This window comes from Methyloversatilis sp. XJ19-13 (genome assembly GCF_024580155.1).
Lineage (GTDB): Bacteria > Pseudomonadota > Gammaproteobacteria > Burkholderiales > Rhodocyclaceae > Methyloversatilis.
The window spans coordinates 342,157-431,754 of the sequence record NZ_JANINH010000002.1 but is presented as its reverse complement, the minus strand read 5'-3'; the positions used below and the strand labels follow the sequence as shown (position 1 = coordinate 431,754).

At 65.1% G+C, this 89,598-nt stretch carries 80 protein-coding genes and 1 riboswitch (1 of these 81 only partly in view); of the genes, 41 read left to right on the top strand and 39 right to left on the bottom strand.

The features are described 5' to 3' along the window. Positions 1-204 precede the first annotated feature (204 nt). The 5 genes from NMQ14_RS04560 to NMQ14_RS04540 all read right to left on the bottom strand — a co-directional run bounded on the left by NMQ14_RS04560 (position 205) and on the right by NMQ14_RS04540 (position 5,303). Positions 205-822, bottom strand: coding sequence for a hypothetical protein (locus tag NMQ14_RS04560; protein ID WP_257093877.1), 618 nt, complete (start codon positions 820-822; stop codon positions 205-207). Continuing rightward, positions 797-1,345: an exosortase/archaeosortase family protein gene (locus tag NMQ14_RS04555; protein WP_257093875.1), complete on the bottom strand. Its 549-nt coding sequence runs from the start codon at positions 1,343-1,345 to the stop codon at positions 797-799. Before NMQ14_RS04555 ends, NMQ14_RS04560 begins: the two co-directional genes overlap by 26 nt. A 194-nt stretch (positions 1,346-1,539) precedes the next feature. Continuing rightward, a complete protein-coding gene (locus NMQ14_RS04550) occupies positions 1,540-3,018 on the bottom strand; it encodes a hypothetical protein (protein WP_257093873.1) in 1,479 nt (492 codons plus the stop codon). Between the two features lie 17 nt (positions 3,019-3,035). Continuing rightward, positions 3,036-3,395: a hypothetical protein gene (locus NMQ14_RS04545; protein ID WP_257093871.1), complete on the bottom strand. Its 360-nt coding sequence runs from the start codon at positions 3,393-3,395 to the stop codon at positions 3,036-3,038. 123 nt (positions 3,396-3,518) lie between these two features. Further along, complete coding sequence (locus tag NMQ14_RS04540) at positions 3,519-5,303, bottom strand: hypothetical protein (RefSeq protein ID WP_257093869.1); 1,785 nt, start codon at positions 5,301-5,303, stop codon at positions 3,519-3,521. An 863-nt stretch (positions 5,304-6,166) separates the two neighbouring features. Between NMQ14_RS04540 and NMQ14_RS04535 the strand changes: the two genes are divergently transcribed. The 5 genes from NMQ14_RS04535 to NMQ14_RS04515 all read left to right on the top strand — a co-directional run bounded on the left by NMQ14_RS04535 (position 6,167) and on the right by NMQ14_RS04515 (position 12,212). After that, positions 6,167-7,348, top strand: a complete 1,182-nt coding sequence (locus NMQ14_RS04535) for a LuxR C-terminal-related transcriptional regulator (protein WP_257093867.1) — start codon at positions 6,167-6,169, stop codon at positions 7,346-7,348. Positions 7,349-7,855: 507 nt separating this feature from the next. After that, a complete protein-coding gene (locus tag NMQ14_RS04530; RefSeq protein ID WP_257093865.1) occupies positions 7,856-7,993 on the top strand; it encodes a hypothetical protein in 138 nt (45 codons plus the stop codon). Between the two features lie 95 nt (positions 7,994-8,088). After that, a riboswitch (cobalamin riboswitch) is annotated at positions 8,089-8,307 on the top strand. 141 nt (positions 8,308-8,448) lie between these two features. Beyond that, on the top strand, positions 8,449-9,246 hold the full coding sequence (locus NMQ14_RS04525; RefSeq protein WP_257093863.1) for a PEP-CTERM sorting domain-containing protein: 798 nt from the start codon (positions 8,449-8,451) through the stop codon (positions 9,244-9,246). Positions 9,247-9,279: 33 nt separating this feature from the next. Further along, positions 9,280-10,080, top strand: coding sequence for a DUF4465 domain-containing protein (locus NMQ14_RS04520; RefSeq protein WP_257093861.1), 801 nt, complete (start codon positions 9,280-9,282; stop codon positions 10,078-10,080). Positions 10,081-10,208: 128 nt separating this feature from the next. Further along, positions 10,209-12,212 (top strand): TonB-dependent receptor, encoded by a 2,004-nt coding sequence (locus NMQ14_RS04515; protein WP_257093859.1) that lies wholly within the window; start codon positions 10,209-10,211, stop codon positions 12,210-12,212. Position 12,213: 1 nt separating this feature from the next. On the opposite strand, the gene NMQ14_RS04510 is transcribed toward NMQ14_RS04515, so the two are convergent. The 4 genes from NMQ14_RS04510 to NMQ14_RS04495 form a co-directional block, all read right to left on the bottom strand. Then, positions 12,214-13,194 carry a succinylglutamate desuccinylase/aspartoacylase family protein gene (locus NMQ14_RS04510; protein WP_257093857.1) on the bottom strand — a complete coding sequence of 327 codons (981 nt, stop codon included), beginning with the start codon at positions 13,192-13,194 and terminating at the stop codon, positions 12,214-12,216. Positions 13,195-13,210: 16 nt separating this feature from the next. Continuing rightward, a complete protein-coding gene (locus tag NMQ14_RS04505) occupies positions 13,211-14,797 on the bottom strand; it encodes a YdiU family protein (RefSeq protein WP_257093855.1) in 1,587 nt (528 codons plus the stop codon). A gap of 69 nt (positions 14,798-14,866) precedes the next feature. Further along, positions 14,867-15,832 carry a GTP-binding protein gene (locus NMQ14_RS04500; protein WP_257093853.1) on the bottom strand — a complete coding sequence of 322 codons (966 nt, stop codon included), beginning with the start codon at positions 15,830-15,832 and terminating at the stop codon, positions 14,867-14,869. Further along, positions 15,829-16,773 carry a LysR family transcriptional regulator gene (locus tag NMQ14_RS04495; protein ID WP_257093851.1) on the bottom strand — a complete coding sequence of 315 codons (945 nt, stop codon included), beginning with the start codon at positions 16,771-16,773 and terminating at the stop codon, positions 15,829-15,831. Before NMQ14_RS04495 ends, NMQ14_RS04500 begins: the two co-directional genes overlap by 4 nt. A gap of 157 nt (positions 16,774-16,930) precedes the next feature. Here NMQ14_RS04495 and NMQ14_RS04490 point away from each other — a divergent pair, with 157 nt between their 5' ends. Continuing rightward, entirely contained in the window at positions 16,931-17,644 is a 714-nt protein-coding gene (locus NMQ14_RS04490) for a pirin family protein (RefSeq protein ID WP_257093849.1), read from the top strand. Between the two features lie 14 nt (positions 17,645-17,658). After that, a complete protein-coding gene (locus tag NMQ14_RS04485) occupies positions 17,659-18,228 on the top strand; it encodes a flavodoxin family protein (protein ID WP_257093846.1) in 570 nt (189 codons plus the stop codon). A 41-nt stretch (positions 18,229-18,269) separates the two neighbouring features. On the opposite strand, the gene NMQ14_RS04480 is transcribed toward NMQ14_RS04485, so the two are convergent. The 5 genes from NMQ14_RS04480 to NMQ14_RS04460 form a co-directional block, all read right to left on the bottom strand. Beyond that, complete coding sequence (locus tag NMQ14_RS04480; RefSeq protein ID WP_257093844.1) at positions 18,270-18,644, bottom strand: hypothetical protein; 375 nt, start codon at positions 18,642-18,644, stop codon at positions 18,270-18,272. Positions 18,645-18,734: 90 nt separating this feature from the next. Beyond that, the gene (locus NMQ14_RS04475; RefSeq protein ID WP_257093843.1) at positions 18,735-19,553 is read right to left on the bottom strand and encodes a peptidylprolyl isomerase; all 819 of its coding nucleotides are present in this window, start codon (positions 19,551-19,553) and stop codon (positions 18,735-18,737) included. A gap of 52 nt (positions 19,554-19,605) precedes the next feature. After that, a complete protein-coding gene (locus tag NMQ14_RS04470) occupies positions 19,606-19,878 on the bottom strand; it encodes a BolA family transcriptional regulator (RefSeq protein WP_257093842.1) in 273 nt (90 codons plus the stop codon). Between the two features lie 8 nt (positions 19,879-19,886). Continuing rightward, positions 19,887-20,189, bottom strand: a complete 303-nt coding sequence (locus NMQ14_RS04465; RefSeq protein ID WP_257093841.1) for a YciI family protein — start codon at positions 20,187-20,189, stop codon at positions 19,887-19,889. A 74-nt stretch (positions 20,190-20,263) separates the two neighbouring features. Further along, positions 20,264-20,872 (bottom strand): septation protein A, encoded by a 609-nt coding sequence (locus tag NMQ14_RS04460; RefSeq protein ID WP_257093840.1) that lies wholly within the window; start codon positions 20,870-20,872, stop codon positions 20,264-20,266. Between the two features lie 219 nt (positions 20,873-21,091). Here NMQ14_RS04460 and NMQ14_RS04455 point away from each other — a divergent pair, with 219 nt between their 5' ends. From NMQ14_RS04455 to NMQ14_RS04440, 4 genes are all read left to right on the top strand, one after another. Beyond that, positions 21,092-21,370: an HU family DNA-binding protein gene (locus tag NMQ14_RS04455; protein ID WP_069040239.1), complete on the top strand. Its 279-nt coding sequence runs from the start codon at positions 21,092-21,094 to the stop codon at positions 21,368-21,370. Positions 21,371-21,677: 307 nt separating this feature from the next. Continuing rightward, entirely contained in the window at positions 21,678-22,451 is a 774-nt protein-coding gene (gene yaaA, locus NMQ14_RS04450; protein ID WP_257093839.1) for a peroxide stress protein YaaA, read from the top strand. Between the two features lie 43 nt (positions 22,452-22,494). Next, positions 22,495-23,085 (top strand): hypothetical protein, encoded by a 591-nt coding sequence (locus NMQ14_RS04445; protein ID WP_069040241.1) that lies wholly within the window; start codon positions 22,495-22,497, stop codon positions 23,083-23,085. Positions 23,086-23,097: 12 nt separating this feature from the next. Then, positions 23,098-23,979 carry a dienelactone hydrolase family protein gene (locus NMQ14_RS04440; protein WP_257093837.1) on the top strand — a complete coding sequence of 294 codons (882 nt, stop codon included), beginning with the start codon at positions 23,098-23,100 and terminating at the stop codon, positions 23,977-23,979. Positions 23,980-24,010: 31 nt separating this feature from the next. On the opposite strand, the gene ybiB (NMQ14_RS04435) is transcribed toward NMQ14_RS04440, so the two are convergent. The 6 genes from ybiB (NMQ14_RS04435) to nirB form a co-directional block, all read right to left on the bottom strand. After that, complete coding sequence (ybiB, locus tag NMQ14_RS04435) at positions 24,011-25,015, bottom strand: DNA-binding protein YbiB (protein ID WP_257093835.1); 1,005 nt, start codon at positions 25,013-25,015, stop codon at positions 24,011-24,013. A gap of 44 nt (positions 25,016-25,059) precedes the next feature. After that, positions 25,060-27,789 (bottom strand): nitrate reductase, encoded by a 2,730-nt coding sequence (locus NMQ14_RS04430; RefSeq protein WP_257093833.1) that lies wholly within the window; start codon positions 27,787-27,789, stop codon positions 25,060-25,062. 161 nt (positions 27,790-27,950) lie between these two features. Beyond that, positions 27,951-29,630: a bifunctional protein-serine/threonine kinase/phosphatase gene (locus NMQ14_RS04425; RefSeq protein WP_257093831.1), complete on the bottom strand. Its 1,680-nt coding sequence runs from the start codon at positions 29,628-29,630 to the stop codon at positions 27,951-27,953. A 16-nt stretch (positions 29,631-29,646) separates the two neighbouring features. Beyond that, positions 29,647-30,861 carry a NarK/NasA family nitrate transporter gene (locus tag NMQ14_RS04420; protein WP_257093829.1) on the bottom strand — a complete coding sequence of 405 codons (1,215 nt, stop codon included), beginning with the start codon at positions 30,859-30,861 and terminating at the stop codon, positions 29,647-29,649. A gap of 244 nt (positions 30,862-31,105) precedes the next feature. Further along, positions 31,106-31,423 carry a nitrite reductase small subunit NirD gene (gene nirD / locus NMQ14_RS04415; protein WP_257093828.1) on the bottom strand — a complete coding sequence of 106 codons (318 nt, stop codon included), beginning with the start codon at positions 31,421-31,423 and terminating at the stop codon, positions 31,106-31,108. A gap of 119 nt (positions 31,424-31,542) precedes the next feature. Next, positions 31,543-34,011: a nitrite reductase large subunit NirB gene (gene nirB, locus NMQ14_RS04410; protein WP_257093825.1), complete on the bottom strand. Its 2,469-nt coding sequence runs from the start codon at positions 34,009-34,011 to the stop codon at positions 31,543-31,545. On the opposite strand from nirB, the gene NMQ14_RS04405 reads away from it, so the two are divergent. Both NMQ14_RS04405 and NMQ14_RS04400 read left to right on the top strand, forming a co-directional pair. Further along, a complete protein-coding gene (locus NMQ14_RS04405) occupies positions 34,010-34,156 on the top strand; it encodes a hypothetical protein (RefSeq protein WP_257093823.1) in 147 nt (48 codons plus the stop codon). The genes nirB and NMQ14_RS04405 overlap by 2 nt on opposite strands. Positions 34,157-34,931: 775 nt before the next feature. After that, entirely contained in the window at positions 34,932-36,419 is a 1,488-nt protein-coding gene (locus NMQ14_RS04400; protein WP_257093821.1) for a methyl-accepting chemotaxis protein, read from the top strand. Positions 36,420-36,474: 55 nt separating this feature from the next. On the opposite strand, the gene ybiB (NMQ14_RS04395) is transcribed toward NMQ14_RS04400, so the two are convergent. After that, the gene (gene ybiB, locus NMQ14_RS04395; protein WP_257093818.1) at positions 36,475-37,389 is read right to left on the bottom strand and encodes a DNA-binding protein YbiB; all 915 of its coding nucleotides are present in this window, start codon (positions 37,387-37,389) and stop codon (positions 36,475-36,477) included. Between the two features lie 101 nt (positions 37,390-37,490). Between ybiB (NMQ14_RS04395) and NMQ14_RS04390 the strand changes: the two genes are divergently transcribed. From NMQ14_RS04390 to NMQ14_RS04380, 3 genes are read left to right on the top strand one after another with little or no spacing between them, the layout of a single operon-like run. Next, positions 37,491-38,375 carry an NAD(P)-dependent oxidoreductase gene (locus NMQ14_RS04390; RefSeq protein WP_257093816.1) on the top strand — a complete coding sequence of 295 codons (885 nt, stop codon included), beginning with the start codon at positions 37,491-37,493 and terminating at the stop codon, positions 38,373-38,375. Beyond that, positions 38,372-39,241, top strand: coding sequence for an NAD(P)-dependent oxidoreductase (locus tag NMQ14_RS04385; protein WP_257093814.1), 870 nt, complete (start codon positions 38,372-38,374; stop codon positions 39,239-39,241). Before NMQ14_RS04390 ends, NMQ14_RS04385 begins: the two co-directional genes overlap by 4 nt. A gap of 14 nt (positions 39,242-39,255) precedes the next feature. Next, a complete protein-coding gene (locus NMQ14_RS04380; protein ID WP_257093811.1) occupies positions 39,256-41,301 on the top strand; it encodes a HAMP domain-containing sensor histidine kinase in 2,046 nt (681 codons plus the stop codon). 45 nt (positions 41,302-41,346) lie between these two features. Here the strand turns inward: NMQ14_RS04380 and NMQ14_RS04375 are convergent, their stop codons facing one another. Together NMQ14_RS04375 and NMQ14_RS04370 are read right to left on the bottom strand one after the other, a co-directional pair. Continuing rightward, entirely contained in the window at positions 41,347-42,552 is a 1,206-nt protein-coding gene (locus NMQ14_RS04375) for a phospholipase A (protein ID WP_257093809.1), read from the bottom strand. Positions 42,553-42,658: 106 nt separating this feature from the next. Then, entirely contained in the window at positions 42,659-43,861 is a 1,203-nt protein-coding gene (locus tag NMQ14_RS04370; protein WP_257093807.1) for an ammonium transporter, read from the bottom strand. Between the two features lie 279 nt (positions 43,862-44,140). Between NMQ14_RS04370 and gdhA the strand changes: the two genes are divergently transcribed. Next, the gene (gdhA, locus tag NMQ14_RS04365) at positions 44,141-45,484 is read left to right on the top strand and encodes an NADP-specific glutamate dehydrogenase (RefSeq protein ID WP_257093805.1); all 1,344 of its coding nucleotides are present in this window, start codon (positions 44,141-44,143) and stop codon (positions 45,482-45,484) included. 31 nt (positions 45,485-45,515) lie between these two features. On the opposite strand, the gene NMQ14_RS04360 is transcribed toward gdhA, so the two are convergent. The 4 genes from NMQ14_RS04360 to NMQ14_RS04345 form a co-directional block, all read right to left on the bottom strand. Then, positions 45,516-46,283, bottom strand: coding sequence for a DNA-binding domain-containing protein (locus NMQ14_RS04360; protein WP_257093803.1), 768 nt, complete (start codon positions 46,281-46,283; stop codon positions 45,516-45,518). Further along, positions 46,280-47,137 (bottom strand): DUF692 domain-containing protein, encoded by an 858-nt coding sequence (locus tag NMQ14_RS04355; protein ID WP_257093801.1) that lies wholly within the window; start codon positions 47,135-47,137, stop codon positions 46,280-46,282. Before NMQ14_RS04355 ends, NMQ14_RS04360 begins: the two co-directional genes overlap by 4 nt. A 122-nt stretch (positions 47,138-47,259) precedes the next feature. Then, positions 47,260-47,550, bottom strand: coding sequence for a hypothetical protein (locus NMQ14_RS04350; RefSeq protein ID WP_257093799.1), 291 nt, complete (start codon positions 47,548-47,550; stop codon positions 47,260-47,262). Positions 47,551-47,716: 166 nt separating this feature from the next. Next, positions 47,717-48,958: a site-specific integrase gene (locus NMQ14_RS04345; RefSeq protein ID WP_257093798.1), complete on the bottom strand. Its 1,242-nt coding sequence runs from the start codon at positions 48,956-48,958 to the stop codon at positions 47,717-47,719. A 221-nt stretch (positions 48,959-49,179) separates the two neighbouring features. On the opposite strand from NMQ14_RS04345, the gene NMQ14_RS04340 reads away from it, so the two are divergent. From NMQ14_RS04340 to NMQ14_RS04315, 6 genes are read left to right on the top strand one after another with little or no spacing between them, the layout of a single operon-like run. Continuing rightward, positions 49,180-51,996 carry a monovalent cation/H+ antiporter subunit A gene (locus NMQ14_RS04340; RefSeq protein WP_257093796.1) on the top strand — a complete coding sequence of 939 codons (2,817 nt, stop codon included), beginning with the start codon at positions 49,180-49,182 and terminating at the stop codon, positions 51,994-51,996. Next, positions 51,993-52,334, top strand: coding sequence for a Na+/H+ antiporter subunit C (locus NMQ14_RS04335; protein WP_257093795.1), 342 nt, complete (start codon positions 51,993-51,995; stop codon positions 52,332-52,334). The genes NMQ14_RS04340 and NMQ14_RS04335 overlap by 4 nt, the downstream gene beginning before the upstream one ends. Further along, a complete protein-coding gene (locus NMQ14_RS04330; RefSeq protein ID WP_257093792.1) occupies positions 52,331-53,947 on the top strand; it encodes a monovalent cation/H+ antiporter subunit D in 1,617 nt (538 codons plus the stop codon). The genes NMQ14_RS04335 and NMQ14_RS04330 overlap by 4 nt, the downstream gene beginning before the upstream one ends. Continuing rightward, entirely contained in the window at positions 53,947-54,453 is a 507-nt protein-coding gene (locus NMQ14_RS04325; protein ID WP_257093789.1) for a Na+/H+ antiporter subunit E, read from the top strand. The genes NMQ14_RS04330 and NMQ14_RS04325 overlap by 1 nt, the downstream gene beginning before the upstream one ends. Beyond that, on the top strand, positions 54,450-54,719 hold the full coding sequence (locus NMQ14_RS04320) for a K+/H+ antiporter subunit F (protein WP_257078582.1): 270 nt from the start codon (positions 54,450-54,452) through the stop codon (positions 54,717-54,719). Before NMQ14_RS04325 ends, NMQ14_RS04320 begins: the two co-directional genes overlap by 4 nt. Before the next feature lie 13 nt (positions 54,720-54,732). Next, entirely contained in the window at positions 54,733-55,095 is a 363-nt protein-coding gene (locus NMQ14_RS04315) for a Na+/H+ antiporter subunit G (protein ID WP_257093787.1), read from the top strand. 311 nt (positions 55,096-55,406) lie between these two features. On the opposite strand, the gene NMQ14_RS04310 is transcribed toward NMQ14_RS04315, so the two are convergent. The 3 genes from NMQ14_RS04310 to NMQ14_RS04300 form a co-directional block, all read right to left on the bottom strand. Continuing rightward, the gene (locus tag NMQ14_RS04310) at positions 55,407-56,393 is read right to left on the bottom strand and encodes a hypothetical protein (protein ID WP_257093785.1); all 987 of its coding nucleotides are present in this window, start codon (positions 56,391-56,393) and stop codon (positions 55,407-55,409) included. Between the two features lie 103 nt (positions 56,394-56,496). Next, positions 56,497-58,101 carry a methyl-accepting chemotaxis protein gene (locus tag NMQ14_RS04305; protein WP_257093783.1) on the bottom strand — a complete coding sequence of 535 codons (1,605 nt, stop codon included), beginning with the start codon at positions 58,099-58,101 and terminating at the stop codon, positions 56,497-56,499. A 238-nt stretch (positions 58,102-58,339) separates the two neighbouring features. Then, a complete protein-coding gene (locus NMQ14_RS04300) occupies positions 58,340-59,089 on the bottom strand; it encodes a 2OG-Fe dioxygenase family protein (protein WP_257093781.1) in 750 nt (249 codons plus the stop codon). A gap of 108 nt (positions 59,090-59,197) precedes the next feature. Between NMQ14_RS04300 and hyi the strand changes: the two genes are divergently transcribed. Beyond that, entirely contained in the window at positions 59,198-59,986 is a 789-nt protein-coding gene (gene hyi, locus NMQ14_RS04295; protein WP_257093779.1) for a hydroxypyruvate isomerase, read from the top strand. A gap of 252 nt (positions 59,987-60,238) precedes the next feature. On the opposite strand, the gene NMQ14_RS04290 is transcribed toward hyi, so the two are convergent. Genes NMQ14_RS04290 through NMQ14_RS04280 form a run of 3 tightly spaced genes read right to left on the bottom strand, consistent with a single transcriptional unit; the run spans position 60,239 to position 62,464 of the window. Continuing rightward, positions 60,239-61,069: an extracellular solute-binding protein gene (locus tag NMQ14_RS04290; protein ID WP_257093778.1), complete on the bottom strand. Its 831-nt coding sequence runs from the start codon at positions 61,067-61,069 to the stop codon at positions 60,239-60,241. Further along, positions 61,060-61,767 carry an ATP-binding cassette domain-containing protein gene (locus NMQ14_RS04285; RefSeq protein ID WP_257093776.1) on the bottom strand — a complete coding sequence of 236 codons (708 nt, stop codon included), beginning with the start codon at positions 61,765-61,767 and terminating at the stop codon, positions 61,060-61,062. Before NMQ14_RS04285 ends, NMQ14_RS04290 begins: the two co-directional genes overlap by 10 nt. Next, complete coding sequence (locus NMQ14_RS04280) at positions 61,760-62,464, bottom strand: ABC transporter permease (protein ID WP_257093774.1); 705 nt, start codon at positions 62,462-62,464, stop codon at positions 61,760-61,762. Before NMQ14_RS04280 ends, NMQ14_RS04285 begins: the two co-directional genes overlap by 8 nt. A gap of 120 nt (positions 62,465-62,584) precedes the next feature. On the opposite strand from NMQ14_RS04280, the gene NMQ14_RS04275 reads away from it, so the two are divergent. Beyond that, on the top strand, positions 62,585-63,673 hold the full coding sequence (locus NMQ14_RS04275; protein WP_257093772.1) for a substrate-binding domain-containing protein: 1,089 nt from the start codon (positions 62,585-62,587) through the stop codon (positions 63,671-63,673). A gap of 11 nt (positions 63,674-63,684) precedes the next feature. Here the strand turns inward: NMQ14_RS04275 and NMQ14_RS04270 are convergent, their stop codons facing one another. Beyond that, the gene (locus NMQ14_RS04270; RefSeq protein WP_257093769.1) at positions 63,685-64,875 is read right to left on the bottom strand and encodes a helix-turn-helix domain-containing protein; all 1,191 of its coding nucleotides are present in this window, start codon (positions 64,873-64,875) and stop codon (positions 63,685-63,687) included. Between the two features lie 122 nt (positions 64,876-64,997). On the opposite strand from NMQ14_RS04270, the gene NMQ14_RS04265 reads away from it, so the two are divergent. Next, a complete protein-coding gene (locus tag NMQ14_RS04265; RefSeq protein WP_257093767.1) occupies positions 64,998-66,512 on the top strand; it encodes an aldehyde dehydrogenase family protein in 1,515 nt (504 codons plus the stop codon). 185 nt (positions 66,513-66,697) lie between these two features. Then, a complete protein-coding gene (locus tag NMQ14_RS04260) occupies positions 66,698-67,075 on the top strand; it encodes a DUF779 domain-containing protein (protein ID WP_257093765.1) in 378 nt (125 codons plus the stop codon). A gap of 18 nt (positions 67,076-67,093) precedes the next feature. On the opposite strand, the gene NMQ14_RS04255 is transcribed toward NMQ14_RS04260, so the two are convergent. Both NMQ14_RS04255 and NMQ14_RS04250 read right to left on the bottom strand, forming a co-directional pair. After that, complete coding sequence (locus tag NMQ14_RS04255; protein ID WP_257093763.1) at positions 67,094-68,320, bottom strand: M20 aminoacylase family protein; 1,227 nt, start codon at positions 68,318-68,320, stop codon at positions 67,094-67,096. A gap of 10 nt (positions 68,321-68,330) precedes the next feature. After that, positions 68,331-68,768 (bottom strand): MEKHLA domain-containing protein, encoded by a 438-nt coding sequence (locus tag NMQ14_RS04250; RefSeq protein ID WP_373457177.1) that lies wholly within the window; start codon positions 68,766-68,768, stop codon positions 68,331-68,333. Between the two features lie 33 nt (positions 68,769-68,801). Between NMQ14_RS04250 and NMQ14_RS04245 the strand changes: the two genes are divergently transcribed. The 8 genes from NMQ14_RS04245 (at position 68,802) to NMQ14_RS04210 (ending at position 78,725) form a co-directional block, all read left to right on the top strand. Next, on the top strand, positions 68,802-69,830 hold the full coding sequence (locus NMQ14_RS04245; protein WP_257093759.1) for a ligase-associated DNA damage response exonuclease: 1,029 nt from the start codon (positions 68,802-68,804) through the stop codon (positions 69,828-69,830). A gap of 487 nt (positions 69,831-70,317) precedes the next feature. Beyond that, the gene (locus NMQ14_RS04240) at positions 70,318-71,868 is read left to right on the top strand and encodes a DUF4331 domain-containing protein (protein ID WP_257093757.1); all 1,551 of its coding nucleotides are present in this window, start codon (positions 70,318-70,320) and stop codon (positions 71,866-71,868) included. A 73-nt stretch (positions 71,869-71,941) separates the two neighbouring features. Further along, positions 71,942-73,246: a lipopolysaccharide assembly protein LapB gene (locus tag NMQ14_RS04235; protein ID WP_257093755.1), complete on the top strand. Its 1,305-nt coding sequence runs from the start codon at positions 71,942-71,944 to the stop codon at positions 73,244-73,246. A gap of 21 nt (positions 73,247-73,267) precedes the next feature. After that, on the top strand, positions 73,268-73,960 hold the full coding sequence (locus NMQ14_RS04230; protein WP_257093753.1) for a PEP-CTERM sorting domain-containing protein: 693 nt from the start codon (positions 73,268-73,270) through the stop codon (positions 73,958-73,960). A 154-nt stretch (positions 73,961-74,114) separates the two neighbouring features. Then, on the top strand, positions 74,115-75,023 hold the full coding sequence (locus NMQ14_RS04225; RefSeq protein ID WP_257093751.1) for an SdiA-regulated domain-containing protein: 909 nt from the start codon (positions 74,115-74,117) through the stop codon (positions 75,021-75,023). A 116-nt stretch (positions 75,024-75,139) separates the two neighbouring features. Next, the gene (locus NMQ14_RS04220) at positions 75,140-76,951 is read left to right on the top strand and encodes an ATP-dependent DNA ligase (RefSeq protein ID WP_373457176.1); all 1,812 of its coding nucleotides are present in this window, start codon (positions 75,140-75,142) and stop codon (positions 76,949-76,951) included. 168 nt (positions 76,952-77,119) lie between these two features. Beyond that, positions 77,120-77,842: a PEP-CTERM sorting domain-containing protein gene (locus NMQ14_RS04215; RefSeq protein WP_257093748.1), complete on the top strand. Its 723-nt coding sequence runs from the start codon at positions 77,120-77,122 to the stop codon at positions 77,840-77,842. A 34-nt stretch (positions 77,843-77,876) separates the two neighbouring features. Beyond that, a complete protein-coding gene (locus tag NMQ14_RS04210) occupies positions 77,877-78,725 on the top strand; it encodes a DUF429 domain-containing protein (protein WP_257093746.1) in 849 nt (282 codons plus the stop codon). 367 nt (positions 78,726-79,092) lie between these two features. On the opposite strand, the gene NMQ14_RS04205 is transcribed toward NMQ14_RS04210, so the two are convergent. Further along, positions 79,093-79,968 (bottom strand): LysR family transcriptional regulator, encoded by an 876-nt coding sequence (locus NMQ14_RS04205; protein WP_257093744.1) that lies wholly within the window; start codon positions 79,966-79,968, stop codon positions 79,093-79,095. Between the two features lie 103 nt (positions 79,969-80,071). Here NMQ14_RS04205 and NMQ14_RS04200 point away from each other — a divergent pair, with 103 nt between their 5' ends. From NMQ14_RS04200 to NMQ14_RS04190, 3 genes are all read left to right on the top strand, one after another. After that, positions 80,072-80,416 carry an HPF/RaiA family ribosome-associated protein gene (locus NMQ14_RS04200; RefSeq protein ID WP_257078559.1) on the top strand — a complete coding sequence of 115 codons (345 nt, stop codon included), beginning with the start codon at positions 80,072-80,074 and terminating at the stop codon, positions 80,414-80,416. A gap of 85 nt (positions 80,417-80,501) precedes the next feature. Continuing rightward, positions 80,502-81,131, top strand: a complete 630-nt coding sequence (locus tag NMQ14_RS04195) for a Bax inhibitor-1/YccA family protein (protein ID WP_257093895.1) — start codon at positions 80,502-80,504, stop codon at positions 81,129-81,131. Between the two features lie 189 nt (positions 81,132-81,320). After that, positions 81,321-82,484, top strand: coding sequence for a methyl-accepting chemotaxis protein (locus tag NMQ14_RS04190; RefSeq protein WP_257093742.1), 1,164 nt, complete (start codon positions 81,321-81,323; stop codon positions 82,482-82,484). A gap of 67 nt (positions 82,485-82,551) precedes the next feature. Here NMQ14_RS04190 and htpG read toward each other — a convergent pair whose 3' ends face one another. Beyond that, positions 82,552-84,489, bottom strand: a complete 1,938-nt coding sequence (gene htpG / locus NMQ14_RS04185) for a molecular chaperone HtpG (protein ID WP_257093740.1) — start codon at positions 84,487-84,489, stop codon at positions 82,552-82,554. Positions 84,490-84,592: 103 nt separating this feature from the next. On the opposite strand from htpG, the gene NMQ14_RS04180 reads away from it, so the two are divergent. After that, a complete protein-coding gene (locus NMQ14_RS04180; RefSeq protein ID WP_257093738.1) occupies positions 84,593-86,590 on the top strand; it encodes a pseudouridine synthase in 1,998 nt (665 codons plus the stop codon). Between the two features lie 87 nt (positions 86,591-86,677). Next, positions 86,678-87,292: a hypothetical protein gene (locus tag NMQ14_RS04175; protein WP_257093736.1), complete on the top strand. Its 615-nt coding sequence runs from the start codon at positions 86,678-86,680 to the stop codon at positions 87,290-87,292. A gap of 99 nt (positions 87,293-87,391) precedes the next feature. Here the strand turns inward: NMQ14_RS04175 and NMQ14_RS04170 are convergent, their stop codons facing one another. After that, the gene (locus NMQ14_RS04170; protein WP_257093734.1) at positions 87,392-89,053 is read right to left on the bottom strand and encodes an aminotransferase class III-fold pyridoxal phosphate-dependent enzyme; all 1,662 of its coding nucleotides are present in this window, start codon (positions 89,051-89,053) and stop codon (positions 87,392-87,394) included. Between the two features lie 35 nt (positions 89,054-89,088). On the opposite strand from NMQ14_RS04170, the gene asd reads away from it, so the two are divergent. Beyond that, a protein-coding gene (gene asd, locus NMQ14_RS04165) for an archaetidylserine decarboxylase (protein ID WP_257093732.1) crosses the window boundary here: on the top strand, positions 89,089-89,598 show its 5' portion. The gene runs 360 nt beyond the window's last position; the window shows 510 of its 870 coding nt (coding positions 1-510); it begins with the start codon at positions 89,089-89,091; its stop codon lies beyond the right edge, outside the window.

The window sequence follows — 89,598 nt, the reverse complement described above, 5'->3', positions numbered from 1 at the left end:
ACCGAGGCTGACGGCGGCGGGCAGGTCAACCAAAACCTACCCGGTGGGCAAAATCGTATTTGATCCCTATTGGAAGCGGTAACAGATGAATTCAGGGCGCCCAGGGCGCCCTTTTCTTGTGAGCTTGAAGCGCAGTTCTCTGTATTTATTGCAAAAGTTGCACCGGCCTTGTTGAAAAATGGACGCAGACGCACGGTCTAGCCGCTACGGCCTTTGCCGGAATGTCGGCGCCAGACAGATCAAGGCCGCAAGCCCGCCCAGAATGAAGCGACCCCCTTGCGCAAGAAATGCCTTCCAGGCGAGGATGGGTGAGGTGGCGTCAGGCGCATGAGCGTCCCGATGTAGTTCCCAAAGATAGGCGTCCAGCACCAACGGCGCGTCGATTGCGAAGAGCGCCGCAGCAAGTGGGGCCATCACGAGAAGCCTGAGCGCCCACGCGCGGTAATTTCTTGCTGGCCATCCCAGTACCAGGGTGACCAGGACACTGGGCGCAATCAAAAAAGCGCCAAGCGGTGTGGTCACGACAGCCTCCGCTCGCGGGTTGGCAAAAGTCACCTGCGAGCCGGTGACAATCAGACTGCGAATGCCGGCCTTCATGTAGATCACAGTGTCAGCACCAACGCGGTCAATCCGCAGCACACGAACAACATGATTGTGGTCGATCAGATCGATCACCATGCGAATGGGGCCCAGCAGGTGCGCCATCAGCGCTTCCCCCTGCCATATGGCAAGAATGGCTACCAGGCTTGCTGACGCAACAAGCCGGAGTGCCAGAATCGGTGCGCTCACCGAGACATCACCGATACCATTGTGCAGACGCATCCTCAGGGACCGGCGCCCTGGCCATGACGGTGTGAACGTACATGCCCAGTACAAGCACCAGTGCGAGGGGGCCCACGTAGTTGTGGAGCCAGTCGAACCACGCGGGATCGGTTCGCCAGGCGAAGAACAGTCCGGTGATCCTTGCAACGTTGAGCGACCACGCCAGAAAGAGGCCGGCAACCCAGCCGACGAGCCGCCAGGGCCACGTCAGGGGTGCCACCGCAAAAGCTGCTGTGATCAGCCACAGCAATTCCACGCCGTCGCAGCCTTGAACGAGGTTGATACCGCCCCCGGTGGCCCGGATGCGGGTGCCCTCGGCGATGACATTTGCGTCCGGGACAATCCACCCGACGAACATCGTTGCGACCGATACGTTCAGCGTTTCCATCCAGGTACGCCAGACGGCACTGCCCTCCAGCACTGACCACGTGACCTGGAGCAGCAAGAAAACCGAGCCAAATCCGACGATCCGGAGCCATGGCAAAGAGGGGTTCTGATCCGTCGCCTGAGAGGCGGGGGTCATCTTTCGTGTCGCTCCGTTGAACATTCTTTGGCGTGGCGAAGTGGGGCCGACCGTTCGATCCGGCCAAATGCGTCGAAGCTCTTTGAAGGATCACGAATGACTTCGGATTGCAACGGCACTGACACCCCGTGAACAGTGTCTGAGCGTCGGAATATCCAGTGCTTGGTACCGAACTTCATGCGTGCAAAGCCACTTCAGCCTGCCGGCGACACGACGCTGTGCCGCCGAACCGCGACTCGGGTCAGAGCGGCGCCGAGGGCGGCCAGCGCCCAGCCGGGCAAAGGTACGTCGCCGTCCGGCGAATCAATTCCGCCCGATGACACTGAAAATGCGTAAGTGGCCTGTACTGGGCGATACGCCGCGTTTCCATCAATTGAAAACGAAACCCTGCATTCGCCGGGCTGAACCGCGATGACGTTATTACCTTGAACTGCACAAACCTGAGGCGTAAGGATGGAAAACAAGACCGGCAATCCTGAATCACCAAGAGGGCTTATGCTAATTAAATCACCGGCCCGAAGACTGCCGCCGACGGCAAAAGGAAGTTGCTGAACGAGCCGTTCCGGGAGAACGGTGAAGCTGCGCGTTATCGCTGCTGCAGCGTTGAATTCTTCGTTGCCGGACTGTGTTGCCACGAAAGTGCATTCTCCTGGTTGATCAAATGCAAAACCGGACTCGACCACGCGACAAACAGAAGGAGTGGTCGATTCAACGGAAACCGGCAAACCAGATGAGGCGTTAAGTGAAATGGAAAATCCACCTTCCCCGAAGTAGAAATCGGAGATCGGTGCAAAGTCTATAGTTTGTGCCTGCCTGGGTTGATTCGTGGGGTCATCATGATCCAGTAGCAAGCCCGAAATGATGGGAAGAATAGCAGCAGCAAGTTGCGGTGTTCCTCCGCTGATTGCGGGCGCCGCGTTGTTGAAATTCCGCCATCCGTCGCCATAGTCCGCCGCACACGCATCACCGACGCTTTCAGAAATCGTTTCTGCATATGAATCAAGCCAATTTCCTGCGTCGCCCAAACCACAAGTCTCTGCGTTGTTGGAGTTTGAATTGGCTGCAACAATAACGCCCTCGATATCCGAGTACACGCCGTAGAGAGCTTGCGAGGCGGCGGCGTACTCAAGTACTGTTTGGGCGTTTATCAAGGCATCAATTGCGCTCGCTGCAGTATTTCCGTCGGCTGAGAAATAGCTGTATACCAATTTGCCAACAGCGACGAGGCTTTGAAATGTTTGAATTGATATGCCGCCGCCGCCGCAAGGAACTTGGTAACTCACAGTAGCGCGACCTTCGGACGAAAGATTATCATCAAACCATGCACCCGCTGCGCTTGGATTTCCAGACAATTCCGTTACCCGGTATGCGCAAAATCTATAGTCTGTCTTTGGTGAAATTGAATAAGAATTAGAGTGCCGAACTGTCAGCGTGTCATACCCGCTTGGAACACAGGTTTTTCCAAAAAAGTCAACCTCGGTCCCTAAGCAAACAGTCTCCGTTCTGGTCGGGAAATCTAAATGCAGCTGATCTACAACCTTTTCAGCGCGAGCAATTGATGGTGCGCTTGCCATCAAGGACAGAAAAACGCCAATAATCGATGAGGTGGATCGTGAGGGCAAAGTCTTATGCCTTTTCGTTCCCGGTGCCAAAAATCGAAAATTTCCTCGCATGATCGGAACTCGTTGCGTTAGTTGAGGCCGTCATTTATAACAATACGATACCCGATGCATGCGTCGACAGCCGTGCCCGTCGGTCCAACAGGCTCATAACCAATCGCAACATTTCTGTTTAAGGTAATCGCAAGTAGAACCATTGCTTGCAATTCCTTGAACTCCGATACGCTACCGCCCAATTGGGGCGCGCTCTCGATTATCTTTATTCTATTTTCATCGCAGCGTGAATCTGTGAAACCACCCAGTCGTACCCAGATCTGACCTGGCAAGACTGAATCAACTGAAGTTATCTTTCCAGAGGCGTCCTGTCCAGCTATTGAGATTTGCGTGGCACAAAGACCCAAAAGAAAAACGGCTATTTGCTTATTAAACATATCGAATCTCCAAGAATTAGTTAGTAGGAGGCAAGTCAAAAGATCAGTTGTTCTACATTTCTACTGATTACTATCACTGAACAACAGACAAACGAAATTCGAACTTTCTTGTGTAAGCTGCAATTACGCATTTTTTAATGCGAAGCGAACGAGGGCAGCTCCCAACGTGGCAAGCGCCCATCCGGGAAGCGGCACATCGCCATCGTCATTTCCGGATCCGCCTTGACTTACGCCGATCTGCACATTTTGGGTAACTATATTTGCGGGCAGATACCTCTCATCGCCTGCCTGGGAAGCCTCAACAGTGCAGGTCCCTGTATTGAGCGACACAACTGTGTTCCCGAGTACCGTGCAGATGGATGGCGTAATGCTTTGAAAACTGACAATGAGGCCGGACGTAGCGCTTGCAACAAGCTCACTTTGGGAGCCCGCATTCATCATTGATGGGGCAGTAAAATCAATGTTTTGAATGCTACGCATGGCGAGTACAGAGAAGCTTCTCATGATCGGCGTAGCAGATGCGTAGCTGCTGTTGCCGGATTGACTGGCAGTGAGCTCACAGGTCCCGATAGCGATCAACCTAAGTCCATTGATACCCACCGTGCAAACGTTTGGCGTGCCCGACTCCAGTTCTACAGGAAGGCCGGAACTGGCATGTAGAACAAGCGATGGAGCATTTTCGCCAAGAAAGGAATCAACCAGCGGCGCAAACTCCAGGGTTTGAGGCGTCTTGCCTATGGGGATTTCGTTTTCTGAAAGAAGATTGAGTGCAATATTTACAGCCGCCATTTCCCGTATGCTTGCGCCGTGGCCAAGTGTTGCGTCGCCGACTAGATTTCGAAGCGCGATACAGTCCCACAATGCCGCACTAATGTTTCCTGCGCCGTCTCGGTATGGCCTCGACCAACTTGCAGAATTACCCTGCTCCCACATCCATTCAAAACGGGTGCTTTGCGATGCTTGTTCTGCGGTGGGGCAATATGACGTAATCAGCTCCCTGACGCGTGGGGTGGGGCCCTCGTGTAAGTACTGAAAGAAGGCGTTGTTAGGTTCCTGCGATGCGATGAGTGCGAGTGCATCGCGCGCTCTTGGCGCATCTGCATGATTGATCTTATTTAATATCCAAGCCCTAACAGCGTTCACATGTCGAGGGTAACCCGGTCCATTCAACTGCGCCTCACGATAAACTTTCTCGCCAACTGGAATATTTAGGTAGATGAGTTCGAATGGGAGTACAAAAAAGAGGGGGAATGCGGTAATTTCAACAACAATGTCGTTGTAATTGTTTATGCCGTCAGGTGGTGTCCCTACCAACCAACTGTAAACCGCTGCATCGATATCCCGATCAATGGGGCGCATCGTACACTCGGTTGCAATACAGTAGCGTGGCAATCCTCGATATAGACAGCCGCCAGCAGGGTTTTCTAATAGGCATGGGCGATTGTCAGAAAGCCACCTAAACCAGTTTTGAAGTAAATCCGTGTCGTTTCTCTCTATCGCGTATAGCAAAACGCCTAACTGCATGTCTGGAGAGAAAGCTTTGGCTCCGCCTGAGTCGCCAGTCCCAAGATTGTTTGTTTGAGCTCTGCGAGGTGATCTCCACATTCTGCCATCCGCTGTCCTTGAATTTCGTACCGCATCACATCCAGCAGCTTCACCAGATGCACAGAGAATTCCGTTGAACAGAGTCATGTCGCCATCTTCGCAGTCGCTCAGGTCCTGGTTTTCATCATCCTTTGAAGGAAATGGCGTCCCATCGTACTCTTGAAAAAACTCTCCGCCTTTACTAGAGCAAGTGGTTCCGTTAGCAACAAATGCATTTGCTTTCCAACGATCTTCTGCGTTCGTATTCTCAATCGCGGTAAAAGAAATAAGGGTAGAGACAAGAATCAAACGAATTGGGGCCATCCTCACACCTCGAAAATCTAAGAGAGACACGGCTTTTTGTTATCAAGAGTTCTATTTTCGGCGGAAACGATATTTCATCAAGGATGCAACACCGACTAGGTTCATCGTGCAGTTCTCTTGAAAGGAGTCAGCCGCAAGATTACGAGGATGATGAACTGATAGAGTAAATATATATCGGGCGCCATGTTTCACCTCCGTTCACGCGGCAATAGCTGCGTGATGTCCTTTCGCGTATTTTTTCACTTCACAGGCAAAGGATAAGGTGCGACTTGACGTTCTCCATCACCCATTTGGGAGATGGAGAATGCGTGTCATAGAAGTTTCATCCTAGATAGGGATTAGCCTATGACTCAGTTCTTGGATGTGTTTTTGCTGACGTTAGAAGCAGAGGGAGTGAGAATGAGGTTGCCCCCGTTCGGCGAATGCCCGACTCCCGGCTGATGCGTTTCGCTCCCCAGCCCAGCGATGCCAGTTTGAGCATCGTCTGAACATCCTCAGGCGTCTGCGTCGCCTCCTCCCTTCGGTCCGTTCGGACCCGAGAGACTGTTCGAGAACGTCTTCCGCTTCGACCTCCTTCCACGAAGGGGGTCAATTCCTCGTGTCGTCAGGGGGTCAGTTTGTCGTGTCGCCTGACACGAGCGGGTTCAGCATAGTTGGAGCATCCGGTGAAGCAGGGCGCTTCATCCCTTCAGAGTTTTACTGTTGGCAGCATTGAAAAGAGGCTGTTTTGTCATACAGAGGAAGCACCCTTGCTGAATGTAAGTAACTGTTTCGTTCCCGTTTTATTTATTGCGAGGACAGTTCGGAATACAATAAAACAAATAAATACAGTTGGTTAAGGTTAAATATTTGAGGTCTTTCACATGAGTTCAGACGCGGTATCCGTCCACATGGACGATGGCACTTTCGATGCAGCCGTCACGCGCTTCTATCAGGCGGCCCAAGGGGTACTGACCTGGGGTGAGGCATTCGAGCCGCTGGTCCAGTTCTTTCACGCATGGGGAATTCAGTTTGGGGGGCTCAGCCTGCAGACGGGCGCACTGGCATTCAGCTTCGAGAGCGGGCACGCGCCGCCTGAGGCGGTCTTGCAGTGGATACAGACTTGGCACCACGTCGATCCGCGCTGGCGCTTACTCGGCGAGCTTGAGGTCGGCCAGTGGATGCGTTGCCATGAGCACTTCGACGAAGAGTATGTCGCTAGCAGCAGCTTCTACCAAGACTTCCAGATCCCGTCGGGCGGCCGCTACGTCAGCGCAAGCAAGGTGTTTCAGGACACGGAGCTGGCGGTCATTTTCGGGATTTTTCGCCAGACCGGCTCAACGCCGCTCTCGACCGACGAACTGGCCATCGCGCGAAGGTTGGGCGTGCATTTGGGCAAGGCGGTTGAATTGTGGCGTTCGCAGAAACACCTCGCACGCGAAGCGAGTGCCGGCATGACCGTGATCGACCGCATGCGGCAACCGGTCATTGTGGTCGACGACCAGCGGCGCGTGCTGTTCAGCAACCCCGGCGGACGTCGTCTGCTCGACACTGGCAGCGGACTGGCCGAGCGCGACGGCCTGCTCGCCTGCATAAGGCGCGACGACGATATGCAACTCGTCCTTGCCCTGCGTGCGTTGCGCTTGGCCGGTGAGTCGAGCTATCACGATGCGCTCGAACCGCGTGAAAAAATCATACTGCGCGTAAGCCGAGCCATCGGTCAGCAGCCGCTGATCGCCTATCTGATCGCCGCCCGACCTGAGCGTAGCCTGGGGGCTTTCGGCGCGCGATCGGTCGCGCTGGTGATGCTGCACGACCCTGAAGTACGTGTGCGCCCTGACCCGCTGATTGTCGCCCAGACCTTCGACCTCACACCGGCCGAAGCACGAGTGGCGGTCGCAGTGGCCGAGGGGTACACCCTGAAAGAAATCGCCGACCGCCACCATGTATCGATCGGCACGATACGCACTCAACTCAAACAAGTGTTCGTAAAAGTCGATGTCGAACGTCAGGCTGAACTGGTCGGCCTGCTTGCGGCATTGCCGACGGCGACACTCGATATCTGAACTGAATCCGTCGGAGTGCGGGACAGACCTTGCCCCCAGAAGCCGTATTCCTTGCTGATGAGTGATTCACAATGCAGGTAAGGAGAACAGAAATGACGGCGCCGAGGATCGCGCCCGAGAGACGCGCCATATGTTGGAGTTCGAGCAGGAAGCGGTGGGGCAGATCGAGAGTAAGCAGAGCATCGCTGGGGCGGCCAGGACATTTGGCGTGGTCGATCGACCTTGTCCAACTGGATCAAGGCCAGCCGGCGGGGTAAGTTCGCGGGCGCAGACAGTGCGCAGGTGAGCGTCGGTAGATGGAGATTGCCCGGCTGCGGATGGAATTCGCGCGGGTCAAGATGGAACGCGACATCCCGGGAAAAGCGACGGCGTACTTCGCAAAGGTCGCAAATTGGAGAACGCCCTTGTCCAATAGTACCGGCATGTGTGACCGATCTCCTCAGTGTAATGCCAGGTGCTCCAGGTTAGCGTGGCCGGGTACTACGAGCATCTTGTGAACATTGGAACATGCTGACCAATCCGGCGCTGAACCCGTTCGGCAAGATTCCGGAGTTCAAGTACTGCGCGGTGCGCCTGAAGAAGGGCGGGACGCCGACCCGACTGACGACCTACGGCGGCGGTCAGGCGAAGATGGTAACTGCCTGATCCATCGCGTGTTTGACCAGAACCGGGGCCGAGTGCCCCGGTTTTTTTTGACCCTGCATCGAGTATTGTCATTGACGACAGGTGAGGCTGGCGGCTACCCTGCGCGTGCTTCAGGTGCCCTGACCAGCATTCGCTGCGAGGGGTGAAACGGGAAGTCCGGTGAGTGCCTGCAATCAGGTCGCGATCCCGGCGCTGCCCCCGCAACGGTAAGCGAGTCGTAGCGATCCAATCAGCCACTGTGCGCCATGCATGGGAAGGCGGATCGCACATTTTCCTCGCGAGCCCGGAGACCGGCCTGATGCATTTGACCGATGGCTGCGGTGGGCGGCGGAGGTGCGTATTTCCGTTGCCCGGTCGTTCTTCCGCGCAGGTCGTGCGTCGCTTCCCGCTTGTTTCAGATCATCGGATTTCCGCAATTCGCCGGCGGGTGCTGCCGGCGCTGCAAGGAGGTCTGCATGCGTACCATTCTTCTCACATCCCTCATCGGGCTGGCATTCGCCGGCTCCGCCCAGGCCGGCCCGTTCGCGCCGGCCGCCGGTCAGCCCGGATCAACGGCCATCAGCAAGGACAGTCCGGCTTTCGTCCAGTGGGCGACCGGCTATCGCGACTATCAGCCTGGCCCCAACGTCGATGCGACGTGGAAAACGCCGGAAAAGGGTCTGGGCGTTGCCCAGGGCGGCGCGACCGACATCGTCGTGCTCGGCGACGGCGGCAGCATCACGCTCAGCTTCGGCGGCTACATCACGAACGGTGCAGGGGCCGACTTCGCGGTATTCGAAAACGGCTTCATGGACACCTTCCTCGAACTGGCGTTCGTCGAGGTGTCGTCCAACGGGACCGATTTCTTCCGCTTTCCGAACTTCTCGTTCACGGCCAGCCCGGTCGGCGGCTTCGGCCTGATCGATCCGACCAATATCGACGGTCTGGCCGGCAAGTACCGCGCCGGCTTCGGTACGCCGTTCGATCTCGATGTGCTGAGCGGTGTCGCCGGGCTGGATATCAACAAGGTGCAGTACGTGCGCCTGATTGACGTCGTCGGCAATGGCTCGACCTTCGACAGCTTCCCGGCCGAATACGGCGGGCCGCACCCCATCTATGACCCGTATCCGACCACCGGCAGCAGCGGCTTCGACCTCGACGCCGTCGGCGTCATCCACTACGCGGCACTGCCGGCCGTGCCCGAACCGTCGCAATGGGCCATGTACTGCGCCGCACTCGGCCTGATCGGTCTGGTCGCCCGTCGTCGCGGCTGATGCCGCCCCCGCTCACCACGAAAGATCATTGACATGAACAAGACTCTTCTCGCCTTCGCGCTGGGCGCACTGGCAGCCAGCCACGGCGCGCACGCAGCGACCCCTTCGGTTGCCACGTTCGAAGACGCGCCGCTGGCGTCCGAAAGCCACTTCTTCCCGCAAGTGACGACCACCTTCACCAGTGGAGCCGCCACCTTCAATCACACCTATTCGGACATCGGCGGCGGCTGCTGCCACACGGACTGGGTGTATTCGAACCGCACCGACACGACGACCGGCAACTTCACCAATCAGCACAGCGCAATCACCGGCGGCGGCGTCGATGGATCGGCCCATTACGCGATCGCCAATTTCGGCGCACCGACGATCGGCTTTGCGTCGGCCGTCAGCGTGCAGGGTGCGTACTTCACCAACACGACGTTTGCCGGCCGGACCATGCTCGACGGCGACACCCTGTTCGGTTTTTCGAAGAAGTTCGGCGGCGCCAGCGGCAATGACCCGGACTACCTGAAGCTGACCATCATCGGCAAGGACGGTGGCGGTGCGACCACCGGCAGCGTCGACTTCATGCTGGCCGACTACCGGTTCGCCGACAACACGCAGGACTACGTGGTGACCGACTGGCGCTGGGTCGATCTCGCGGCGCTCGGCACGGTCAGCAGTCTGCAGTTCGCGCTGGTTTCGAGCGACAGCGGGGAATTCGGTATCAACACGCCGGCCTATTTCGCACTCGACAATCTGACCGTCACCGCCGTACCGGAGCCGGAGCAGGTCGCGCTGCTGCTGGCCGGTCTGGCGCTGGTCGGCGCGGTCGCGCGTCGCCGTCGCGGCTGATCGGTCCAGGAATCACCCGCGCGCCCTCCACGGTTCGCGGGTGATGCGCATTGATGCACTGTCTCCGTTTTCTTTTTTTGCTGCCCGTGTTGCCCGGTCTGGCCCTTGCACAGGCTTCGGCGCCGCGCGTGCACGAGCTCGATGAAGTCGTCATCAGTGCGCCGTCGGCAGCCGACACGTTGCGTATGGTGCCGCACAGCGTGTCGGTCATCACCACCGAAGACATCGAGCATTCACCATCGCGCACCGTGGCCGAAGTGCTGGGTCGCGAAGCCAACCTCAACATCCAGAGCTATTTCGGCCGCGACAAGGGTGCCACCGTCGACATGCGCGGCTTCGGCGCCACGGCGGTCAGTAATGTGCTGGTGCTGGTCGATGGCGTCAGGCTGAACGCATCGGATCTGTCAGGCGCCGACCTGTCGTCGGTCGCGTTGTCCCAGGTCGAACGCATCGAAGTGCTGCGTGGCGGTGGCGCGGTGCGCTACGGTGACGGCGCTGTGGGCGGCATCATCCACGTACTGACAAGGCGTCCGCGCAACGGGCCGCTGAAGGGCGAATTCGAGGCGCGCACCGCTTCGTACGACACGCATGAACTGCGCTTCAGCGCGTCCGGCGGCGCGGGGCCCCTGTCTGGCCGCATCGATGTCGGGCGGCTCGACGGCAACGGCTACCGGGACAACGACGAACAGCGCCGGCGCGATACAGCGGCGGAACTGCGCATCATGCCGGACGGAGCGCTGTCCTTCATGGACGTGCTGCTGCGCGTGTCGCGCCACACCGATGAATACAAGCTGCCCGGTCCGGTGCCGCGCGAACGCTTCCTGTCCGGCAGTGCTGCGCTGCGTCGTTCGAGCACGGCGTCGCCGCTGGATGGCGGCAGCACCGACGACCGCAAATTCGGCACGCTGTGGCGCTTCGATCTGGGCGATTTCGGTCTGGTCGAATTCCAGACCGACCACCGTACGCGCGACAATCCTTACCTGATCGGTGTCAATCCGGCGCAGCCGCTGAACGATCAGCAATACACGATCGAATCGACGCGGCGCGACGTGCAGTTGCGCTACGACCTTGACTACAGCGCCTTCGGCCGCATCCATTCTTTCGGCGCCGGCTTTGTCACGCAGTCGTCCGACTACCTGCGGCGCGACGCCGGCCGCACCGTGATCGACCAGTCAAGGATGCGTAGCGGCGACCTGAACGGTCAGGCCTGGTATGCCGAGATGGTGTTTCGCGCGACCGATGCGCTGCGCCTGAACGCCGGCTGGCGCAGCGAAGACACGAAGAGCCGTACCGAAGCAGCCACCTATCGGCGCACCTGCCAGTTCCAGAACGTGTTCATTCCGGGACTGGGCTTCATTCCGGTGGAAATTCCGGGCAGTTGCGTCACCGGCTTCGAATCTGACAGCCGCTACGCGTCGAGCGCGAAAAGCCATGCTGCGGAGCTGGGGGTGAGCTGGCAGCCGGTGAAGGCGCTGGTCGCCTTTGCCAGTGTGTCGCGCAACTTCCGCACCCCGAACATCGACGAACTGGCGCTGGCGTCGTCCGATCTGCGCGCGCAGCGCGGCCGCACGATCGAAGCCGGCGTGCGCCTGCAGCCCGATGACAGGCTGTCGCTCGGGCTGACGCTGTTCCGCCTGCGCAACCAGGATGAAATCTACTTCGACAGCACCGGCGTGCCGAGCGTGAACCGCAATTACGACCTGCCGACCCAACGCACCGGCATGGAGCTCGAAACGCGCTGGCAGCCGTCGGCCGCCTGGCTGTTCGCTGCCAACGCCGGGTATGTGCAGCCACGCTTCAAGGGCACTGACGCCGACATTCCGCTGGTGCCGCGCTGGACCGCGAATGCTCGTGCGGAGTGGCTGCAGACGCCGTCGCTGCGCTGGATCGTCGCGGCGCGCCACGCCGGTCGGCGCTTCGACGGCAACGACCTCGACAACCGCAGCTTCGCCGAACTGCCGTCCTACACGGTGTTCGATCTTGCGCTGCGCCTCGATCTGGGCGGCGGTGCGCAACTGGCGGCCGGCATCAACAATGTGTTCGACAAGGTGTATTCGACCATCGCCTTTTCGGAAACCTATTACCCGATGCCCGAACGCAATGGCTACGCCAGCCTGCGCTGGCGCTTCTAGCTCAGTTCCGGTGCAGCGCCCGCGTGCTGCGCTGCGCGAAATAGAACCACTCGTTGCCCGGTGTCGAGGTCGGGTTCGGAAACACGATGTAGCCGTCCTGCGGCGCAATGACCGGCGTACCGTCATGGCGGGTGCCGATCGCGTCGCCTGCGCTGACCGGGTCGAAGCTGCACCAGGTGCGCGCGAACTGATCGTCCGGGTGCAGCCGGTCGATCACTTCCGTCAGGCGCAGCAGTTCGAAGCTGTCGCGCGCCGCCGGCGCGGGCGCTTCGACCAGCTTCAGGTGCGCCAGCGTGTTCCGGATGGCGCGCCAGGCAAATTCAGGCGCGGCCGGATCGTCGTGCTGGCCGCATTCCAGCGTCACTGCGTAGCCGCCCATGCGGCGCATGTATTCGGTGGTGCCGATGCCGTAGTCCGGATCGGTCGACAACAGGTGGGCGCGTTCGGTGGGCGCGGTGCGGGCCAGTCGCTTGCGCACGCCGGTGGCGTAGGTGTCGAGCCAGCCCTCGACCAGACGGCGCGCACCGAGGCGCAGCGCCAGCGCCTCTTCGGCGGCCGCGTACGAAAAGGCTTCCAGCGTGCCGTCATTGTCCTGCGGCCCCAGCATGGCGAACGGTTCGCCGCCGGTGTGGAAGGAATGCAGGTCGAGCAGTACGTCGTGCGCGGCGAGCAGCGGGCACAGCACGTTGGCGATGCGGTCTTCGTAGTCCTGCGGCTCGGCCACCGGGCGCAGATTGCGGTTCAGGTTGCGGTCACCGGCGCGCCGCTTCAGCGTCCAGGCGAGCGGATTGGTGATCGGTACAAAGGTGACGGTGCCGCGCACGATGACGAGGTCGCCGCGCGCCAGTTCGTCGAGCACGCGCTCGATGCCGCGCGTGCCGCCGATTTCGTTGCCGTGGACGGCGCCGAGCACGATCAGGCGCGGTCCGGGTTCGAGGCCGTGGAAGGTGTGTGAGGTGAGGCTGTGCGTGGATGGATTCATCGGGGTGGAAGGCGGTTCATGAACTGCAGGACAGGGCGGAACAGCCGGGTTTGTTGCGCGCCCATTCGGGGCGGCGGCCGGCCAGATCGTTGAATTCGGGTTGTTCGTCGTACGGCTGCTGCATCATCTTCAGCAGTCGCTCGATCATCGCGGTGTCGCCGGCGCCCGCATCGTCGATGGCGCGCTGCGCCAGCCAGTTGCGCACGATGTATTTCGGATTGCTCGCGTTCATGCGCGCGACGCGCGCCGCGTCCGCTTCGCCGCCGGCCGTGACGCGCTGCGCCCAGCCCTGCAGCCACGCAAGCAGCGCGCGACCATGGTCGGCGGAAGGGCCATCAGCGCTGTAGAAGGCGTCGTGCAGCGGCGCCAGTGCCGCCGCATCGCCGGCGAGGGCTGTCGCCACAGGGACCTCTGCCAGCGCGCGGAAAAAGATCGTGAAGTCGCATTCCTCCGCCTGCAGCAGCTGGAAAAGTTCGCTGCGCATGGCCTGTTCCGCTTCGTCCGCGGCCGCCGGCAAGCCGAGCTTGTCGGCCAGCATGCGTGTCCAACGGTCGGAGAAGGTCTGCTCGTAGCCTTCGAGTGCGGCATCGATCGCCGCCTGATCGTCGATCAGCGGCGACAGCGCGGCAGCCAGTCGCGTCAGGTTCCAGTAGCCGATCTGCGGCTGGCGCCCGTAGCAGTAGCGTCGGCCCTGGGCGTCGGTCGTGTTCGGCGTCCACATCATGTCGACGCCTTCAAGCCAGCCGTAAGGGCCGTAGTCGATCGTCAGGCCGAGGATGGACATGTTGTCGGTGTTCATCACGCCATGCACGAAGCCGACGCGCATCCACTCGACCATCAGCACCGCCGTGCGGCGGCAGATTTCGGCGAACCAGTCGGCCGGCGACGTGATGCCGGGGAAGTGGTGCGTCATCACCCAGTCGGCAAGCCGGCGCTGCAGGTCGAGCTCTTCATGCGACGCGAGGATTTCGAAGTGGCCGAAGCGCACGAAGCTGGGAGCGACGCGGCACACGATGGCGCCCGGCTCGTATTCGGGATGCCCGTCGTAGAACATGTCGCGCACCACCCGGTCGCCGGTCGCGACCAGACTGAGCGCACGCGTGGTCGGAATGCCGAGGTGGAACATGGCTTCGCTGCACAGGAATTCCCGCACCGACGAACGCAGCACGGCACGGCCATCGGCACGCCGCGAGTAGGGTGTCGGGCCGGCGCCCTTGAGCTGCAGTTCCTGCCGCTGACCTGCGGTATCGATCATTTCGCCCAGCGTGATGGCGCGGCCGTCGCCGAGCTGGCCGGCCCAGTTGCCGAACTGGTGGCCGCCGTAGCGCGCCGCGTAGGGCTGCATGCCGGGCAGGATGCGATTGCCGGCCAGCGCCTCGACCGCCACATCGACGCGTGCCGGGCGGCGCAGCCCGAGCTGGGCGCCCAGCACGTCCGACCAGGCCAGCAGCTCGGGTGCCGCGACCGGTGTCGGTGACGTCAGCGTGTAGGACGCATCGATGACCGGGCGCGAACGCATGTCGGCCGAAGGATCGGCCGGCAGGCTGCGCACGAAAACGTTGTCGAACTCGATTTCATCGAGCCGTCGGGCGGCAATGGACATGGGTGATGGACTCAGGCGAGGCAGGGCGTACGCAAGACCCTATTGTGAGCGATGTGTGTGGCTGCAGGTTCAATCGCGCCCGAGCAGCGCCACATATTCGCGCAGTGCTTCGGCGGCGATGTCGCGCGTGATGAACACGACGGTCGAGCCGCGGCCCGCGTCAGGCCAGTCAGCCAGCGGCGTCGGCGGATGCAGTGTGTGCTGCACGCCGTGTACCGCCACCGGCCGGGTGTGCCCCTCGACATCGAACAGCGCCTTCATGCGCAGCAGGCCCGGACCGGCGATGTCCGGCCAGCCGGCGAGCCAGGCGTCCAGTCGACCGGCGGCAATCGGCCGTTCGAAGGCAAAGCTGTCCGCGCGAATGGCGTGCGGTGCGTCCGTCAGCACGGGCTGGAAGCGCGCCGGCCGGGGCGGTGGCGCGTCGAGCAGCGTCATCAGTTCTGCGCCGTCGGACGTCGCCTGAAGGTCGGTCTGCGGCGCGAAAGGATTGATGCGTTCGAGCCTGGTACGCAGCGCACCGAGCGCATCGGCTTCCGTCAGATCGGACTTGCTGATCAGCAGGCGGTCGGCGGCGGCGATCTGGCGCACGGCTTCATCCTGTGTCGCCAGCGTGCCCGCGCCGTGCAGCGCGTCCACGACGGTCAGCGTGCAGCGCAGTCGGTAGCGCGCGGCAATGCGGGCGTCCTGCGTCAGCGTGCGCAGGATGGGCGCCGGGTCGGCGAGACCGGTCGTTTCGATGACGATGCGTTCGAACTGCCTGCGTCCGGCGCGCGCGAAGCGCCAGTGCGCGTCGCGCAGCGTCTGCGCCAGGTCGCCGCGCAGGCTGCAGCAGACGCAGCCGCCCGGCAGCTCGACCACGGGTTGCTCCGCCGAATGGGTCACCAGCAGATGGTCAAGCGAGGCATCGCCATACTCGTTGATGACGACCAGCGTATCGGACATGCCGGGTGAGGCGAGCAGGCGGTTCAGCAGCGTGGTCTTTCCGCTGCCCAGAAACCCGCTCAACAGGATGATCGGAAGGTGGCTGTCGTTCATGCGGGCACACCTTCGAGCAGTGCGGTGCGAGTACGCGGGCTCGCCAGCTGCTGCAGCCACCAGTCGAGCGCGCGACCGTGCGGGCCACTGCGCCAGGCGATCGAAAAGCGGGCGATTTTCGTCTCGCCGGTGTCCTTCGCCACCATTCGCCCGGCTGCGATGTGCGCGCGAACCCGGCTTTCCGGCAGGAAACCGCAGCCCAGACCGCGCAGCTGTGCGTCGATTTTCATGTCGAGCGTCGGCACCGTGAACACGTCCTGACCCGGCTGCAGATTGCGCGATACAGGCGACAGCTTGAGTGCACTGTCGGCGATTGCGACAGCGCGATGCATGCGGATGACGGCCGGTGTCAGCACCGCATCGATGCGCGCCAGCGGATGCTGCGGGGCGACGACGAACACGAAGGGAACGTCGCCCAGCGGTTCGATCTGCACGCCGCTGACCCTGCTGTCGTCGGCATCGACGCCGATCGCCAGGTCGGCCGTGCCGGTCAGCAGGGCCTCCCAGGTGCCGGACAGCACCTCCTGGCGCAAGCGGATACGCGTGGGTGGCGGCAGGCGGGCGGTGTCGCGCTGGCTGTAGAAGGCGTCCACCAGGTCGAGCAAGGTGTGCGGGCACAGTAGCGCGTTGGCGGCGATCGCGAGCTGACCTTCCCAGCCACTGGCGACCCGCTTCACCCGGCTCGCGACGGCATCCATCTCGATCAACAGGCGACGCCCCTCCGACAGCAGTTCGCGACCGGCCGGCGTCAGCACGGCGCTGCGGCTGGCGCGATCGAACAGCAGCACGTCGAGCGCGTCTTCCAGCTGACGCACGCTGTAGCTGAGCGCCGACGGCACCTTGCCGAGCACGCGCGCCGCGGCGGCAAAGCTGCCGGCTTCGTCGATGGTGGCGATCAGGCGGATCGCTTCCGGGGTCAGCGGGTGGTCGTGGTCGCTCATCGGGTGTCCAGATGTTAAGTGGGCAGGTGGCAGGCCGTGCGATCGCGCCTGGCTTGAGATCAAAAATTTTGAACGATGATATCAGTGCTATGCGGACACGCCAGGGCTCCGCATCAGCAGAATTCCATCATCGACATACGAATCAAGGAGATGGGCCATGATCAGTCTGCGCAAATCTTCAGAACGCGGTTTCGACGACCACGGCTGGGGGCACTCGCATTTCAGCTTTTCGTTCGCGGATTACCACGATCCGGATCACATGGGTTTCGGCGTGCTGCGCGCCCTGATGGAAGACACGATCGCGCCTGGCGGCGGCTTCGGCACCCACCCGCATCGCGACATGGAAATCGTCACCGTCGTGCTGGCGGGCGAACTGACCCATCGCGATTCGATGGGCCATACCGGCGTGCTGCGCGCCGGCGATGTGCAGCGGATGAGCGCCGGCCACGGCGTGCTGCACAGCGAATGGAATCACGGCCGCGACGACACCGTACGCATGCTGCAGATCTGGCTGCTGCCGGAAGCGCGTGGCATCGCGCCGGATTATGCACAGGCCCACTTTCCGGCGGCAGCCCAACGCGGGCGGTTGCAGACGCTGGTCCATCCGCCGGCACGCGATGGCGCGCTGGGCATCCATTCCGATGTGGCCCTGCTCGCCATGCGGCTCGACGCCGGCGATGCGCCGGTCAGCCACCCGCTGGTCCGCGGCCGCAAGGCCTATGTGCATCTGGTGGATGGCGCGCTGACCGTCAATGGGCAGCGGCTGCAGGGCGGCGACGCATTGAAGCTGGACGATGAAACGGAAGTGAAGTTTGAAAACGGGCAGGGCGCACATGTGCTGCTGTTCGACCTTGGCAACCCCGCATCTTGACGAAGGAGTCCGACATGACACAGGTAGCGATCGTTTATCACAGTGGCTATGGCCACACCCGCCGCATGGCCAAGGCTGTCGCCGACGGCGCCGCACTGGCGGCCGAAGTCCATGCCATCGAAGTCGACGCAGACGGCAATGTGCCTGACGCGGCATGGGACACGCTGGCCACCGCCGATGCCATCGTGTTCGGCAGCCCGACCTACATGGGCACCGTGTCGTGGCAGTTCAAGAAATTCGCCGACGCGAGTTCCAGGCCCTGGTTCGGCCAGAAATGGAAGGACAAGCTGGCGGCCGGCTTCACCAATTCTGCGTCGATGAATGGCGACAAGCATTCGACGCTGCACTATCTGATGACGCTGGCGATGCAGCACAGCATGCTGTGGGTGGGCACCGGCCTGATGCCGAGCAACAGCAAGGCGGCCACGCGCAACGACATCAACTACGTGGCGTCCTTCGCCGGCGCGATGGCCTCGACGCCGTCGGACGCGTCGGTCGACGAAATGCTTGATGGGGACCTGCAGACCGCGAGGCTGTTCGGTCAGCGGGTGGCAGAGCAGGCGGCGCGGCTGGCTGCTCGCTGAAAGGCGAGGCGGCGGGTGTCACGCGTCACCCGCCGTGCTGCTCAGTACAGTTCCGGGAATCGCTCCAGCCAGCCCCAGGCGATGAACAGCACGATCGATACCACACCGGTCCAGGTACCGGTCACGAAACAGCAGGCGGCCGGAATGACCAGACCGGCTGCGTCGTCGAAGAAGTGGCCGAAGGTGAAGAAGAACGCCGTGAATACCAGCCACTTCAGGATGAAGCCCGGCAGGTAGCGTCGCATCGACCGGTTGTGACGGTAGCTCTGCACGCGCTCCAGCCAGCTGCCACGCGTGCAGTCACGGAAGTACAGGAAAGGCCAGACGAAACGCCACCAGACGCGCCAGAACGGCTCGGCCGGAGCGGTCAGCGGTTCACCCGACTCGACGCCGGGTTCGGGTGCTTCGCGAGACATTTCGCGTCCTCCTTCTTCATCTCATCCGTCCGCTTTAACGGCTCGATGACACGCAGGTTGAGGTGAGCGCACCCGGGACCGGACGCAGGCCTATTTGACCGAGGCCTTCTGGCGAAGTTCGTTCACGTGCGCCGCGATGGTCTGCTGCTCGAGCCGCTGGGCGATCTGTGCCTTGGCTTCTTCGAACGGCGGCACCTTCAGGTCGCGCACATCTTCGAGCTTGATCACGTGGTAGCCGAAGTCGGTGCGGATCGGCTGCGGCGTGAACTTGCCCTTTTCGAGCTTGGTCAGCGCCTCGGAGAACGGCTTCACGTATTGCGCCGGGGCGCTCCAGCCGAGGTCGCCACCGCGGTCCTTCGAACCCGGGTCTTCCGAGTCCTTGGCCAGATCTTCGAACTTTTCACCGACCTGCAGCTTGGCGATGATTTCCTTCGCCTTGTCCTCGGTCTTCACGAGGATGTGGCGCGCCTTGTATTCCTTGTCGCCGAGACCGGCTTTAACCTTGTCATACTCGGCCTTGACCGTCGCTTCGCTGACCGGGTTGGCGCGCACGTATTCCTGCAGGTAAGCCTGGATCAGCACGGCCTGGCGGGCCAGATCCGCCTGGTGCATCAGGGCCGCGTTCTTGTCCAGCCCCTTGGTCGCGGCCGCCTGCGTCAGCACTTCGCGGCGGATCAGCTCTTCGCGCACGGCGTTGCGCAGCTGCTCGCCGTCCTGCTGGCCCTGGGCGATCTGATTGCGCACCATGATGTCGGCGCGGCCCTGCGGGATGGTCTTGCCATTGACCGTGGCGAGCACGCCCTCGGCCGAAGCGGCAGCCGGCTTTTCCTTCGCCTTCTGCTGCGCCATCGCCGGTGCGGCGAAGGCAGTCATGACGGCAAGGGACAGAATCGAGAACGTGTGTTTCATCGGGTTACCTTTCTGGGTGAATGCCAGGTACTGCAAATGAATGGATTGTCGATCAAACCGGATCCGCATCGCCGGGGGCGCGCGCCGTGATCGACAGGGCGTGAATGTCGTGCTGCATCAGGTCGCCCAGTGCAGCGTAGATGAGGCGGTGGCGTTCCATCAGCCGTCGCCCCGTGAAGCGGGCGGATTCGATGGACAGCCGGTAGTGCCGTCCGCCGGATCGCGCACCCGCATGTCCGGCGTGCAGATGCGATTCGTCGACCAGATCGAGCGCCACCGGTTCAAGCGCGGCAAGCCGCTCGCGGATGGCGGATTCGACAGTCATGGCCTGATTCAAGACGGAAAGACCTTGCGGAAGGGTTTGATCGTGACGCGCTCGAACACGCCCTGCACAGTGTAGGGGTCTTCGTCGGCCCAGTCGCGCGCATCGTCGAGCGAATCGAATTCGGCGATGATCAGGCTGCCGCTGAAACCGGCGTCGCCCGGATCGACCGCGTCGATCGCCGGCATCGGACCGGCCAGCAGAAGGCGTCCTTCATCCTGCAGCAACTGCAGGCGATGCAGGTGGTCAGGACGCGCGGCGAGCCGCTTCGGCAGGCTGCCGGGCGTGTCTTCACCCATCAGAACATAAAACATCGTCACCTCTGTGGAATCGGCAATGAGGGGGCAGGATCGGGCAGTCTGGATCGGAGATGTCGAATCGGACCGGATCAGGAGTTCTTCTCGTCAACATGACGCGACAGCATCGCCCCCTGCGCAAGCACGAACAGGAACATGAGACCCATGCCACCGTACAGCTTGAAATCCACCCAGGTTTCTTCGCTGAAACTGAAGGCAACATAAAGATTCAGCACGCCCATGACTGCGAAAAAGCCTATCCATGAAAGATTGAGCCGCGTCCACACGGCTTCGGGCAGTTCGATCTGGGCCTGCATCAGACTGCGGATCAGGTTGCGTTTCAGAAACAGCGCAGCACCGGCAAGCGTGCATGCGAACAACCAGTACAACACGGTCGGTTTCCATTTGATGAAGGTCGCGTCGTGAAACAGCAGCGTTGCACCGCCGAACACGACGATGATGCCCAGGCTGACCCACAGCATGATTTCGACCTTGCGCCCGCGCGCCATCAGCCACAGTACCTGCCCTATCGTCGCAATGATCGCGACGGCGGTGGCGATCAGTATCGGACCCTGGGTGACGGCAATGCCATCGCCGAGCGCCTGCGTCACCAGTGAATGGGACGCTTCGGGCGAAGCGTTGGCGAATTTGTAGGCTGCAAAGAACAGCAGTACCGGCAGCAGATCGAACAGAAATTTCATGGTCGCGGATTATGCCCCTCGGGCACCTGGGTGTCCAACCGGATCGGTGTGTGGATGCCAAATCGGGCATGGAACTGGCTTGGCAGCGAAAAAGTGGCTACAGGGCGCGCAAATTCATGAAGAAAGTCTGCAAAGCCGCTTGTGGAGCGCGCTGCGCCTCACTATCATCGCTGCAGGTTTTCCCGCGCGCATTTGCGCATAACGAAGAAGGAGACTTAGATGAACAAAGCAGAACTGATCGAAGCACTCGCCAAGAAAGCTGACGTTTCCAAAGCCGCAGCAGGTCGTCTGCTCGACGGTTTTCTCGAATCCGTCACGACCGAACTGAAGAAGGGTGGAAAAGTGACCCTGGTCGGTTTCGGTACCTTTGCCACCGGCAAGCGTGCTGCCCGTACCGGCCGCAATCCGCGCACCGGCGCCACGATCAAGATTCCTGCTGCCAAGACTGCGAAATTCACCGCAGGCGCTGCGTTGAAGAAGTCGATCAACAAGAAGTAACCGGTTTCCTTTCCCGGGGCCGCGGCGGATCCGCAGCCCCGGATGAACTGTCCGGCATGACCCGGGAAGTGCATGCTTGCCCGGCCGGAATAACGGAGGTGTCCGCACTGCGGCACCTCCGTTTTCATTGGGCGCTACACGTTTCGAGGACCGTCGCAGACGGGCCGCTGCGTGCGCTCCGCAGTCCGGCAGCACTTGCTGCACATTCTTCTCCATTCGTTTTGTCCAGGTCTGCGACAGGCAAGCAGCGCACGGGTTCGATGGCGCACGCTACCATCGCGGGGTCAATCCTGTCTGCGTCACGCCCATGATCATCGTCCTGTCTCCCGCCAAATCGCTCGACTACGAATCCCCTTTGCCTGCGGCCAGCGCGACACGTCCCGATTTTCTGGATCGCTCGGCCGTGCTGGTGGATATCCTGAAGTGCAAAAGTCCGGCTGATATCGCATCGCTGATGAGCATTTCCGATCCGCTGGCCGCGCTGAATGCCGCGCGCTACGCCGAGTGGACGCCCGACTACGACGCTCCGCTCGCGCGTCCGGCCGCGCTGGCGTTCAACGGCGACGTCTACGACGGACTCGACGCCCGCTCGCTCGACCGTGCCGGACTCGACTGGCTGCAGCAGCATGTACGCATCCTGTCCGGGCTGTACGGGGTGCTGCGTCCGCTTGACCTGATGCTGCCCTACCGGCTGGAAATGAGCACCAGGCTGGCCAATCCATCCGGCAGGGATCTCTACGCGTTCTGGGGCGATCTGCCGGCGCAGGCATTGAACGCCGTACTGGAGAACGATTCGCGGCCGGTACTGGTCAACCTCGCCAGCGACGAATACTTCAAGGCCGTGAAGCGCAAGACGCTGAAGGCAGAAGTCATCCAGCCGGTGTTCCAGGACTGGAAGGGCGGCACCTACAAGGTGATCAGCTTTTTCGCCAAACGCGCGCGTGGCCTGATGGCACGCTACGCCGCCGACCATCGCATCGATGACGTCGAGGCGTTGCGGGACTTTGCCGTCGACGGCTACGTATTCGATGGCAAGGCGTCGTCGGACACGCAGTGGATCTACCGAAGACGCCTCGCCTGAGGCCAGAAAAAAAACGCAGTACCCATCACGAGGAGATCTGACCATGACCCGCCAACAACATCTGCTGACGGCACTTGCCGCGACGTTTTGCCTGCTCGGCGCGAGCGCCGGTTCGGCCGCGCAGGACAACCAGTCCGACCGTTTTTTCCGCGAATGCCGGGCGGCGTGGGCCGACAACAACATCGGTCTGGCCGATGAGCTCTGCTACAAGGCGCTGATGCACCCGGACGTGAACGCGATCACCCCGGATGCCAAGTCGCAGCGCTTGTACAACTATGCTCAACTGAAGCGCATGCTCGGCAACTGGGAAGGTGCGGAGGAGCTGTTGCGCGAATCGCTGACCATCGAGGAAAAGCGCGCCGGCAGCGCCCCGGATCTGCCGCTGGCCCGTCGCCTCGCCGAACTGTCGATTGCCTGCGCCGCGCAGAACAAGTGGTCCGAAGGCATCGACATGATCGAGCGTCTGTACCCGGTTGCCGGCCAGTTCCAGGGCGGCGAGCGCGCGGCGATCAGCGAACTGTTCCGCAACTACGTGCCGCAGGTGGCAACCGCCGGCAAGATGGACCTGGCGCGCCAGCTGAACGAGTTCTCCGACTCGGTGCCGGCGCGCGAACCCGGCTTCATCAATCGCTGAGGAGGACTGAACGTGAGCTCGAGCGCAGCAAAACCTGAAAGCGGCCTGCCGGGCGATCCGGAACGGCGTGACTTCCTGCGTACTGCAACGGTGGCCGGTTTTGCGCTCGCCGCGCAGCCGGTGATGGCGCAGCAGATCATCACGACGCCCGCGACAGGTCTGGACACCGGCATGGCCGAGGTCGGTACGCCCGACGCGCAGACACTGCCGGTCTATTTCGCCCGCCCGGCTGCCACGCCGAAGCCGCCGGTGGTGCTGGTGGTGCAAGAGGTGTTCGGCGTGCACGAACATCTCCGCGATGTCTGCCGGCGCTTTGCCCGGGCCGGTTACTTCGCGATCGCGCCCGAGCTGTACTTCCGCCAGGGCGATCCGTCGAAGATCAGCAGCGTGCCGGAAATTTTCGAGCGCATCGTGTCGCGCGTCGGCGATGCGCAGGTGATGGGCGATCTCGACAGTTGCGTCGCCTGGGCGGCGCAGTCCGGCGGTGATTCTGCCCGCCTGGCGGCGACCGGCTTCTGCTGGGGCGGCCGCATCACCTGGCTGTATGCCGCGCATCAGCCCGCGCTGCGCGCCGGTGTGGCGTGGTACGGCAAGCTTGACGGACTGCCGGGTGAGCTCACGCCGAACCACCCGATCGATCTGGCCGACGCGCTCAAGGCGCCGGTGCTCGGTCTGTACGGCGGCAAGGATCAGGGCATTCCGACCAGCGACGTCGACGCCATGCGCGATGCGCTGACGAAGTCACCCGCCGATGCGGCGCGCCGCTCGAACATCGTGTTGTATCCGGAGGCCCCGCACGGCTTTCACGCCGACTTCCGGCCAAGCTATCGCGAAATTGACGCCAGGGACGGCTGGCAGCGCTGCCTGGCCTGGATGGCCGCCAACGGCGCCTGACGCCGCGCGACCGGGGTCCGGTCGTCGAGCCTCAGTGGGCCGAGTGCGGTGTTGCGTGCGCCAGCCCGAGTGAAACGGTGGCCTTGGCATGCGTCAGGTCGCGCGCCGAACCGCTGCCGAACAGGCAGGCCGCGACCTGGTTGAGCAGCGGTTGCGGGATGGCGCGGTGGCCTTCCAGCATTTCACGTATGCAGGCACTGGTGGCCTCGATGTCTTCTGCCGGTGGCAGCGGATTGACCAGTTGAGGGGTGCCGATTTCCGCTTCGAACAGCGTGCGGGCGGTCTGGTGCTCGAACATCTGTATGCGCGGACGACGCATCGGGTCGGCAAATGAATCGTCATCGGGGGCGCGCATCAGCAGCGCACGCTCCGGTGTGCGCAGGAACATGTCGTGCAGTCGGGACAACAGCTGGGGGTCGGCCACGCAGATGACGCGCAGGCTGCGCAGCGGCGCCGGATCGAGCAGTTTGGCCACGACGTGTGCCGTGTTCCGGTTCCCCATGCGATCCCGCAAGCGGATCAGGCTGTCGAGCGAGGGGCTGAGCATTTCGGTCGGTACCACTGCACAGCGCCCTGAATTCAGCGTGGTCTGCGCGTCGGCCAGACTGCTGCAGGGCGCATGACCAAGTCGTTCGAACACATCGATGCTGCCCGCCCGCACACCGTGCCCCACGAGCCCATGCACCATCACGGGCACTTCGAGACGCGCCAGCATCAGTGCGAGCAGCGGCATCAGATTGGGCGCCCGGCCGGCGCGCGAATAGCTCGGAATGACCACCATGCGAGGCCGATGCTGCGGAAGTTCGATGACCGGCACGCGTTCGTTGAGCGCGCGCGCGAAGCCGGCCAGTTCGTCGGAGGATTCGTTCTTCCAGCGCAGGCTGGCCAGCACGGCACCGAGCTCGAGCGCCGGAATGCGGCCGTCGAGCATGTCGGCGAACAGGTCGTAGGCCTCTTCTTCCGCCAGATCCCGGCCGTCTTCGCCGCCGCGGCCGAGCGCCGACAGCATGTCTGTCAGGGTCTGTTGACTCAACATCGCAGCGATCGCTCCAGGCTCATGTTCGTCTCCTCGAAATATTGTTATGCCGCCTGCCGCCGTGCTTCCAGCATGCGTTTCAACTCGGGTACGCAGGACCCGCAGGAGGTGCCGCAGCGCAGTGACTGCTGCAGCGATAACAGGTCCGCCCCGGCGTCGATGGCCCGGGCGATGTCGGGCTCGGCCACGTCGAGGCAGTTGCACACGATGCGTCCGCGCGTGGCGGTGGCCACCGGCGGCGTGCCCAGCGGCGCAAACAGCCAGCGCCGCAGGTCGGTCGTCGGCTGGCGACCGGTCATCACGTCGCGCAGCCAGCCGGCTGCAGCGGTCTCGCCGGTCAGCCGGATGCCGGTCAGCAGTCCGTCCTCGATCAGCGCGCGTTTCGTGATGTCGCGTCGTGCGTCGCGATAGACCAGGCAGGCCGGGTCATCGAGCGCGCAGATGCGGTCTATGTCGGCAAGCCAGTCGTCCGGAATCGGTGCGTCGTGCGCGATGCGCAGCACCAGCACCGGCCGCTCCCGGCCGGCCAGCGACAGTGCGGCGTAGGCAAAGCGGGCCAGCACCGGGGCCAGCGCTTCCGAGCGCCGCAGCGCAGCGCTGACGGCGGCTTCGTCGCTGGCTTCGGTGCGCAGCAGCAGCGCCTGATGCGGCAGATCGGCGCGCGCGATCTGCACGGCCGCGTGCTTGAGTTCGGGCTGTTTGGAATAAGGGTCGGTCCGGCCTGCGGTCAGTGCATTGGCGCCGCTGTTCGAAAGTGTGTTGCGTCCCCAATGCATCGCGACGAAGGCGCTGCCCGGTCGCTGGGCGGCGCTGGCGTGGGCGCGCAGCACGATGTCGCCGCGCCGGCTGCGGATGCGGACCAGGTCGCCGTCGGCCAGACCGCGGCGCGCCAGATCGTCGGCGTGCACCTCGACGCGCGGCTCGTCGACATGGCTGTACAGCTGCGCCACCTGGCCGGTGCGGCTCATGCAGTGCCATTGGTCGCGTAGCCGGCCGGTATTCAGGTGCAGCGGAAAGCGGGCGTCGATCTTTTCCGCAGTGGTGCTGGTGACCGGTACGACAAAGCGTGCGCGGCCGTCCGCGGTCGCGAACGTGCGCTCAGTGTAGAGGCGTGCCCGGCCGGCATCGGCGCCGGCGGGGAAGGGCCACTGCTGCGGACCGAGGCGGTCGAGCAGGGCGTAGCTCAGGCCGGTGATGTCGAGGTCGCGTCCGCGGGTGGTTTCGGCGTGTTCGTTGAACAGTTGTTCCACGCTGTCATAGGGGAACAGGCTCATCGCGTCGCGGCCGAGCCGGGGTGCGAGCACGTGCGCGAAATCACAGGCGATGCGCCAGTCGGCGCGCGCTTCGCCGGGTGGCGGCAGTGCGGCCTTCACATGCGTGATGCGGCGCTCCGAGTTGGTGACCGTGCCTTCCTTTTCGCCCCAGGTGCTCGCCGGCAGCAGCAGATCGGCGAAGGCGGCGGTTTCGGTGCTGCGGCAGGCGTCCTGCACGACGACGAATTCAGCCGTCTGCAGCGCCTCGGTGATCAGCGCCTGATCGGGCATCGAGTGTGCCGGATTGGTACAGGCGATCCAGATCGCCTTCACCTGGCCGCTGCGCACGCCCTCGAACAGATCGACCGCGGTCAGGCCGGGTTGCGCCGGTACGTCGTCGATGCCCCAGAGGCGCGCGACTTCGGCCCGGTGTGCCGGGTTGGCGAGGTCACGGTGGCCGGACAGCAGGTTGGCCATGCCGCCGACTTCTCGCCCGCCCATCGCATTGGGCTGACCGGTCAGCGAGAACGGACCGGCCCCCGGGCGGCCGATCTGGCCGGTGGCCAGATGCAGCGCTATGAGCGCGGTGCCGTTGTGCGTGCCGTGATGCGACTGGTTCAGGCCCTGACACCACATCGACATCGCCGCCTTCGCCGAACCGAACCACTGCGCGGCGGTGACGATGTCTTCGGCGCGCAGGCCGCATATTTCCGCGGCAACCGCCGGCGTCACGTCGCGCACGTGCCTGCGCAGTGCGTCGAAGCCTTCGGTGTGTGCGCGAATGAAGGCGTCGTCGGCGTGTCCTTCCCACAGCAGCACGTGCAGCATGGCGTTGAACAGCCAGACATCGGTGCCGGGCAGCAGCGGCAGATGCAGGTCGGCGTCGGACGCGGTGTCGGTGCGGCGCGGGTCGATGACGATCAGTTTCAGCGCCGGATTGGCGCGCCGCGCGTCCTCGATGCGGCGATAGACGATGGGGTGGGCGTAGGCCGGGTTGCCGCCGGCGATCAGCAGGCAGTCGGTGTGGTCGATGTCTTCATAGGAGCAGGGCGGCGCGTCGGCGCCGAGCGTCATCTTGTAGGCCGACACGGCCGAACTCATGCACAGGCGAGAATTGGTGTCGACATTGTTGGTGCCGATCAGTCCCTTTGCCAGCTTGTTGAAGGCGTAGTAATCCTCGGTCAGCAGCTGGCCGGAAATGTAGAAGGCGACAGCGTCCGGGCCGTGCTTATCGATGATGGCCGCAAACCGGTCGGCGGCATGGTCGAGCGCAGCATCCCAGCCCACGCGCGTGCGCGGCGCATCGCGGCCAAGGCGCAGTTCCGGATGCAGGGCGCGCGTTTCCGGACGCGCGCTGAGGTGCAGCGTGGCGCCCTTGGTGCACAGCCGGCCGAAATTCGCCGGATGCCCGGGGTCGCCGCGCACACCGCTGATACGGCTGCCGTCGTGTTCGATGATCACGCCGCACCCGACACCGCAGTAGCAGCAGGTCGAGCGGGTTTCGTGTCGCTTATCGGTCATTGTTGTCTCCGCCAGACGTTTAGCAAGGCGTATGCCACGTTATTGAAGGCTTGTTTGCGCGCCTGTGCGGGCGCTTTTGCGGCGATGGCGTGCACGCGCGCTCCTTCGCGGGGCGCAATGAACGGTGCATGCATGCCACTGGTGCGCCCGGTACGCGGCATTCATGCGAGCAGCGCCCACAGCAGCAGCAGATTCAAGAGTGTTGAGCCGGTGAGCAGAAGGCGCAACAGGCGCGTCGAGGCGCGTTCGATCAGTGGCGCGCGCCGTGGCAGCGCAAGCGGACGGTGTGCGCCGCGCTCCAGCGCGAGCAGGAATTCCTCGGCAGTTTCAAAGCGCGCATCGGGTGTGCGCGCAACGGCCTTGAGCAGCGCCGCTTCCAGCCATTCCGGCGTGTCCGGGCGAAACCGCGTGGGCGGCAGCGGATCGCCGAAGCGCGGTCGCTGGAAGGGTTCGACCTCGCCGTACGGATAACGCCGGGTCAGCAACTCGTACAGCGTGACACCGAGCGCGAACAGATCGCTCGACTCGCTGGCTACCGAGCCCGCGAACAGTTCCGGCGCCATGTAGCTCGGCGTACCCGGGTTGTTGATCTCACCGAACGCTTCGCCGTCGGACGCCGCGACACCGAGGTCGAGTACGCGCAATGCGCCCTGGGCGTCCAGATGCAGGTTGTCCGGCTTGATGTCGCGATGCACGATGCCGAGCCGGTGCAATGTGCCGAGCGCGCGCAGCACGGTGCAACCCAGCCGGACAATCTGCTCGACTCCGAAGTGGTGGCCCGCATCAAGCCGGGCACGCAGTGTTGCCCCCTCATGCCAGCTCATAAGGTAGTACAGGCTGCTTCGCCCGGCATGGTTCGACACCTGCGGAAACAGTGGCGACACCACCCGGCGCGCCAGCCACTCCTCGTGCACCAGCGCGGCGATGGCATCCGGATCGGCCGCGTCCGCACGCAGGGTCTTGAGCACCCTGACTTCACCGCTGGCGATGTCACGCACGCGATACAGCAGGGTGACACGCGATTCGTGCAGCACCGTCTCGACCTTCAGTCCGTCGACGACATCGCCCGGGTGCAGCCGCGGCGGCAGGTCCAGTTGCGCAGCCTGGGCAAGGCGGTCGCGCAGTGCCGCCCGGGCCAGCGCGTCGATGCGCACCACCAGCGCGGTGCAGTTGTCGTTGGTGCCACGCGCTTCGGCCTGCAGTACCAGCGCCGAGGCCAGCGACTCCGGTTCGCCATCGCGCGCCAGCACGCTGGCGATACCTTCATCGTGCAGCGTGTTCCACACACCGTCGCTCAGCAGCACGAAGCAGTCGCCCACCTCGAGTTCGCCCTCGGCGTGGTCGACCGCGAGGCGGGCGTCGAGTCCCACCGCGCGATGCAGGACGTTCGACAGTTCGGGGTGCGCCCAGGTGTGGTCTTCGGTCAGGCGCGTCAGCGCCGCGGCGCGGTACAGGTAGATGCGCGAATCGCCGACATGGGCCAGATGCCAGCGCGTGCCGCGCAGCACCAGCGCCGACAGCGTGGTCGCCATGCCGGCGGTTTCGCGTGTGCGCGCGGCGTGCGCGATCAGCCAGCGATTGAGTGCGCCCAGCACTTGGTCGATCGACTGCGCGATGCTCCAGGTGTCGGGGGTGGCGTAGTAATCGTTGAGCAGGCCGCGCACGGTGAGCTCGGCCGCTTCGCGTCCATTGGCATGCCCGCCGACGCCGTCGGCCACGGCGAGCAGCACGCCCCTGGCGTCCAGCGTTTCGCCCGCGGGCGTCACAGCGCCCGCGAAATCCTCGTTGCGCGGCCGCGGCCCGGCGATCGAGCACTGGCCGATGGACACCTTCAATGTCATGACCGGGAGCCCTGCGTCAGATGCGCGCAGAGGTGAGGTGGGCCGCCCCCCACGTAGTGCGCCAGCGCGTCTTCACCCGCGTCAACCCGATCAGCGCCAGCACGGCCAGCAGCCCGAAAATGATGAAGCCGGTCTGGTAGCTGCCGGTGGCTTCGCGGGAATAGCCGAGCGAAGACGCGAGATAGAAGCCGCCGATGCCGCCGGCCATGCCGACCAGGCCGGTCATGACGCCGATCTCGCGCCGGAAGCGCTGCGGCACCAGCTGGAACACCGCGCCATTGCCCATGCCCAGCGCCAGCATGGCGCCGACGAACACGACCACCGCCATCCAGGCCTGCGGCAGTCCGAAGCTCACGCCGAACAGGAAGGCTGCTGCAACGACATACATGACGGTCAGCGTACGGATGCCGCCGATGCGGTCGGCGAGGTTGCCGCCGATCGGCCGCACCAGCGAGCCGGCGAACACGCAGGCGGCGGTGAAGTAACCGGCCATCTGCGCATCCAGCCCGTACTGGGTGTTGAAGTAGATGGTGAGCGACGAGGCCAGCCCGACGAAGCCGCCGAAGGTGACGCTGTAGAAGAACATGAACCACCAGGCGTCGCGGTCCTTCAGCACCTTCAGGTATTCAGCCAGCGTCTTGGGTGGCGGGCATTCCGGCGCGTCCTTCGCCACCAGCAGGTAGAAGATGAATACGGCCACCAGCGGAATCAGCGCCAGACCGAACACATTCACCCAGCCGAAAGCCGCCGCCAGCCCCGGTGCAAACAGCGCAGCCAGTGCGGTGCCGGAGTTGCCGGCGCCGGCAATGCCCAGTGCCGTGCCCTGGTGTTCCGGCGGATACCAGCGCGACGCCAGCGGCAGCGCCACTGCGAAGGCTGCGCCAGCGAAGCCGAGGAAGCAGCCGAGCAGCAGCGCCTGTTCATAACTGTGGATGCCGAACTGCCAGGCGACGAACATCGCTGCGATGACGATGACCTGGCCGATGGCGCCGGCCTTCTTCGGTTGCAGGTGGTCGACCAATACGCCCATCAGCATGCGCAGCAGCGCACCGGCCAGCACCGGCACCGCCACCATGAAGCCCTTCTGCGCGTGCGTCAGATTAAGGTCCTGGGCGATCTGCACGCCGAGCGGGCCGAGCAGCACCCACACCATGAAGGCGAGATCGAAATAGAGAAAGGCGGCAAACAGCGTGGGCGTGTGACCGGCCTTGAGAAATGCTTTCCTGTCCATCGGTGGATGACCTCCCCGTTATCGATCCGGCCTGTGCGCGTCGTTGCGGACAGCCGTTCTTCGGGATTGCTGTGAATGAAATGGGTGAGCCGCTGAGCTTCGCTCCGCCGAGCATCGGTAATCATGTGTAGGTTGGGGTGAGCGCAGCGATGCCCAACATGCCGATGCCACTCAGTGCGATGCGCATCAAGCTCTTGTTGGGCATCGCTGCGCTCACCCCAACCTACGGGGCGTACGCGGTGGATCAGGCTTTCAGCAGCACCTGTCCCTGTTCGACCTTCACTTCGAAGCTGCGCGTGCAGCCGACGTCCGGTGCGACGGCGTCGCCCGAATCGAGCTGGATCTTCCAGCTGTGCAGCGGGCAGGTGACGGTGTTGCCATGCACGATGCCCTGCGACAGCGGTCCGCCTTTGTGCGGACACTTGTCGTGCACCGCGAACACCTCGCTGTCATTGCGGAAGATGGCGATGTCGCCGGTGTCGCTGCGCACGATGCGCGAGCCCAGGTGGGGAATGTCTTCGAGCGCGCAGACCGGCGCCCAGGTGGAGGTTTCGGTGCTCATGAGGGTTCCTGTATGGGTATCCGGAGGGGCTAGTGGTTGGGGGCTGGGGGCTAGGGAACAGGCGCGGCTTTGCCGCGCGAGGTGGGCTTGTCGCTAGCCCCTGACCCCTCATCCCAGGATCAGGCCTTCATCGCCTGCTTGATGGCGATGGTGCGGAACTCACGGCCGAGCTCGGATTTCGCGTCCGCTTCGGCGCGCTCCAGCCACGGGTCCTTGTAGTCCTGCAGCGCGAAAAGCAGTCGCTCGTACAGCGCCTTGCGGTTCTCTGCGTCGTCGACCACCTTGCCCTTCACATAGTCGAGGCCGACGCGGTCGATGTAATGCACCGTGCGTTCGAGGTACCAGCCTTCTTCGCGATAGAGCTGCAGGAAGGCGCCGGAGTACTCCATGACCTCGTCGTCGCTGGTCACCTTGCAGAAGAACTGCGCGACCTCGGTCTTGATGCCGCCATTGCCGGCGACATAGATTTCGTAGCCGGATTCCACACCGATGACGCCCACGTCCTTGATGCCGGCTTCGGCGCAGTTGCGCGGGCAGCCGGACACGGCGAGCTTCACCTTGTGCGGGCTGTACATGCCGAACAGCATCTTCTCCAGTTTGACGCCCAGACCCATCGACAGCTGGGTGCCGAAGCGGCAGTGCTCGGCGCCGACGCAGGTCTTCACGGTGCGCAGACTCTTGCCGTAGGCGTGACCGGACACCATGCCGGCCTGCGCAAGGTCGGCCCACATGGCGGGCAGGTCGTCCTTCTTCACGCCCAGCAGGTCGATCCGCTGGCCGCCGGTCACTTTCACCGTTGGCACCTGATACTTCTCGGCGGCGTCGGCGATGGCGCGCAGTTCGTTCGGCGTCGTCAGGCCGCCCCACATGCGCGGCACCACTGAATAGGTGCCGTCCTTCTGGATGTTGGCGTGCGCGCGCTCGTTGATGTAGCGGCTCTGCGGATCGTCCTTCGCCTCGTGCGGCCAGCTCGACTGCACGTAGTAATTGAGCGCCGGGCGGCAGGACGCACAGCCGTTCGGCGTCTTCCACTGCAACTCGCGCATCACGGTCGGGATGTCGATGTAATGGCGGTCGCGGATCGCCGCACGCACGTCGCCATGGTTCATGTCGGTGCAGCCGCACATCGCCTTCGAGGTGGAGCTGGCCGGCGTGTAGGCACCGCCGATGCACGAGGCGAGGATCTGTTCGACCAGACCGGTGCACGATCCGCACGAGCTGGACGCCTTGGTGTGCTTGCGCACGTCGTCGAGCGAAAACAGGCCCTTTTCCTTGATCGCCTTGACGATGGTGCCCTTGCACACGCCATTGCAGCCGCACACTTCGGCCGTGTCCGGCATCGCAGCGGCCTGGGTCTGACCCTTGTGGCCGACGTCACCCAGGTGGTTCTGGCCGAACATCAGGTGGTCGCGCACCGCGTGGATGTCCTGGCCGTCCTTGATCAGCTGGAAGTACCAGGCGCCATCCGCGGTGTCGCCATACAGGCAGGCGCCGACCAGACGTTCGCCTTCCAGCACGAGCCTTTTGTAGACGCCGCCCGACGGGTCGTGCAGCACGATGTCATCGCAGCCCGGGCCGCCGGTGAAATTGCCGGCGGAAAACACGTCGATGCCGGTCACCTTCAGCTTGGTCGAGGTGACCGAACCCTTGTAGGTGCCGATGCCGTAATGCGCGAGGTGATTGGCGCACACCTTGGCCTGTTCGAACAGCGGCGCGACCAGGCCGTAGGCGATGCCGCGGTGGCTGACGCATTCGCCGACCGCGTAGATCTTCGGGTCGTAGGTCTGCATCGTGTCGTTGGCGACGATGCCGCGGTTGCAGTGGATGCCGGCCGATTCGGCCAGCGTGGTGTTCGGACGGATGCCGGCGGCCATCACGACCAGATCGGCCGGGATCGTCTCGCCACTCTTGAAGCGTACGGCCGACACGCGGCCATCCGGTCCGGCGATCAGCGACTCGGTCTGCTTCTCCAGCAGGAAGGCCAGCCCCTTCTTTTCCAGCGAGGCCTGCAGCATGTCGGCCGACGGCCGGTCGAGCTGGCGTTCCATGATCCATGCGCCCAGATGCACCACGGTGACGTGCATGCCGCGCAGCGCAAGGCCGTTGGCCGCCTCCAGGCCGAGCAGGCCGGCACCGATCACGACCGCGTGGCGGTGGTTCGCAGCCGCCTCGATCATCGCGTCGGTATCGGCGATGTCGCGATAGGCGATCACGCCCGGCAGGTCCTTGCCCGACACCGGCAGGATGAAGGGGTTGGAACCGGTCGCCAGCAGCAGGCGGTCGTATTCGGCTTCGGTGCCGTCTTCGGCCACCACCTTGCGAGCGATGCGGTCGATCTTCACGACCTTCTTGCCCGCGTGCAGCGTGATTTCGTTGTCGCGGTACCAGTCCCAGTCGTTCAGGATGATGTCCTGCACCGTCATTTCGCCGGCCAGTACCGGCGACAGCAGGATGCGGTTGTAGTTGGGATGCGGCTCGGCGCCGAACACGGTGATGTCGTACATCCCCGGTGCGATCTTGATCAGCTCTTCCAGCGTGCGACAGCCCGCCATCCCGTTGCCCACCATCACAAGACGTTTCTTTTCCATGGTCTGCTTCCTGCGAGTGCTGACCGCGAATCGCGCGGCCGACGATCCGGCAGCGGCGTCGTCGCCCGGCGGCCGGGACGACAACCCGGCACGCGAGCAGACGCACACATCGGCATTGGTGCCGATGGCTGTCGGGTTCAAATGATCATGACCGGCACGTGCCGGTCGAATTGTTATCTGCCGGTTCCGGTCCGCCGCTGGACGAGGAAGCCGCTTGCTGCCGGGCCACATCGAGCGCCTGAGCCCGATGCGGCATTGATGCTGTCGAGACGCAATGCTCGACGCGATGCAGGGGCGGTCGAAACCGCTCTGGATTGTTGGCCCGGATCAGCGGTCGCGTATCGGGCGAGGCAGGACGCGTCGTTGCGCCGTGGTTGCCTGGCCTTTTATTCCTCCGGTCGGGTGCGCGATGCGCCACCTTGTCGGCAGGAATGATCGGGACATGAACAGAACCTCAGTCAAGTTCCACCACGCGTGGATGCAACGAGACCGAATAACACTAAGCAAATCCTTTGCCATCGTGACCGCGGCTGGCTGGCATGCCGCGCCGGAACCGCGGCAACGCCCGGCCATCAAGGCTTTCCGGTGACCGTCACCCGGTCGACGCACTGCGGCGCTCACCCTCGGAACGCATTCGTTGCGCACCGTAGTGGCGGTTGTCGCGCACCGATGCACCCTTGTGGTGCGACGCCCTTGCCTTTCAAGAAATCAGTCCTCTCCGCCGTTAAGCAGTTCATGACTTACCCATCGATCTCATGTCCCGCCCGGCCGCACAGCCGTTCCGCAGATCGACTGGCCTGGCTTCTGCTGACCGGTTGGCTGACAGCCAGCGGCTTTGCATTGGCCGGACACATGCTGGACAAACCTGCGAACCTCTGTACGAGCCCGCGCACCCCGACCGTCACCAGCAAGGTTTCATCATGAACGAACACGTTCTCCAATCGTCCCATTCGGCTGCCGATCGCGTGATGCTGATCAGCGCATCACTGCTGTCCATCATCTGCATTGCGGTCGGTACGGCGTACGGCGACCTGCTCGTTGCGCTGATGGTCGGCTTGCCGGCGGCGGTTGTGCCGCTGCTCATCCATCGCCTGGCACCGGGTGCCCTGGTGACCCGCCTTGCCTGCGCCAGCGCCTTCATGGTGCTGGCGGCGCTGTTGATCCAGCTGACCGGCGGCCTGATCGAAGCGCACTTCGCCATTTTCGTCATGCTGGCCTTCCTGCTCTACTACCGCGACTGGCGTCCGATCGTGATGGCCGCCGGCGTGATCGCCGTGCATCACATGGCGTTCAATTTCATGCAGGCAGCTGGTGTCGGCGTGTTCGTGTTCGCCGGTGGCGCGAATCTGTCGATGGTGTTCGTGCATGCAGCGTTCGTCGTGGCCGAGGCCGGGCTGCTGTGCTACATGGCGATCGGCCTGAAGCGCGATGCCCTGCAGGCTGCCTGGATCGGCGACATCGCGGAACGCATCGGTGCCGGTGATCTCGTGTCGGATGTGCCGCAGCACCCGGGTATGCCGCTGCTGGGCCGGATGGAATCGATGCGACTGAAACTGGCGCAGACGGTCAGTCTGATCGTCACCGAGTCGGTCAGCGCGCGCAGCGTGGCGGACACGCTGCGCGTCAACTCGGAGCGCATCACGCGCTCGACCGGGGAGCAGTGCGAAGCGAGCGAACGCATGGCTGCCGCGGTTCATCAGATGACCACGTCGATCCAGCACATTTCCGGCGAAGCGGATGAAGCCAGCGCGCGGGTGCAGCGCAGCGGCCAATCGGCCGACAACGGGGTGGCCGTCATGCAGGGGCTGGCCGGCGACATCCGGCAGACCGGCGAGGCGATCCACGAGGTGGAAAGCAGCATGGAGCTGATCGGCTCGCAGTTCGACAGCGTCAAAGCCATCGTCGCGCTGATCAAGGAAATCGCCGATCAGACCAACCTTCTTGCGTTGAACGCCGCCATCGAAGCTGCCCGGGCAGGCGAGCAGGGACGCGGTTTTGCGGTGGTTGCGGACGAGGTGCGCAAGCTGGCCGAGCGCACCCGCCTGGCGACCGAAGACATCGCCCGCACGGTCGATGCGATGCAGACCAGCAAGGACCGCGCGCTCGAAAGTGTTGCCAACACGGTGGCGACGGCGCAGCGCGGGGTCGATCAGGTGGCATCGGTCAGCGATTCCATCGCCGCCGTGTCCGCCGAGATCGGCGCCATGATGAACATCATCGTCGGCATGTCGGATTCGATGCGCGAGCAGACGCGGGCGGCAACCGGCATTGCGCAGGGGATCGAACAGGTCACCGGGCTGGCGCACGACACTGCGGTGATCGCCGAGGAAGATCGCGCCACCGCCGCACGGCTCGGCGACACGGCCGAATCGCTGGTCGGCGCGAGCCGGCAGTTCAAGCTGAACTAGGGCCCATCAATGCCATATCGGGGTCTGCGTTGAAGACGCGGACCCCGCTTTTGCGTCAACACCCCGCAAGTTCCCGGCAGGCGTCGAACTGCGCCTGCAGCGGCGCCGGCAGCGGCAGCCGCCCGGCCAGCAGCTCGCCGATCAGCGCCGCATTGGCGGCTGCATCGATACCGGCCTCCGGCTGGGTCAGCGCCGAGGCGCCGTCCTCTGCCTCGCACAACAGCCTTTCAGTGCCGTCGAAGAAGCCGATCATCGACGGCCGGCGCGCCGGATTGGCATAGGCCTCGCCCTCGGTACCGCGCAGCAGCATCGAATGGCCGCCATCCAGTCGCAGGAACTGCGTCATCTTGTCCAGATACTCCGGATGGGTTACCGGCACGACGCGTACGCTGCGTCCGGGCAGCGGATCGATCATCTTGGTCATCGAATGCGCCGAATTGCGCACGCCCAACTGCGGCCGCAACGACAGCAGCGCATCCAGCCCCGGACTGAGTTTCGCGACCTGGATGCAGGCAATGCGCCGGTTCGCGAGCAGTTCGCCGGCGTGTGCGGCGCTGTCGGCCAGCGGCAGGTCGAGCGCAGCCAGCAGCGCGAACGGATCGGCCCGGCTGTCGAAGTCAAAGTGGCCGTGGATCAGCACCGGCACCCCTTCGCGCGCCAGCATCATGGCGAGCAGCGGCATCAGGTTGGGGCGGCGGCGCGCGCCGTTGTAGGTCGGCAGCACCACGGTGCGCGGGCCGGGCGGTGCCTCGACGCGGGTCAGGCGCGCGTCGAGCGCCGCCTTGAAACCCAGCAGTTCATCCAGTGATTCGCTTTTGATGCGCATCGCCAGCACGATGGCGCCCAGCTGCAGCGGCGGTACGCGACCGTCGAGCATGTCGCCGAACAGGGCCTGTGCATCGTCGCGCGACAGCGCGCGCGCGCCCTTGGCGCCGCGGCCGATTTCCTTGATCTGTTTCGTGTAGTCCATGGGCCGGATTATGCCCGCGCGGGCGGCGCGGCCTGCTGCGTTATAGTCGGCAGTCCCTGCAGCGCCGGTACAGGCGCGCACAACGCATCGAGGAGAACAGCATGAAGATTGGTTTCATCGGACTGGGACTGATGGGGCGGCCGATGGCCGGCCACCTTGCCGCGGGCGGCCACAGCCTGCACCTGTGGGCACGTCGTCCGGAGTCGCTGGCGCCGTTCCGCGACAGCGCTGCCACGCTGCATACGTCGATCGCCGATGCGGCGCGCGAGGCCGACATCGTGTTTTCGATGGTCGCCGACGCACCTGACGTCGAAGCGGTCGCGCTGGGCCCGCAGGGCGTTGCCGAGGGCGCAGCCGGACGCGCCGATCTGATCTTCGTCGACATGAGCACCATCGCGCCCGATGCCGCGCGTTCGATCGCCGCGCGGCTGGCGGCCAAGGGTGTGGCGATGATCGACGCGCCGGTATCAGGTGGCGAAGTCGGCGCCATCAACGCGGCGCTCACCATCATGGCCGGCGGACCGCAGCCCGCCTTCGACCGCGTGCTGCCGCTGTTCCAGCTGATGGGCAAGAACGTGACCCGGGTTGGCGACAGCGGTGCCGGACAGGTGGCCAAGGCCTGCAACCAGATACTCACCGGTGTCGGCGTGCTGGCGCTGGCCGAAGCCTTTGCCTTCGCCGAAAAGAGCGGTGTCGACGCGGCACGCGTGCGCGAGGCGCTGCTCGGCGGCTTTGCCTACAGCCGCATCCTGGAGAACCACGGCCAGCGCATGCTGGACCGCAATTTCAAGCCGGGCTTCAAGTCCTGGATGCACCAGAAGGATCTGCGCATCGTGATGAACGAGGCGCACCAGATGGGTTTGGCGCTGCCCGCCGCCGCCGCCGCGGCGCAGATGCTCAATGCCATGGTCGGCCAGGGGCTGGGCGAGGAAGATTCGATCGCCGTGCTCAAGGTGCTGGAAGGTCTGGGCGGCATCGAAGGATGAAGGCCGGCTTCATCGGCCTCGGCGCAATGGGGCGCGCAATGGCCGCCAATCAGCTGCGCGCCGGCCATGACGTCGCCGTGTGGGCGCGGCGCGCCGAGTCGATGGCGCCGCTGGTCGCACTCGGTGCCCGTGCGGCCGAGTCGCCGGCGGACTGCGCGCGCGGCGCCGATGCCGTGCTGTGCGTGGTCACCGCCGGGCCGGACGTGCGTCAGGTTGCGCTCGGTGCCGATGGCGTGATCGAAGGCGCGTCGCCGGGCTGCGTCTTCATCGACCACAGCACGATTGCGCCCTCCACCGCGCGCGACATCGCCGATACGCTGGCCCGACGCAGCATCGACATGCTCGATGCGCCGGTGTCCGGCGGCGAACGGGGCGCAATCGACGCCAGCCTGTCCATCATGGCGGGCGGCGATGCAGCGGTGTTCGAGCGCATGCGGCCGCTGCTGTCGTCGGTCGGCCGTACGCTGGTGCATGTCGGGCCGAACGGTGCCGGCCAGGTCGCCAAGGCGTGCAACCAGCTTCTGCTGTGCGCCTTCATCGAAGCGGCGGCCGAGGCGGCGCGGCTGGCCAGCGCCAATGGTGTCGATTTCGCCACGGTGCGCGAGGCGGTGATGCACGGCTCGGCCGCCTCCAGGGCGCTCGACCTGTTTGGTGGAAAGATGGCTGCGCGCGATTTCTCGGCCGGCGTTCAGGCTCGCCTGCACCACAAGGACATGGGCATCGTGCTCGGCGAGGCGGCCACGCTCGGCCTCGCGATGCCCCTGTCAGCCGCGGTATGGCAGCAGCTCAATGCGCTGATGGGGCAGGGCGGCGCGACGCGCGATACCTCGGCGCTGCTGACCGTGCTCGAAGCATCGCCGACCTGACGGCGCCTCGGGCGATGCGATTGCTTTCATCTCTGCGAGGGAGTTCGGTCCGCGCGCGCCTGCTGCTGCTGGTGCTCGCGCCACCCTTGCTGATGCTGCCGCTGCTGATCGGTCTGGTCGTGTATTGGGGCAATTCGGCGTACGACCGGTTGCTGGTATACAAGGTGAATGCCGAGCTGACCATCGCCCGTCAGTACCTCGACCGGGTGCTCGAAGCGCAGAAGCTTGCGGTGGCCGGACTGGCCGGATCGGGCCGCCTGCGCAGCGCCATGGGCGACGATGCGACGCTCGGCGCCATGCTGGCGCAGCAGGCCACGTCGCGTCGCTTCGACTACCTCCATCTGCTCGACGAAGCCGGCCGCGTCATTGCCAGTTCCACCGATGAAGCCGGTCCGCATCTTCGGTACCCCGGTGACACGCCGCGCAGCCACTGGCCGGTGGTCGCTGCGGCGCTGGCCGGTGAGGCGCAGGTGGCCCTGTCCATCTTCGGTGCGCCCGAACTCGAACAGATCGGCCCGCCGCTGCGCGAGCGCGCCCGCCTCGCCATCGTGCCCACCGAGAACGCCCGCCCTGACCCGCGCACCGAAGAAGAGCGCGGCATGATGATTCACGTCGCCAGTCCGGTGGTCGACGCCCAGGGGCGGCAGATCGCGGTGCTCGAAGGCGGCCAGCTGTTGAACCGCAACCTCGACTTCGTCGATACGATCAACGATCTGGTCTACAACGACGGCGCGCTGCCGCTGGGATCGCGCGGCACCGCCACGCTGTTTCTCGACGACGTGCGCATCGCCACCAATGTGCGCATGTTCGGCGGTGACCGCGCGCTCGGTACGCGCGTGTCGGCGGCGGTGCGCCACCGCGTGCTCGACAACGGCGAGCGCTGGCTGGACCGCGCCTTCGTCGTGAACGACTGGTATGTGTCCGGCTACGAGCCGGTGGTCGACGGCGAGGGGCGGCGCGTCGGCATGCTGTACGTCGGATTTCTCGAAGCACCGTTCCGTGACGTGAAGCAGAACATCCTCGCGGCTTTGATCGCGCTGTTCGCGCTCATCATGGCCACCGGGGTCGTGCTGTCGCTGCGCGGCGCGCGCAGCATCTTCCGGCCGATCGAGCGCATGGATGCCACGATCAGCGCCGTCGAGCAGGGCGACGCCGCGGCGCGCACCGGCGCGGTGTCGGGCGGTGAGGAAGTGGCCCGTCTGGCGGCCCACCTCGACACCCTGCTCGACACCGTGGCGGCGCGCGAGGCGGAACTGAAACAGCTCAACGCCGAACTTGACCACAAGGTGGTCGAGCGCACGGCGGAACTGCGCGAAACCCAGCGCCAGCTGGTCCGCTCGGAAAAGCTGGCGGCGATCGGCCAGCTGACGGCCGGCGTGGCGCACGAAATCAACAATCCGATCGCCGTCATGCAGGGCAATCTGGACCTGATGCGCGATCTGCTGGGCGATGCCGCAAGCGGCGTCGCGACCGAAATCCGCCTGCTCGACGAACAGATCAACCGCATCCGGCTGATCGTCACCAAACTGCTGCAGTACGCGCGGCCAGGTGAATTCGCCGGCTACATCGACGAAGTGGACGTGTCGGCGCTGCTGCGCGACACGCTGCCGCTGGTGCTGCATCAGGTGCCGGCACCGGCGGTCGACATCATGTTCGATCTGCAGGCAAGGACGCGCGTGCGCATCAACCGCGACGAGCTGCAGCAGGTGCTGGTCAACCTGATGGTCAATGCGCTGCACGCCATGCCCGATGGCGGCACGCTGACCCTTGCCAGCCGCGACCGGGACGAACCCGCCGGAGCGGGGCCTGGTGCCGACATCCTGGTCCGCGATACCGGCCATGGCATTGCGGCGGAGAACCTGGGTCGCGTGTTCGACCCGTTCTTCACGACCAAGCGTGCCGAAGGTACCGGTCTCGGTCTGTCCGTGTCACTCGGCCTGGTCGAGCGCTACGGCGGCAGCATCACGGTGAGCAGCACGCCGGGCGAAGGCAGCATCTTCACCGTGCATCTGCTGGCCGAGCCAGTGTTCCGCGACAGCGATGGCGTGCCGCACGCCTGACGTGCGCCGGAAGGATTGGCCGCGTCCGTCCGCGGCAGGACACGCTTACCGAACGATCGAAAAACCGACCCGGAACTGGGCCGGGCCGCTGCGGTTGTAGTCGACCAGGCTTTCGCCATAGCCATTGAAATACTGGAAGTGCAGGAAGCCGCCGGCGCCCGCGTCCGCGATCAGCAGGCGCTTGAGCCGGTACGACAGGTCGACCTGCAGCGAACCCTGGCTGCCCGGATAGCTTTCTGCCTTGAGCAGCCAGCCGTCATCGTTGCCCACCTCGACGCCGAGCAGCGCATAGCCGCGATAGCGCGAAATGTCGCGGTTGGTCGGGTCGCGGTCGGTGTAGTCGAATACCTTCAGCGAGGCGCCGACATGGGTGTTGTGGTCAAGATCCCAGCGCCATGACGGCTTGGCGAACAAGGTGTCGATCGAGCGGGATTCGTCGGCGTCGCGACCGTTGGACTGATGTTCGTAACCGGCCTGTGCGGTGAAGGTGTGGCGCGAGCCGATCTGCCTGTACGGGCCGAATTCGTAGAAGAAGCTCGGCTTGTAGACCGTGTCGCGGAATGGCTTGGAATCGCTGCTCCAGTCCCAGATCGACGTTTGCGTATAGCCGAAGTGCAGGCCGGTCAGCAGTTCGCCGACCGGAATTTCGGTTGCCCAGCCGTCCGGGTCGAACAGCCGGAACTTGAATGACAGTTGAAAGCGCGCCGTCGTGTCACCGCGCGAACCGGCCACGAAATAGACCGGCTCGTGGGTGGACAGACCCAGCCGGTTGCGGCCGAGGTTCACGACGCCGACCGGCTCGCCGGTGGCGGCATCTCCGTTCGCGGCCCTTACTGCGTCCGGCGTCGTGACGGCCACGGCGCCGGCTGCCAGTGGCGCCGGCTTCAATTGCACCAGCAGCACGCTGGACGCCGCGCTGGTCAGTTCGATGCGGCCGGTGCCTTCGAGATCGGTCGGAAACACCGCGGCGTACTCGCGCCGGCCGGCCTCGGCCGGGGCACGGGCGCGCAACGCAACGTCGGCCGCCCGCACGCCGACGATGACGCGTGCCTTCAGATCGTCAGGCAGCGTTTCTCCGGCTGTGGAGATCACCGTCAGCGTCAGCGGCAGGCCCGGCTCGATCTGCGTCTGGCGCGTGGCCAGCAGCAGATCGGCCTGGACGGGCAGGGTGGTCAGTGCCGCAAGCAGCCCGGCCAGCAGACCGCTGGTCCGTCGCGCCAGGGAAAAAGGAGGGCGGGAAATGCTGTGCATGGGAAAGCTCCGTGGAAGACCTCACGATTGTGCGCTCTCCCGCCTGCTCATGCCGTCGCCGTCCCTGGCCTCCGGCTGTCACCGCCCGCCTACAGGGACTGTCGTGTCACCACAGCGTTTCCCTTTCCGGCGACGCGCTGATGCGGTGAATGGCGAGGTCGGCGCCTTCGTGCTCCTGTTCCGGATCGAGCCGGATACCGATGAGCGTCTTCAGCAGACCATAGATGATGAAGCCGCCGATCAGCGCGATCAGGACGCCGGTGACACTGCCCACCAGTTGCGACATGAAACTCACATTGCCGAGCCCGCCCAGCGCCTGCGTACCGAAGATGCCCGCTGCGATGCCGCCCCAGGTGCCGCACAGGCCGTGCAGCGGCCACACGCCGAGCACGTCGTCGATCTTCCAGCGATTCTGGGTCAGCGTGAACATCCATACGAACAGGCCGCCGGCGACCGCGCCGGTCACCAGCGCACCGAGCGGATGCATCAGGTCCGATCCGGCACAGACGGCCACCAGTCCGGCCAGCGGTCCGTTGTGCGTGAAGCCGGGGTCATTGCGGCCGGCGATCAGTGCGGCCAGCGTGCCGCCGACCATGGCCATCAGGGAATTGACGGCCACCAGCCCGTTCACGCCTTCGAGCTTCTGGGCGCTCATCACGTTGAAGCCGAACCAGCCCACGGTCAGTATCCAGGCGCCGAGCGCAAGGAAGGGAATGCTCGAGGGCGGATGCGCCGAAATGCCGCCGTCGCGCGAATAGCGCCCCCGCCGGGCGCCGAGCAGCAGCACAGCGGCCAGCGCGATCCAGCCGCCGACCGCGTGCACCACGATGGAACCCGCGAAATCATGGAACGGATGGCCGAATTGCGCCTCCATCCACGACTGGAAACCGAAGTTGCCGTTCCACACCATGCCTTCGAAGAACGGGTAGAGCAGGCCGACGATCATCGCCGTGGCCGCCACCTGGGGCCAGAAGCGCGCGCGCTCGGCGATGCCGCCGGACACGATGGCCGGAATGGCTGCCGCAAAGGTCAGCAGGAAGAAGAACTTCACCAGGTCGTAGCCGCTCGACTGGGTCAGGGCGGTCGCGCTGCCGAAGAAGCTGACGCCGTAGGCGATGCCGTAGCCGACGAAGAAGTAAAGCAAGGTCGATACGCAGAAATCGACCAGAATCTTGACCAGGGCATTGACCTGATTCTTGCGTCTGACCGTCCCGACTTCGAGAAAGGCAAAACCGGCATGCATCGCCAGCACCATGATGGCGCCGAGCAGTACGAACAGCACATCGGTCGATGTCTTGAAACTTTCCATGATTCCTCCACGATTCACCGTGGCGGTGCGAAAAGCAAAGAGCGCACCAGCGGAAGGCATTCATGACGATGAATTGCACCGATCGTGTGCAGGAAAGTTGTTTCACGGAGGGCGCGCCGTTGCGCGCACTGTTGCAGTGCGGAAGATCGGCCGACCGAGGCAACGCTGCTGCGGCCCGCGTTACGTGGAGCCGCACCAAACAGGTGCGAAATGGTGTGATTTACCTCAGAATGCGCGCCCTTGGTGCATCGAATGTCCTGACTCTTCCTGGAGAAACGAGTGAAACACAGCAATTTCGGAACATTCATCGCCCACGTCGATACTCGCAACCCGGGGCAACCCGAATACCTGCAGGCGGTGACCGAGGTGATGGAAAGCCTGTGGCCCCACATCGAACTGCATCCCCGCTATGCCGAGCACGCGCTGCTTGACCGCCTGGTCGAACCCGAGCGCGTCCTGATGTTCCGCGTGTCCTGGGTAGACGATCAGGGCGATGTGCAGGTCAATCGCGGCTACCGCATCCAGCACAGTTCGGCCATCGGTCCGTACAAGGGCGGCATCCGCTTCCATCCGTCTGTGAATCTGTCGATCCTGAAGTTCCTGGCTTTCGAGCAGACCTTCAAGAATGCACTGACCACGCTGCCGATGGGCGGCGGCAAGGGCGGTTCGGACTTCGATCCGAAAGGCCGCAGCCCGGGTGAGGTGATGCGCTTCTGCCAGGCTTTCGTGTCGGAACTGTTCCGTCACATCGGTTCCGACACCGACGTGCCGGCGGGTGACATCGGCGTCGGTGGCCGCGAGGTCGGCTTCATGGCCGGCATGATGAAAAAGCTCAGCAACCGCGCCGACTGCGTATTCACCGGAAAGGGCCTCAGTTTCGGCGGTTCTCTGATCCGGCCGGAGGCGACCGGTTACGGCACGGTGTATTTCGCCGAGGAAATGCTGTGCCATGCCGGCCAGTCGATGGATGGCATGCGCGTCGCGGTGTCCGGATCGGGCAACGTCGCGCAGTACGCGATCGAAAAGGCGATGGCCTTTGGCGCACGCGTCGTGACGGCGTCGGATTCCGCCGGCACGGTGATCGACGAGGACGGCTTCACGCCGGAGAAGCTGGCCATCCTGATGGACGTGAAGAACCGCGCCTATGGTCGCATCAGCGATTACGCGAAACAGGTCGGCGCGCGCTTCGAAGCCGGTGTGCGCCCCTGGCAGGTGCCGGTCGGACTGGCTTTGCCGTGCGCGACGCAGAATGAACTGGACGAGCGCGACGCCTGCACGCTGATCGCCAATGGCGTGAAGTGCGTGGCCGAAGGCGCCAACATGCCGTCGACCCTGGAAGCGGTGCGCGCGTTCGAGTCGGCCGGCGTACTGTATGCGCCGGGCAAGGCATCGAACGCGGGCGGTGTCGCGACCTCGGGTCTGGAAATGAGCCAGAACGCGATCCGCATGTCGTGGACGCGCGACGAAGTCGATGCCCGGTTGCTGCACATCATGCAGGGCATACATGCTGCCTGCCTGCAGTACGGCAAGCGGCCGGATAGCCGCCTGAGCTATGTCGACGGTGCCAACATCGCCGGCTTCGTCAAGGTGGCCGATGCCATGCTGGCGCAGGGCGTGATCTGACGGGCGCCCGCAGGGTAGCCAGCGCCGGCCGTCAGGGCAGGTTCGGGCGGATGACGAGCAATTCGTCGTCGAGCCAGTGCGCCAGCCAGCCGCCGATCAGGGTGCGGGCATCTTCAGCGACCACGGATTCGCAGGCGGCGGCGAAGGGCGTGCCCGACGCCATCGCCTGCAGCATGGCGGCTTCATCGTCGCCGATCGAACGGAAGTGCGGCTGGAAGCCCTTGCGCCACACCAGCAAACGGCCCGGCCGGTCCAGCACTTCGACCTGCGGCGGGGCGTCGCTGCGGTCCATCGCATGCCAAAGGTCCAGCGTGTTGCGCGTGACACGCAGCCATTGCGCGGTCGGGTGCAGGCGGAACACCACCTGCGCCCAGTCGTCGTCGTCGAAATCGGCCAGCGTCGCGCCGGTGACCGGTTCGGCGTCGGTCCCGTCGAAAGCCTGGCGCATCGCCCAGTCGAGCCGGGCCAGTTCCGACACCTCCGGGTCGTCCGGCCACACTGCACCGAGCCAGTCGGCGAAGCGGTCGCCGAAGGGCCGCAGGCTGAACTGGCGTGGCGGGTGGTCGGCTATCCAGGCCAGCGCCGTCGATTCGAAGCGATCGTCGCCCAGCCATGCCCAGGTCTTGTCGAAGCTGTCCTTCAGCGTGTCGAGCAGGCGGACGCGGTAAGCATTGAAATAGATGTGCGCGCGGTCGGCCTTACCCAGACCGCCGGCGTCGGCCAGCGAATCCAGAAAGTCGTTCGGCCTGTCGTGCAGGTAATCGATGAACTGCGTCTGCAGGCTTGCGAGCGCGCTCATGCCACGGCCCTTTCGAACGGTGCGCTGTGCTCGGCGCGGATCGCGATGCGGCGGGCGCGGTCGAGTTCGCGCAGCAGTTCGGGCAGTTCCGGAATGTGGTCGTCGCGCTCGATCATCGTCGCCACGTTGCCGAACATGCCGCAGGCGATGTCATAGAGCGCCCACACTTCTTCGCACACCGGATGGTCGTGCGTATCGACCAGATGGTCGTCATGCGTCGAATGACCGGCCAGATGTATCTGCTGGATGCGGTTCGACGGCATGGCGTGCAGGTAGTCGAGCGCGTCGAAGCCGTGATTGACGCTGCTGACATAGATGTTATTGACGTCAAGCAGCAGCAGGCAATCCGCCTCGTCGGCCACCGCGCGGATGAAATCCCATTCGGTCGCATCCGACATGCCGTAGCCCAGATAGCTCGACACATTCTCGAGCACCAGCCGGCGCCCCAGTTCGTGCTGCACCTGACCGATCTTGCGCACCAGCAGGCGGGCGGATTCTTCGGTGTACGGCAGCGGCAGCAGGTCATGCGAGTTGCGGCCGTTGATGCCGGTCCAGCAGAGGTGATCGGAAATCCACAGCGGATCGATGCGATCGGCCAGCGCTTTCAGGCGGGCGAGGTAGTCGCGATCAACCGGTTCGTCGGAGCCGATCGACAGCGCCACGCCGTGCATGGCCATCGGATAGTCGGCGCGCAGCCGGTCCAGCATCGCCATCGGCTTGCCGCCGTCGACCATGAAGTTTTCCGAAATGATTTCCAGCCAGTCGAGCGGCGCCCGCTGTTCGAGCAGTGCGGCGTAGTGGGCAGGGCGCAATCCCAGCCCGAATCCGGGTGATTCTCGGGTCAAGGTATTCATGGGGGCAGTCCTGTCCACCTGCGTCTTCGCGGAAAATGAAAAACCGTTCGCGACCGGCGACATGTCCTGGCGGGCACGTGATCGTTTCGCGAACGGCGGGGGGCAACGACTGAGGCGTCGGCTTACTTGGCGGCCAGGTCGCCGATGGTGCCGCCCTGGGTCAGGCAGTCCTTGGCCTGGACACCCTTGAAGCCGTGGCCCTTGCAGGCATTCTGGCCCTTGCAGCTGTGCTCTGCGGTGGCGCAGTCGCTGTTGCCCTTGCAGGCATGCAGGCCATAGCAATGCACCTTGTCGCTGGCACCGATGGCCATGCCCTTCGAACCTGCCGGGGCATCCGCGGCAAAAACCGAACCGGACAGGGCGAGCGCAGCGGCAGCGGCAGCAATCGAAGCACCGAATTTCATTGTCGACATCATGTTCTCCTGGGTAATGGGCGTGTATGTGGGCATGTGCCCGTGTGGGTTTGTGCGAGAACAACACCCGCCGGCCGATGGCCCGCGCATTGCGCTCTCCCGCCACTAGACCCGTGTGGCATCGCGATGCTTACTTCACCTGGAGAAATTTTTCGCTGCCCGTGCATCAGGGCTTCTTCAGCGTCTCCTCATCTGACGGGTTTGCCCAGGGCAACTGCTGTTTCTGCGCCTCGTCATGCCAGCGTTCTTCCTCCTCGTGGATGTAGCGTTGCGTCGTGCGCGCGTCGGTATGACGGGCGTCCTTCTGCACGAAGCGTTCGTTCATGCCGCTGTCGAGCTTGGCCGTTATGCCGGTATGGCGTCCCCAGTGCGCCGAGGCGGCGCGCAGCTTTTCGCGCTTGTGTTCCGAGACCTCGGGCAGCAGGTCGGCGGCGGCGTTGAACAGCTTCTTCAGGATCTGGTTCAACCGGCGTGCGGTAATCGGGCTGCGGTCCTTGATCGATACCAGCAAGGGGGTGAGGTCAGTGCGTTTCGGCATCGCGCTGAGCCCCAGATGCTTCCGGTAGCGCACCAGCGCATGCACCATGTCGTCGGCCACCGGCACCCTGGCCTGCTTGCCGCCCTTGCCGACGACATGCCACCACCAGCGGCCGCGCTCCTCGCGAAAGCTGTTCATGCGATGCGATTCCAGCTCTCCGGCACGCGGTGCCAGCATGTAGAGCAGGGCGGCGATGAAGCGAGCGCGCTCGTATTCGTCGCGTTCGCCCTCCGTCTCGCGCGGCAGGGCCTCGATGGCGCGGGTGACCGCGTGCCACATTTCGGCGTCGAGAAAGCGCTCGATCTTCTGCATTTCCTCGGTTTGCGCGATGACCTGGGCAGGTCCGGTCGCCGTCATGTTCAGCTTGCGCCGGCGCTGCCGGATCAGGCCCAGCGGATTGCCGGACAGATAGCCGGCGTCGACCAGATAGGCCATCAGCGAGTTGATCGCCGCGATCGACGTGAGCACCGCCGAATCCGACAGCGGACCGACGAAGGGGCGCCACGCGGGCTTCACGCGCGGCACCTTGGGTGCGCACCACAGCTTCGCCGGCTGCGGATCGGCCAGAAAGTGCAGATAGCCTTCGAAGTCCTGCCGGTTCAGGCTGGACAAGGGCTTGCCGCATTCGATCAGCGACCACAGCAGCAGCCGCTCGCACTCGCGCTGGTAGATGCGGTGCGTGCCGGGCGACTGTTCGTACTCGGTCAGGAAGCAGCGGATGGCATCGACGTCGTTCGAGGCACTGATCTGCAGCCGCGCCGCATCGGCGCGGTTGATGCCGTCGTGACCGTCGAGCGCGGCGGGCACGGTGACTTCGTCCAGCGGACGGATCGGAACCGGCAGTTCGGGCAGGGCGCTTTCGTCACTCATGGCGGAATCGGGCGGACAACGTTGCAGGGCAGGGCAGCCGGATGGTAACCGGCCTGCGGAACCAACCGGCAATTGCACCGGTCAGGTTCGCGTCAGTCAGGGATACGATCATCCGGACTGGACAACGAAACGAGCCTGTCGGGCGCTCCGCCCATCGGAGCACTCGGATCAAACAAGGTTATTCTTCGGCCGGACAGACGTAGCCCGACTTCGCAGCGCCCATGAATCCACTTGCCACGATAGTGCTGCTGCCCCTTCTGGCAGGCACGTTGCTGTGTTTCGGCCTTGGCCGCGACAACTCGCCCGCGCGCCGCACGCTGACCGCCCTGGCGGCCGGTAGCGTGACGGTCGCCGCGCTCGCGCTGCTGCTGTCGCTTGCGCCGCAGATACTGGCCGGCCAGACGCTGATCGCGCACACCGACTGGGTGCCGTCGCTCGGCCTGTCCATCGGCTGGCGGCTCGACGGCCTGGCTCTCCTGTTCGCGCTGCTGATCACCGGCATCGGCCTGCTGATCGTCATCTACGCGCATTTCTATCTGGCGGCATCGGACCCGGCCGGCAAGTTCTATACGCTGCTGATGCTGTTCATGGCAGCCATGCTCGGCGTGGTCATGTCGGACAACATCATGCTGCTGGTGGTGTTCTGGGAACTCACCAGCGTGTCGTCCTTCCTGCTGGTCGGCTATTGGGGGCACAAGGAAGAGGCGAGGGCGGGCGCGCGCATGGCGCTGGCAGTCACCGGCGGCGGTGGTCTGGTCATGCTGGCCGGTTTCGTGCTGCTCGGCCAGGTTGCCGGCACCTATGAACTGAGCGAATTGTTGACGCGCGGCGACCTCATCAAGGCCGACCCGCTGTATCCGCTGCTGCTCGGGCTGATCCTGGTCGGCTGCTTCACCAAGAGCGCGCAGGTGCCCTTCCACTTCTGGCTGCCGGAAGCGATGGCGGCCCCGACGCCTGTATCGGCCTATCTGCATTCGGCCACCATGGTGAAAGCCGGCGTGTTCCTGCTCGCCCGGCTCTATCCGGCGCTCGGCGGCACCGACCTGTTCGAGGGGGTGGTCGCCAGTTTCGGGCTTGCAACCGTGGCCTTCGCGGCGTGGGTGGCAATCTTCAAGCACGACATGAAGGCGCTGCTCGCCTACTCGACGGTCAGCCACCTCGGCTTCATCACCTTCCTGATCGGGCTGGGTTCGCCGCTGTCGGCGGTGGCCGCCGTGTTCCACATCCTGAATCACGCCACCTTCAAGGCGGCGCTGTTCATGAGCGCCGGCATCATCGACCACGAAACCGGTACGCGCGACCTGCGTCGTCTCGGCGGTCTGTACCGGCTGATGCCCTGGACGGCAACGTTCGCCATGACGGCTGCGGCGGCGATGGCCGGCATTCCGCTGTTCAACGGTTTCCTGTCGAAGGAAATGTTCTTCCACGAGGCGGTCGAGTCGACGCTGCCGTGGGACGTGGCCGTACCGGTCATCGCGACGCTTGCCGGGATCTTTTCGATGGCCTACTCGGTACGACTGGTGCACGCCACCTTCTTCAATGGCGCGCCGAAGGATCTGCCGCCGGACGCGCACCCACATGACCCGCCGATCGGCATGCTGGCGCCGGTCGCACTGCTGGCCGCGCTGTGCGTCGTTGTCGGTGTGCTGCCGGCCATCACCTACGGCCCGCTCGTCCACGTGGCCGCGACCGCGCTGCTCGGCACCGCCCCCCCCGACTATCACCTGGCGATCTGGCATGGCTTCAACCTGCCGCTGCTGATGAGCGCCATTGCCGTGGCGGGCGGACTGGCGCTGTATTTCACGCTGCAGAAATCGTTCGGTCTGCCCGGCTACACGCCGCAGCGCTGGTCCGGTAAGGCCAGCTTCACCTGCCTGACGGACAGCCTGTTCGCCTTTTCCGGCCGGCTGACCGACCGCATCGAGAACGGCTCACTCCAGCGCTCGCTGGCGCTGATGGTGCTGCTGGTGCTGATACTGGCCGTGGCGCCTTTCGGCGCCGCAGACAGACTGCCGGAAGCTGGCAGCCGCACGCTGCTCGACGCACCGCCGCTGGCCATCGTCGTGTGGGCACTGCTGCTCGCGGCGGGCGCGGCACTGGTGTGGACGCACCACGCACGCTTTCAGGCGGTCGTGCTGACCGGCGTCGTCGGCATGGTGACCGCGCTCACCTTCGTCGCACTGTCGGCGCCCGATCTGGCGCTGACCCAGCTGTCGGTCGAAGTGGTGTCCACGGTGCTGCTGCTGATGGGACTTGCGCTGCTGCCGCAGACCTCGCCGCGCGAATCGACGTCGCTGCGCTATGGCCGTGACGCCGCGCTGGCGCTGGCAGCCGGTGGCGGCGTGGCGGCGCTGGCCTGGCTGATGCTGACGCGCGACCATTCTTCGATCTCCTGGTTCTTCCTCGACAACACCTTGCCCGGCGGCGGCGGCACCAACGCGGTGAACGTCATCCTGGTCGACTTCCGCGGCTACGACACCTTCGGCGAAATCACCGTGCTGGGTATTGCCGCGCTGGGCGCGCTGGCGCTGCTCGATGGCCTGCGCGTGAAGCGGCCGACCGTCGATACGGCCGGGCGTGCATGGACCTTCGAACAGCAGCCGCTGTTGCTGCGCGTGGCGGCGCGCATCGTGCTGCCGCTGGCGCTGGTCGTGTCAGCCTACATTTTCTGGCGCGGGCACAACCTGCCCGGCGGCGGTTTCATCGCCGGGCTGGTCACCGCTGTGGCATTGGTGCTGCAATTCATGGCGCTCGGTCAGGCGCGCGCCGAATCGTTGCTGCATGGCGCGGCCGGGCGGCGCTTCAGCCGCTGGATCGGCAGCGGCCTCTCAATTGCCGGGCTGACCGGTGTCGCCGCCTTCGTGTTCGGCAAACCTTTCCTGACCAGCGCACACGGACACCCGACGGTTGCAGTGCTGGGCGAACTGCCGCTGGCCAGCGCCGCGGTGTTCGACCTCGGGGTGTACATCACCGTGGTCGGCGCAACGCTGCTGATGCTGTCGGTGCTCGGCGCCGCCAGCAAGGAGAGTCACGGATGAATGTGAGCATGGAATTCCTGGTCGCCAGCGGCATCGGCTGGGTCACCGCCTGCGGCGTGTTCCTGATGCTGCGCGGCCGCAGCTTTCCGGTCGTGCTCGGACTGACGCTGATCGGTTACGCGGTGAATGTGTTCATCTTCGCGATGGGCCGTCTGTGGACCGGTGCGCCACCCATCATCGGCAACGGCGAGGTGATCGCCGATCCGCTGCCGCAGGCGCTGGTGCTGACCGCCATCGTCATCGGGTTCGCCACAACCGGCTTCGTCATCGAACTGGCGCTGCGCAGCCATCATGAGTCCGGTACCGACCAGGTCGATGGCAAGGAACCGGGCGCATGAGCCTCGTCAGCCTGATTTCGCCGCATCTGCCGGTGCTCACCGTGCTGCTGCCCGCCTTCACCGCAATGCTGCTGGTGCTGATCGGCGACAGCCGTGAACGCCTGGTGCTGGCGCGGCGCATCGCGTTGGCGTCGGTCACGCTCGGACTGCTGCTGGCGCTCAAGCTTGCACTCGACGCACATGGCGGCGAACTGCGCGTGTATCGCGTCGGCGACTGGCCGGCGCCGTTCGGCATCGTGTTGGTGGTCGACCGGCTGTCGGCCCTGATGCTGGTGCTCACGCAGGCGGTCGCGCTGCCGGTGCTGCTGTATGCGAGCGGCGGTTGGGACAGTCACGGCCGGCACTTCCATGCGCTCATCCAGTTCCAGCTGATGGGTCTGTGCGGCGCCTTCGTCACCGGTGACCTGTTCAATCTGTTCGTGTTTTTCGAAGTGCTGCTGATCGCGTCCTACGTGTTGCTGGTGCACGGCCAGGGCAAGGAGCGCTTCCGCGTCGGCGTGCAGTACGTGGCGATCAATCTCGCCGCGTCGGCGCTGTTCCTGATTGGTGTGTCGCTGATCTACGCCGTGACCGGCACGCTGAACATGGCCGATCTGGCGCAGCGCGTGCCGCTGGTCACCGGCGACGAGGCGCTGGTATTGAAGGCGGCTGCGCTCATCCTGCTGGTGGTGTTCGGTGTCAAGGCTGCCATGTTGCCGCTCTACCTGTGGCTGCCGGCGACCTATGCCGCAGCCAGCGCGCCGGTGGCGGCACTGTTCGCGCTGATGACCAAGGTCGGCGTGTACAGCATCGTGCGGGTGCACGGCGTCATCTTCGGTGCAGACGGTGGCGCCTCGGCGCTGGTGGCCGAACCCTGGCTGCTGCCGCTGGCGCTCGGCACCAGCGCGCTGGCTGTATTCGGCGCGCTGGCCGCGCAGACCCTGCCGCGTCTGGTCGCCTATCTCACGATCGCGTCGGTCGGCACGATACTGGCGTCGCTCGGCCTGTTCAGCACCGCTGCCTGGTCCGCCGCGCTGTATTACATGGCGCACAGCACGCTGGTCATCGCCGCACTGTTCCTGCTGGTCGAACTGGTCGCTTCGCAACGCGGCGACGCCGACAGCCGGCTTGAGCCCGGCGCACCGGTGGCGCAGCCGGTGCTGCTCGGTCTCATGCTGCTGCTGGCCGCGGCTTCGGTTGCCGGCCTGCCGCCGCTGCCCGGCTTCATCGGCAAGCTGATGGTGCTGCAGGCGTCCAGTGGTCACGATGCGCAGGTGTGGATCTGGTTCGTCGTGCTGTCGGTCGGTTTCCTGACGCTGATCGGGCTGGCGCGCGCCGGCAGTTTGCTGTTCTGGAGCACGCGCCCCGAGTTGGCGGGCACCGGTACCGCAGCGGGCGCCAGCAGCAAGCTGGTGCTCGCCACCATCGCACTGCTGGTCGGCGGTGTTGCCATGACCGTGCTGGCCGATCCGCTGAAGCGCTACACCGATGCTGCGGCTGCACAGCTGACCGACCATCGCGCCTACGCGCTCGGCGTGCTGGGCGGCGAGGGCGTCGACACCACGCTGCCCTATGTTTTCCCGCGACCGGCGGCGGGCGGTCCGGCGGGGCAGGGCACGGAAGGAGGGCCGTGATGGCGACCGGAACATCCCACCCGAAGCGCTGGCTGGCGCATCCGTTCATGTCGGCCATCATTGCCGCCAGCTGGCTGCTGCTGCAGCAGTCGTTCGCCGTGCCCCAGCTGATCACCGCCACCGTGCTCGCGCTGCTGCTGCCACGCGTACTGGCGGGTTTTCTCGGGCCGCAGGTGAAGGTTTCGTCCTGGGCGACCGTCGTGCGCTTCGCCGGCATCGTGCTGTGGGACATCGTGGTGTCCAACATCACGGTCGCGAAAATCGTGCTCAATCCGGCACGCGAACCGCAGCCCGCGTGGGTGCCGGTGCCGCTCGATATCCGGCACCCGAACGGCATCGCCTTGCTGGCGACCGTCATCACGACCACACCGGGTACGGTGTCCTGCGTGATCGACGAGGACCGCCACGAAATCCTGGTGCATGCGCTCGACTGCAGCGACCCGGCCGCGATGGCGCAGGACATCAAGAACCGTTACGAACGACCGCTGCGGGAGATTTTCGAATGATGCCGCTGGCCCTCGACATCGCCGTCGCCGCCGTTGCACTGGCCATGCTGCTGTGCGCATTCCGCCTGTTCCGCGGCCCCGAAGTGACCGACCGCCTGCTGGCGCTCGATACGCTCTACATCAATGTGGTGGCGCTGGTCGTGCTGCTGGGCATCCGCCAGCAGACCGAACTGCTGTTCGAGGCGGCGCTGATCGTCGCCATGCTGGGTTTCGTGTCGACGGTGGCGCTGGCGCGCTACCTCACACGCGGCGACGTGATCGAGTAAGGCATCTATATATATGGACACCCTGCATCCGCTGGTCGACGCCCTGATATCGCTGATGCTCATCATCGGTGCGCTGTTCACGCTGGTCGGCGGCATCGGCCTCGCGCGCTTCGGTGATTTCTTCATGCGTCTGCACGCACCGACCAAAGCCACGACGCTGGGCGTTGGCGGTGTGCTGATCGCCGCGATGGTCTACAGCTGGGCCAGCGGCCGTTTCGGCGTGCCGGAATTGCTGATCACGCTGTTCCTGTTCATCACCGCGCCGGTATCGGCCAATCTGATGGCCAAGGCTGCGCTGCACTTGAAGGTGCAATCGAAGGCAGGTCGTCCGGCGGGCTTCGACGACGGTGCGGAAACCCCGGGCAAGCAAGGCTGAGCAGGCTGAAAGGTTTCTGCAGGCACTTGCGGTCCGAATCCTTAACTTCTGAAAATTACTGTTTTCAGAAGTTAAGGTGGCGCTGTCGAAAGACCCTCTGACGTTCTGATGTTGCCCGTATTTTCGCGGACCCGGCCACCGCGCCCGACGAATCCGGAAAGCGGCCGGGTCCGTCGCCTGGCATGCCCGGTCTGACCCTCGACGTGTCGAAACCGCACCGCTCGAAGCGCGGTCCGGCAGCCTGCTGCGCGAAGCGAACGGCTATTGAACACGTCGTGACGTGGCGCAGCGGTTCCCGATGACCGGCACGGTCATCCGGTGATCGCTCGCCGGATCGCTGCCAGCGGCGCCCCGTCATCGAGTCCCACGCCAGCGCTGCGCGGAAGAACGCCCAACTTTGCCCACAGCGCAGGCAAATCAATCTGCACCGGGGCATCCTTCATCTGTGCATACAAGGATGCCAATACGGACGTGCCCGTCGCGGCGTCGGCGATCGACAGCAGGTGCTCGACAGTCCAGCGCTGTTCGATCGACCCCCCGGCAGCGAGAACGCCGCGCAGCGCCTGCGGCAGACCGTGACGGTCGCCGGTTGTTTCGCGGATGGCGATGTCGGCCAGCAGACAGAACAGCGCACCGCCCCAGTAGGTGCGCCCCCAGGTTTGCGTGTGGTCCAGCCCTTCGTCGCCCGGCTGCGGCAGACCGTGCGGCATGCCCTGCACGAAACCGGCCCACAGGCTGGCCGGCGTCGCTTGGCCGATGCGCACGCGGGCGACGGATTCGACATAGGTGGCGGTGCCCTCCTCCAGCCACAACTGGGCGTCGGCCAGCGAAGGCAGCGCCAGATGCGCCATTTCGTGCATCAGCACCCAGCTGTCGAGCATCGCTGCGGGCGTGACCGAAAGGCCGAGTGGAATGCGGATGGCCGGGCCGCGGTAGCTCCAGGTGGTGCCGTTGATACGGCCCCCTGCAGCGGAAATGAACAGCAGCCGGGTAAGCGGCACTGGAAAGCGGCCGTAAAAATCGGCGATCGCCTGGGCGCTGCGCAGTGCCCAACGGTCGATGACGGCGTGTTGCGCTGCCGGCAGATCACTGGCGACGGCAATCCGGAGGATGCCGTCGGGTACTTTGAGTTCTCGTACAGGTAGCGCGTCGAAGGCGTCGTAGGGCATGCCGACACCCGACAACGCCGCCGAAGACCCGTCGGGTCGCCCGTCGGCGCGCGTCGGTGCCGCCCGCAACGATGCCGGAAGGCAGGCCAGCGCGAGTGCTTCAAGCACAGTCCTGCGGACGTTTCCCATGCAGCCTCCTGAGTCGGTCGGAACCAGTGGTCACCGCGATCGCTTGATCGCGGTCGAGCCCTGTCCGGTACGTACCCAGATGACCTGCGGCCGAGAAGCTTCCTTACAGACGGAAGCGGGCCACCGAATCGCGCAGTGCATGTGACATGGCATCGAGCTGGCTGCTCGAACTGACCGATTCGGCGGTGCGGGTTTCGTTCGACCCGGCCAGATCGGCGATGCGCGCCAGGGTGCCGCTGATGCGCGCTGCGGAAGCGCTCTGGTTGTGCGCAGCCTCCGACAGCAGACCCAGCTGGCGGTGCGAGCGATCAGACTCGGCACTCAGTTCCGAGAGTGGGGCCACGATGGCCTCGACCGCAGTCAGGCCGGCCCGCATGTCTTGCGCACGTTGGGTCACGCTCTGCACTGCGCGGTCGGTTTCGGCCTGCATCACGCCGATGACCTCGCGGATCTGCACGGACACCTTGCCGGCGCGGGTGGCCAGCTTGCGAACCTCGTCGGCCACCACCGCGAAACCGCGGCCGCTCTCGCCGGCGCGTGCCGCCTCGATGGCCGCATTCAGTGCCAGCAGATTGGTTTGCTCGGCGATTTCGCCGATCGTGAGTACCGATTCACCGATGCCACCGGCACGCGTTTTCAGGAAGGCGACCTCTTCGGCCGACTGACTGACCGACACGGCGAGGTTTTCGATCTGACCGACCACTTCGCGGATGTTCAGGTGGCCCTGCTCTGCCAGCTCGCGCGCTCGCGCTGCAATCGTCTGCCCCTCGTCGGCGGTGGCGAGCACGACCTGCGCCTGAGCCGTCAGTCCGGCGGTTTCGTCCACAGCCGCGCGCGCCATGCCGGACTGGCTCAGCGAATCGTTCCGGATGCGGCCGGCCACCGATTGCAGGGCATCGGACATGCCACCGATGCGGTCCGCTTCGTCGACTACACCGGCAATCATGCTGCGCAGGCCCAGGCGCATGTCTTCCAGCGTGGCCATCAGGCGTGCGGTTTCGTCCTGCCCCTGCGAGGCCAGCGGCGACGCCAGATCGCCGCTGGCCATGCGACGCGCGGCCACCTCTGCAGCCTGCATGGGATGCACGATGCTGATCGTGAGCCGATACACCAGCAAGGCGCCGCACAGCACCAGCAGCACCGCGCCGACGGCCAGCGCCTGCAGTGCCTGGGCGGATTGTTCGTTCGCCGCGCGGGCCGCACTGCGCGCCATTGCGCGCTCGCTGTCGGCCAGTTCGCGACAGGTGGCCAGCAGGGCATCGAGTGCCGGCAGGGTGCGCGACTGCAGCAGACCGACGGCGCCCGCCGCGTCGTCGCCTTCGATCAGATCGGCCATGTCGATGAAAGAGGCCAGGAAAGTGGCGCTTCGGCTGCGGACAGCCTCGCTGCCGGGGGCGTCGTCGGCGAACAGCGCATCGAGCGCCGCCTTGCTGGCATCGATGCTCGTATAAAGTGGTACGCGCGTCGCACGATCGGGCGCCGACACCAGGTGAAACAGCTCACGCGCGATGCGCTCCGACAGCACTTCCGCCTCGCGCGCCGTCTCGACCCGCTCGAATCGCGCCGCCACCGCCTGTTGCGAGGCCTGCTGCCGCTGCGCCACATGCCATGTCGCGCCGAGTGCCGCGATCAGCAACACCCCCAGCAGCCCGCCCAGACACAGCGTCAGCCGCGTACCAATCGAAAAGTTGCGCATCCGTTCGTTCACTCCATCACCGGTGGTGGTTGCGATTTGCCCGCCCTTGATCAACGACATCCGCGTCGTGAACCTGAAGACCTGGGTTACCGACGGGGACCGGATTCAATACAGGACAGTCCGTACCGCGAAGAGGCGCTGACTGTTCAGCTGCCGCCACCCCGGTACTTTCTCGGATCGCCTCCCGCCTGCTGCTCGTGGCCGACGCCTATGCCGACTGGCAAGCGCTGTCGGTCCCGGCCCGGGACGCTCAGCGCGTCGCGCGCCGGTAGGTCACCACCAGCACATCCCGCCAGGCCGGCTTCGACGGGTCCAGCGGATGGATGGGCGTGACGCCGTGCAGCGCACGCTGGTCGTTCACCAGCGCCGCGTCGCACGGTGCGGTGAGCGTGAAGCTGTCCAGCGGATCGCCTTCGGGTGAGAAGATTTCGGTGGTGCCGCTTTCGACGTTCTCACGCCGCACCATCATCACCAGCACGAAATCGACGCCGTCGCGATGTACGCCTTCCGGCGTCGGCTTGCCGGCCCCGTCGGGCAGTGCCTCGATGCGGAACTGGTGCACCTCGATGTGCGCCGCTGCGCCCGGATGCAGGCGCTGGAACACACCCAGGCCAAGCCGGATCGCGGTCTGCATGGTCGCGCCCTGCATCACCTCGGGCGCGATCGGTGCGAAATGGCGTGCGACGCCACCATTCAGGTTGTTGTAGTCGAGGCTCTGGTAATGCGGCTGATGTGGCTCGAGTACCGCGTCGAGACTGTCGGCCGACGCGCTCAGCACCGCATAACGCCGGCGGCGGTAGCGGCCGCCGTCCGCCATGTAGGTATCGCGCTCCAGCGATCCCCAGCTGGCGGCAAAACGGTCCCAGTCGCTGCTCCAGCCCGCTTCGAGGCTGGCCAGACCGTTTTTCGTGTGATCGGCCGGCAGGAAGCAGAAATCATGCGTGGCGATGCATTCCGCGAGGGCATGAGGATCGTCGCCGTGAGTGGTGTGTGCGGGCATGAACAGGGCCGGGCGAAGAAACGCGAAGCCGCAGACGATACTCCGCGCGACCGGACAACGCATGTCCGCCGCCAATTAGAATCGTGCCTTCGCCTGGAATGACGTCACATGCCCCGCTTCTGCGCCAACCTGTCACTGTTGTTCACGGAGCAGCCCTTCGTCGGGCGCTACGCAGCCGCCGCGCGCGCCGGCTTCACCGGTGTCGAATGCCACTTTCCTTACGGCGTGCCGGCCGAGTCACTGGCCGACGAATTGCAGGTCCACCGGCTCGAACAGGTCCTGTTCAATCTGCCCCCCGGCGACTGGGCGGCCGGAGAGCGCGGCATCGCCTGCCTGCCGGACCGGGTGGATGAGTTCGAAGCGGGCGTCGGGCAGGCGCTCGAATACGCGCGCATCCTGGGTTGCCGGCGCATCAATTGCCTGGCCGGTCTGGCGCCGGACGGCGCGGACCGCGCGGCGCTGCTGGCCGTGATGGAACGCAACCTGCGCTTCGCTGCGCGCGCGCTGTCGCGCGCGGGCATCGAACTGATGGTCGAACCGATCAATAGACGCGACATGCCGGGCTTCCTGCTGAACCACTCGGCCGAAACGCTGGCGCTGATCGAACGGGTCGGCGAGCCGAACGTGAAGCTGCAGTACGACGTCTATCACATGCAGATCATGGAAGGCGACCTCGCCCGCACGCTGCAGCGCGAGCTCGCGCGCATCGGCCACGTGCAGATCGCCGACAACCCCGGCCGCCACGAACCGGGCAGCGGCGAGATCAATTTCCCCTTCCTGTTCGACTGGCTCGATCGCATCGGCTACACCGGCTGGGTCAGCGCCGAATACATTCCCGCCGGCGACACGGAGGCCGGCCTGGGCTGGATGCGGGCCTGCGCCCATGTCGGAGGGTGACCGGGCCGGGTGCGTTGTTGGGCATCGCTGCGCTCACCCCAACCTACGACCCCGCCAGCACCTCGCTCCCGCTACCCACCGCAGGTCGGGCTGAGCGAAACGATGTCAAGCGATCGAAACGCCCGCCCCGGTACCGACCGTAGGTTGGGGTGAGCGTAGCGATGCCCAACATCCACTCCCTCACCCCGCCCCCATCGTAGGTTGGGGTGAGCGCAGCGATGCCCAACACCCCCGTCGCAGATCGGCTGCGCCCTACTTCACCGCGTTCGGGAAGAACAACTGCTGGCCGTCGATCTTGTAGTCTGCGATGGCGGCCTGGCCGTCGGCTGACACCACCCAGTCGATGAAGGCCTGGCCGTCGGCCTTTTTCACGTGCGGGTGCTTGTCCGGATTGACCAGGATCACGCCGTACTGGTTGAACAGGCGCTTGTCGCCCTCGACCGACACGGTCAGATCGGCACGGTTCCTGAACGACAGCCAGGTGCCGCGGTCGGCCAGGATGTAGGCGTTCATCGATGCTGCGGTGTTGAGCGCCGGGCCCATGCCGGAGCCGGTGTCGCGGTACCAGGCGCCCTTCGCCGCGTCCAGGTCGATTCCGGCCGCCTTCCACAGCCGCAGCTCGGCGGCGTGCGTGCCGCTCTTGTCGCCGCGCGACACGAACGGTGCCTGCGCGGCCTGTATGGCTTTCAGCGCTTCGGTGATGTCCTTGCCGCCACCAACTTTCGCCGGGTCAGACTTCGGACCGACCAGGATGAAATCGTTGTACATGACCTCCTGGCGCTTCACGCCAAAGCCCTCGGCGATGAATTTCTCTTCCGCCACCTTGTCATGCACGAACACCACGTCCGCGTCGCCGCGACGTGCCATGTCCAGCGCCTGGCCGGTGCCCAGCGCGACCACGCGCACCTCGATGCCGGTCTTCGCCTGGAACACCGGCAGCAGGTGCTTGAACAGGCCGGACTGTTCGGTCGAGGTGGTCGACGACACGGTGATGAAGCGGTCGGCTGCGCCGGCAAACGGGGCGCCCATCGCGATGGCGGCAGCCACTGCGGAGGCGATGAAGGAACGGCGGATCAGGTCCATGAAAGCTCTCCTCTGAGGTAATTCCCGGCTTCGGCCGAGCGTGGTGACGCAAAAAATTCAGCGACAGGCGTGTGTTCGGTGATGCGTCCGGCGTCGACGAACACGATGTCGTCGGCCAGGCGACGCGCCTGACCGAGGTGATGGGTGACCATGACGATGCTGCAGCCTTCGTCGGCGATGACGCGGATCAGCCGCTCGACTTCGGCCGCTGCACCCGGATCGAGACTGGCGGTCGGCTCGTCGAGGAACAGCACGCGCGGGCGCAGTGCCCAGGCGCGCGCCAGCGCGGCGCGCTGCTGCTCGCCGCCGGACAGCACGCGCGCCGGCCGGTCGGCCAGCGCGGTCAGACCGACGCGTTCGAGCACGTCGAGCGCGCGCGCGCGGCGCACGGCTGCCGGCACGCCGGCCAGATCGAGCGCATAGATGACGTTGTCGAGCACACTGCGCCGCAGCATGACCGGTCGCTGGAACACCATGGCCTGCGCCGGGCGGCCGCTGCCTCCGTTCCACAGGATGCGGCCGGCGCTCGGTTCGATCAGCCCGTGCATCAGACGCATCAGCACGCTTTTGCCGGCGCCGTTGGGACCGAGGATGAGCGTGCGCCGCCCTTCCTCAATGCGCAGCGACACGTCGCGGATGAGCGTTCGGTTGCCGGCGTCGTAGCGCAGCGTGTCGAGCGTGATCAGTGCCTCAGCCATGGCGACGCACCGCCCATTCGCGCACCCCGTGCGCCAGCGCATTGAGCAGCAGCACGATGGCGATCAGGATGAAACCGAGTGCCAGCGCCAGCGGCAGGTCGCCCTTGCTGGTTTCGAGTGCGATGCTGGTCGTCATGACGCGGGTGACGCCGTCGATGTTGCCGCCGACGATCATCACCGCACCAACCTCCGCCACCGCCCGGCCGAGGCCGGCCAGCACCGCCGTGCTGAGCGAGAAGCGGGTATCGACCAGCAGCGTGAAGGCGGCACGTGGCGTCGAGGCACCGAGCGAACGCAGCTGTTCTTCGTAGTCGCGCCAGGCGTCGGCGACGATCTGGCGCGACAGTGCGGCGACGATGGGCGTGATCAGCACCACCTGCGCGATCACCATTGCGGTCGGCGTGAACAGCAGGCCGAACGATCCGAGCGGGCCGGCGCGCGACAGCAGCAGGTAGACCAGCAGCCCGATGACCACCGGCGGCAACCCCATCAGGCCGTTCAGGATGACGGTCAGCGGCTTGCGACCGGGAAAGCGCCCGACCGCCACCGCAGCACCGATCGGCAGGCCGATGCAGGACGCGAGGAACACGGCCGTCAGGCTGACCTGCAGGCTGAGCGCCACGATGCCCAGCAATTGAGGATCGCCGGCGAGCACCAGCCCGCCTGCGGTCACGAAGCTTTCGCCGAGCGTGCTCATGCCCGGCGGGCACCAGGTATGGTCTGCGGCAGTTTGGTACGCCGCCCCTGAAAACTCATTATCTGCATTCTGAAACACATAAGATCTCGAAAGCTAACGCCCTACCAGAAGGTTTCCTATATGTCTGAAAATGCCATAACCACACCGCGGCTCGGGATCGAGTGGGATTTCGGTCCCGATGCACCGGCCGGCATCGGCCGGCTGCTGTCGCTGCTCACCGCGATCGAAACGACCGGTTCGATCGCAGCTGCGGCGCGCCACATCGGATTTTCGTATCGCAACGCCTGGGGGCTGATCAACGCCTGGCAGGGGTACTTCGGCCAGACGCTGATTTCGACCGCGCGCGCCAGTGGCTCGACGCTGGACGACTTTGCCCGCCAGTTGCTGGCCGTCGACCGCGATGCCCGGCAGTCGCTCGCCGCCGCGCTGCACACGGCCAGCCAGCCGATGCGCGCACTGCCGCTGCAGTCATCGGGTGGCGTGGCAGGCACACTGCGCATCGCCGCCAGCCATGATCCGCTGCTGAACGACCTGATCCGCCTGCTGCGCCACGACGGCGGCAGCGCAAGCTTGAGCACGCACGGCAGCCTGGAATCGCTGCTCGCGCTGGCGGCACGCCGCTGCGACATCGCCGGCTTTCATTGTCCGATCGGCGAACTCGGTCGCGACATCTGGACGCTCTACCTCGCGCAGCACGGCTTGCCGCGGCTGCGTCTGCTCGGCTTCGCGCGCCGCACGCAAGGTTTGATCCTCGCCCGCGGCAATCCACGGGGCGTGCGCGGACTGAGCGATCTGTCGCGTGCCGACCTGCGCTTCGTGCATCGTCAGCCCGGCGCCGGCACGCGGCTCGCGTTCGACCAGCTGGCGCGTCAGGCCGGACTCGATACCCGCGCGCTGAACGAGGGCGACGAAGAGCACACCCATGCCGCGGTGGCGGCGCTGATCGCCAGTGACGAGGCCGATGCGGGCCTGGGCCTGGAGGCCTTCGCGCGACGGCTGGGCCTGGAATTCCTGCCGCTGTTCGAGGAAATGTACTTTCTGGCGCTGCGCGACGGCCCGGCCTCGCGCCGCACGCTGGACGTGCTGGGAGGCCTGCTGCGCCAGCCGGACTGGCAGGCGCGCGCGCAGGACATGAGCGGTTATTCGCTGGACGAAGCAGGCGTCGAATATGATCTTCCGGAGGCCGAACGACTGCTGTTCGGTAATTGATGCCCTGCCCGTCAGCGCTGGCTGTCGCGGGTCTGCAGCAGGCGCGCACGCACCGGGTGGTCGCCCGGTAACAGTTCGACCAGCCGCTCCACTGCGTCGACCGCCTCGGGCGACTGACCGAGGTGGGCCAGCAGCAGGTCGGGGTCGTCGATGCGGAAGATGGCGTCCGACAGTCGTGATTCGAGGCAGTCGCGCCAGGTGCGCAGCAGCGGGCTTTCGGTGCGCGGCAGAAAGCCGCCGCGGTATCCGGCCAGCGCCGCCTCGACGCGACCGGCGTTCAGCGCCTGTTCCAGATCCATGAAGTCGGCCTGCCAGTTCACCAGCAGTCGATAGGGGCGAGAGCCGATGGCGCCACCGAGCCGTTCGCGCAGTTGCGACACTTCGGTCTTCAGCGTGGCCACCCCGACCGTGCGGTCGCCGTAGATGGCCGCGTGCAGCCGTTCCAGATCCATCCCTTCCGGATGCAGTGCCAGCAGGCAGAGGATTTCCATCTGTCGCGGCGACAGCGGCAGCACCTTGCCGTGTATCGAGGCCTGCGGTGTGCCGAGCATGCGCAGCCGCAGCACCGGCGCCTGGCTGACCCCCTGCAGGGCCTGCGAAACGCGCTCGGCGAAACGTTCGACCGCATGCAGCGCCAGTGGCGAATGGCGGTTCCAGGTGGTCGACAGGTCGACCACGCCCATCACCTCGCCGCTGATCGTGTCGCGCACCGGGGCGGCGTAGCACACCCAGTCCTGCACCGCGGGAATGAAATGTTCAGCCGAAAAGACGCTGGCCGGACGGCGATGACGCAGCGCCAGGGCCAGCGCATTGGTGCCGACCGAGCGTTCATCCCAGCGGCCGCCGGGCACGAAATGCACGCGCTCGGCGCGGGTGCGCATGTTGCGGCTGCAGCCGGTCCACAGCAGACGGCCATCGGCGTCGCTGACCGCCGCCACCATGCCGCTTTCGATCGCCACTGTTTCCAGCTCGTCGACGCAGGCGACCAGCGCCTGACCGTAGGCGGAACCGGTCCAGTCCGGCGCGGTGTCGTCGAGCGGTGCCGCCGAGCAGGTCTCGGACACGGCTTCGCGCGAACGTTGCCATGAGCCGGCAATGTCCATGCCCACCACGACGATGTGTTCGCCGGTGCTGCGCTCACCGCGCCGCAGCGATTCGATGCGCCGCCGGCGATCCGCCAGACGGCCAGACGTATTGTTCACAAGCGCTCCTCCACCTACCGGATACCTACCCCGCACAGACTAGCGTGCGGGCCGACCCTGTGTTCTTGTGCCGCGCATTCGACGTCGGCCGCAGGGCAACCGATCATTCGAGGAGACAGATCATGCGCTACGCCGACCCCGGTCAACCCGGTTCGAAACTCACTTTCAAGGCCCGCTACGACAATTTCATCGGCGGCCAGTGGGTACCGCCGGTTGAAGGTCAGTACTTCGACAACACCACGCCGGTGACCGGCAAGGTGTTCTGTCAGGTCGCCCGCTCCCAAGCCGCTGATATCGAACTGGCGCTGGACGCCGCCCACAAGGCCCGTGAAGGCTGGGCGCGCACTGCGCCGGCGCAACGTGCCGCCCTGCTGTTCAGGATCGCCGACCGCCTCGAAGCCAACCTCGAGTTGCTGGCCGTCGCCGAAACCTGGGAAAACGGCAAACCGGTGCGAGAAACCCTGGCTGCCGACATCCCGCTCGCCATCGACCACTTCCGCTACTTCGCCAGCTGCATCCGGGCACAGGAAGGTGCGCTGTCGGAAATCGACGAAACCACTGTTGCCTATCATTTCCATGAACCGCTGGGCGTTGTCGGCCAGATCATTCCGTGGAACTTCCCCATCCTCATGGCGGCGTGGAAAATCGCGCCGGCTCTGGCTGCGGGCAACTGCATCGTGATGAAGCCGGCGGAACAGACCCCGGTCAGCCTGCTCGTCCTGATCGAACTGATCCAGGACCTGCTGCCGCCGGGCATCCTGAACATCGTCAACGGTTTCGGCATCGAAGCCGGCAAGCCGCTGGCCACCAACAAGCGCATCGCGAAGATCGCCTTCACCGGGGAAACTACGACCGGGCGACTGATCATGCAATATGCTTCCCAGAACATAATCCCCTCGACCGTGGAGCTGGGCGGCAAGTCGCCGAACGTGTTCTTCGACGACGTGATGGACGCCGACGACGACTACTTCGACAAGTGCCTCGAAGGTTTCGCGATGTTTTCGCTGAACCAGGGTGAAGTGTGCACCTGCCCGAGCCGTGCGCTGGTCCAGGAAAACATTGCTGACAAGTTCATCGAGCGCGCCATTGCCCGCGTGAACAAGGTGCGCGGCGGTCATCCGCTGGACACCGACACCATGATCGGCGCCCAGGCCAGTTCCGACCAGCACGAAAAGATCCTGTCCTACATCGACATCGGCCGCAAGGAAGGCGCGGAGGTGCTGACCGGCGGCAGCGTGCGCAAGGAAGAGGAAGCGGGCGGCTACTACATCCAGCCGACCGTGCTGAAGGGGCACAACAAGATGCGCGTGTTCCAGGAAGAAATCTTCGGGCCGGTGCTGGCGCTGACCACCTTCAAGGACGAAGCCGACGCACTGGCCATCGCCAACGACACGCTGTACGGTCTGGGTGCCGGCCTGTGGTCGCGTTCGGTGCATCGCACCTACCGCATGGGCCGCGCCATCCAGGCTGGCCGCGTATGGACCAACTGCTATCACCTGTATCCGGCGCATGCGGCGTTCGGTGGTTACAAGCAGTCGGGCATCGGCCGCGAAAACCACAAGATGATGCTGGACCACTACCAGCAGACGAAGAACCTGCTGGTGAGCTACTCGCCCAAGGCGCTCGGATTCTTCTGACCCTGCGAGGGGGCCGCTCGGTCCGGTTCGCCGCGGCAAGGTGAGCCGGATCGGTGAAGGGGCGGACGCTGCAGATCGTTCGCCCCTTCGTCCATCCGGGGCTGTATTATTCATACAAATAAATTATTAATCATTGGTTTGCATCGGTTATCTCGATTCAACTTCATGATTTGCGAGGCAACATCATGGTGACCCGCGTATCCGCAACACCGCTGGCGCTGGACTGGATAGACCGGCTGGCGCGCAAGCACGGCCCGCTGATGTTCCATCAGTCGGGTGGCTGCTGCGACGGCAGCGCGCCGATGTGCTACCCGCAGGGCGAATTCACGCTCGGCAGTTCCGATGTGCAACTGGGCGAGATCGGCGGCATGCCGTTCTGGATGAGCGAATCCCAGTTCGAGTACTGGCAGCACACCCATCTGATCATCGACGTGGTGCCTGGGCGGGGCGCCGGCTTTTCGATCGAATCACCGGAAGGCATACGCTTCCTGACCCGTTCCCGGCTGTACGCGCCGCACGAGGAAGCCGAACTGGCGCTGCTGGGTGCGCCGGCGCACGGCTGACGCCGCGCCCGGACGGCCTCACTCCGCCTGCAGGAAGCGCTCGACCAGCCGCGTCCAGTACGCCACACCGAGCGGAATGACCGCATCGTTGAAGTCGTAGCGCGGGTTGTGCAGCATGCAGCCGCCGCCTTCTTCATGGCCGGGGCGCGACCCGGCATCCGGCCCGCCGCCATTGCCGAGCCAGATGTAGCAACCGGGCTTGCATTCGAGCATGTAGGCAAAATCCTCCGCACCCATGCTCGGCGGGTAGTCGGTGCGCACGCTGGCGTCGCCCAGCAGCTCACGCCCCACGGACGCACAGAATGCCGCCTCGGCCGAAGTGTTCACCGTCGGCGGATAGCCGCGCCGGTAGCTGACCGCAACCGTCACGCCGTGCGCCGCTGCCACACCTTCCGCAACACGCCGGATGCCCGCTTCGAGCTGGTCGCGCACCTCGGGTGAAAAAGCGCGCGCCGTGCCGCGCAGCGTGGCCGACTGCGGTATGACGTTGTAGGCCTCGCCGGCATGGAACTGCGTGATGCTGACCACGCCGCAGTCGACCGGCGACACATTGCGCGACACGATGGACTGCAGCGCCTGCACGATGGCCGCGCCGGCCAGTACCGGGTCGGCGCCCAGATGCGGCATCGCGGCGTGTGCGCCACGACCTTCGATGACGATTTCGATCTCGTCGCTGCTGGCCATGGCCGGTCCGTCATGCACCGCCATTTCGCCGACCGGCAGGCCGGGCCAGTTGTGCAGGCCGAACACCGACTGCATCGGAAAGCGCTCGAACAGGCCGTCGGCAATCATCGCCGCCGCGCCGCCCCTGCCCTCCTCGGCCGGCTGGAAGATGAAATTCACCGTGCCATCGAAACAGCGCGTCGCCGCCAGATATTCGGCCGCCGCCAGCAGCATCGCTGTATGGCCGTCGTGACCGCAGCCGTGCATCCGTCCGGTATGGGTCGAACGATGGGCGAAGGTGTTCTGTTCGGTCATCGGCAGCGCATCCATGTCGGCGCGCAGGCCGATCGCCGCCTTGCCGTGGCCGGCGCGCAGCACGCCGACCACACCGGTGCGGCCGATGCCCTCATGCACTTCGATGCCGGACGCGCGCAGCGTGCACGCCACGATGGCGGCGGTGCGCGTTTCCTCGTAGGCCAGTTCCGGGTGGGCATGCAGGTCGCGCCGGATCGACGTCCAGCGCGCATGCCGCTCGCCCAGTGCCTCGACCAGCGGATGCAGGCTGCTGTCGGCGCGGCTCACTGCAATGTCCTCACTGCAATTCCTCGACTTCGGAAAACATGGCTGCCTGACCGCAGAACTGGCCGTCGGCATCCAGCACCTTCCACACGGTGGCGTGACTGATGCGGAACAGCGTGCCGTCGCGGCGCACCCGCACGCCGCAATAGTCGCTGATGTAGCCCTGCTGGGTCACCATTTCGAGCAGACGGGCGCGCTCGTCGCGTTCCGGCTCGCGCGCCGACAGGCGCGACGGCAGCGTGATGAATTCGTCCCACGCGTAGCCGAACAGTCGCTGGGCGAACAGGTTGGCGTAATTGAATACCGGATCCGGCTGGGTGCCGTGCGACACCAGGGCGAAGTGCGCGTTGTAAAGCGTGAGCGCATCCGACGGCAGCCGCTGGCCGGTCAGGCGCTCGAAGCTCTCGGCCAGCAGCCGGCTGTGTTCGCGCAGGAACTTGTGATCGGGCATCACGCTCATGAAGCGAACGATACCATCGCCACCATGCGCCACGACCTCATCACGCTGCGCCCGGAAGGGCTTTACTGTCCGGCGGGCGACTTCTTCATCGATCCCTGGCGACCGGTGGATCGCGCCATCATCACCCACGCCCACGCCGATCACGCCCGCACCGGTCATCGCCGCTATCTCGCCAGTGCCGAAGGCGAGCGCGTACTGCGCGCCCGTCTGGGCGACATCACGCTGCAGACGCTGAGGTACGGCGAGCGCATATATATAGGGGACGCGGCGGTGTCCTTGCACCCGGCCGGACATGTGCTCGGGTCGGCGCAGGTCAGGGTCGAGGTGGCGGGCGAGGTGTGGGTCGCCTCGGGTGACTACAAGCTCGAGCCGGACGCGACCTGCACGGCGTTCGATCCGGTGCGGGCGCATGCCTTCATCACCGAATCGACCTTCGGTCTGCCGATCTACCGCTGGCCGGCGCAGGACGCGCTGTTCGCCGAACTGAACCAGTGGTGGCGCGGCAACGCCGACGCCGGGCGCGCCAGCGTGGTGTTCGCCTACGCTTTCGGAAAGTCGCAGCGCATCCTCGCCGGGCTCGATCCGGCCATCGGCCCCATCGTGTGCCACGGCGCGGTCGAGGCGCTGAACCGCGCCTACCGCGACAGCGGCGTCGCCCTGCCCGCCACCGCCATGGTGTCCGATGGCCTGGACGCTGCAGCGCTTCGCCGTGCTCTGGTGATTGCACCGCCTTCGGCGCAGTCCACCCCGTGGATGAAGCGCTTCGGCGACTACGCCGACTGCTTCGCGTCAGGCTGGATGCAGGTGCGCGGCGCGCGTCGGCGGCGCGGTGTCGATCGCGGTCTGGTGATGTCGGACCATGCCGACTGGCCGGGGCTGCTGGGTGCCATTGGCGCCACCGGTGCTTCGCGCGTCATCGTGACGCACGGTCTGGTCCAGCCGCTGGTGCGCTGGCTGACCGAACAGGGTCTGGACGCCGGCGCCTTCGCCACCTCATTCGGCGAGGAAACAGCCGAGGAGCTCGGCGGCCAGCCGGGCGAACAGACGGTCTGAAAACAGCGCGACGCTGCGACGACAACCGGGCTCGCGAAAAGAACAGCATCGTCATGCAGCCAGCGCCGGGCGGACACGTTCAGCGGTCCGAGCGGACTCACGTTACCGTTCGGGCTGTGCCATTTCCAGCACGACCTTCCCCCGCCCCTCAGGTCCGGCCTGATGCCCCGAGGCGACCCGACACGGGCTTCGTTCGACTGAACCGCGCCGTCCATCTCACGGGTTCGGAACCGCGCCTGCCACACGCCGCGTCAGCCAGAAAAAAATCCCGCTTTTCAGCATCCGGCGCGACCGGTCGTCCGTATTGCAAGACGGGAGCTGCCGCAAGGACGGATATCCCGCGCACAAAGCACGGCATGTGCATCTTTTCGGTATGCACCTTTTCGATCTGCACCCTGTTGATCTGCACTTTTTCGATCCGCGCCACGTCGCGTTGTTGCACGGCCGGCGCCGATGTCCATCCACGTTCTGCCCAGGAGAATCCGGCATGTTGAAAAAAAAGCTCTGTCTGCTCGTTGCGGCGCTGTTCGTCAGCACGGCAGCGCATGCGGCCAACCACCGCGAAGCACCCATCACCGCACTTGACCACAAGGCCGACATCACGGACGTGTTCGCTTTCCGCAGCTATGACGGCGGCAGCACGCCCAGGGTGACGATGATTGTCGGCGTGGATCCACTGCTCGAACCTGCCAATGGTCCGAACTATTTCCCGTTCGATCCGGACATCCTTTACGAGATCAAGGTCGATAACAATCATGACGCCGTGGAAGACATCGGCTTCCAGTTCCGTTTCACCACCGAACAACGCCTGCCGACCCTGTTCCAGGGCTATGCCGGCATCGCGGGCGGCGTCGTGGCGCCCGCCAATTCGCCGGCCCCGGTCGCGCCGGGTACCGGGCTGGTGCCGGATCGCATCAACAGCTTCGAATCGGCCGGACTCGGCACGCGCCAGACTTACACGCTCACGATGGTGCGCTACGACAGCGCCGGCCGACCGACCACCCGCACGGTCATCGGCTCGGGGCTGTATGCCGTACCCGGCAACATCGGTCCGCGCACGATGGATTACGAAGCCCTGTTCAACGCGGCAACGTATGCGCTGCCCAATGAGGTCAAGGCCTTTGCCGGCACGACCGACGACGCCTTCTGGATCGATCTTGGCGGCGCCTTCGACACGCTGAACACGCACCGCTTCCCGGTACTCAGCGCCGCCGAGGACGCCTCGCCGGAAAACACCGTTGCCGATACGGTGTCCGGCTATGCGGTGAATTCACTGGCGATCGAAATTCCGGTCAGCCTGCTCACGCGTACCGGTCAGATCGAAGCGGCCAGTTCTCCGGCGGCCACCATCGGCATCTGGGCGACCACCTCGCGTCCGGGTGTCACGGTGCGCCGCTCGCCGCTGGCCGCCGCGAGTTCCGGTAGCTTCCGCCAGGTGCAGCGCATGGGCAATCCGCTGATCAACGAACTGCTGGTGGGCACCGGCTTCAAGGATCGCTTCAGCATGGACGTGCCGAAGAACGATGGCCAGTTCGCGAATTTCTTCCTCGATCCGACCCTTGCGCGTGTTGTGAATGCGCTGACCGGAGGTGCCGTCGCGATCCCGACCGTGCCGCGCACGGATCTGCTGCCGGTGGTCACCTATGCCGCACCGATTGCCGCCCCGGGTACGCCGGCCGGTCCGGTGGCCGACCTGCTGCGTCTGAATACCGGAGTCGCACCGACAGCGCCCGGGGCAGCCAGCCGGCTCGGCCTGCTGGGTGGCGATGCTGCCGGCTTTCCGAATGGGCGCCGACTGTTCGATGACGTGACCGATGTGGCGCTGCGTCTGGTGGTCGGTGGCGTACTTGCTGCGCCGTTCGCTGGTTACAGCCCGGACATCGGCGGCCGTCTGGGCGATGGCGTCAATTCGAACGACATCGCCTACCGCACGACCTTCCCGTATCTGGGCAGCGCACCGTCGGGACGTGACCGCCGCCATATCGATCCGGGCGAGTCGGGTTGCGGCGGTGCCGTCGGCGGCATCTGCCCCGAGTAAGGCCTGATGCGCCGGTCCGTTCTGCCCCGAGCAGACCGGACCGGCGCTGCTCACTCATTCAGCCGAGGAACACATGAAACCCACATTGACCACGCTCGTCCTGTGCCTTGCCTGTGCGCTGGCGCCGGTACACGCCAAAGACACGCCCACCATGGACACGCCCGCCGAACGCGCCATCAAGGCGGCCGAAGCGCGCATTGCCACCTTGACCGCCGCCGGAGCACCGCGCATTGATGCACTCGAGGGACTGGCGCTCGCGCTGACGCGGCGCGCGCGTGAAACTTCGGACACCGATTACTACGACCGGGCACTTGCCGTACTCGATCAGGCGCAGAAAATCGATCCGGAGCACCGCAATGTGCAGCGCACGCGCATCTGGGTCTGGCTCGGCCAGCACGAATTCGCACGCGCATTCGATGCTGCGCTTGCGCTGCACATGCGCAACCCGGACGACCTGATGACGCTGGCCCTGCTCACCGATGCCAGCGTCGAACTGGGTCGCTACGATGACGCAGAGCGCTACGCCCAGTGGCTGCTCGACCTGCGCCCGGGCAATGTGGTCGGACTGACGCGCGCTGCCTACCTGCGCGAACTGTTTGGCGACGTCGATGGCGCCATCGAACTGATGGAACAGGCCTACTTGCGAACACCGGGTGCCGAAACCGAAGACCGCGCCTGGTTGCTGACCCACCTGGCACACCTGCAACTGAGCGCCGGTCGGGTCGATCAGTCGGACGCACTCGTACAGGCGGCGCTGCGCGAATTTCCGGACTACCACTACGCGCTCGCTCAACTGTCGGATATCCGGCATGCCCAGGGCCGGCACGACGACGCGCTCGCTGCAAGGCAGGCCCATGTCAGGGCGTCGCCGCATCCGGAAAACGGTTATCGGCTCGGTGAGGCATTTGTCAGGGCTGGTCGAACCGTCGAGGCGAAAGCCGCCTTTGCCGCATTCGAACGGGCGGCGCTGGCCGAGGCGGACGGTGTCGACAACGCCAACCGCGAGCTGACGCTGTACTGGCTGGACCATGCCGGCCAGCCGGCCAGAGCACTGCAGCTCGCGCAGCGCGAGGCGCAGCGCCGCAAGGATGTCCATACGCTCGACACATTGGCGTGGGCGCAGTACCGCAATGGTCTGTTCAGCGACGCCAGCGCAACAATGGCGCGCGTGCTTTCGGTCGGCACGCGCGACCCCGGTGTGCTCTATCACGCCGGCCTGATCGCCCGCAGAACCGGCGCTGCGACCGCCGCACGCGAGCACCTGCAGCAGGCACTCGCGCGCGCGCCCTGGCACGACCTGGCGGCCAGTGCCCGCGAAGCACTGGCCGATCGCCCGGCTTCCGCGCGGGCCGCACTGGCTCGCGCGGCTCAACCCTGACACTTTTTCGAGGACTTCATCATGATGCGCACCCTGATAGCCCTGTCGTTGATCACCCTCACCAGTACGACCTCCTTTGCCGCACCGGTCGTGTTTTCGACCGTGGAATTCAGCACCAGCGCCTTTGCATCTGCCGGCAGCGCGTCGGACGGCGTCAATGAGCAGGTGTCGCCGCCACTTCCGGTGAGCGCCGATGCCGGCGCTTCAGGTCTCAGCGGCTCGGCGTCCGCCTTCGGCCTGGCCGACACCGGGCTACTCGTCGTGGCGACGTCGGCCGACGGCGCAGGCGAGCAGTCCGATGCCGCGGCCACCGCCCGCTTCTTCGGTACGCTCGCCAGCACGGCCGGTGGCACCGTCAATCTTTTCGTCAACTTCGATCATCAGCTCGACCGCACGGGGGACGCTTCAGGTTCGCTGAGCCTGCTGATCAGCGTGAGCGCCGGCAGCAGCCTGCTGTTCAGTCAGATCTACGATGCACAAGCCGACCTGCTGCTCGACTTTCTGCTGCCGCAGGGCAGCAGCAGCTTCGATCTGACGCTGATCGGCGACAGCTCGACGTTAGACGGCTCGGCCTTTGCACTGGGCAGCGTCGAGTTCGATCTGCAGGCGGACGACAGGCAGGCCGTGCCGGAGCCCGGTTCTCTCGCCCTCAGTGCGCTGGCGCTGGCCGGTCTGTCGGGTGTGCGCCGGCGTCGCGCTGGAGGATGGGCCTGAGCACGGCGAGTCTGGGGCCAGATGCAGAAAGTCACCCCTGCCGGGGCGTCGAGAGGCTTGATGGCGGATGGTCCGGACGGACTATCCGCCTTCATCAGACAGCAACACCGCTGCGTCACCGTCCGCGCTCTTTCACGCGTCCCGGTGCCCTCCAATGTTCCGCATTCCACTTGCCGCAGCGATCGCCCTGATCGTCGCCGGCTCGGCTCACGCTGCGACCAACCCGCTTGATCTGGACAATTATCGCCTGATTGCCACCTACGACCTGCCGTCGGTTCAGGCGTCAGAAGCCTCGGCGGTCACCTGGAACTGGGATACCGACACGTTGTTCGTCCTTGGTGACGAAGGCGACTACGTCGTCGAGGTGAACAAACAGGGGCAGCAGATCAGCTCGATGAACCTGTTCGGCTTTGACGATACGGAAGGTCTTACCTATGTGGGCAATGGCCAGTTCGTCGTCATCGAGGAGCGGCTGCAGGACGCCTATCGCTTCAGCTACACGGCGGGTGGCGCGATCGGTCGCAACACGCTGCCCTCGGTGTCGGTCGGTCCGACGGTCGGCAATGTGGGGCTGGAAGGCCTGTCGTACGACCCGCTCAGCGGCCGCTTCATCCTGGTGAAGGAAAAGACGCCGCAGGCGGTGTATGACGCGGCACTCGACTTCACGACAGGCAGCGCCACCGTGACCGAGCTGGTGCCGCCGGCCAACCCGTTCGTACGCCTGTTCGACACCCTGGACCTGTCCGACGTGCAGACGCTGACCACCGTCGCGTCGCTGCGCGGCACCGCGGACCAGGACAACCTGCTCATCTACAGTCAGGAAACGCCGCGCCTGATGGAAGTCACGCGCAGTGGCGAGGTGTTGAGCCAGTTCGACTTCTCCGCCATCGCCGGTGACGCCGAAGGCGTCACCATCGACAGCAACGGCGTCATCTACATCGTCGGCGAAACCCCGCGCCTCTATGTACTGGCACCCACTGCCCCGGTTCCCGAACCTGAAAGCTGGGCGCTGCTGCTGGCCGGTCTTGGCCTGCTTGGCTTCATGGCCCGTCGCCGCGCCTGACCTTTCTGCGCGCAGAAAAACGCCGGCCGCTGGCCGGCGTTTTTCGTTGACTGAGCGACTGTTGCTGCGCCCACCCCAAGTGACTTGCTGCCCCGTAGGTTGGGGTGAGCGCAGCGATGCCCAACGATCGCGCTGTGCCCGTCGGCGCACGCGGCGCGCAGGGCCTCACGGTCGAACTGCGCGCGCAGCGGCGGGACGGTGCGGCACTGCGGGTCGAAGTGGCCGAACCGCTGCACCGGCTCGCCATCAAAGCGGCGTCTCCCGGTTACGATGATCCGATGCAGCGTTTCGCCGCCCTTTACCTGTCACTCGACAGCAGCACTTCGACCCGCCATCGCGTGCAGGCGATGCAGGACTATTTTGTGCAGGTGCCCGCGGATGACGCCGCGTGGGCGGTGTACTTCCTCGCCGGCGGCAAGCCGCGCCAGGCGGTCGGAACCCGCGTGCTGCGAGAAACCGGCGCGCGAGCAGCCGGCATGCCGGACTGGCTGTTCGACGAATGCTACGAAGCGGTCGGTGATCTGGCGGAAACGCTGGCGCTTACCCTGCCGCCGCCGCGTGTCGTCAGCGACCTGCCGCTGCATCACTGGGTCGACGTGCTGGGCGCGCTGCGTGCCTCACCCCCGGACGAAAAGCCCGGACAGCTGATCGACGCCTGGCAGGTGCTGGGCAGCGGCGAGCGCTTCCTGTTCAACAAGCTCATCACCGGCGCGCTGCGCGTCGGCGTGTCACGCCTGCTGGTCACGCGGGCGCTGGCGGCGTTCGCGCAGGTGCCAGCCGAACTTGTTGCGCAGCGCCTGATCGGCTATCTGGCGGCTGACCCGGCGCGCAGCGGCATGGGCGCGGCACGCTTCGCCGCGCTGGTGGCTCCGGCCGGCGATGATGAAACCGGCATGCAGCCCTATCCTTTCTTCCTCGCCCATCCGCTGCAGACCGCTCCCGCCGAGTCGCTCGGGGATGCCGCCGACTGGCTCGCCGAGTGGAAATGGGACGGCATCCGCGCCCAGCTGGTGCGCCGTGACGGCCAGGTCGCGCTGTGGTCGCGCGGCGAAGAACTGATCAGCGAGCGCTTTCCGGAACTGATGGAAGCGGCTGCCGCCTTGCCCGATGGCTGCGTGCTCGACGGCGAAGTGCTCGCCTGGCGTGACGACGGCCCGCTGCCATTCGCGCAACTGCAGACGCGCATCACCCGCAAGCGGCTGACACGCCGCCTGCTCGACGACGTGCCGGCGGTGTTCATGGCGTACGACCTGATCGAGCACGACGGCGCAGACCTGCGTGCCCAGCCGCAATCGGCACGGCGCGCACGACTGGACGTTCTGCTGGCCGAGGGGGCAACGCCGGTGCTGCGGCTGTCGCCGGTGCTGCGGGGTGACTGGCCCGCGCTGGCCGTCGAGCGGGATCGCGCCCGCGAGCGCGGCGTCGAAGGCCTGATGCTCAAGCGCGCCGACGCGCCCTACGGCATCGGCCGCACCAAGCTCGACCCGCGCGGCCAGTGGTGGAAATGGAAGATCGACCCCTACACGATCGACGCCGTGCTGATCTACGCCCAGCGTGGCCACGGCCGACGCGCCGGGCTGTACAGCGACTACACCTTTGCCGTCTGGTCGGTTGCGGCCGACGGGACGCGCACCCTGGTGCCGTTCGCCAAGGCCTATTCCGGTCTGTCGGATGCCGAAATGCGCGAAGTCGACGCCTTCATCCGCAGCCACACGATCGAACGCTTCGGGCCGGTCTGCTCCGTCACACCCGAACTGGTGTTCGAACTGGGTTTCGAAGGCATTCAGCCCTCGCCGCGCCACAAGTCGGGCATCGCCGTGCGCTTCCCGCGCATGCTGAGGCGGCGGCTGGACAAGCCGGCCGCCGAGGCGGATACGCTGGATGCGCTGCGCAGTCTGATCGGGGCGGGCGCCTGTCCCGTAGTCTGATCGGAGGATGGCGAGCTGCACGCCAAATGTATAAAGTCCAAGGGTTGTTTCTCATTTGATTTGTATATCAGGCGTGGAGCCCGCGCGTCACGGGGCAACGTGACGCACGAATGAAATGGGAACAGCCCCTGGTTATATGTCGTAATGCGCCCCACGCAAGGAGATCGTATGAGTCTGATCCTTTGTCGTCTCGCCGCATCGCTGGCTGCCGTGCTGCTTTTGGTGCCTGCGGCAGCGAACGCCAGCAGCATCGATCTGGGTGGCGCGGCATGTTCCGGCGTGCTCAACATCGACACCGTCGGGTCTGTGGGTCTAAGTTGTGACGGAAATCTGTCGTTGTCCGACAGCGTCATCAATGACCCGATTCAGATACTTGTTGAAGCAAGCGGCACGCTCACCCTCACACGCGTGCAGCTCACTGCGCCGATTGTCTGGTTTGCGGCTGAATTCATCGAGATTGAGAACTCGGTGGTTTTCAGCGGTCAGCTTGTTCTTGATGGCGATGTCCCCCTCGATGGAGGAAGCCCTCCAAACAGCGAGCCGCCGCAACGGCACGCCAGTGGCTCAGTCACGATTAGCAGCGGCCGGATCACGCAGAATGGCGGCTCTGTCATTTCTGTCAGCGGAAGCGGGGACGCTCCGCCGATCAGCTTGTCGCCGTCTTCCGGCGGTTCACTTGCGCTGATGAATGATTCCATTTCGTTGAATGGCGGATCGCTGACCTTGAGTAGCGGCTCGCTCACGCTGGTCAGCAGTTCATTCACACCTTCTCGCAGCAGCAGTGGAACACCCCCGGTCAGCCTGATTCCCGAGCCTTCTGCTGCCATGCTTCTTACCGCTGGTCTGGGTGTGATCATGCTGCGGCGACAAACGAAAACGGGTTCCCGATAATCAGGCATTTGCCTGTCCGGCGTATGCTTGGACAATGAGTACGTTGTACGGCATCGACTTCACCTCTTCCCCGTCGTCGCGCAAACCGGTCACCGTGGCCCGCGGTCACGTTGCAGACGACGGTGTCCTGATCCTCGAATCGATCGAACGATTGCCCGCGTGGAGCGCCTTCGAGGCCTTCCTGATGCGGCCCGGACCGTGGCTGGGGGCGTTCGACTTTCCGTTCGGCCTGCCCCGCGAATCGGTGCTGGAACACGGCTGGCCGACCGACTGGGCGGGCATGGTGCGTGCGGTTTCCCTGCTTTCCCGGAATGAATTCAAGGCCTTGGCCGATGCGGAACGGGCGCCGCGGCCGGTCGGACAGAAATACAGCCACCGCGCGACGGACCGGCCGGCTGGCTCGCACAGCCCGATGAAATTCGTCAATCCGCCGGTCGGCTGGATGTTTCAGGAAGGTGCGCGCCGTCTGCTCGAGGCCGGCGTGCACCTGCCCGGCATGCATGGCGGCGATGGCTCGCGCGTCGCGCTGGAAGCTTACCCGGGCTGGCTGGCGCGCAGCATCGTGCCCGCGTCTTACAAGAGCGAATCGGCCACCGGCCAGACTCAGGCGAGGCTGGCCAACCGCATGCTCATCGTCGAGGCATTGCAGCGCGGCGCGCATCCGCTGGGTATCGTCCTGCGCTGCGACGACACTGCGCTGCTCGATGCGATGGCCACCGATGGCACCGGCGATCTGCTCGACTGCGTGCTGTGCCTGGTCGAAGCGGCCTGGGCCTGGGCACGGCGCGATGCTGGCTACGGGTTGCCGCTGCAGATCGATCAGGTGGAGGGGTGGATTGTCGGCGTCCAGCCGGCCGGTGTGCCGGAGGGGCGGCAGCACTGAACTGGATCACGGTGGGAACCGACCAGGACGATTTGCGCCGTTTTTGTGGGAGTGGCCCATATGGGAGCCCGCGCTGCGGGGGCCGGCAGGGGCTGTGGATGCGCCCCCCTGCGTGAGCGGCCCCTGTGGGAGCGGCGGCCTCGCCGCGATCAGTGCCGCGATGGTCGTTGTGCAGCGTGCGTATCGCGGCGAGGCCGCCGCTCCCACAGCAGGCTCCCACAGCAGGCTCCCACAGCAGGCTCCCACAGCAGGCTCCCACAGCAGGCTCCCACAACCCAGGCTCCCACAACCCAGGCTCCCACAGCCCAGGCCCCACGACCCGTGTTCCGAGAACCCGGCATGGCCGCCGGCTGCCAGAGCGGGCGTACTACTGACCGAGCACCTTCTGCACCAGCGGATGCTGCACGCGGCGCTCGGCGGAAATGGCGTAGAAGTGCTCGACCACCTCATCGCAGCGACCGAGCAGCTGCAGGCCGCGCTGGCCGGTGAGTTCGTCGTGCGACCACTCGGTCGCCGGAAACGCACCCAGACCGCTTTCGCCGAAGGTGGCCAGCAACGCGCTGTCCTCGAATTCGCCCGCCACATGCGGGCGCAGCGACTTGCGATCGAACCAGTCGTCGATGCGTGCGCGCACCGCGGCGTGGCGGCTCGGCAGCAGCAGCGGCATCTGGTCCAGACAGGCCGGAAACGCCGCATCGGACGAGGCACGCAGTGCAGGAGAGGCGTACCACATCAGCGCAGCTTCACCGAGCGCGTGGCTGTACACCTTCAGATTCGGGTTGACCGGCGCCGGGCGGTCGGCGAGCACCACGTCCAGCCGGTGCAGCGCGAGATCGGCCAGCAGGTCGTCGAATTCGCCCTCGCTGCACAGCAGATGAAGACCTTCGGTGTCCGTCGCAGGCAGCAGGAGGTGGCGGGCCACCGGCTTCGGCAGGCCGTCGGAAATGCCGACCGACAGGCGCACGCCTTGCGACGACGCAGCCTCGCGCACGGCCAGCGGCAGCTGTTCGCCCAGCTGGAAGATCTGTTCCGCGTAGCGCAGCGCCGCAACGCCCGCGGCGGTCAGCTCGACGCTGCGGCCAGATGGCTTGAAAAGCGCATGGCCGAGCGCCGCTTCCAGCGTGTGGATCTGCGTGCTGACGGTCTGCACTGCCATGTCGAGTCGCTCGGCTGCGCGCGCGATGCCGCCTTCCTTCGTCGCGACCCAGAAGTAATACAGGTGACGGTAGTTGAGCACGGGCACCCCAGAGTTCCAGAAAGACGAAGTAAAAGTACTACAAAGGTATGTTTTACGGAAGATCTCCGGCGCGTAAGGTAAGCGCTCGTTCATCCACAGGAGGACTGTCATGCAAGTCATCGTCGAATCACGAAGTGCCGAAGCAAGTGCCCTGCGCAGCGTGGCCGAAAACCGGCTGCGCGTGGTGCTGCGGCGTCTCGCCTGGCGGATCCCGAAGGCGCGGGTCAGCCTGTCCGATCTGAATGGGCCGAAAGGTGGCGAAGACAAGCACGTGCAGGTGGAACTGAGGCTGACCGGCGCGCGTCCCGTCGTCGTGTCCGCCACCGGACGCAACTGGCGCAAGGCGATCGATACCGCGCTCGCCCGGGCGAGCCAGCGCGTGGTACGCACCATGCGCCGTGCCCGTCAGGCGACCACGATGGCGGCACCTCAGCCCGAATTTGAAGCAATCTGAATCTACAGGAGATATCCATATGGAACTGCGATCGAAACGCGGCGCCGACATCACGACGCTGCCCTACGAAGAGGTCGGCTCGACGATGGCCGACGCGCCGCGCAAGGTGCTGCGCAATACCTACATGCTGCTCGGCCTCAATCTGGCTTTCAGCGCGCTGATCGCCGGCGTGGCCGCGTCGATGGCCTGGCCCTCGCCCGGCATCCTGCTGACGCTGGCGGGCTATTTCGGCCTGCTGTTCGCGGTCAGCCGTTTCCGCGACAGCGGCGTCGGCGTCATGCTGACGTTCGCACTGACCGGCTTCATGGGCTACACCATCGGCCCGCTGCTGTCGTCGGTCGTCGCGCTGCCGGGCGGCGGCCAGATCGTGACGATGGCGCTGGGCGCCACGGCCGGTGTATTCCTGGCGATGTCGACGTGGGCAAGCGTCACGAAACGGGACCTGAACGGCATGGGCGGCTTCCTGTTCATCGGCATGGTGGTGGCGATCCTGGCCGGGCTGGGCGCGATCTTCTTCCAGATGCCGGCGCTGTCGCTCACCGTGTCTGCAGCGGTAGTGCTGCTGATGGCCGGCATGATCGCCTTTGAAACACAGCGCATCGTTCGCGGCGGCGAGACGAACTACGTGATGGCCACGACCGGGCTGTTCGTGTCGATCTTCAATCTCTTCACATCCCTGCTGCAACTGTTCGGCTTCATGAGCAGCAGCGACTGAGTCTTCCCCCGGTCATTCCCCCTTATCCGCGCGCGGCTTGTCCGCCCGCGGATCTTTCTTTCGTCTGCACCGGGTTGCAAAGGCGGTAACGCCTGGCTGACCTCAAGCTTGTCTGCCGATTATCCGTAATCAGAAGTTCGGGACAGTTGCGCGAGCCATCGTTCGCCATGTGTTCGTGCAGGGGGAGACATGCTTAAACACTTGAGCGTGAAAAAGGCGTTCGTTTTGTTCGGCGGCTCGTCTGCGCTGATCTGCTGCGTCGCATTCAACATGGTTGCGGAGGGTGGCAACTGGCCCGTGCAGATCGGCGTGTCGCTGCTGCTGCTGGCAGGCGGTGCGCTGACCGGTCACTTCATCGGCCGCTTCTACGGAGCGCGGGCGGAAATCATCGTCGGTGGCCTGCACGCGCTGGCCAAGGGGCGGCTCGATCACCGCATCAGTCTCGACGGCAAGGACGACTTCGCCTGGCTGGGCTACGAATACAACTCGGCGCGCAAGGCCGTCAAGCAGCTGGTCGAGCGCCTGCAGGCGCTGTCGACCACGCTGACCGGCTCCGCCGTGGAACTTTCGCAGGCGTCGGGTGAAGCACGTGAAACGGTCACGCGTCAGCTCGATTCGATCCGAGCGGTGGGCGGTGCGATCGAGCAGATGAGCGGCAAGATTCAGGATGTGGAATCGCTGTCGCGCGAAGCCAGCGATCTGTCGCAGGCTGCCGGGGCGGCATCGCAGGCCGGCAAGCGGACGCTCGAAGGCGCGCTCGACAGCGTGCATGCGGCATCCGGCAAGATGGCCGATTCGCTCGCCGTGATCGAACGGCTGGTCGATGACTCGCGCGCCATCAACCGCATCAACGAACTGATCAAGGAACTGTCCGACCAGACCAATCTGCTGGCACTCAATGCTGCCATCGAAGCCGCACGCGCCGGCGAACAGGGACGCGGCTTTGCGGTGGTGGCCGACGAAGTCCGCAAGCTGGCGCAGCGCAGTCAGTCCTCGTCGAACGACATCAGCGAACTGGTGGTGCGCATCCGCGATGACGCGGAAGAGACCATCACCCTGGTGCGCGGTTCGAATGACGAAGTGACGGTGGCGACGCAGAACACCGCCGCAGCGGTGAGCGAGTTCGATGGCATCCTGCAGCGGCTGCAGGCGCTGTCCGGCAAGTCAGCGACGATCAGCGACAGCCTCGGCGCACAGAATGCGTCGGCCGGTGAAATCGTGCGCAATACCGAGTTGCTTTTTTCGCTGTCCGAACAGAACGCGAAGGTCGCCGAAGAAACCGCCCGTCAGGGCACCGAACTGGCCAGTTCGGCGCAGAACCTGCAGGAGGCGGTGCAGGTGTTCCGCATCTGAATCCCGGGTTCGCGCAAACGAAAAGGGCGCTTCATCGGGAAGCGCCCTTTTGCATTCCGCAGCGCGCCTATGCCGACGGCCGTTCTTTGCTCATCGCCAGCATCAGCTGATTCATCCGGCGCACGAACGTGGCCGGATCTTCCAGTGCGCCGCCTTCGGCCAGCAGGGCCTGATCGAACAGCACCGCCGCCCAGTCGTCGAAATGCGCGTCCTCGTTGCGCAACCGCTGCACCACCGGGTGCTGCGGGTTGATTTCCAGCGTCGGCTTCGACGCCGGCGCGTCGCGACCGGCCGATTTCAGGATGCGCGCCAGATTGCCGCCGATCTCGAATTCGTCCGACACCAGGCAGGCCGGCGAATCGGTCAGGCGGTGCGTGATGCGCACCTCCTTCACCTGTTCTGCCAGCGTCGCCTGCAGGCGCTCGACCAGCGGCTTGAATTCGCCCTCGTCGCGTTCGCGCGCCTGCTTCTCGGCTTCATCTTCCATTGCGCCCAGATCGAGCCCGCCCTTGGCGACTGACACCATCGGACGACCTTCGAACTCGGTCATGTTGCCGACCACCCACTCGTCGATGTGCTCGTGCATCAGCAGCACTTCGATGCCCTTCTTGCGGAACACTTCCAGGTGCGGGCTGTTCTTTGCCGCCTTGAACGACTCGGCGGTAACGTAATAGATCTTGCTCTGGCCGTCCTTCATGCGCGACAGGTAGTCGGCCAGCGACACCGACTGCTCTTCGGTATCGAGATGCGTTGACGCGAAGCGCAGCAGCTTCGCGACGCGCTCGCGGTTGGCCGTGTCTTCGCCCACGCCTTCCTTGAACACATTGCCGAAGGCCTTCCAGAAGGTGGTGAATTTCTCCTTCTGCGCCGGGTCTTCGTTGTCGGCCAGGTCTTCCAGCACCGACAGGATTTTCTTCGTGCAGCCGGAGCGGATGGTGTCGATGTCGCGCCCCTCCTGCAGGATTTCGCGCGATACGTTCAGCGGCAGGTCGGCCGAATCGACCACGCCGCGCACGAAGCGCAGATAGCCCGGCAGCAGCTTGTCGGCGTCGTCCATGATGAACACGCGGCGCACATAGAGCTTCAGACCGTGCTTGGTCTTGCGGTCCCACATGTCGAATGGCGCGCGTGCCGGGATGAACAGCAACTGGGTGTATTCGTGCCGCCCTTCGACCCGTGCGTGCGACCAGGCCAGCGGCTCCTGGAAGTCGTGGCTGACATGCTTGTAGAACTCTTGGTACTGCTCGTCGGTGATGTCCGACTTCGAGCGGGTCCACAGCGCATTGGCCTGGTTGACGGTTTCGTCCTCGTCGGTCGTGATCTGCTCGCCCTCTTTCCACTCTTCCTTCTTCATCACGACCGGCTGCAGGATGTGATCGGAGTATTCGCGGATGATGTGGCGCAGCTTGAAGCCGGACAGCAGCTCGTCCTGGTCCTCGCGCAGGTGCAGAACGATTTCTGTGCCGCGCGCCTCGCGCTCGATCTGTTCGACGGTGTATTCGCCCGCCGTGTCACCGGTCATCGAGCACGACCAGCGCACACCGTCGGTGACCGGCAGCCCGGCGCGGCGCGTGGTGACCGTGACCGTGTCGGCGACGATGAAGGCGGAGTAGAAGCCGACGCCGAACTGGCCGATCAGGTTGGCGTCCTTCTTCTGGTCGCCGGTCAGGCTGGAAAAGAATTCCTTGGTGCCGCTGCGGGCGATCGTGCCGAGATGGGAAATCGCCTCGTCGCGCGACATGCCGATACCGTTGTCGGTGATCGTGATGGTGCGGGCGACCTTGTCGAAGGCGACGCGGATCTTCAGGTCGGAATCCGATTCGAGCAGGGCTGGATCCGCGATCGCTTCGAAACGCAGCTTGTCGCAGGCGTCCGACGCATTGCTGACCAGTTCGCGCAGGAAAATGTCGCGGTTGCTGTACAGCGAATGGATCATCAGATGAAGCAGCTGCTTCACCTCGGCCTGGAAATTCATGGTCTGGGCGGCGGTGGCGGTTTCCGACATGGCGACTCCGTATGATGAAATGACAACCGCGGAAGATTGAGACTTCCCCCCGACATTTCAAGTCCCCGCTATGCTGTGCGGTCCACAGATTGTTGACTTCACGATGACCACTCGTCCGAAACTCGGTTTGCCGAGCAAATCCGACAGCCCGACTGCCTCGGACCGCGATCCGGCCCGCAAGCCGGTGCGCAACAGCACCGCCAAGTCCCGGACATTGAGCCGCAATACCACCCAGGTCGCGCCCCCCGCCAAGACGCCGCGTGGCCGTGACGGCGCGCCGCGTCGTGACACGGGTGATCGGCCACCACGCAAGGATTTTTCCGATCGCCCGCCACGCAGCGATCGTGGCGAGCGCCCTGCCCGCGCGCCCGGTGCCGACGACGCGCAGAAGCGCCCGTGGACACCGCGCCCCGAACGCGACAGCCGTCCGCCACGTGCCGAAGGCGGCGAACGCGCGCCGCGCGGCAACTTCGCCGATCGTCCGCCACGGAGCGATCGCGGCGAGCGCCCTGCCCGCGCGCCCGGTGCCGACGACGCCCCGAAGCGCCCGTGGACACCGCGCCCCGAGCGCGACAGCCGTCCGCCGCGTGCCGAAGGCGGCGAACGCGCGCCGCGCGGCAACTTCGCCGATCGTCCGCCACGGAGCGATCGCGGCGAGCGCCCTGCCCGCGCGCCCGGTGCCGACGACGCCCCGAAGCGCCCGTGGACACCGCGCCCCGAGCGCGACAGCCGTCCGCCGCGTGCCGAAGGCGGCGAACGCGCGCCGCGCGGCAACTTCGCCGATCGTCCGCCACGGAGCGATCGCGGCGAGCGCCCTGCCCGCGCGCCCGGTGCCGACGACGCCCCGAAGCGCCCGTGGACACCGCGCCCCGAGCGCGACAGCCGTCCGCCGCGTGCCGAAGGCGGCGAACGCGCGCCGCGCGGCAACTTCGCCGATCGTCCGCCACGGAGCGATCGCGGCGAGCGCCCTGCCCGCGCGCCCGGTGCCGACGACGCCCCGAAGCGCCCGTGGACACCGCGCCCCGAGCGCGACAGCCGTCCGCCGCGTGCCGAAGGCGGCGAACGCGCGCCGCGCGGCAACTTCGCCGATCGTCCGCCACGGAGCGATCGGGGCGAGCGCCCTGCCCGCGCGCCCGGTGCCGACGACGCCCCGAAGCGCCCGTGGACGCCGCGCCCCGAGCGCGACAGCCGTCCGCCGCGTGCCGAAGGCAGCGAGCGCCCGCGCAGCGCCAAGCCCGCCGCCGCACCACTTCGTCCGGCCAAGCCGTGGGAAGAGCGCGACATGGACAAGAAAGGTCGTGTGAAGGCCGTGCCGGCCGAAGAAGGCGACGACCACCCGAAGGACGGCATCCGCGTGTCGCGCTGGCTGGCCGACCGGGGTGCAGCGTCGCGTCGGGAGGCGGACGACTGGATCGTGCGCGGCTGGGTGACGGTCGATGGCGAAGTCGCCGTGCTCGGCCAGCGCGTGCTGTCGCACCAGAAGGTCGAAGTGAACAAGGAAGCGCGCGCCGACCAGGCGCTGCGCGTCACCGTGCTGATGCACAAGCCGGTCGGTTTCGTCAGCGGCCAGGCGGAAGACGGCCACGAGCCGGCCAGCGTGCTGTTCGTGCCGGAAAACCAGTGGATGGGCGACAAGTCGGGGCAGACCTTCAATCGCAACCATCTGCGCGGTCTGGCGCCGGCCGGCCGGCTGGACATCGATTCGCACGGTCTGCTGGTGCTGACGCAGGACGGTCGCGTCGCCCGCGTACTGATCGGCGAGGATTCGACGATAGAAAAGGAATACCTGGTGCGCGTGCGGGCGACGAAGTCGTTCGGCAACGGCCCGCTGTCGGAAGTCTTTCCGGCCGAATCGCTGGCGCTGCTGAATCACGGTCTTGAGCTGGACGACCAGCCGCTCAAACCTGCCAAGGTGAGCTGGCAGAACGAGGAGCAGATGCGTTTCGTGCTGCGTGAGGGCAAGAAGCGGCAGATCCGCCGCATGTGCGACGCGGTCGGACTCGAAGTGGTCGCACTCAAGCGCGTGCGCATCGGCCGCATCCCGCTCGCCGACCTGCCGGTCGGCAAGTGGCGCTACCTGCGACCGGACGAAGCTTTCTGAACGTCAGCAGACTGTCACCAATCTGTAGACGAACTGCATTCTTCATGTAACGCCTCCTTCGTAGGCTTCACACTACGGAGGAGTTACATGAACGAATTTCTGAAGGCCCTGCATGTCCAGCGCTGGGATGACCACCGCTACTACCACCACAGCCGCATCAACCAGAGCCTGCACCTGATCAGTGCGCTGAGCTTTCTTGCGGCCTATGCGATGCTGTTTGTCGATCCGGCCGCCGCAGCGCTGCTCAGCTGGGGGGTCGCCATGGTGTCGCGTCAGTCGGGCCATTTCTTCTTCGAGCCCAAGGGCTACGACCACGTCAATCAGGCGACCCACGAATTCAAGGAAGACATCAAGGTCGGCTACAACCTGCAACGCAAGATCGTGTTGATGGGGATCTGGGCGCTGTCACCGGTCGTGCTGTACGTCGATCCGGCTCTGTTCGGCCTGCTCGAGCCGCATGCCGATGCGCGCGGCTTTGTGCACAACACGTCGCTGATCTGGCTGGCGGTGGGCGTCGGTGGCCTGCTGTTCCGCACCGTGCATCTGTTCTTCATCCGCGACGTGCAGACCGGCCTCGTGTGGATGACCAAAATCCTCACCGACCCCTTCCACGATGTGAAGCTTTACTACCGCGCCCCGCTGTATCTGCTGCGCGGCGAGCTGATCGATCCGCGCCACGCACAGCATTCGGCGCAAGCCTGAAGCATGGTTCTCGCGGCGAGGGCGGAGCGGGGATTTCGGCGAGCACGACTCGCCTGATTCCCTGCTCCGCCTTCGTCCCTGCGTTGTTCAGCCATGCGTTCAGCCGCGCCGCGCAAACCGCTCCGCCAGCATTTCCCGCAGGATGCGGCGCTTGACCTGCTTGTTGCTCGCGCCTTCCGGCACCCACCACCAGCCATCGGCCTGCATGCGCCGTGCGGCGGCGACGAAACGTTCGCAGACTGCATCGAAGTCGGCATCGCCGTAATTCAGGCTGAAGATGAGCCGGCCGGTGCCGACCCAGCTCAGCGCCAGCCCTTCGGCGCGCAGGTAGTACTGCAGCATCCAGTTGTAGCGCGACGGTACGCTGTATGTCACGGTCCAGATCGACGACAGATTCACCACCCGCACCGGCAGATCCGCTTCGGCCAGCAGCATGTTCAGCTTTTCGGCGCGCGCGTTCCAGCGTTCATCGAGGCCGTCGTACAGCGCCGCGATTTCGGGCGTGTCGAGCGCCCGCAAGAACTCGTTCATCGCGGCCATTACGTGCGGATGCGAATTGAAGGTGCCGCGCGCGAAGCAGATGTCGGCCGGGCGGTCATCGCGGTAGCGGCGCATCAGTGCCGCCTTGCCGCACACCACGCCGACCGGGTAGCCGCCACCCAGCGTCTTGCCGTAGGTCACCATGTCGGCACGCACGCCGAAGTACGCCTGCGCGCCGCCCGGTGCGAGCCGGAAGCCGACGAACACCTCGTCGAAAATCAGCACGATGCCGCGTGCCGTGCACACTTCGCGCAGCTGGCGCAGCCAGTCGGCGTAGGCGTCGCGGTCGAAATGGGCGCGCCGGCCGCCGTCGACCAGCGACGAGTCGCCGGGCGCACCGGCATTCGGGTGCAGGGCCTGCAGCGGATTCACCAGCACGCAGGCGATGTCGCGCCGGGTGCGCAGCACGTGCAGCGTATCGGCATGCATGTCCTTCAGTGTGTACGTGTGTTCGGCTGCGACCGGATTGCCGACGCCCGGCTGCACGTCGCCCCACCAGCCGTGGTAGGCGCCGCAGAAGCGCACCAGGTGGCTGCGCCGTGTGTGATAGCGCGCGAGACGTACCGCCTGCATGACCGCTTCGGTGCCGGACATGTGGAACGACACTTCATCGAGCCCGGAAATCGCGCACAGCCGTTTCACGTTGTCGGCGAGCAGCGGGTGGAAGCTGCCGAGCACTGGCCCGAGGGCTTCGACCTGTGCGTTGCCGCGCGCCATGCAGCCCTTGTAGAAATCGTAGCCGAACACATTGACACCGTACGAGCCGGTCAGGTCGTACGCGACGTTGCCGTCGAGGTCGGTCACGGTGACACCGGAGGACGACGCGACAAAGTTGCCGGCCTTCAGGTGCTCGCGCACATGGCGGCTGAACTGGAACGGAACGCGGTACGCGCTGGTGAATTGCAGGTCGGACAGCATGGGCTGCACCTCTGCCGTCAGTGCGCGCGTCTTCGGGTAGCGCTCGCGGTACAGCGCGGCAAGACGTTCGAAGGCAAGACGGCGCTGTTCCACCACAGCGGGCGGCGCGTCGTCTGCCGCAAACACGTCAGCCACGTCGAATTCGTAGAAAGGCAGCAGTCTGGCCACCCGACGCGACATTTTGGAATGGCCGGCGAGCGAGCGGTGCTTGGCGCGCGACAGTTCGAGCCGGCGCTTGACGCGCGGCAGCAGCGCCAGCAGCGCAGCGGCGCCGGCGACATAGAAAGGGAGGGCTTCGGTCATGCCTCACGGAAATATCAGCGCAAGGTTACGGCAACATGAATGACACTCTTTTGCCGGCCCGCCGGCGGCTGCGCGACGCGCTGAATTTCGCGTTGACCAACCGCGTGCCGCGTGCCGCACTGACCCGATTTGCCGGCTGGTTCAGCCAGATCGAGCAGCCCCTGGTGCGCGACATGTCGATCGCACTGTGGCGGCTGTTCGGTGACGTCGATCTGTCGGAAGCGAAAAAGACGCGCTTTGCCAGCTTGCACGACTGCTTCGTGCGCGAGCTGCGCGACGGTGCGCGGCCGGTCGATGCCGATCCGCTCACGCTGGTCAGCCCATGCGACGGCATCGTCGTGGCCTGCGGCCGCATCGAAGGCGACACGCTTCTGCAGGCCAAGGGCCTGCACTACACGCTGGAAGAGTTGCTGGGCGACGCTACGCTGGCGGCACGGTTTCGCGACGGCTGCTACGCCACCGTGCGCATCACGGCGTCGATGTATCACCGCTTCCATGCGCCGCACGACTGCCGGGTGTCGCACGTGACCTACTTTCCGGGCGAC

What these genes read in the sequence shown, in the direction of transcription:
- NMQ14_RS04170 (WP_257093734.1), bottom strand. Translation starts at nt 89,053, where the DNA reads ATGACCGAAGCCCTCCCTTTCTATGTCGCCGGCGCCGCTGCGCTGCTG.
- NMQ14_RS04445 (WP_069040241.1), top strand. Translation starts at nt 22,495, where the DNA reads ATGACCCGCCAACAACATCTGCTGACGGCACTTGCCGCGACGTTTTGC.
- NMQ14_RS04175 (WP_257093736.1), top strand. Translation starts at nt 86,678, where the DNA reads ATGAACGAATTTCTGAAGGCCCTGCATGTCCAGCGCTGGGATGACCAC.
- NMQ14_RS04310 (WP_257093785.1), bottom strand. Translation starts at nt 56,393, where the DNA reads ATGGGAAACGTCCGCAGGACTGTGCTTGAAGCACTCGCGCTGGCCTGC.
- NMQ14_RS04230 (WP_257093753.1), top strand. Translation starts at nt 73,268, where the DNA reads ATGATGCGCACCCTGATAGCCCTGTCGTTGATCACCCTCACCAGTACG.
- NMQ14_RS04495 (WP_257093851.1), bottom strand. Translation starts at nt 16,773, where the DNA reads ATGAGCGACCACGACCACCCGCTGACCCCGGAAGCGATCCGCCTGATC.
- NMQ14_RS04290 (WP_257093778.1), bottom strand. Translation starts at nt 61,069, where the DNA reads ATGGACCTGATCCGCCGTTCCTTCATCGCCTCCGCAGTGGCTGCCGCC.
- ybiB (WP_257093818.1), bottom strand. Translation starts at nt 37,389, where the DNA reads ATGGACTACACGAAACAGATCAAGGAAATCGGCCGCGGCGCCAAGGGC.
- NMQ14_RS04265 (WP_257093767.1), top strand. Translation starts at nt 64,998, where the DNA reads ATGCGCTACGCCGACCCCGGTCAACCCGGTTCGAAACTCACTTTCAAG.
- NMQ14_RS04560 (WP_257093877.1), bottom strand. Translation starts at nt 822, where the DNA reads ATGCGTCTGCACAATGGTATCGGTGATGTCTCGGTGAGCGCACCGATT.
- NMQ14_RS04300 (WP_257093781.1), bottom strand. Translation starts at nt 59,089, where the DNA reads ATGCCCGCACACACCACTCACGGCGACGATCCTCATGCCCTCGCGGAA.
- NMQ14_RS04335 (WP_257093795.1), top strand. Translation starts at nt 51,993, where the DNA reads ATGAATGTGAGCATGGAATTCCTGGTCGCCAGCGGCATCGGCTGGGTC.
- nirD (WP_257093828.1), bottom strand. Translation starts at nt 31,423, where the DNA reads ATGAGCACCGAAACCTCCACCTGGGCGCCGGTCTGCGCGCTCGAAGAC.
- NMQ14_RS04545 (WP_257093871.1), bottom strand. Translation starts at nt 3,395, where the DNA reads ATGTTTAATAAGCAAATAGCCGTTTTTCTTTTGGGTCTTTGTGCCACG.
- NMQ14_RS04525 (WP_257093863.1), top strand. Translation starts at nt 8,449, where the DNA reads ATGCGTACCATTCTTCTCACATCCCTCATCGGGCTGGCATTCGCCGGC.
- NMQ14_RS04235 (WP_257093755.1), top strand. Translation starts at nt 71,942, where the DNA reads ATGAAACCCACATTGACCACGCTCGTCCTGTGCCTTGCCTGTGCGCTG.
- NMQ14_RS04345 (WP_257093798.1), bottom strand. Translation starts at nt 48,958, where the DNA reads ATGAGTGACGAAAGCGCCCTGCCCGAACTGCCGGTTCCGATCCGTCCG.
- ybiB (WP_257093835.1), bottom strand. Translation starts at nt 25,015, where the DNA reads ATGTTGAGTCAACAGACCCTGACAGACATGCTGTCGGCGCTCGGCCGC.
- NMQ14_RS04220 (WP_373457176.1), top strand. Translation starts at nt 75,140, where the DNA reads ATGCCCAACGATCGCGCTGTGCCCGTCGGCGCACGCGGCGCGCAGGGC.
- NMQ14_RS04390 (WP_257093816.1), top strand. Translation starts at nt 37,491, where the DNA reads ATGAAGATTGGTTTCATCGGACTGGGACTGATGGGGCGGCCGATGGCC.
- NMQ14_RS04425 (WP_257093831.1), bottom strand. Translation starts at nt 29,630, where the DNA reads ATGACATTGAAGGTGTCCATCGGCCAGTGCTCGATCGCCGGGCCGCGG.
- NMQ14_RS04430 (WP_257093833.1), bottom strand. Translation starts at nt 27,789, where the DNA reads ATGACCGATAAGCGACACGAAACCCGCTCGACCTGCTGCTACTGCGGT.
- NMQ14_RS04350 (WP_257093799.1), bottom strand. Translation starts at nt 47,550, where the DNA reads ATGTCGACAATGAAATTCGGTGCTTCGATTGCTGCCGCTGCCGCTGCG.
- NMQ14_RS04550 (WP_257093873.1), bottom strand. Translation starts at nt 3,018, where the DNA reads ATGCGAGGAAATTTTCGATTTTTGGCACCGGGAACGAAAAGGCATAAG.
- NMQ14_RS04490 (WP_257093849.1), top strand. Translation starts at nt 16,931, where the DNA reads ATGATCAGTCTGCGCAAATCTTCAGAACGCGGTTTCGACGACCACGGC.
- NMQ14_RS04225 (WP_257093751.1), top strand. Translation starts at nt 74,115, where the DNA reads ATGTTCCGCATTCCACTTGCCGCAGCGATCGCCCTGATCGTCGCCGGC.
- NMQ14_RS04455 (WP_069040239.1), top strand. Translation starts at nt 21,092, where the DNA reads ATGAACAAAGCAGAACTGATCGAAGCACTCGCCAAGAAAGCTGACGTT.
- NMQ14_RS04275 (WP_257093772.1), top strand. Translation starts at nt 62,585, where the DNA reads ATGTCTGAAAATGCCATAACCACACCGCGGCTCGGGATCGAGTGGGAT.
- NMQ14_RS04535 (WP_257093867.1), top strand. Translation starts at nt 6,167, where the DNA reads ATGAGTTCAGACGCGGTATCCGTCCACATGGACGATGGCACTTTCGAT.
- NMQ14_RS04485 (WP_257093846.1), top strand. Translation starts at nt 17,659, where the DNA reads ATGACACAGGTAGCGATCGTTTATCACAGTGGCTATGGCCACACCCGC.
- NMQ14_RS04510 (WP_257093857.1), bottom strand. Translation starts at nt 13,194, where the DNA reads ATGAATCCATCCACGCACAGCCTCACCTCACACACCTTCCACGGCCTC.
- NMQ14_RS04555 (WP_257093875.1), bottom strand. Translation starts at nt 1,345, where the DNA reads ATGACCCCCGCCTCTCAGGCGACGGATCAGAACCCCTCTTTGCCATGG.
- NMQ14_RS04400 (WP_257093821.1), top strand. Translation starts at nt 34,932, where the DNA reads ATGAACGAACACGTTCTCCAATCGTCCCATTCGGCTGCCGATCGCGTG.
- NMQ14_RS04360 (WP_257093803.1), bottom strand. Translation starts at nt 46,283, where the DNA reads ATGAGCGCGCTCGCAAGCCTGCAGACGCAGTTCATCGATTACCTGCAC.
- NMQ14_RS04285 (WP_257093776.1), bottom strand. Translation starts at nt 61,767, where the DNA reads ATGGCTGAGGCACTGATCACGCTCGACACGCTGCGCTACGACGCCGGC.
- NMQ14_RS04405 (WP_257093823.1), top strand. Translation starts at nt 34,010, where the DNA reads ATGGTCTGCTTCCTGCGAGTGCTGACCGCGAATCGCGCGGCCGACGAT.
- NMQ14_RS04260 (WP_257093765.1), top strand. Translation starts at nt 66,698, where the DNA reads ATGGTGACCCGCGTATCCGCAACACCGCTGGCGCTGGACTGGATAGAC.
- NMQ14_RS04190 (WP_257093742.1), top strand. Translation starts at nt 81,321, where the DNA reads ATGCTTAAACACTTGAGCGTGAAAAAGGCGTTCGTTTTGTTCGGCGGC.
- NMQ14_RS04520 (WP_257093861.1), top strand. Translation starts at nt 9,280, where the DNA reads ATGAACAAGACTCTTCTCGCCTTCGCGCTGGGCGCACTGGCAGCCAGC.
- NMQ14_RS04465 (WP_257093841.1), bottom strand. Translation starts at nt 20,189, where the DNA reads ATGTTTTATGTTCTGATGGGTGAAGACACGCCCGGCAGCCTGCCGAAG.
- NMQ14_RS04540 (WP_257093869.1), bottom strand. Translation starts at nt 5,303, where the DNA reads ATGGCCCCAATTCGTTTGATTCTTGTCTCTACCCTTATTTCTTTTACC.
- NMQ14_RS04370 (WP_257093807.1), bottom strand. Translation starts at nt 43,861, where the DNA reads ATGGAAAGTTTCAAGACATCGACCGATGTGCTGTTCGTACTGCTCGGC.
- NMQ14_RS04385 (WP_257093814.1), top strand. Translation starts at nt 38,372, where the DNA reads ATGAAGGCCGGCTTCATCGGCCTCGGCGCAATGGGGCGCGCAATGGCC.
- NMQ14_RS04460 (WP_257093840.1), bottom strand. Translation starts at nt 20,872, where the DNA reads ATGAAATTTCTGTTCGATCTGCTGCCGGTACTGCTGTTCTTTGCAGCC.
- NMQ14_RS04330 (WP_257093792.1), top strand. Translation starts at nt 52,331, where the DNA reads ATGAGCCTCGTCAGCCTGATTTCGCCGCATCTGCCGGTGCTCACCGTG.
- nirB (WP_257093825.1), bottom strand. Translation starts at nt 34,011, where the DNA reads ATGGAAAAGAAACGTCTTGTGATGGTGGGCAACGGGATGGCGGGCTGT.
- NMQ14_RS04250 (WP_373457177.1), bottom strand. Translation starts at nt 68,768, where the DNA reads ATGCCCGATCACAAGTTCCTGCGCGAACACAGCCGGCTGCTGGCCGAG.
- NMQ14_RS04380 (WP_257093811.1), top strand. Translation starts at nt 39,256, where the DNA reads ATGCGATTGCTTTCATCTCTGCGAGGGAGTTCGGTCCGCGCGCGCCTG.
- NMQ14_RS04355 (WP_257093801.1), bottom strand. Translation starts at nt 47,137, where the DNA reads ATGAATACCTTGACCCGAGAATCACCCGGATTCGGGCTGGGATTGCGC.
- NMQ14_RS04340 (WP_257093796.1), top strand. Translation starts at nt 49,180, where the DNA reads ATGAATCCACTTGCCACGATAGTGCTGCTGCCCCTTCTGGCAGGCACG.
- NMQ14_RS04280 (WP_257093774.1), bottom strand. Translation starts at nt 62,464, where the DNA reads ATGAGCACGCTCGGCGAAAGCTTCGTGACCGCAGGCGGGCTGGTGCTC.
- NMQ14_RS04375 (WP_257093809.1), bottom strand. Translation starts at nt 42,552, where the DNA reads ATGCACAGCATTTCCCGCCCTCCTTTTTCCCTGGCGCGACGGACCAGC.
- NMQ14_RS04215 (WP_257093748.1), top strand. Translation starts at nt 77,120, where the DNA reads ATGAGTCTGATCCTTTGTCGTCTCGCCGCATCGCTGGCTGCCGTGCTG.
- NMQ14_RS04195 (WP_257093895.1), top strand. Translation starts at nt 80,502, where the DNA reads ATGGCCGACGCGCCGCGCAAGGTGCTGCGCAATACCTACATGCTGCTC.
- NMQ14_RS04200 (WP_257078559.1), top strand. Translation starts at nt 80,072, where the DNA reads ATGCAAGTCATCGTCGAATCACGAAGTGCCGAAGCAAGTGCCCTGCGC.
- NMQ14_RS04210 (WP_257093746.1), top strand. Translation starts at nt 77,877, where the DNA reads ATGAGTACGTTGTACGGCATCGACTTCACCTCTTCCCCGTCGTCGCGC.
- NMQ14_RS04245 (WP_257093759.1), top strand. Translation starts at nt 68,802, where the DNA reads ATGCGCCACGACCTCATCACGCTGCGCCCGGAAGGGCTTTACTGTCCG.
- yaaA (WP_257093839.1), top strand. Translation starts at nt 21,678, where the DNA reads ATGATCATCGTCCTGTCTCCCGCCAAATCGCTCGACTACGAATCCCCT.
- NMQ14_RS04500 (WP_257093853.1), bottom strand. Translation starts at nt 15,832, where the DNA reads ATGAACGACAGCCACCTTCCGATCATCCTGTTGAGCGGGTTTCTGGGC.
- NMQ14_RS04480 (WP_257093844.1), bottom strand. Translation starts at nt 18,644, where the DNA reads ATGTCTCGCGAAGCACCCGAACCCGGCGTCGAGTCGGGTGAACCGCTG.
- htpG (WP_257093740.1), bottom strand. Translation starts at nt 84,489, where the DNA reads ATGTCGGAAACCGCCACCGCCGCCCAGACCATGAATTTCCAGGCCGAG.
- NMQ14_RS04475 (WP_257093843.1), bottom strand. Translation starts at nt 19,553, where the DNA reads ATGAAACACACGTTCTCGATTCTGTCCCTTGCCGTCATGACTGCCTTC.
- NMQ14_RS04240 (WP_257093757.1), top strand. Translation starts at nt 70,318, where the DNA reads ATGTTGAAAAAAAAGCTCTGTCTGCTCGTTGCGGCGCTGTTCGTCAGC.
- NMQ14_RS04325 (WP_257093789.1), top strand. Translation starts at nt 53,947, where the DNA reads ATGGCGACCGGAACATCCCACCCGAAGCGCTGGCTGGCGCATCCGTTC.
- NMQ14_RS04530 (WP_257093865.1), top strand. Translation starts at nt 7,856, where the DNA reads ATGCTGACCAATCCGGCGCTGAACCCGTTCGGCAAGATTCCGGAGTTC.
- NMQ14_RS04470 (WP_257093842.1), bottom strand. Translation starts at nt 19,878, where the DNA reads ATGACTGTCGAATCCGCCATCCGCGAGCGGCTTGCCGCGCTTGAACCG.
- NMQ14_RS04320 (WP_257078582.1), top strand. Translation starts at nt 54,450, where the DNA reads ATGATGCCGCTGGCCCTCGACATCGCCGTCGCCGCCGTTGCACTGGCC.
- hyi (WP_257093779.1), top strand. Translation starts at nt 59,198, where the DNA reads ATGCCCCGCTTCTGCGCCAACCTGTCACTGTTGTTCACGGAGCAGCCC.
- NMQ14_RS04180 (WP_257093738.1), top strand. Translation starts at nt 84,593, where the DNA reads ATGACCACTCGTCCGAAACTCGGTTTGCCGAGCAAATCCGACAGCCCG.
- NMQ14_RS04315 (WP_257093787.1), top strand. Translation starts at nt 54,733, where the DNA reads ATGGACACCCTGCATCCGCTGGTCGACGCCCTGATATCGCTGATGCTC.
- NMQ14_RS04505 (WP_257093855.1), bottom strand. Translation starts at nt 14,797, where the DNA reads ATGTCCATTGCCGCCCGACGGCTCGATGAAATCGAGTTCGACAACGTT.
- NMQ14_RS04420 (WP_257093829.1), bottom strand. Translation starts at nt 30,861, where the DNA reads ATGGACAGGAAAGCATTTCTCAAGGCCGGTCACACGCCCACGCTGTTT.